The organism is Micromonospora sp. NPDC048871, assembly GCF_043198155.1.
In the GTDB taxonomy this organism is placed as follows: domain Bacteria; phylum Actinomycetota; class Actinomycetes; order Mycobacteriales; family Micromonosporaceae; genus Micromonospora.
Genome location: NZ_JBICUM010000008.1, coordinates 1 through 115,343, shown reverse-complemented (window position 1 = coordinate 115,343; position 115,343 = coordinate 1). Strand labels below are relative to the sequence as shown.

The following is a 115,343-nucleotide window of genomic DNA, read 5'->3' as shown; positions in this document are numbered from 1 at the left end:
ACGACCGGCTCGTCGGCCTCCTCGTCGGCCTTCTTGTCGTCCGGCCGGGCGGTGAACTTCCAGCGCCGAACCCCGACGATCATCTCGCCGCTGGCGCTGTCACCGCGGATGATGCCGGTCAGCTTGGCGTCCTTGCCGGTCAACTCGATCTTGCCGTCGCGGACCGTGCCCGACAGCCACAGCTCCATGCTGCGGCCGTCGCACACGTACGCCTCGGCCTTGCCGCCCTTGACGGTGATGGCGATCGTGGCGCCGTTCTCCAGCTGGCCGATCCAGTTCTGCTCGACCGAGGGGGCCTCGGTGTCCTCCGGCGACTCCTCCGGCCCGTCCGGCGGCTGGATGTTGGCCGGTCGGCTGCTGTCCGGGTCGGGTTGTTCCTCCTCCACCGGGGCCTCGTCGTCGACGTCCACCTCGTCCTGCGGCGGTACGGCGACAGCCGACGGGGCGCTGTCGGCGCTCGGTTGGGTGCGCGGCGGTGATGCCTGCGCACTCATCGTGAACAGCACGGCAGCCGTCACCGCCCCCGACAGGAGGGTGAGCAACGGGGTCAGGCGCTTCATGGGCCACTCCCTTCGCCATCAGGTACGGCAACGGAAGTGGATCGGTTCAACACCGGCCGGGAAAGGTTCCCACCGATGCCGGAGTGCTCAGACGGTGATCCGGGTGACCGGTCGGCGGGCGGGGGCTTTGCGGGGCCCGGCGGAGCGGGCCCGCACGGCCTCGGCCGGGGTCACGTCGACCCGTACCACCTCGCCCACGGCGGGATCCTGGGCACGGAGCTGGGTCAGGGCCTCGTCCAGGCTGGCGAAGATCGGGAAGACCCCGTCGAGCTTCATCGTGTGCAGCACCGTACGGATGAAGCGGGACGGGGCGGCCAGGCAGAGGCGCTGGCCCCGCTCGCGTACCTCCCGGTGGGCGCGGACCAGCAGACCCAGCCCGACCGAGTCGATGACCTGCACCCGGGCCAGGTCCACCACGACTGTCCCGGCCAGGCCGACGGCCGCACGCAGCGCGGCCCGCAGTTCCTCGGCGGCCTCGGCGCTCAGGGCAGCCGCCCCGGTGAGCACGGCCACCTCCTGGCCGTTGCCGGCACCGGACTCGGGCCCGCCACCCGGTGGCAGGGTGCTGCACCGGGGGCAGCGGTGCGGACCGGTGGCGAACGGGGAGCCACTCCAACCGTGATCGGAGACCAGGGTCCAGACGACCTCGGCATCGGGCAGCACGGCGGCCATACCGGTGGTGGTGTCGCCGCACATGTCGCAGATCAGGGTCATCAGGTTGTCGTCCGGTACGACGGTCATCCTGTTTCCTCTCCGGTACTGGCGGTGCGAGGGGACGGGACAGGGATCTCGGTGCCTTCGGCGGTGGGGCGGATCCGGTGCGGGGCTCAGCGGGAGTCTGAGTGTTCCTTGCTTGCGGTGGCAAGCACGATCACCACGCCGGCCGTGGCCAGACCGGCCTGGCCGATCAGGCCCAGCAGGGTGAGCCCACGGAACCCGAGGAGCCAGGCGCTGATGGCGCCGAGCAACGCGGCAGCGGCACCGATGGTCATGGTGAGCCAGACCGGGACGTTGGACCGGCCGGGAACGATGAACCGGCCGAGCACACCGGCGGCGAGGCCGACGGCGACGGCTGCGACGATCCCGGGGACGGTCATGCTGCTCCTAGTCCTGGCAGTGGCGGGGTCCGCCGGCTCAGTTCCGCGCGGTGACGGCCGCCCGGCCGTACACCCTCGGATGACCGGTGGCATCCACGGCCGGGTCGCCGGACCCGGCCCCAGGGGCGGCGGTCACGGCAGAGGCCGGCCCGCCGTCGGTGTGCACCGACAGGATCTGGTGCAGCCGGGCGGTCTGGAGGATGCGGGTGATGCGGGGGTTGGGATCGCGTATCGACAGCACCCCACCGGTGCGGACCAGTCGGCGGTGTACGTCGAGCAGCAACCCGATGCCGGCCGCGTCGATGTGTCGACAGCCGGAGAAGTCCACGATCACCTGCTGGGGTTGCAGGGCCAGCAGTCGGTCGAACACCGCGCCGGTCTCCGGCAGGCAGGCCAGGTCGAACTCCGTGATGGCCACCTCCACCAGCGGCACGGTGCACTCGGGGCGTCGTGGCGTGGTCACGTCGCTGCCCCCTCTCCGGCGCTCCCCAGGTTGGTCTCACCCTGCCCAGCGGGGTTGGCGGGCATTGCGCGGACGTATGACAGTTGCGTGACAAAACACCCTGGCGGGGGTGGTGGTTGGTCGGTCGGCGAGGGCTTGGGGATGATTCCCGGTATGACAGCGGTACTGGTGATCGAGGACGACGACCGCATCCGGCTGGCTCTGCTGCTCGCTCTGGAGGACGAGGGCTACCAGGCGCAGGGTGCGGCCACCGCCGAGGAGGGGCTGCGGGTGCAGCGCCGGACCCCGGCCGACTACGTCCTGGTCGACCTGATGCTGCCCGGAATCGACGGCTTCGAGTGCATCCGTCAGATGCGGCGCGACGACGACGTGCCGATCGTGGTGGTCAGCGCCCGGGACGACACCCACGACATCGTCGCCGCCCTCGAGGCCGGCGCCGACGACTACGTGGTCAAACCGGTGGCGATCAAGGAGTTGACGGCCCGGCTGCGGGCCCTGCGGCGGCGGGCCCGCACGGTGAGCCCGGTGGAGGAGCCGGTGCCGGTGCTGGTCTTCGGCGAGCTGGAGGTCAGCCCCGAGGCCGGGGAGGTCCGCCGGGCGGGTGAGCCGGTGGCGGTCACCCGTACCGAGTTCCGGCTGCTCTGCGAGCTGGCCGAGCACGCCGGGCGGGTGCTGTCCCGGCAGCAGCTGCTCAGCCGGGTCTGGGGGTACGACAGCGGGGACGAGCGGCTGGTCGACGTGCACGTCGGCCGACTGCGCCAGAAGATCGAAGCCGACCCGGCCAACCCCAAACACCTGGTCACCCTGCGCGGGCTCGGCTACAAGCTGCAACGATGAGACGTCTAGGACTGCGCGCCCGGGTCACCACGGCCTTCGCCGTCGGTGCCCTGCTGCTGTCGGCCTCGATGGCCCTGGTCTCCTACGAGCTGACCCGCCGTACCCTGCTCGACGAGCGGGAACGCGCCGTGCTGCGGGCGGCCTACTACGACGCGGCCGTGGTCCGGGCCGGACTCGACACCGACAACCCGGATGCCGGAGAGGCCCTGCGGACCCTGGACACCGGCACCAGCCGGCGGGCGGTGCTGCATCTCAACGGCGACTGGTACGGCCGGGCCGCCGACAACGGCCTGACCGCCGCGATCCCCGGGCGACTGCGGGAACTGGTCAGCGCGGGGGAGCCGGCCGTGCAGCGCATCCGCGTCGACGACCAGCCGGTCCTGCTGGTCGGGGTGCCGTTGTCGGAGTCGGCATCGTTCTACGAGATCGCCTCCCTGCGGGAGCTGGAGCAGACCTTCCAGGTCCTGGCGTTGGCGCTGACCGCCGTGGCGATCATGGTGGCCGGCTCCGGGGCGGCCCTGGGCTGGTACGCCACCCGACACGGCCTGCGTCCCCTCACTGCGGTCGCCAACGCCGCCGAGCGGATCGCCGCCGGTGACTTCACCACCCGGCTGACACCGGACACCGACCCGGACCTGAACCGGCTGTCGACCTCCTTCAACCGGATGGTCGACGAACTGGCCCAGCGCATCGACCGGGACCGGCGCTTCGCTGCTGATGTCAGCCACGAGCTGCGCTCCCCGTTGCAGACCCTGGCAGCGGCGGCAAGCGTGCTGTCCCGGCGCCGGGACAACCAGGACGAGCGGACCGCCACTGCGGCCCGGCTGGTGGCCGACGAGATCGACCGCTTCCAGCAACTGGTCAACGATCTGCTGGATCTGGCCCGCAGCGACCAGTCGGTGCACCGGCAGCCCGTGGACGTGGCTGAAGTCGCCCGGCAGGCGTGCCGGGACCGGGGACTGCCGGAGACGATCGTGCAGGTGGCTGCGGACACCCCGGCGACCTGGCGGGTCGACCAGCGTCGGGTGGCGCAGGTGCTGACCAACCTGCTCGACAACGCCGAACGCCACGGCGCCGGTGCCGTGGGGGTGCAGTTGTCGCGGACGGGCGACACCGGCATCGTCGAGGTCGACGACGAGGGGCCGGGGGTGCCGGTGGAGGACCGGGAGGCCATCTTCGACCGCTTCGTCCGGGGCCGGGCGGCCAACTACCGGGGCGACGGTGACGGCACCGGCCTGGGGCTGGCGCTGGTCGCCCAGCACGCCGCCGCCCACGGGGGCGGAGCCTCGGTCGGGGACCGCCCGGAGGGTGGCGCCCGGTTCCGGGTCACCCTGCCCGGGAGTGTGTCATGACCGGCAACCGGGCCGGATTCGCCGTGGCGGCCCTGCTGCTGGCCCTGGTCGCCGCGTGCGGGGTGCCCGGTGAGGATCGGCCTCGTGCGGTGACCCCGCCCCCCGGCCCGCTGCCGTCCACCGCCACCGCCGCCCCGACCACGGCGGAGACCGGCGCGGTGACCGAGGTGCTCTACTTCTCCCGCGACGACAAGTTGGTGCCGGTGACCCGCCGCATCGACGAGGTGCCCGCGGTCGAGGTGCAGTTGCGGGACCTGCTGGCCGGGCCCACCCAGGCGGAGCGCGACGACGGCCTGACCAACGCGCTGACCGGGGCGTTGAGCAACGCCGAGGTGGAACTCCTCGACCGGCAGGCCCGGGTCACGGTCACCGCCACGGTCGCCGAGACCGGGAGCACCCACGAGATGCTGGCCTACGGGCAGATCGTCTGCACGCTGACCGCCCGCGCCGATGTCAACACGGTGGTCTTCCTGCGTGAAGGTGCCCCGCTGAGCGTCCCCCGGGGAGACCACTCACTGTCACCTGATCCCCTGACCGCCGCCGACTACGCGGCCCTGATCACCCCGCGGTGAGGGTGCCATGACGGATTTCCCCGGCTGTCCGGGGGCGGGCCGGCGTCGTGTCGGCGGGGTGGGCCGGTGCCGCACGCGGACAGCGACGACTCGTATCCTTTCCGCGAGTCGTCGTCGTGGCTGACGAGCAGAGAAAGGGACAAGGTGTGAACGATCAGGCCGAGACGTTGGAGTTCCAGGCCGAGGCCCGTCAGCTGCTTCAGCTGATGGTCCACTCGATCTATTCGAACAAGGACGTGTTCCTCCGCGAACTGATCTCGAACGCCTCCGACGCGCTGGACAAGCTGCGCCTGGCGGCGTTGCGTGACAAGGACCTCGCCGTCGACACCGATGACCTGCACATCACCATCGAGGTCGACCGGGAGGCCCGCACCCTCACCGTGCGGGACAACGGCATCGGGATGACCCGCGAGGAGGTCGTCTCCGTGATCGGGACGATCGCCAAGTCCGGCACCGCCGAGCTGCTGCGCCAACTGCGCGAGGCCCAGGAGGCGGGGGCCTCCCAGGAGCTGATCGGGCAGTTCGGGGTCGGCTTCTACGCGGCGTTCATGGTCGCTGACAAGGTGGAGTTGACCACCCGCCGGGCCGGCGAGAGCGGTGGCACCCGGTGGGAGTCCACCGGGGAGGGCACCTACACCATCGCCGCCCTGGACACCGCGCCCCAGGGCACCGCGGTGACCCTGCACCTCAAGCCGGCCGATGCCGAGGACAACCTGCACGACTACACCGCCGAGTGGACGATCCGCGAGATCGTCAAGCGGTACTCCGACTTCATCGCCCACCCGATCCGGATGACCGTCGAGCGGCCGGGCACCGACGGGGCCGAGGCCACCACCGAGACGGTAACCCTGAACTCGATGAAGGCGCTGTGGGCCCGCCCCAAGGGCGAGGTGGAGCCGGCGGAGTACCACGAGTTCTACAAGCACATCGGCCACGACTGGGCCGACCCGCTGGAAACCATCCACATGCGCGGTGAGGGCACCTTCGAGTACGAGGCGCTGCTGTTCATCCCGTCGCACGCGCCGATCGACCTGTTCTCCCCGCAGGGTCGCCGGGGTGTGCAGTTGTACGTCAAGCGCGTCTTCATCATGGACGACTGCGACGCCCTGATGCCCAACTACCTGCGCTTCGTCAAGGGCGTGGTGGACGCCCACGACCTGTCGCTGAACATCTCCCGGGAGATCCTTCAGCAGGACCGGCAGATCCGGGCCGTACGCCGTCGGCTGGTCAAGAAGGTGTTGGCCACCGTCAAGGACCTCAAGACCGAGCAGCCCGAGCGGTACCGCACCTTCTGGACCGAGTTCGGTGCCGCCGTCAAGGAAGGCCTGATCGACGACACCGACAACCGGGACACTCTGCTGGAGATCCTGTCGGTGGCCTCCACCCACGACCCGGCGGAGCTGACCGACCTGGCCGGCTACGTCAGCCGGATGAAGGAGGGTCAGAGCGACATCTACTACGCCACCGGTGAGAACCGGGCCACCATCGAGAACTCCCCGCACATGGAGGCCTTCCGGGCCAAGGGCTACGAGGTGCTGCTGCTCACCGACCCGGTCGACGAGGTCTGGGTGGAGCGGGTCGGCAGCTACGACGGCAAGACGCTGCGCTCGATCGCCAAGGGCGAGGTGGACCTGGACACCGAGGAGGAGCGTACCGAGGCCGAGGCGGAGCGGGAGCGCCAGCGCACCGAGTACGCCGACCTGCTCACCTGGATGGGCGGGGTGCTGGCCGACTCGGTCCGGGAGGTACGCCTGTCGTCGCGGTTGACCACCTCCCCGGCCTGTGTGGTCGGTGACGCCCACGACCTGACTCCGACCCTGGAGAAGATGTACCGGGCGATGGGTCAGGAACTGCCGAAGGTCAAGCGGATCCTGGAGATCAACCCGGGTCACCCGCTGGTGACCGGGCTGCGCAAGGCGTACGAGCAGGATGGTGCCAACGACTCCCTGGCGGAGACCGCCGAGCTGCTGTACGGCACGGCGTTGCTGGCCGAGGGCGGTGACCTGACGGACCCGTCGAGGTTCGCCCGGATCCTCGCAGACCGCCTGGCCCGCACCCTGTAGCCGCTGGATCGTCTGCGGACTGAGTGTCCGATTCGGGGTCGGGTGGCCACGGTGTGGCGGCACACCCACCCGGCCCCGAATCGGATGGCCCTGCCAGCGGCGATGGACCGCCGCCCTCGACTCGGTCCTGCCTGTGGCACCACACCCACTGTGAACTACGTGTAAGTCAGCTGTCCGTTATAGATCTTTCATCTGCTTCACCCGTCGATTTCTAGCCGACCGGTGAAAAGATCGTCACCAGTCCGCGTCCACAGAGGACCAACAAACGAACCGGGATGCTCCGACGGGCGCGACTTTGCCATCCGCTTGCCCGTTGTCGGCGCCATTGGCACACACGTACGGTTACGACGCCAGCCGCTCGGGTGACCAGTCGGACGAAGTCAGGGCAATCGCAGCTGGGCTGGCGGAATCGAAATCCATGCCATGCAGTAGCGAAAGTTGGGCAATATGAGGCGTTTTGTGGCGGTAATGGCGGTGTTGGCGGTGGCCGCAGCGGGATGTGGGCAGGCAGAGACGTCCAGCTCCCCGGCGTCCACGCCGACCGCATCGACGAGTTCGGCACCCCCCACCGCGGCATCCCCCAGCGCTGCCCCGTCCGCGGCGGCGGCGATCGACACCTCCATCAACGAGGAGCCGGTGGACGGTTCGGACCCCGCTGCCGTGAAGACGGTCGACGTCAAGGCGCAGCCGGCGGCGCAGGTCCCAGCCGCCGCCTCGGGGTACTACAAGCTCAAGACGGTGTTCCGCGGCGAGGACGAGTGCCTGGAAGGCAACCGGATCGACGGCAACTCGACCCTCGCCGGTGCCGCGTTCCAGGACACCTGCCAGGACGTGGACGGGCAGGCGTGGAGTTTCACCAAGCGCCCGGACGGCTACTACACGCTGCGGACGAAGTTCCTCGGCGAGGACAAGTGTCTGGAAGGTAACCAGCGCGCCGGGAAGGTCCTCGGCGGGGCCGCCTTCCTCGACACCTGTCAAGAGGTCACCGGCCAGCAGTGGAAGTTCGTCAAGGCCGGCGACAACCTCTTCCGGCTTCAGACGAAGTTCCGGGAGAAGGAAGGTGAATGCCTGGAAGGCAACCGGCTCGCGCCGGAGTCCGTCCTGAAGGGCGCGGCGTTCATGGACAAGTGCCAGAACGTCACCGGCCAGCTCTGGTACGTCACCGCGATCCCCGCCTGACGCCATTGCCCCGATCGGAGGGGTCCGGACCGCGGTCCGGACCCCTCCGCGCTGTGCTGCCGGCCGGCAACGCAGGGTCCAGGCCGCGCAAGCTGGGCCGTTCAGGTGGGCACGATCCGTCGGGCCTCGGCCGAGACCTCCGCGGGGTACGGCGGGTCGGCGTCGAGGATGCGGTGGGCGATGCCGGTCCGCAGCGCGGCCACCCTGATGCCGCCCGTGCCGTCCGCGACGACGTGGTCGGGGTCGACCTCGGCGAGGGCGGTCACCGCGACCGCATAGATCTCCCGCACGGCATCCTGGGGTGGGTTTTGCAGCGCCATCGTCAGTTCGCCGGAGGTGATCCGGCTGCGCAGGCGGGTGTCCCAGAGGTGGACGAAGGATGCGATGTCGGCGACGAGGGCGAGGTCACCGAGTTGTCGAGCCTCGGCGGTGACCACGGCCAGCCAACGCCAGGGCCGGTCGATGCCGAGGTCGCCGGTCTGGTGGATCAGGCGGACGTTGCGCATCAGTTCATCGAGATCGGCGACGCCCCCGCCGGCCTGGACCACCGCCGTACCGGCCGTGCACATCCGGTCGTCGTCGCCGAGGCCGGCGAGGAAGGCGCTGACCACCTGCCGCGCGGCCGCCAGGTCGCCCGGTGCCAGGGTAGGTGGTGGCGGATACGGCAGTTCTGGCGGTGACTGCTGCGGCAACTGCCGGCGCCGTCTGAAGATGCCCATGTGACCACTCCGTCTCGTTCCGGTCTGCCGTCCACTCGTGGTGGGAACAGGAATTCTGACGGCGGGTGCCCGGCTGGAAACCCACCGTTCTGTCGATTGTCAGTGGATCATCGGCTGCTCCACAGTCGATCTACAGGTGCTACCGTCCCACATGGACGAAGCCGTGCCACCGCACATCGGAGAGCCCAGGTGACCGACGCATCCCCGCTCAGCGCAGCCATCCAGAGCGACATACCCCACTCCGCTCGACTGTGGAACTACCTGCTCGGCGGCAAGGACAACTTCGCCGCCGACCGGGAGGCCGCCCAACAGGTACTGGCCTACATGCCGGAGCTGGTGCAGTCGGCCCGGTTCAACCGTGAGTTCCTCGGCCGGGCGGTGCGACACCTGGTCGGGGAGGCCGGGGTCCGACAGTTCCTCGACATCGGCACCGGGCTGCCCACCGCGAACAACACCCACGAGGTGGCCCAGTCGGTCGCTCCGGAAACGCGGGTCGTCTACGTCGACAACGACCCCATGGTCCTGGTGCACGCCCGTGCCCTGCTCACCAGCGATCCGCGGGGCGCCACGGACTACATCGACGCGGATGTGCGCAAGCCCGACCACATCCTCGCCGAGGCCCGGCGCACCCTGGACTTCACCCGGCCGGTGGCGGTCATGCTGCTGGGCATCCTGAACTTCGTGGTCGACGATGCCGAGGCCAACCGGATCGCCCGGCGGCTGATCGAGGCCCTGCCCGTCGGGGGGTATCTGGTCATCTCCCATCCCACTCGGGAGGTCAACCCCGAGGCGGTGGACCGGGCGATGGAGTCCTGGCGGGCCGGGGGTGGCGCCGAGATGGCCGTGCGTACCCCGGCGGAGATCGCCGGCTTCGTCGAGGGCCTGGAGATCCTCGAACCGGGCCTGGTCACCTGCTCCCAGTGGCGGCCGGACGGCAACGACACCACCCCGGTCTCCGAGTACGCGTTGGTCGCCCGCAAGACCGGCTGAGGCGGCCCTGCGGCTCAGGCTCCGGTCGGTGTCGGCCACGGTGACCGCGTGCCGTCCCGACCGGGTCGGGTCCGGCCCGGCCGGGACAGGCGGCCGGAGGCCAGAGCGGCAGCGGCCAGGCAGACGACGGCGGCCAGGACCAGCGGCATCCGGGCACCCAGCAGTACGGCGGCGGCACCGAGCGGAGTGGCCAGCGCGATCGGCCCGAACATGATCGTGTTGGCGGTCGCGGCGGCGCGACCCAGTAGTTCGCCCGGGCTGTGGGTCTGGACCGCGGTGACGGCTGCGACGAGCGCCCAGGGCAGGCCGACACCGGCCACCACCGAGGCGGCCAGCACCGCCGGCCACCACGGTACGCAGCGACCCAGGCAACTCGTCGCGAACAGGGTCGCACCGACCACGGCCACGGTGGTCGGGTCGAACCGGGTGATCAGCCGGCCGACCACCAGCCCGCCGACGATCGAGCCGGCACCCTGGGCGCTGAGCAGCACCCCGAGAAAGGTCGACGGCAGGCCCAGCTCGACGGTGGCGATCTCGTATCCGGCGGCCGTGGTGAGGGCCTGCATCCCGATCGCGGTAGCGGCCAGGGTCACCGGCCGGCGGATCGACGCCGAGCCGAACAGGACGGCCAGACCGGCGCGGGCGGCGCCACCTCGGCTTCCGGTGACCGGCGGGGTCCGGGTCAGGCGCAACGCCGCGTACCCGACGGCCACCAGCAGCGGCAGGACGGCGGCCAGCAGGGCGACGAGGTGTCCACCCCGCCAGGCGTACAGACCGGCCCCGGCCAGCGGGGCGACGAGCTTGACCCCCTCCTGGGCGCTGGACCGCCAACCGTTGACGTGCCCGAGCGCGGCGGGGGAGAGGGCGGCGGGCAGGATGGCGCTCTCTCCGGCGTCGATGACGACATAGCCGACGCCGTACGCCCCGCAGACGGTGAACAACAGCCACAGCTGAGCGGGTCCGTGCACCGCCAACAGGGTGGGCAGCACGGCGGCCAGGGTCAGGTTCGTCGCGATCAGCAGCCCTCGGCGGGGCATCCGGTCTACCAGGGCGCCCAGCCACGGTCCGGCGAGGGTGGGGGCGTACACGCAGATCCCGGCGAGCGCGGCGAGCCCGCTGGACCCGGTGAGGTCGAGAATCCAGATGCCGGCGACCAGGGCCATCGCGCTGCCGCCGAAGCCGGACAATACGGAGATGGCCACGAGCAGGGCCGCGTTGCGCCGCACCACGCCTCCAGGATTGAGTCGATCTGACTCACAGCCTCGATCCTGAGCCCGGCGGAGGCAAGACTGGCAAGGGGTCGTCAACGAAGCATTGACAGGCCGGTGTGCAGTTCGGCGGTGATGATGCGGACCGCTCCGGGCAGTCCGTGGCCGGCGGCTGTGAGGTCGGCGGCGACATGCCGGGCCAGATCGTGGAGGGCGCCCGGTTCGGCGTACAGGGCGAGCAGGACGGTGTGCCGGGTCAGGTTGGCGCCCGGAAACCTGCCGTCCCACCGGCGGTCCGCCTCGATCCAACGATGCAGTCCGGTGAGCGTGGAGCGCAGCCCGGCGACCTCGCTCGGCCAGCGCCGGTCGGCCACTGCGCGGCGGGCCCGACGGCCGGCGGCAAGCCGCTGACGCCGCTGTTCGGCGGCCTGGCGGCTGCTCAGGCCGAGGGCCTCGGCCACCTGGCGCCAGGTCGCTCCGCCCTGCCGGGCCTGGTCGATGAGGTCCAACTCCTGCTCGTCCAGGCATTGACGGGCTGCCGGGAGGTCGGCCAGCCGGTGCAACGGATCAGGCACCCGTCAACGCTACATTGACAGGCCCCGGACCACGCCGCCGCGACCGGTCGATCACCGCGCGGGCCAGATTGTGCGGCCGACCGGCTCCCACGCCGGGACAGGCAGGAGCTGTCCGTGACACCGCGAGAGGGCAGGCGCTGTCTCGCAGCCCGCCCCTCGTGAGCGGCGCGACTGCGACTGAGGCGTGGCTCAGGCGGCGGCGGAGTCGCCGCGTGACTGCTCGCCCGGCCACGAAGGCAGGGTGTACGGCGCGGGGTAGGTGGTCTGCCGCTCGGGGGTCTGCGTCGAGCCGCCCTGGGCGAGTTTGAGGGCCCGCTGGGCCTGCTCCCAGGGCCGGCAGGGCCACTCCTGTCCGGCGCACAGCAGGTGCTCGCAGCCGCCGTCCTCCGCCGGAGCGTGCGCATCGGCGACATCCAGAGCGAGCCGCCACAGCAGCGGATCGGTAACCTGCTCCGGACGTTCATGGGTGTGACTGGGCCGATTGCCGGCATTGTCGGACACGGGTGATCCCCCCTTGCACTCAAGCTTCCTTGCTCTTGCCTCTCCAGTCTGCACGCAGGTCAAACACCTCGCCTTGGACGGTTGGCCGAGGTGGGGGTGATCACCTGTCCATACTTCGGGACGATTGACAGATGACCTTCAGCAGGTGAAAGCTGTCCGCGACCTGATCACTCCTACTGGTCCGGTGTGTGACGCTGCGTAGTCGGTGATGCGGGCGGTGTACACATCGGACGCCTTCGCCGAGGCGACCTGGGGAGTCGTGTGCGGCCGAAGGCAGTTGCCTAACCCCCACCGCACACCGAGAAGGGGCGACAAGCCTCATGTCCGAATTCCGTACCAGTACCCGGTGGCGACGCCGGGTACCCATGGCGGCCGCGCTGGCGGCCGGCGCCGCGGTGCTGCTGCTGGTCAACCCGGCGGCCGCCGTCGTGTCCCAGAACGCCACCACCGGAGTCAGCGAGGTGCCTGAGGACCTCGGCCGGTTGGCCGACGAACAGGCCAACGTGGTCGAGGTGCTGCTGGCCGACAAGGACGAGTTGGATGCGCTGGTGGCCACCGGCGTCGACCTCGACCACCACGTCCACCAGAGCGAGGACGGCATCGTCGTCCACGCAGTGGTGACCGGTAACGAGGTCGCCACTCTGACCGCCGCCGGATTCACCTTCGGCCAGGTGCTGCACACCCCGGCCGACTCCGCAGCGCGGATCGCCGAGCGCGAGGCGACCATCGCCGCCCACCTGGCCGACAACCAGGAGTTCATGCAGGGTGGCGCGGGGATGGCGGCCCGGGCCGCCGCCTCCGACGTCAAGATCATCCGGGCGGATTACTACACCAACGGCACCGACGAGGTGCTGTCGGTGGAGGCGAAGTGGGCGGGCGGCCAGGACGCCAACACCGCCCTCACCGTCTCCCGGGACAGCGGGCCGGGCACCGAGATGGGCTCCGGCGGTACGCAGAACATCAACCGCTTCATGGACGCCGGGGTCTACATGTACCACCGGGGTGCGTCGATCGTGACCAGCCGGCCGGAGTACGTGCAGATCACCAGCCCGACCGGTGACGTGGCGGTGGCCAAGGTCAAGGAGTGGCTGCCGATCTCCGGTGACGCCCCCGAGGGCCCGGGCTACCAGAAGGACTTCGTCAACAGCTACCTGACCCCCACGGAGCTGTACGACCGGATCCACACTCTGGCCGCCCAGTACCCGAGCATCTCCGAGATCGTCGAGCTGCCGCACAAGACCAACGGCTACCGGCGCAAGGCACAGGCCGTGCTCGGCAGCGGCAACGCCAACCGGGTCGGCGTCGACTCGCTGGCCTGGGGCCACGAGGGCGGCAACGACATCTCGGTCGAACTGGTCAACCCCGGTGCCGCCGACTCGGCGCTGACGGTGACCGTCACCGGCAACGACGTGCGGGTCAGCCTGGCCACCGACGCCTCCGGCGCGGTCACCAGCACCGCCGCGCAGGTCGCCGCCGCGCTCAACGCGGAGGCGGGCACCCTGCTCAAGGCGTACACCTATCGGGGTAACGAGGGCGCCGGGGTGGTCGCGCCGGCCGCGCCGACCAAGCTGTCGGACGGCCTCTCCGCCCCGGAGTCGGTCTCCCGTGAGCCGCACTCCGTCTACGCCATCCGGATCGGCAAGCACCGCGACGGCTCCAAGCTCGGCGTCCTGGCCTACGCCCAGGAGCACGCCCGGGAGTGGGTGCCGCCGCTGGTGACCATCGAGACCGCCGAGCGGCTGCTGCGCAACTACGAGCAGGACGCCAACACCCGCGAGCTGATCGACAACCTGGACATCTGGATCGCTCCGTCGGTCAACCCGGACGGCGGGCACTTCTCGTTCTACGACTTCAACTCGCAGCGCAAGAACATGACCAACCACTGCACGCCGGAGACGAACGGGGACTTCCTCGGCCGTAACTCCTGGGGCGTGGACAACAACCGCAACTACACCGAGTACAGCCTCTTCGACGGCTACTCGGGCGCCTCGCACTCCTGCACCAGCGGCTCGTACGCCGGGCCCAGTGAGCTGTCCGAGCCGGAGAACAGGAACGTCGACTGGCTGGCCTCCCGGCCGAACATCAAGTTCTCGATGAACCTGCACTCCTCCGGCAACTACTTCATGTGGTCGCCCGGCTCGTACGCGACCCCGGGCCGGATCTCGGCGCCGCGGCCGACCCTGGCCGAGGAGTCGCTGTTCTGGGGTGCCTCGTCGCGGATCCTGACCGCCATCAAGCGGCACCGCAACCTGGCCGTCACCCCGGCCCGGACCGGTCCGATCGCCGACGTGCTCTACTCGGCGGCCGGCAACTCCGGTGACATGCTCTGGTACAAGTACGGCATCTACGCCTGGAACTTCGAGGTCGGCACGTCCTTCCAGCCGCCGTGGGAATCGGCCAAGGAAGAGACCATGGAGTTCTCCAACGGTCTGGTCGAGATGCTGCGGGTGGCCCGCGACTACGACACCGACACGGCGGCCCCGACCAGCACGATCACCGTCGAGCCGAGCGCCACGGCGGGCATGGTCGACGTCACCTTCGACACCAGCGAGCCGGCGGCGGTCTTCTACACCGTCGACGGCAGCCGGCCCACCCTGGAGTCGACCCTCTACGGCTCGGCCGGCGTGCGTGAGGGCGGGGAGACCCTGACCCTGCCGAACGGCACCACGGTGAACTGGTTCTCGGTGGACTCGAAGGGCAATGTCGAGAACGGCTACGTGCCCGACGGCACCGGCACCAACCACAACACGACGAAGGCCTGGGACCCGGAGGCACTGCGGGTCACGGTGACCACCCAGGTGCGGTGTGTGGCCGGCAAGGCGTACGTCGCGGTGCAGGCGCACAACCAGAACGACGCGGCCGTCAGCATCTCCCTGGAGAGCAGCTACGGCACCAAGGCCGCCGTCAACGTCGCGCCGGGCGCGAGCACCTTCCAGCAGTTCAACACCCGGTCCGGCACGGTCTCGGAGGGCTCCGCCTCGGCGCACGCCACCGGTGCCCTCGGCGGCGAGACGGTGACCACCACGGTCACCAAGGAGTACGCGGCCGTCAACTGCGCCGACCCGCGGCCCGCCCAGTAACTGACAAGCGACGACGGAGAAATTGATGAACACATGGAGCCGTAAGCGGCTGCTGGCCGCCGGTGCGTCCGGTGCCCTGCTGGCCGGGGTGGTGGCGGTGGGTTCGCCCGCCTTCGCCGAGCCGGGTGACGAGGCCGGGGTGGAGGTGACCGTCGAGATCGAGGAGATCCGGGAGCCGGGTGTGCTCGCCATGACGGTCGCCGCCGACTCGGTGACCCTGACCGAGGACGGGTCGACGCTGCTGGTCCGCCAGTTCACCGGCAACCTGCCGACGGTGACGGTCACGGACACCCGCACGCCGGACGAGGTGCCCGAGGGTGCCGCGTGGGCGGTGCTGGGCAGCGCCACCGATTTCGTCGGGGACGCCGACCAGGCCCCGATCGGTGCCGGGCACCTGGGTTGGAAGCCGAAGCTGATCGACGGTGGGGACACCGGCCTGGTCAGCGAGGGTGAAGAGGTCGTCACCGTCCTGGACGAGCCGACTCAGCCGGGTAACAACGTGGGTCTGGTCGACCAGGAACTGCTGGTCTCGACCTTCGACTCGGGTGCGGTGACCCCTGGCGAGTACACCGTCGACGCGGATCTGTTCCTGCGTACTCCGGCGGATGTCGCCGCGGGTGCGTACACCTCGACTCTGACCCTGTCCCTGTTCGAGTAGGAAACCGACGGTGAGGGCCGCCCGCCCCGGGCGGCCCTCACCCCGGTACGGCGACACCCGCCCGCCGGCAGCGGCCGACATCCTGGCCGTTGCCGGCGGGCCCCGGCGCGGCCCGCGAGCGGTGCCCGCCATGATGGGACCGTGAAAATCCTGTCCATCCAGTCCTCGGTCGCCTACGGCTACGTCGGCAACTCGGCCGCCGTGTTCCCGCTGCAACGGCTCGGGCACGAGGTCTGGCCGGTGCTGACGGTGCACTTCTCCAACCACACCGGGTACGGCGCGTGGCGCGGCCCGCTACTGGCCCCGGCCGACGTCGCCGAGGTGATCGCCGGCATCGCCGACCGTGGTGTCCTGGGCGACGCCGACGCGGTCCTCTCCGGCTACCTGGGCGACCCGGCGATGGGGTCGGTGATCCTCGACGCGGTGACGCTGGTCAAGACCGCCAACCCGGACGCCGTCTACTGCTGCGACCCGGTGATGGGGGACGTGGGCCGGGGCATGTTCGTCCGGCCGGGCATCCCGGAGTACCTGCGTGACGTGGTGGTACCCCGAGCCGACATCGTCACCCCTAACCAGTTCGAGTTGGAGTTCCTCGCCGGTCGTCGGACCGACTCGGTGGAGGAACTGCTGGCAGCGGTCGACGTGGTCCGGGCGACCGGACCACGGCACGTCCTGGTGACCAGCGTGCTGCACAGTGCCGTACCGGAGGGGTTGCTGGAGGTGGTGGCGGTCTCCGACGAGGGCGCCTGGGCGGTCACCACCCCCCTGCTGCCGATCTACCCCAACGGCGGCGGTGACGTCACCGCCGCGCTGTACCTGGCGCATCTTCGGACCAGCGGCTCACCGGCCGTCGCGCTGGAGCGGACCACCGCCTCGATCTTCGCCGTGCTGGAGGCGACCATGGCCGCCGGCACCCGGGAACTCCAGTTGATCGCCGCCCAGGAGGCGATCGCCGAGCCCGCGAACCGGTTCCCGGCCCGCCGCCTGCGGTAGCGAGGCCGCTTGCTCAGGCCGGAGGCCACCGCCCCGGGATGGGGAGGTGGCCTCCGGATTGTTCGAGTGGTCCGACCGCCACCGCCGGAGACCAGCCGATTGGTGATCACCTCGGCGGGCCGGTGCGGTGGCGGCCGATCAGGCTAGCGGCAGGAGTTCAGCACGCCCACCACGCCGACACCCGGGTTCTTCAGCGGCAGCTTGGTCGACGAGGCCGGGCAACGCGGCACGGTCACGTCGTAGATGCCGCGGCCGAACGTGGCGGCGGTCAGCTGCCGGCTCGGCTCGTGGTAGCGCAGGTACATCACCGGAGCCTGCGGCAGGTTCTTGCCGAGGTTGGCCCACTCCCCGCCGTTCCAGGCGGAGAGGAAGACACCGACGTCGGTGCCGACCATCAGCAGACCGTCGGCGGTCGGGACGATCGAGTTGACCGGAGCGTCGGGCAGGCCCTGCCCGATGTTGATCCAGTTCCGCCCACCGTCGCGGGTCATCAGCACGTGCGCCCGGTCGCTGCCGGAACGGAAGGCGGAGAAGGTCGCGTACGCGATGTTGGCGTCCTTCGGGTTGACCGCGATCCGGGTCACCCAGGTGCCCGGCAGCTGCGCCGAGTCGACCTCGGTCCAGGTGGCGCCGAGGTCACGGGTCCACCAGACCTTGCCGTCGTCGGTGCCCACGTACAGGGTGTTGCTGTCGCTGGGCGCGACGGCGACCGTGGTGATCGTGCCCCACGGGTAGCCGGACGGGTCGTTCGGGCCACCGTTGGTCAGGTCGGGGCTGATCGGGGTCCAGGTACGACCGTTGTCCGTCGACCGGTTGAGGATGTTGCCGGCGTAGTACATGACGTTCGGGTCGTTCGGGTCGAACAGCAGCGGGGTCAGCCAGTTACGCCGCTGCGAGGTGGTCTGGTTGGCGCCGATCGTCTGCCGCGGGGCGAAACCGCCGTTCTCCGACCGGTAGCAGGAACCGTACTGGCTGCACCCGAAGACGATGTTCGGGTTCTCCGGGTGGATGATGGTCTGCAGACCGTCACCACAGCCGATGGCCTGCCACGGGCCGAGGCGGCCGTTGTAGCCCCGGTTGCAGCCGTTGTCCTGGGCGCCGGCGACCTTCAGGGTCGGGTCGGTCTCCGCCACGTCGACGGTGTAGAACTGGGTGTACCGCTCGTCGGTGGCCTTCACCCAGCCGCCCGCGCCGTTCTGCTCCGAGCGGTAGACACCGCCGTCGTTGCCGAGGTAGACCCGGCCCGGCACCTTCGGGTCCCAGCGCATGACGTGCTGGTCGGCGTGCGGACCGCGCACCGAGGAGAAGCTCTGCGCGCCGTTGGTGGAGCGCATCAGGTTGACACCCATCAGGAACAGGTGGTCGGCGTCGGCCGGGTCGACCCAGATCTTGCCGAACCACCAGCTGAAGGTCGACTGCGAGGCCTGGTTCGCGTTGATCGGCATCTGCGTCCAGCTGTCACCGCCGTTGTCGGAGCGGTAGAACGCCCGGAACGGGCCGATGGCGGTGCCCACGTAGGCGTAGAGGCGCTGCGGGTTGCTCGCCGCGACGGCCAGGCCCCAGCGGCCCTGGTCGGCGTCGGTCGGCAGACCGTTGGTCATCCGCTGCCAGGTCTCACCGCCGTCGTTCGAGCGCCAGAGGCTGGAACCGGGGCCACCGTAGGTGCGCTGGTGCGGCTCGCGCAGGTGGTCCCACATCGCCGCGTACACCCGGTTGGGGTTGCTCGGGTCGATGATCACCTCGGTGGCGCCGGTGGTGCCGTTCAGCGGGGCGAGCACCTGCCGCCAGTTGTCACCGCCGTCCTCGCTGAGGTAGACGCCGCGCTCACCGCCGGGGATGAACAGGTTGCCGCTGGCCGCCGCGAAGATGCGCTTCTCGTTGGTCGGGTCGATGGCGAGCCGGCCGATGGCGTGGCTGTCGGTCAGACCGACCCGCTTCCAGGAGCCCCCGCGGTCGGTGGAGCGGTAGATGCCGTCACCACCGAAGGTGATGGAACCACCGCCGGGCTGGGCCTCACCGGTGCCGGCGAACAGGATACCGTCGCTGGTCATGGCCAGCGCACCGATGGGCTGGGACCAGCTGTCCGGCCAGACCGGGGTGAAGACGTCGCCGGCATCGCTGGACTTCCACACGCCACCGGAGGCGGCGGCGATGAACAGCTGGTCCGGCACCTGCGGGTCGACCACGAGGTCGGGGACCCGGCCACCGATGTTCAGCGGCCCGAAGAAGTCCCACTGCTGGTCGCCGAGCTTGCGGTAGCTGTTCTTGGTCCGCACGGCGAGCTGCTTGGCCTGGCCCCGGGCGTTGGCGTACTGGGTGGCCGACAGGCTGGTGCTGCCGTCACTCAACCGCTGGGCGGTCATCCACTCGTCCGGCACCTCCATCGGGCCGGTAGGCAGGTTGGTGGCCAGCGACGGTTCAACAGCGGGGGGTGGGCTGGACGACGCGGCCAACGCGACCGTGGCGAGCAGCCCGACCACAGCTGTCGCCGCCAGTCCGCGATAGTGCCTCGCGAACGTAAGTTTCATGGGGGTCTCTCCTGATCCGGACACGAACGGTCCTTGCTGCGCACGCTAGATCGCTGGTCGGTGCCAGTCACCGAGCATCTGTCGGGAGAACCCCCGGTCCGGTTAGGACATCTGTCGAGAGGTCATCCGCCGCTGCGGAACTCGGGCAGACCGGCGTCCTCGGAGTCCGGCCCCACCACGACCGTCAGGCTGGAGCCGTCGGCGCACAGCGCCGAGGCACGAAGGTACATCCGTCGAGCCTCGGTCCGGGCCAGCACCTCGGTCTCGAAGACCTCGTCCTCCACGCGCAGCACCTCCAGGTCCGTACGCTGCTCGTAGTGCGCGCGAACGTCCAGTGGAGACATCCGCAGGGTCGCCTCCACGGTGGTCAGCACCCCCTGCCGCACGACGTCGGTGACCCGGGAGCCCTCCGGCAGGGCCAGACCCGGTACGTCGGCCTCGACCTCCGGATCGTCCATCGGCACCCGGTCACAACTGGGCAGATTCGCCAACAGGTCGCGACCGCCGCCGGTGGGCGCCGCCGAGCCGTCACCACAGGCGGCCAGCAGGGGGAGGACGACGACGGTGGCGACCAGTACCCGCAATCTCATCGCAGCAGGATGCCAGCTCATCGCAGCACCCGCCAGCGTCGTACGACCAGCAGCAGCACGATGATGATCACGGCAGTGATCAGCATCAACAGGATGGTGACCAGGGAGCCGTAGGCGAAGCCGGAGAACTCGAAGACCTGGTCGAAGATGTACACCGGCAGGTACAGGGTGGCGTTGGCGGGCCGCCCGTCGGTGAGCACGTACGCCGGCACGAAGTTCACCTGGAGGGTGAGGATGATGTCCCGCACCGCCAGCAGCACCAGCACCGGGGCCAGCAGGGGCAGGGTGAGCCGCCGCAACTGTCCGAACGGGCCGCAGCCCTCCAGGGTGGCCGCCTCGTACAGTCGGCCGTCGAGCAGCCGACGGGCGGCCAGCACCACCACGAACCCCTCACCGATCGGGAAGGCCAACATCAACACCACCCCGATACGGGCTGTGGTGGGGTCGGCCAGCCAGTTGTATCCCTCGTGACCGAACAGCCCCAGAAGTTGGTTCAGCGGCCCGTACAGCGGATTGAGCACCCACAGGAACAGCACCGCCAGGGCCACGTCGGGGATGACCGTGGGCAGGTAGACCGCGGTGCGGAACCAGCGGCCACCCGGGCGGGGGGCGGCGAGCAGCAGGCCTAGTCCCACCGCGGCGATGAACCGCACCGGTACGGCCAGCGCCACATGGAACAGGGAGGCTTCCAGGCTGTCGAGCAGGAACCGGTCGCCGAACATCCGGCGGATGTTGTCCAGCCCGATGAACTGCGGGTCCCGGGTCAGCCCGGTGTGGTCGGTGAAGGCGTACCCGACGTTGAGCAGCGCCGGCACCGCGACCAGCAGGGCCACCGCGATGGCGTACGGGGCCAGGAAGGCCCAGCCGGTCAGGGGTCGGCGGGGCCGGGTCATCGTCGTCGGCCGGTGGTCGCGTCGAACCGGTGCAGCCGATCGGCGCGCAGCCGCACCTCGTCCCCGGGAGCCACCCCGGGGCGGGGGCCGGTGCGCACGATCAGCCGGGTGCCGTCCGGGCAGCGGGTCGACAGGTTGGCCTCGCTGCCCAGCGACTCCACCGCCTCGACCGTGGCGGTGATCGGTCCGGCGTCGTCGAGGGTCAGGTCCTCCGGCCGTACCCCGATGGTCAGGGTGTCGTCCCCGCCGAGCACCCCGCCGCCGGGTACCAGGTTCATCGGCGGACTGCCGAGGAACCCGGCGACGAAGGTGTCGGCCGGCTCGTCGTACACCTGCTGGGGTGGGCCGACCTGGCGGATCCGCCCCTCGGCCAGCACCACCACCCGGTCACCGAGGGTCATCGCCTCGTGCTGGTCGTGGGTGACATGGATGGTGGTGGTGCGCAGTTCCCGGTGCAGGGCCAGCAGGTCGGTGCGGGTGGCGAAGCGCAGCGGCCCGTCCAGGCTGGCCAGCGGCTCGTCCAGCAGGTAGACACTGGGGTCGCGCAGCAGGGCCCGGGCCAGGGCCACCCGCTGACGCTGGCCGCCGGACATCTGATCGGGGTAGCGGTCCAGCAGGTCACCGATGCCGAGCCGCTGCGCGGCGGCCTCGGCCCGCTGGACCGCCTCGGCCCGGCGCACCTTGCGCACCCGCAGGCCGAAGGTGAGGTTGTCCAGCACACTCAGGTGCGGAAACAGCGCGTAGTCCTGGAAGACCATGGCCACCGCGCGCCGGGGCGGCGGGATGGTGGCCACGTCGACGTCGTCGACCAGGATCCGGCCGCTGTCCGGCCGGTCCAGTCCGGCGATCAGCCGAAGGATTGTCGACTTACCCGATCCGGAGGGGCCGACCAGGGTGATCAACTCCCCGGCGGCCACCTCCAGGTCCACGCGATCGACGGCCGGCTTTCCGCCGTACGAGCGGGTCAGGGCCTCCAGCCGGATGACGCCCTTCACTTGCCTACCGAGAACAGCGGACGGACCCGGTCCTCCAGTTGGCGCAGCCCGGCTTCGCGGTCGATCCGGCCGTAGAAGACCTCGGCCAGCAGACTGTTGCCCTCCTTCTCCACCCGCGACCAGCTACCGGTGCGGGGGGTGGCCCGCAGGTGCGGCGCCGCGTCGAGGTACACCTGCGAGGAGCGGGGCGGCTTGGCCGGGTCCAGGAAGACGGGGGAGTTGGCCACCTCAAGACGGGACGGCACGGTACGGCCCGACTCGGCCAGGGTGTGCTGCCCGGCGTTGCCCATCGCGTACTCGATGAATCGCCAGGCCGGCCGGTGGTCGTCCAGTCCGGCGCTCATGCAGTACGCGTCGCTGTGCAGGATGGAGGCCGGCTGCCCGCCGGGGGCCACCGGCAGCGGCGCGACATCCCAGGTGAAGTCCGTGATGGTGCGCAGGGTGGGCACGGCCACCCGGCTGTTGAGGTACATGCCCAGCGTGCCGCGCATGAACCGGGCCTCGCTGGACTCGCTCTGCTCCTCGGCGTCCGGCGGCACCACACCGTGGCGCAGTTGCAGGTCGAGGAACCAGTCGACGGCCGCCCGGGAGGACGGGTTGTCGGTGAGGGTCAGCCTGCTCGGCTTGTCCGGATCGTCGACCAGCTCACCGCCGTTGGACCAGACGAACGGGGCCAGCCGGGGCAGCGAGGGGTCCACCCCGACCCCGTACCGGCCGTCGCGGGTCAACGCCTTTGCGGCGGCGAGGAAGTCGTCCCAGGTCCAGCCCGCCTTCGGGGCGGGCACCCCGGCGGCGGCGAACAGGTCGGCGTTGTAGTAGACGACGAGCGAGGACAGGTTCTGCGGCAGGCAGGTCAGCTCCTTACCGTCGAACCGGAAGGCGTCCAGGGCCTGCGGGCTGAAGTCGCTCTCCTTGATCGCCTCGCTGGAGTCCAGGTAGGACTGCGCCGGCTCGATCGCCCCCTGGGCGGCGAACTGGCCGTAGCGGCGGTAGTTGAGCAGGAACACGTCCGGCGGCTGACCCCCGGCGAAGGAGGTGGTCAGCCGCGCCATCAGCTCGTCCTGGCTGGCCACCGGTGACAAGTTGACCGGTACGTCGGGGTTGGCCGCGGTGAAGTCGGCGACCATGGTCCGGTAGCCGGCGATCTCCTCGGCGTCACCGAACAGCACGACGGTGATGCCGGAGTCGTCGGCCTTGTCGTCACCGGAGGAACATCCGGTGACGATCAGCGCCGTCGCCAGCAAGGTGGCGCAGGTGCGCCGCCAGAGGGAGGTCATCGTCTTCCTTTCGAGCGAAGCGCCGCCAGGGGATCGTCGGCCAGCAGGATCCGTTGGGCGAGCAGGAACATCAGGACGCAGGGCGCGGTGGCGATCACGCTGCCGGCCATCAGCAGCGGCCAGTCCGTCGGGTTGAGCAGCAGCAGGAACCGTAGCCCCAGGGGCCAGGTGTAGCGGTCGCCGCTGGTCAGATAGAGCAGGGGGTCGATGAAGTTGGACCAGTGGAAGGTGAAGGCCAGCACCGCCACCGCCAGGGTCGCCGGCTTGACCTGGGGCAGGGCCAGCCGTCGGAAGATGGTCAGCCAGCCGGCACCCTCCAGCCGGGCGGCCTGCAACTGGCTGTCCGGTATGCCGCCGAAGCTCCAGGCGTACAGCAGGATCAGGAAGGGGCTGACGGCCAACGCCGCCGGTGCCAGCAGGGGCAGGTAGGTGTCGACCGCCCCGAAGAGGCGGAACACCTCGAACCGGGTGGCCCACACGGCGGTGACCGGCACCAGCAACACGACCAGCAGGGCCAGCAGGGCCCGGCGGCGGGCGGCCCCGGACAGCAGCCGCAGCCCGAAGCCGGTCAGCGCGGCCACCAGCACGGTCAGCGGTACGGCCATCGCCACCACCAGCGCCGAGTTGGCCAGATACCGCGCCAGCGGCACCAGTTCCGGCAGCCGGGTGTACGCGGCCGTGGTGGGATCGGCCGGCCACAGTTCCAGGGTGCGCGGTGGCGGGGAACCGGCCGGCCGCAGCGACCCGACCACCATGAACCACAGTGGCGCTACGAAGATCACCGCGAGGATGGCGGGCACGACGAACCGCCCGAGCCAACGCCCGACCACCGCGCCACCCCCCTCAACTGCCCCTTGGCCGAACCTAGAGATCAACTGGCCGTCGGTCATCGGGCACCTGTCGGAGATCCCCGCGCCGGGATGCTACGTGTGTCGCAGTCACCTCACTCCTCGGGCCGATGCTGCCCGGTCAACCGGGCCAGCTTGAGTCCCAGGTGCAGACACAGCCGCTCGTCGCCGTCCTTGAGGTCGGTGTCGGCCAGTTCCTCGATGCGTTGCAGTCGGTAGTAGAGGGTGGTGCGGTGCAGCCGCAGCCGGGCGGCCGTGGCATGGGCGTTGCCGGCCTGGTCCAGATACCGCTCCAGGGTGGTCAGCAGGACCTGGCTGCCCGGGGTGGCCAGCAGTCGGGCCAGCCCGGGATGCACGTCGGCCACCGTCAGCTGCTGGTCGCTGAGTCGGGCCAGGGCCCGGTAACTGCCCAGGGCGGACCAGAAGACCACCCGGCCCAGCGCGGGAAGTTGCGCACCGACCCGGGCCGCGTGCAGCGCCTCGACGTACGACTCGGCGGCGTCCGCCAGCCGCGGCCGAATCTGCCCGACCCCGACCACCGTACGTTCCACCGAGCCGAGCGCCCGGGTGACGTGCTGAAGGTCCTCGTCGAGTTGGCGGGCGGCGGTCTCCGGGGCGGGTCGCCCCGCGACCGGCTCGGCCGGCAGCAGCAGCACTCCGTGGTCGTGCCGGATCAGGTGCAGGGCCTCCCTGATCCCGGCCCGTCGGCGGGCGGCCACCAGGGCCTGTTCCAGGGCGATGCGGGCCAACTCGTCCGGCTGCCGGTGCGCGGGGGCGACCAGCCGGGCCACCAACGCCGTCCGGGGCCCGTCCGCGGCGATCATCCCCGCCTCCAGCAGGGCCCGGGCCGCCTGGTCGCGGGTCTCCGGACTGTCGGCGAGCAGGGTACGGGCCGCCTCGGTCTCCCGTTGCGCGGCCAGTTCACCGAGCAGATTCTCCCGGTACAGGGCCAGGGAGAGCTCCTTGAGCAGGCCGGTGGCGGTCAGGTCGACATCGGTCATGGTGCCGTCGGGATCGATGAACCAGACGTAGCCGAGCAGCAGTTCGTGGTGCCGCACCGGCACGCACAGCCGGGGCAACATGCCCAGGTCCGGCCGGGCCGGAGTGCGTACCGGCCCGCGTGCGTCGGCCAGCCCGAGGTCGCGTACCCAGGCGACGACCTCCGGACTGCTCTGCCGGCGCAGGATCGAGGCCCGGCGGACCTCGTCGGTCAGCCCGTTCTGCTCGCTGTACACGACGACCCGTTGCCGACGGTCCTCGATCAGTGCGGGACGTCCGGCGTGGGCGGCGACGGCGTCGACGATGCGTTGCAGTTCGCCCCGCACCAGCCCCCCTCTCACGTTGTGGATTCCTGGCGGGCGGCAGAACCGCCCCGCGCACCGCCGCCATGATCAGAATCCTGTCTACACCCGGGATAGGCGTAGGACCAGGCTTCTTCGTTACAGTTATGCGTATCATTCTCGCATTGACTGTCACATAGACTCGCCGGTGATGAGCCGACCGCCGACCCGTGCTCCCGGTGACCTTCGGGTTCACCTGCGACGGGCACGCGACCACATGGACCGCCACCACACCGAGGCGCTGGACCTCGCCGCGGTCGCGGCCGTCGCCGGCATCAGCAGGTATCACTTCCATCGGTTGTTCACCATCACGTACGGCCTCTCGCCGGCCGCATACCTGTCACAACGGCGCATCGAGCGGGCCCAGGACCTGTTGCGAGCCACCAACCTCACCGTCACCGAGGTCTGCTACGCGGTCGGCTTCGCCAGCCTCGGCTCGTTCAGCAGCCGGTTCCGGAAACTCGTCGGCGAGTCACCCCGGGATTTCCAGCGCCGCTGGGCGCAGACCGGTGCCCCACACATCCCGGGCTGTTTCGTGTTCATGTGGGGGTTCGCCGAGCGGCGCGGTGACGCCGCAAGCTAGGAGAAGCCGCCACCGCACCGACGGGGCCTAGCCTGGCCCGCATGATTACGAACGTCTCGCTGACCACCGTCTTCGTCAAGGACATCGACGCCGCCAAGGCCTTCTACACCGAGGTGCTCGGATTCGTCGAACGTACCGACCTCACCATCGGCGACGGCTCCTACCGCTGGTGCACGGTCGGTCACCCCAGCCAGCCGGAGTTGGAGGTGCACCTCCAACTCCCCGGCCCGCCGCTGTCGCCGGAGGTGGCCGAGATGTTCGGCCGGGCCCGGGACGAGGGCAGTCTCTTCGCCCTCGGTCTGGCCGTCGACGACTGCCGCAAGACCTACGAGGAGCTGCGGGCCAAGGGCGTGGAGTTCCTCCAGGAACCGGCGGATCGCCCGTACGGGGTGGAAGCCGTGGCCCGCGACAACTCCGGCAACTGGCTGGTCCTGGTCGAGCACAAGGAGTTCAGCCCGGCTGACTTCGACTGACCAGCGCACCTGGCCGCCCGCCTCGCCCGACGCTCCATCCCGTCGGGCGGGGCGGGCCGTCACCGGTCGGCACGGCACGCGGACGGATGTCGACAACGGTAAGTATCAATACCCTGGTAGCCATGCGGGTGTTCGACATGATCGTCGACGAGCGGCACCGGGCAGCCGACCTTCTGGAGGGTCTGACGGCCGAGCAACTCCGCCGGCCGAGCCTCTGCGCGGGCTGGAGGGTGCACGACGTGGCCGCCCACCTCACCACCTACCTGCGCTTCGGCCAACTGAAGATCTACGCCGCGATCGTCACCACCGGGGCCGACTTCGACCGCTTCAACCTCCGGCTGACCCGCCGGGCCGCCCGCCTGCCGATCGAGGAGATCGTGGCGAGGTTGCGGCGGCACGCGACCTCCCGCACCACCATCCCGCGCTCCGGGTACGACCCCGTCCTGACCGACGTGCTGCTGCACGACCTGGACATGCGGGTGCCCCTGAACATCGCCCGCGACACCCCGGAGGAGCGGCTCCGGGTGGCCTTCCGGCACCTGACCGACCAGCCCTCGCCCGGGTACGCGATGGGAGACCGGCTGCGTGGCCTGCGACTGGAGGCCACCGACACCGGTTGGACGTACGGCAGCGGGCCGGTGGTCCGCGGCCGTGCCGAAACCCTGCTGCTCGGCATCGGCGGCCGACCGTGGGCCTTCGACCACCTGGACGGCGAGGGGTTGACCCTGCTGCGGTCGCGGGTGCTCAACCGGACCCGACCGGGGGTGCTCGGGCGCCTGATGGCGCCGCTGCGGGTGCTGGCCAGCCCGCCACCATCCGCCCGACGATCCCGGGAAGCCGGGGCGCCCGAACTGCCCTGAGTGGGGTCGCCGGCGCCCGCCGCAGCCTGGTCGCCGCCTGCGCTCAGACCGTGTTGCGGTAGCCGACGCTGAGGACCCGCCGGGCTGCCTCCTCGTAGAACGTCGGATCACTCGGGGCGAAGGTGCCGAGGCCATCGACATACCGGTTGACCATGCAGAAGGCCGCCGCGATGAGGACGGTGTCGTGGATCTCCTCATCGGTGGCACCCTCGGCGCGGGCCGTCTCGACCAGCTCCGGGGTGACGTCGCGGCCACTACGCTGCACAGCCCCGGCGATGTGCAGCAGGGCACGCAGCTTCGTGCTGACCGGCGCGTTGTCCGGATCGGTGCGAACCTGCTCGACCAGGGGCATGCCCTCGTCGAGCAGTGCGGCGGCGAACGCCGAGTGCGCCGCGCAGCAGTAGGTGCACTGGTTCAGACCGGAGACGTACGCGGCGATCAACTCGCGGTCGGCGGTGGATAGGCTGAGCGGCCCCCGCAACAGGGTCTCGGCCAGTTCCAACATCGGCTTGCCGGTCACCGGCCGGTACTTCAACGGGCCCCGGACCCCGGGGAACTCGTTCTCGTCCACGCCCAGGTCGATGTGTGCCATGACCTCACATCCTGATTCGATCAGCCGATGATATTTCGATGATCGGCACGGGGTCAGCGGTCCAGCACCGGCAGGTAGCCGCGGGTCGCGACCCGTCCGGCCGGGCCCATGTACCACTCCTGGTTGTCAGGTACGAGCGTGCCGAGGCCGTCGACGTACCGGTTGAACATGCAGTACGCCGCGGCGATGAGGACGGTGTCGTGGATTTCCAGGTCGGTGGCGCCTTCGGTGCGGGCGGCCTCGACGAGTTCGGTGGTGACCTCGCGTCCGCTGACCTGGACGGCAGCGGCGATGCGCAGCAGGGCCCGCAGCTTCGCCGAGATCGGTGCGGTGTCCGGGTCGGCGTGCACCTGCTCGACCAGGGGCATGCCCTCGTCGAGTTGCACGGCGGCGAACGCCGAGTGCGCGCCCCGGCAGAACCGGCATTCGTTGCGGCCGGAGACGTACGCGGCGATCAGCTCCCGTTCCCCTGCGGAGAGCGGGTGCGGGCCGCGCAGCAACGCCTCGTTCAGCGCCAGCAGGGGGCGGCCGGTCTCTGGCCGGTAACGGATCAGGCCATGGATGCCCAGGTAGACCTGTTCGTCCTGGCCGAGGTCGATATGCGCCATGACTGGGGTGCTCCGAGTCTGCGGGTAGGCGGGCGGGTTCGATCCAGCGGTGTCGCCAGGCCGTCCTCAGACGACCTGCCGGTAGCCGGTGCGGACGATTCGCTCGGAGGCCTGCACGTACCACCCCGGGTCGGCTGCCGGTACGGTGCCGAGGCCGTCGACGTACCGGTTGAACATGCAGAAGGCCGCGGCGATGAGGACGGTGTCGTGGATTTCCAGGTCGGTGGCGCCTTCGGTGCGGGCGGCCTCGACGAGTTCGGTGGTGACCTCGCGTCCGCTGACCTGGACGGCGGCGGCGATGCGCAGCAGGGCCCGCAGCTTCGCCGAGATCGGCGCGGTGTCCGGGTCGGCACGCACCTGCTCGACCAGGGACATGCCCTCATCGAGTTGGGCCGCCGCGTATGCCGAGTGTGCCGAGCAGCAGTAGGTGCACTCGTTGCGGCCGGAGACGTACGCGGCGATCAACTCGCGTTCGCCCGCAGAGAGCGGGTGTGGGCCGCGCAGCAGCACCTCGACCAGCTCAAGCAACGGTTGGCCGGTCTCCGGTCGGAAGCGCAACGGGCCACGGATGCCGGGGAACTCGGCCTCGGGCACCCCTAGATCGATGTGAGCGATGAGGCACTCTCCTGGATCTCGAAGTCGATCGTTCTCGCCGTGCGGCGATTGAATCTAGTGAATAGATCGTGGCATCTCAAGGGTGTCCGGTGCGTCACCCGACAGCCGCACGCATTCGCCATCCAGGGGTCCGCAGCCGGCAGGCGCAGGACCCCCGGCGCCCTGGACCGGGCCGTCGATCATCCCGTAGCCGACGGGCCGGTCCAGGACGCCGGGGGCCAACCCCCGCTGCCGGATGGCCCCGGAGCACCCGTCCGGCGGACCATGGGCGTGGGTACCGCCTCGGGCCGGGACGGCAGGTGTGGCAACCCCTCGCAGGCCGGTCTCACCTGCTCGTCCAGCGCAGGTGATCGCCTCGGCGGCGATGGTACGGTGACCGGCGTACAAGGCGCGCACAATCGACGTACAACTGGCCAGCCTCGGGCTGAGGTGAATGATGCCGCTCCGCTTCGACCTGCTCGGCCCGTTGTCGGTGGTCCACCATGGTCGGACGCTCGATCTCGGCTCGGTGAAGCAACGGCTGGTGTTGGCCTGTCTGCTGTTCCGGCCGTGCGAGGCGGTCGCCGCGGAGAGACTGGTGGCCGCCCTCTGGGGAGACCAGCCACCGGCCTCGGCCAACGCCAACATCCGCACCTACATCCGCGGGTTGCGGCGAGCCCTCCAGGACGGTGTCGACGACAAGCCGCGAATCGTGACCACCCACGGTGGATACCTGCTCCGAGTCGAACCGGACGAGCGTGACCTGGACCGCTTCGACGCCGCGACCGCCCGGGGACGGGAAGCCCTGACCAACGGCGACCCCGCCCGCGCCGAGGCCGAGTTGGCCGGAGCCTTGGCCCTGTGGCGGGGCCAGGCGCTGGCCGAGCTGCCGCTGGCCCCGCAGCTGTCCCGCTGGGTCGAGCAGTTGGCGGAGCGGCGGCTGCTGGCCGAGGAGGATCATGCCGAGGCGAAACTGGCCCTCGGTGCTCATGCGGAGGCGATCCCCCGGTTGCGGGCCCTGCTCGACCGGTACCCGCTGCGGCAGCGCGCCTGGACGCACCTCATGTCAGCGCTCTACGCCAGCGGTGACGTGGCCGGTGCGCTGGCGGCCTTCCGGCAGGTCCGACGGGCCCTGGCCGAGGAGACCGGGATGGACCCCGGGCCCGAGCTGGTCCGCCTGCACGACGACATCCTGCACCACCGGCGACACCGGAACGGATCGTCGGCTACCGGCGGCCGGGGGGTCACGGCCATGGCCCGGGTCCGCCCGGCCCAACTGCCCTTCGTGCCACCCGGGTTCGTTGGCCGGGAACTCCAGCTGACCCGCCTGGACGCGGCCATCGACGACCGGGTCGATGGGCCGACCACTGTGGTCATCTCCGCGATCTGCGGCATGGCCGGCATCGGTAAGTCCGCGCTGGCGCTGCACTGGGCGCATCGGGTGGCCGACCGGTTCCCCGATGGACAACTCCATGTCAACCTGCGCGGGTACGACGACGGGGAAGTCGTCGCGCCCGCCGACGCACTGCTCGGCTTCCTGGAGGCGCTCGGCGTACCCCTGGCCCGGATACCGAGCAGTCTGGACGCGCGGATCGGCCTCTACCGCAGCCTGCTCGCCTCCCGCCAGATGCTCATCGTGCTCGACAACGCGCGCGACGCCGAGCAGGTGCGACCGCTGTTGCCCGGTACCGGCCGCAGCGTCGTCGTCGTGACCAGTCGGGAGCAACTGCACAGCCTGGTAGCCGCCGAGGGTGCCCGACTGCTGGCCCTCGACGTACTGACCGCCACGGAGTCGACGCACCTGCTGCGCAGCCGGATCGGTGGCGATCGGCTGGACGTCGAACCGGACGCCGTGGCCGACATGATCGAGGCCGCCGGACGCCTGCCCCTGGCCCTGTCGATCGTGGCGGCCCGGGTGGCGACCCGACCCACCTTCACGCTGGAGGCCATCGCCGCGGAACTGCGTCCACCAGAGGCGCGGCTGGAGGTCCTGGCCGACGGCGACGTACGTCGGGTGTTCTCCTGGTCCTACCGGGCCCTGAGTCCCGTCGCCGCCCGCCTGTTCCGCCTGATCGGACTGCATCCGGGACCCGAACTGACCAGCGCCGCCGCGGCCGCGCTGCTGGGCTGCCCCACACCGGCGGTCGGCCCGGTGCTCAAGGAACTGACCCGGCTGCACCTGCTGACCGAGCACCTGACCGACCGATACGCCTGCCACGACCTGCTGCGCTCGTACGCCGCCGAGCTGACCCGGGGAGCTGACCGGAGCGCCGAGCGGCACGAGGCTCGCCACCGCCTGTACGACCACTACCTGCACAGCGCCTATCCGGCGGCCCGACTGGTCCAGCCGCAGTGGACACCCATCACCCCCGTGCCGGTCCTGCCGGACGTCATCCACCTGCCGATGGCCGACCAGGACGCCGCCCTGGACTGGTTCTCCACCGAACGCCGTGTGCTGCTGCGGGTGATCCGGCAGGCCGCCACCACTGGCTTCGAGGCGTACGCCTGGCAGTTGGCCTGGGCGTTGACCACCTTCCTGGCGCCCCGTGGGCTCTGGCACGACCAGTTGGCGGCCCAGCAGACCGCCCTGGCGGCGGCGGAATGCCTCGGCGACCTCAACGCTCAGGCCACGGCCAGTCGACTGCTGGGCCGGGCCGCCGCGCGGCTGGGCCAGCAGGACACCGCCGGCGACCACCTGCAGCGGGCGATCAAGTTGTACGAGCAGCTCGACGACGAGGACGGTCTGGCGCAGACCCTGCACAACTACACCGAGCACTGTTTCGTGCTCGGCCGGGTCGACGAGGCGCTGACCCACGGTCACGAGGCCCTGCGCCTGTACCGGCGGACCGGCAACCGGGCCGGGCAAGGGCGGGCCCTCAACGCGGTCGGGTACATCCACGCCGTTCGCGGTGACCACCTGCAGGCGATCGTCGACTGCACGGCGGCGCTGACCCAGCAGCGGCTCATCGACGACCGCAACGGCCAGGCGGCGACGCTGGACAGCCTGGGCTTCGCCTACCAGGGACTCGGCGATCATGCCCGTGCGGTGTCCTGCTACGAGCAGTCAGTGGAGCTGTTCCACGCCTCCGCGGACCGCTATCACCAGGCGGAGACCCTGGTTCGGCTCGGCGAGGCCCAGGCCGCGATGGGCAAGGCCGAGGCGGCGGCCGAAGCCTGGCGGCTGGCCGCTGCCATCTATGACGACCTGGGTGATCCCACGGTCGATGAGGCCCGCCGCAGACTCGCGGAACTCGGCCAGGCCGCTGCCGGTCGGACGGGCTGAAACCCTCAGACCGCGCTTCGGTCCGGTAGGCGCCGATCATCGGTGGTCTTCATGGGCCGGGTCGGCGGCGTGGCGGGGGAGTTGTCGATCGCCTGGAGCAGGGCGGTGGCCGATCCGGTGAGCCGCCGACCGCGCGGCCACACCGCGCGCAGGTCCCGGCGCAGGGGCAGGTCCTCCACCGGCACGATCACCAGGTGGCCGGTGGCCAGCTCCGTCTCCACGGCGTGCCGGCTCAGTACGGCCGGCGCGGTGCCGGTCATCGCCGCGCCCTTGACGGCGGCGTTCGACCCCAGGGACAGGTGCGGCGGGGCCGGGGCCAGGTCGCGCAGGGCCACCTCCAGGGTCTCCCGGGTGCCCGACCCCTGCTCTCTGACCACCAGCCGGGTACCCGCCAACTCCGTCCTACGCAGCGGGCGACGAAGACGGGCCCAGGGATGCTGGGGCGCCACGACGACGACCAGGTGATCGTGTCCGACGATCCGCTGATCCAGGCCCTCGGGCACACTCGGCCCCTCGATGAACCCGATGTCGACGCTGTCGTCCGTGACCAGCATCCGGGCGACCTCGGTGGAGTTGACCACGGTCAGGCCCACCTGCACATCGGGCTCACGCTGGGCCAGGCTGTGCAACCAGCGGGGGAGCAGGGCCTCGGCGACCGTCATGCTCGCGGCCACCCGCAGCCGTGCCGCCCGCGCGTGACGCATGGCGGTGAGGCTGTTGTGGAACTCGTCGGCGACGGTCAGCAGGCGCAGGGCCCAGGTGACCACGACCTGCCCGTCGTCGGTCAGCATCGAACCGCGCGGGGTGCGGGTCAGCAGCGGCAGCCGTACCTGCCGTTCCAGCGCGGCCAGGCGCTTGCTGGCCGACGGCTGGGACATGCCCATCGTGCGCGCGGCCCGGCCGACACTGCCCAGCTCGGCCACCCGGGCCAGCAGGCGCAACGACACCAGGTCGGGAAGCACACTCATAACCCCAGGCTATGACCTGCACCCCGGTGGACGGCTACTGGAGAGGGCCGGATCACGTGAAGCTGTCCCTATGACGATCAAGGAGGCGACCAGCGTCGTTCCCGCCGCAGGTAGGGGAGGCCCCCGCCTGCTGCCGGGACTGCTCGTCGCCGCCGGCGCGGCCGCCGTCGGACATCTGGTGAATCACCGGTTCGGTGCCGCCAGCCCGCTGGTGGTGGCGATCGTGCTCGGTATCGCGCTGACCGCCTGCGGCGGCAACCGTCCGTGGTTGCAGCCCGGCCTGCGGTTCGCCGCCACCACCCTGCTGCGGATCGGCATCGTGCTGCTCGGCCTGCAACTGGTCCTGGCAGATGTCGTCGACCTGGGGGTCGGGCCGATACTCGTGGTGGTGCTGGGGGTGGCCGCCAGCTTCCTGGCCACCCGCTGGGCGGGCCGACGCCTCGGCCTCACCCCCGATCGCTCCCTGCTGGTGGCGACCGGGGTGGCCATCTGCGGCGCCTCTGCCGTGGCCGCGATGAACCAGGTCGGTGACGGCGAGGAGGAGGACGTCGTCACCGCGGTAGCGGTAGTGACCGTGCTCGGCACGGTCTCCATGATCGCCCTGCCCGCCCTGGGTGTGCTGTTCGGCCTCGACGAGGTGCTGCTCGGCCTGTGGGTGGGGGCGAGCGTGCACGAGGTGGGCCAGGTCGTCGCGGTCGGCGGCGCGGTCGGTGCCACGGCCCTGTCGGCGGCCGTCGTCGTCAAACTGTTCCGGGTGCTGCTGCTCGCCCCACTCGTCGCCCTGGTGGCCCTGGTCCGCCGATCCGGCACCAGGACCACCCACGGGGTACGCAAGCCCCCGCTGTTGCCCTGGTTCGTGGTCGGCTTCGTCGCGGCGGCGCTGCTGCGGAGCACCGGCTGGCTGCCGACCGGCCTGGTGGACCTGGGATCGTTGGCCGGCACGGTGCTGCTGGCCGCCGCCATGTTCGCCCTCGGCGCCGCGGTAGACCTGCGCGCGGTGGCCCGGGGTGGCCGGCAGGCCGTGACCGCCGGCGCGGTCGGCACCCTGGTCCTGTCCGGCGTCACCCTGGCCGGTCTGACCCTGACCACCTGAGGCCGGATGGGCGGGTACGACCACGCCTGACCCGGGTACGTACCCCCGGCTACCGAGCTGTCAGGACTTTGCGCAGTTCGTGGACGGTGTTGAAGGCAGGGTTGGTGGGTCCTGCAGCGTCCTGCCACAGAAAGTGCCACTCGGAGTCAGCGGCCATGATCCGGTCGAGGGTCCGCGCCGCGAGTGGGGCCAGGTCGTCGGGCAGGTCGAGCCGACCACCGTCGAGCAGGAAGTCCGGTGCGTACGAGGAGGTGATCGCCGGCCCGCCGGGCTGCTGCGCGGCCACGATCGCGGCTGCGGCGATCGCCGCGCAGGCGACATCGGCGTCTAGGTAGCCCTCCTCACCGGCGGCCCGGCTCAGCGCCTCGCGGACCATCATCGGACGCTTGGCCACGTCGGCGTCGTCGAGAGCACCACACCAGTCAGCGGCGGTGTCGTTGTCGAATGGTCCGCTGTCCCACGTCCCCATGCCATCTCCCAAGATCGGTTGGGTGGCATTCTCACATCGACCGCCGACAAGATTCCCCGACCGGGCGGTGGCCGTCGTGCGGCGCGGAGGTGCACCCGGGCCGGATGCGGTTCGTCAGGCGGAGGCGGTGGGCTGACGGGGCAGCGATGAGGTGGCCGCAGTGGCGCGGTAGCCGGCGGACTGGAGGGTGAACAGTTCGGCGTACCGGCCGCCTGCGGCCATGAGCTGGTCGTGGGTGCCGGTCTCCACGAGACGGCCGTGGTGCAGGACGTAGATGCAGTCGGCGTGCCGGACGTTGGCCAGCCGGTGGGTGATCAGGATGGTGATGCCCTGTCCCTGCCGGTCGCGGATGGCCTGGAACAGGGCGTCCTCGGCGCGGGGATCGAGGGCGGATGAGGGTTCGTCCATGATCAGCAGGTCGGCGTCGCGCAGGAAACCCCGGGCGGCGGTGATGCGTTGCCACTGCCCGCCGGAGAGGTCCTGGCCACCGGCGAAGGTGCGGTCGAGCAGGGTCTCGTAGCCGTACGGCAGATCGGTGATCATGTCGTGGGCGACCGCGCGGGCGGCGGCGGTCTCGATGCGGGCCTGTTCCGGGACGGTGGTGATGTCGCCGATGGCGATGTTCGTGGCGGCGGTGAAGGGCCACTTGTGGTACTCCTGGGTGACGACCGCGATGCGGGCTCGCAGGGCGTCGGTGTCCCAGTCGGCCGCCGGGCGGCCGTTGAAGCGGATGGTGCCGCCGGTCGGGGTACGCAGGAGGGCGATCATGGTGGCCAGGGTCGACTTGCCGGAGCCGTTCTCACCGACGAAGGCCACCGTCTGCCCGTCCCGGATGCGCAGGCTCACCCGGTCGACGGCCGCAGTCTCCCGGTCGGGGTAGCGCAGGCTGACCGCCTCCACCACGATCTCCCGCAGCCGGTCCGGTGCCTCCGCACCAGGGGCGGCGGGCGGGGGCAGGTAGTCGGCGGCGCGGGTCATGAAGCCGGTGTAGTCCCGGAAGTGCTGCCCCTCGGTGTAGACCCGGTCGGTCTGGAAGGTGACCACGGACAGGGACCGCTGCGCGGACTGGATGGCGATCACGCAGGTCGCGGCGGCGGCCAGGGGGATCTGCCCGTCGATGAGCAGCAGACCGAGCAGGACGTACACCACGGCGGTCGCGATCCCGCCGATCATCGCCCCGATGGTGGTGGTCGTGGTCACCCGGCGGGCCAGGGCCAGTTGGATGTCGGTCTCGACCCCCATGACCCGGTCGTACTGGTCGAGCAGGAAACCCCGCAGGCCGTAGGAGCGCAGTTCGGGGGCGGAGTCACGCTCGGCCATCAGGCGGTGCAGCAGCCACATCCGTCGCCGCCGCACCGACCCGGCGGCGTAGGTCCGGTAGCGCAGATGCCCGGCCCGCAGCGAGGCCCATCCGCTCGGCACGGTGGCCATCAGCAGAGCCGGCAACAACAGGGGGTGGATCACCACGACGGCGATCGCGACGGCGATCACCCCGGCCAGACCGGCCAGCAGGTTCATCGACGCCTGCACCAGGTCCGTGGTGGAGGCCGAGCCTCGGGTGGCCCGTTCCATGTCGTCGGCGAAGGCGTCCGCGTCGAAGGCCTCCAGCCGTACCGCCGTGGTCATCTCGAACAGCCCCCGTTCGACCTCCCGGTCGACCTTGGGGGTGAGGCCGTTCTGCGCGTACCCCATCGCGGTCGCCATGCTCGCGCGCAGGACGATCACCGCCGCCAGGGCGATCAGGGCCGGTAGCGCCGCGATCACCTTGTCGGGGGTCGGCCCACCGGCGAACAGTTCCACGAGCACCCGTTGTGCCGCGAGCAGCCCGAAGGCCGACATCACCCCGGCCCCGACGGTGGTCACCGCCACGATCGAGGTACGCAGCCGGTCGGCCCGCCAACTCACCACGATGGCGGCCCAGACCAGGCGGGGCAACTCGGAGAAGACCGCGAACAGGCTGGCCTGCGCCCGCGCCCGCACCCCGGTCTCCCACCACAGCTCCCGCAACTCCGGCAGTACGGAATCCTGCCGTGGCGACTCCTGCCTGCGGGCACCATCCTCTGTAATGGACAAGGAACTACCTCCCGGGGTCTGCGGCAGGTGACCGCTACGGTGTCGAACAGATCGGACCTTGGCATTGGGTGACAGGCCAATCTCGCAGAGTAGTTTCCCGCTGTTTCCAATGGCGCCATGCCGCATCGATCCGACACCGGATCCCCGTCAGCAGCGGGGGGCGGCTCCGCTGCGGGCGGTGGGTGTGCAGGCCGGGACGAGGCTCCCAGGCGTACGGTGTGCCTCCGTGGTCGTCGTCTTCATCGCGCTCGTGCTGCTGTCGCTGGCGTGGCCGGTGGTAGCGGGTGGTGCCGCTGTGCTCGTGGTCCTCGCCGGGCTGGCCCTGAGGACCGGCCGGCGGGTGGGCAACGGGTGGACGCGGGCGGGATGGTTGCTGGCCGTCGGCGCGGCGTTGACAGGGCTCGCCGCCTATGGTCATGGGCTGGCGGCGACCACCTTCGGCTTACTCACCGACGCCGACGACCGGTGCGCGCTACGGCAGCCGGAGGGCTACGACCCCCGCCACGGTGCCCCGAGCGGGGGTACGCAGAGCATGTGGCCGCTGCATGACACCACCTGCGGTCCCGACCTGGTACCCGACTACGTCAACCCCCTGGTGGTGGGATCGGCGATGCTGTTCCTGGCGCTCGCGGTGACCCTGACCAGCGTGAGGGTCAGGTCTCGTCGGGCCAGGTACCGGTGCACCGGCGCGGCGACATGAGGGCGATCGGTGTCGCGAACCGACCCCGACCGGGCGGCGTGGCCGTGGTCAGCGGAGGTCGACCTCGACGTGCTCTGCCGCCAGGAGGTCCAGTAACTGATCCAGACTGGTCGCCGGGGCCAGCAGACGTTTGTCATAGCCGGTGACGAGGTGTTCGCGGGCGACAGCCGAATCGTGCCACACCAGCCGGAACGGTGTCCGCGCGCCGAATTCCCCGCTGAGACAGTCGTGGAGCGCGTCGAGGTTCCAGCCGAAGTACCCGCCGGGGCCGTTGATCGCCTCGCCGATCGCGCAGTAGAACCCTTCGATGTCGGTCACGTACCGCCCGTCGAGGTCGTAGGTGGTGCCGGGTGGCCGGTCGGCCGCATCGACCCGGTGGGCGAGCGCCACTCCGGCCCAGTGATCGCGCAGCTCGCGGTCGTAACCAGCCCACATGTTCCTCATTGCGGGCCGCCGGACGCGCCAACCTTCCAGGATGTCGAGGACCCCCAGCGGCAGAGGTTCCCGTGGGTCGCTGTCGACGGTCACGTCGAAGAGTCCGGCACCGAGGCACGACGGCTCGCCCGCGACGACCGTTCCGGAGACCACGGCGCCGCTCACCGGGCGGGCCGAGCCGTCGGCAGCTGTCATGTGCACCTCGGCGCGGATCCGGCGGCGACGCCGGGCGGCCTTGCTCGCGTTGCTGACCGCACCGAGCGCGGTGAGCAGTGGTGCTTCCGGTCGGCAACCGAGCAGCCTGATCTGCGGCACCGGCGGTGCGGCCTGCTCGCGGAACACGCCCGTGACGTCCCGGCAGGCGCCGTAGCGCGTGTCGTCCCGGCCGAGCAGGACGAACCCGGCGACGTCTGGGCGTACCACCGCGTCCGTGCGGTCGTAGAGGTGGACGAACCCGTCGAGTTCGATGTCCCCGGCCCGCGGTCTCGTGCTCGGTCGTTGACCGAGTACGACGACATCCCCGAGATCCTCGCCCCACCAGGACGGCGAACTGCCCGGTGGCCCGGGTGGTGCCGCCAGGCAGATGTCACCCAGCCAGGCACGTTCGGTGCCGAGCGCCTCGACGGGCAGCCGATCCAACAGCTCGGCGAGCGCTCCTTCCGGGGCGCAGCCGACAAGGGTGAACCGCTCCCGCTGCCGGGACGGCAGGTCGACGAACAACCCCTCGATCTCGGCGCACAGTGCCAACGGGATGTCGTCATCGTCGGAGTCGTCGACGCCGATGCCGCCGACCAGCAGCCAGCGTGGAGCGACCGGATGCGCCCAGGCCCACCGCCGCTGCACCGGCGTACGCCCAGCCCCGGAATCGGCGTCCGTCGTCACCTCGCGACCCTATCGCCAGACCATCGTCCACAGGTGCCGGTCCCCATCGAGCAGGGGTGTCCAAAGTCGTGCTGCTCGAACAGTCGGAGAGTTGTGTGAGGATCTTGGGGTGAACAGTGGGCCGGGATGGCTTATCGGCAGCTGGTTGGCGGTGGTCGAGCATCCGGAACTGGTCGACGACGCCCTCGACCGGGACGACCCGTACGCGGGGGTGGCTCTGCTCGCTCTGACGCTGCACCATGAGGATTCCGAGGTGACCCTGCCACGGGTCAAGCGAGGGCTGAGATCCTCCAGCGCGCAAACCCGCGCCAATGCGTTGCAGTCACTGGGCCATCACGCGCGCCTGCACGGCGCGCTCGACGCCGAGTGCGTGCATCTGCTGCGGGTGGCATTGCGCGATCGAACCCTCCTGGGCGGATACACCCTTCGCGCGTACGCCGGCGATGTCGCGAGCGACGTGGGGATGTTCGTACCCCGGGCCGCACTGCCCCGGTGGCTGCGCCGCCGGTTCGCCGGTCCGCTTCAGCCGACGACGACACGACGCTGCGGCGTCAGAGGTCGTAGCCGCCGGAGTCCGGCGGCGGCGCTGTCGGTGAAGCGGGACGGGTTGCCCGTAGAGGGCTCTACGAGCCCTCTACGATCGCAGCGATGATCGCCTGCCATCGTTGATCCGCGCCGGCTGTCTCGACCTGCTCCGGTAGGGGCGGGTAGGTGGGTGGGTAGCCGGCATAGATGAACAGCCGATCGACTAAGCGGTAGTTCGAGGTGCAGCGGGGAGCAACGGCCTCCCAATCCGCGCGTACGGCACCGATCCGTCGCCGATCCTCAAGACGCAGCGCGTGCAGCAGTGCCACCGACCATTCCCGCCATCCAGGGGTGCCGGAGCGGGATCGCGCGATGGAAATGGCCTCGCCGAGTATCGCGGTCACGGCAGGGTCGTCGCCCACCAGGCACACCGCTTTGGCGGCGAGGGACGTTCGCAGCGTCAGCCACATGCCGTGTCGGTCCGTCTTGCTGGCCAATTTGTCGCATTCCGCGACGGTGGTTCGACCGGCGAGGGCTGCCCGCCACAAAGCTGACGCCTCGTTCTCGATGGCGATCCGGTGCTGCCCCAGCGCGTGCAGGTGCCTGGCTCGCGCGGTCGGCCCGGCGATGGCCTCCGACAGATGCCCTCGTTCGAAGGCGAGGTCGCTTCGCAGCCGAGCCGCTGCGGTGTCCTCAGCCGGAGGTGAATGCCGAAGGAGGTATTCCAACTCCTCGTAACGACCGAGCCAGTGCAGGGTCCGCGCGACCTGGTAACGCAGAAGTGAGGAGTCGGGCTCCTCCGCGAGGATCGGCTGGAGGATGACCAGCGCCTTGTCGGCCTCGCCGACTGTCCGATAGTCGTATGCGAGAAACAGGCGAGATGCCCGGGCGATGTCCTTCGGCAACGGGGTGGTGAGGAGGTCCTCGAGGTAGCCGATGCGCTGGCCAGTGCTGCGGTCGCGCCACCCTTCGAAGAACCGGGACAACTGCCCCATCCAGGTGCGGGTGTCCGGGGGTGGGAGCCGTTCGGCCGTCCGGCTCATGCCGGGAAGTTCGGTCAGCGCCTGTCGTAGCCAGGGGGCCTCGATATCGTGCTCGGCGGACAGGCCGGCCGCCAACTGAAGCAGATCAAGCCGGCAGTCGATGTCGCCCAGCACCTCTCCGTGCCGCTGCCGCAGGGTGTCGAGCAACGTGTGCGCGCGGGCGAGGCGGTCCGCGGGAGTCCAAGCCCCCGGGCTGGCGGGCGCCTCGTTGGACAACGCCGAGCGGACCGCGTCATGCAGCCGGTAGGGAAACCTGGGGTGTTCGTCGATACGAACCAGCGATCGGTCGCAGAACCGGCGCGCGTCGCCCTCCAGGCGTCCTGCGGCCGTCGCCACCAGGGCGGCGTCGAAACGGGTGAGCAGGCTTGCGGTACGAGCGATGTCCCTTTCCTCTTCGGGAAGGTCGGCGAAGACCCGGGTCACCAACGCAGGCAGCGATCCTCCGAACGACTTCGGATCCAGAGTCTGCGTGCCGGCGGCTCGGGCGATCGACAACGACAGGTCCAGATACAGCGGCAGGCCGTGGGAGCCGAGTCGGATCCGATCCGTCACCTCCTCGCTGAGAACCGGGTTGCCGCCGGTGCCGGAGGCGCGCTCGAGGTATGTCACGACGTCCACGTCAGACAGGTCTCCGACGAGGTGCTGGCAGGGTTCGGCTCGGGCGGGAATGCACAGCCCGGGCCAGATTTCCGAACCGGTGTAGGGCAGGACGCCGTGCAGTGCTGGAGATGCCCAATCGAGGCTGCGCTGCGAAGTCACCACCCACAGAATGCCGGGGGTCAGGTGCACGATTCTGTTGAACAGGCGTTCCTGGACTCGGTTCCCGCCCTGGATGTACTCGGCGGCATCCGCGAACACCACTGCCACCGGTCGTTCGCCCCGGAGCAGCCGCTCGAGATCCCACGAGAGCAGACCGGCCAGGCTCGACGCGACGCCCTGCGAAGGATTCCGACGCGCTTCGTCGATGATCGCCACGAGCGGATCACATTCCCGCAACATGCGGTCGCGAAGCCGCCGCTGGCGGATTGCGTCGACGATGCGGACCCCGGTACGGACACTCAGCGGCCCGATGCCGAGGCTGACGCCGAGGTCGCCGATGAGGTCGCCGAGGGTGTCGACGATCTGCGTACGGACATCGAGTCCGTTCGCGTTGGTCATCGTGGGCAACGGTGTGCCGGGGCAGGCCAAGGTCCACCACGCGGCCAGCCCGAGGTCGAACGCCGGGAACCTGCGGCCCTCGCCCGCCAAGGTCGCGCGGAGACAGAGCAGAACATCTGCGGCATTGACCACCTTGCTGCCGTGGAAGTCGATCCGAGCAGTACGGATGGGCTGATCGAAGACGGGTGCCTGGCCCCACTCCGCGCTTTCCGGCAACTCTCCCAGCAGCCACCGCTCCAACCGCTTCGACAGGGCGGTCTTACCGATTCCGCCAATCCCGTAGAAGGTCAGTACATTGCGCCGTGTCGGGGTGTCGAGAGTGCCGCTGCCGTCGACGACTCGCTCCAGGTGGCTCAGCACCGCCTCGGCGAAAGCCTTGTGCTCGGGAACCCGGTTGGTGAAGAGGTCGACTGCCTTGTACTGCGGTTCGAAAATCCGATCGAGATCCGTCATAGATTCGACATGTTCCCATCATGCATCGGGCCGGCGTGCAGTGAAGGTAGTCCATCAAGCACGCCAGGTGCGCGTAACCCATTCATCAGCCGTCACTTCCAGTCTGGAACGCCCAGAGTGGTGGAGGATTGGGGCCACGAGGATCGACGATCGGCCACGTCGGGTAGTCGGTGCGGCTGACTGGACGCTGGCCCGCGGCAGGTCTGCTCGCCAACGCGACTGAGTAGGGATGCTCAGTGCGGACACCGTTCGCGGTCTCAGGTGTCGGCCCGGCGGGGTGGTGAGGATCATGGCATGGCCGATCTGCCGCACCGACCCCTCGCTCTGCGTACCGCTGACTCGCCGTTGCCGGGCCTGGCCGCGCGTGGCCGGCAGGCCGTGCTGGCCCCGCTCGGCCGCACGGTCGCCGCGCTGAGCCGGCTCGTCAGCCGGCACCCTGCCGGATGGCGGTGGGTGGCGCGGCGGCACCACCCGGTCCTGGACGGTCTGGCCGCGGCCAACGCCCAGTCCGTCTGCGTACGGGCCGCCCGGCAGGTGCCCGCCTACCGGGCCTTCCTGCGCGCCCGCCCGGCCGGTGCCCGCCACCGGCTGGCGGATTTCCCGGAGACCGACAAGCTCGGCTACGTGGTGGCCCACGACGCGGCCGACCGCTGCTGGGGCGGGCGGTTGCCGACCCGTGGGGTGGTGGTAGACGAGTCGGCCGGTTCGTCCGGGCGGCCGTTCAACTGGCCCCGAGGGGACCGGGAACTGCGGGCGGTGCACCGGGACATCGTCGGCTACACCAAGCTGGTCTTCCCGATGCGCCGACCGTTCGTGATCAACGCGTATTCGATGGGGGCCTGGGCGACCGGGACCACGACCGGTGCCGCGATGGCCCGGATCTCGGTGGTGAAGAACACCGGCCCGGACCTTGGGAAGATCATCGACACCCTCCGCGAGTTCGGTCCGGACTTCGACTACCTGGTGACGGCGTACCCACCGTTTCTGAAGCATCTGCGCGACCGCCTGGACGCCGAGGAGTTTCCCTGGTCGCGGTACCGCATCTTCGCCAGCTGCGGCGGTGAGGGGATGACCGAGGCGCTGCGCGACTATCTGGAGCAGCGGTTCGCGCTGGTCCGGTCGGCGTACGGGGCCTCGGACCTGACCATCGGCATCGGCGCGGAGACCCGGTTCACGGTGTGGCTGCGGCGGCGGCTGCAGAACGACCGGGCGCTGCGGGCCGAGTTGCTCGGCGCCGACGAGCAGCGGCTGCCGATGGTGTTCCAGTACAACCCGTTCGCCACCTACCTGGAGACCAACGAGCACCGGGAACTGGTCTGCACGGTCACCACCGAGGTGCTGCAACCCCGGCTGCGGTACAACATCGGCGACGAGGCTCTGCTCGTGCCGTACCAGCGGATCGTCGAGCTGGCCCACCTCGACCCGGTACGCCGGGCCGAGTTCCGCACGGCCGTCTCCGCCGAGCGGATGACCCTGCCGGTGTTGCTGCTGTTCGGTCGGCGCGACTCCACGGTCTCCTACCTGGGGGCCAACCTCTACCCCCAGGACGTGGAGTACGGCCTCTACACCGGCAATCCGTACGCCGCCGAGATCAACCGCTTCTGCCTGACCCTGGTGGAGGACGCGGCCCTGGAGACCCGACCGGTCATCCACATCGAACTGCGCCGTGCCCTGACCGCCGCGCAACGCGAAGCCCTCGCCATCGCCTGCCGCACCGGGGTACGCCGACACCTCACCTCGGTCTCCCGGGACTTCGCCCAGTCCCTGGTGGAGGACCCGACCGCCGGGGACCTGCGGGTGGAACTGCACGAACCCGGCAGCGGCCCGTTCGCCGGTGAGCAGAAGATCAAGAACGTCTACCTGGTGAGGTGACCGTGCGTACCCGTGACTTCTCCCGCGCCCCGGCGCAGGCCCGCGCCGGCGCGATGTTCATCGGCGCCACCCGCTACTCCAACCCCCTGGTCCTGCTGCGGCTGGCACCGGCCTGGATCCGGATGGTCCGGGACATGCGCCGGATGTCCGGCTACTGCTGGCACACCGTCTACTGGCAGTTCCCGTTGACCCTGGGCACGATCGCCTTCTTCACCGACCGGGAGGCGATGCTGCGCTTCGCCCGCACCCGCGAGCACCGCCGGTTGATGGTCTGGCTGACCGACGGCACCCGTAACGCGACCGCCGGCTTCATCCGGCTCTACACGGCCGCGCCGGACGGATACTCCAACGGCACCTGGCGCGCCGAAGGCCCGCAGATGGGGCACATCGCCACCTTCACCCCCATCGGGGCGGAGACCAGTGGCCCGGCGGTCCTCCGGTGACCGCGACCACCCACCGGTTCGAGCGGGTGACCAGCCGCCGCACCCTGCGGGAGTTCCTCGCCCTCACCGACCGGTTGTACGCCGGTGAACCCCGCTACGTGCCCACTCCACGGCAGCAGATCCGGCGCTGGTGGCGCGACGGCATCTCCCTGTACGTCCTGCGGGACCCCACCGGCACGGTGGTCGGCCGCACCACCCTGCACACCGACACGGCCTTCGACACCAAGCTCGGCCGCCGGTGCCAACTCTTCGGGCTCACCGAGTTCACCGAACCGGCCGCCCGGCCGCTGTTCGACGCGATCACCGCGCACGCCGAACCCGACCGGGACCTGCTGTTCGGCCCGGTGGCGTTGCTACCCAACCAGGCCGGTGGAGTGATCACCTCCGGGTACGCCGACCGGGGCTTCGTCGACAGCGCCTGGAACCCGCCGCACTACGTGACCGCCTACGAGGCGTACGGATTCCACCGCCGTTTCGAGGCCGACACCTGGATCTGCCCGGTGCCCGCCCCGGCGCAACCGAAACCACCGATGCCCACCGAGCCGGACGGCGGACGCCTGGAACTGCACCGAGGTGACCTGCGGCGTCTCGACGACCAGCTCGGCCTGCTGCGCGAGATGCTGAACGCCTCCTTCGCCCAACTGGGCTACTACACCCCGATCTCCGAGCGCCAACTGCGCCGGCAGACCGACGGGCTGGGGTACCTGCTGGACGAGTCGTTGCTGCTCTACCTGACCCGCGACGGCATCCCGGTGGCCTTCGTGCTCTGCGTACCGGACATCAGTGAGTTCCTGGTCGCCGTCCGCGGCAACCTGCACGTGGTCAACCAACTGCGGCTGCTGACCTCCGGCCGCCGCCGCTACCGCCGGGAAGCGGTGCTGATCATCAAGGGGGTCCTCCCGCAGTACCAGGGGCGTGGCTACCAGCGGCTGCTCTCCGCCCACCTGCACCACAACCTGCACACCGCCGGCTACACCACCCTGCGCAGCACCTATGTCGAGCGGGACAACGTGGCATCGGCCGCCCAGTACCGGCGGCTCGGCGGTCGTCCGCTGCACGGCTACACCTTCTATGCCAAGGAGCGATAGGTGGACCTCGACGCTTTCCGCGCCCTCGAACCGCTGTGCTGGCGGGCCCCGAGCGCGCACAACACCCAACCCTGGCGGCTGCGCTACGAGCCCGCCGGGATCCGGGTCGGATGGGAACCGGCCCGTACCCTGCCGGCCGGCGATCCCACCGGCCGTGACCTGCGACTGTCCCTCGGCGCCTTCGTCGAGACCTGCCTGATCGTCGCCGCCGACGCCGACCTGCACCTGAAGTACGTCGCCGATCCCGAGGACCAGTGGGTGGGTTGGCTGCGCCCGACCGAGGACCCCTACCCGACCCCCTTCCGCACCACGGACGTGTGGGAACGCCGTACCGACCGGGGTCGGTTCTCCGCCGGTCCGGACCCGGAGGCGCTCGCGGCGGTGGACCGGGAGGCCCGGCAAACTGGCGGTGAGGTACGGGTGGTGCCGCAGGCCGACCGCCTGGGTGCCCTGCTGCGCACCGCCGACCAGCACCTGTACGCGGACCCGGCGATCACCGCCGAGCTGCGCCGTTGGCTCCGGCTGGATCCCACCCATCCGAACTACCGCATCGACGGGCTGACCGACCGCTGCCTGGCCCTGTCCCGGCCCGCTGCGGTAGGACTACGGGCGGGGCTGGCCGCGTACCCCCTGTTGCGTCCGCTGGGTCTGCCCCGGCTGCTAGCCGCTGCCGACGATCCCCTGGCCCGTGGCGGCACCGTGCTGGCCCTGATCGCCCCCGAGGGGCTGGACCAGGCCGGGCAGGTCGAGTTAGGCCGGGTACTGCTGCGCTGCTGGTTGACCCTGCACACCTCCGGGCTGGCAGCACACCCGCTGAGCCAGCTGATCGACGTCGCGGCCACCCGTACGGCCCTGGGCAGCCTGCTGAAGGTGGCACCGGAGCGGCTGGTGCATGTCACCCGGGTAGGCCGACCCACCCGGCCCGCGCCCCGGTCGGCGCGCCGAATCCCCAGCGACGAACCGGCCTGACCCGTGGGGAGCGGGTGCTACCGCTGTCGGGTGCGGGGATGCTGCTTCGCCGTTCGCTCGTTGCCGTGCTTGTACTGGCCGGTGACGCGGGCCATCAACTCCTGAGGATCATCGACGTCTACATCGGTCAGGAACCGGGCCGCGGCGGCACCGCGCAGCACGACGGCCGGGCGGCCATGATGCCGCACCTCCACGTCCCCGTTCTTGCGGACGCGATAGGTGAATCCTTCAGGGGCGCCGGACATGGCGGCATCTTCGCTTGCCGACGGCCCCGCACACCACCCAATTACGCGGCCGCCGACTGCGTCGTCGTACTCCGGGGCGGGCACGTCTCCGCCGGCGCGGCGGCCATCAGGGTCGACTCTGAAGGCGGGTCTGGCCAAGGCGGGTCGTCAGCCGGAGGCCAGGGCCTGACGGACCGTCTGGGCCACCATCGCGGGTAGCGCCGTTCTGCCTGCCCTCTTCCGGCTCTTCGGTGCCGTCGGCTCCCGGAAGGTCCACCGCGACACCGTCCAGAGCGGTCAAGGCTGGTCAGCATTTCGGAGGTCGTCCGAACAGCCTGGGTGAATCGGCTGTAGGTCCATGTCGGACTTCCGCATCCGAGACGCATTGACATGGAGATTCCAGATACGCCATGTTGGTGGCCCGTAATTGGAGTTCCTGGATCGTGGAGAACAGTTGCCAGGCAATCTGTGGCGGCTGCCGCTGCCCCGGTCAAGGGGTATCTGGGGTTGCTGACGATCTGGCGCTGACGGTTCGAAAAAGGTGATCGCATGGAGTGGGTGTGCGTGGTTGTGGTCATCGGTGCGCTTGTCGCGGGAGTCGTCGCCTACCGCAACCAGCAGGACCGGGGGGATGGTGATCCCGATCATGCGGGGGCGCCTCAGCAGGGGTCGCTACCAGATTATCTTGATATGCCGCTCGATGCCCGGCTGGCCGCTCCGGAGTGGAGTGCCCCGATCGCGTCGGCCGGCTACGACCCGGCGACGGCCGACTTCGTCAGGGTGGTAGGCAGGACCATGGTGAGTTCGCGAGGATTTCGTGCCTCAGACGGTATGCCGTTCGCCTCTCCGAGAACGGGAATCCTGATCGTCCAGGGTGGCAGAGTCGGGATTGCGTTTCCCGACGGCGGGCGCGTCGTCGTGGTGAGCTACGACAACTGGCGCGGGGAGTTGAACGTCGGGAATACCGGCATCTTGAAACTGGTCTGGGACGATCGGTCCCAGGGCATCGTCTTCTCAGCGATAAACGTCGAGACACCCGAGGGCAGCGAGTTTGCCAATGCCCTCGTTCAGTACATTCACACTGTCTAGTGTGCCTTTCATCATCGGCACCGAGCATTCGGCGCCGTGTATGTCAGGGCTGGCATCCAGCGGAGGCACGGTGCGGGGAGCCGGGGGCACGCCGGAGGGGCGTGCCGCCGCGGCCGCACCGCACTGTCAGACCCGGATGTCCAGAGCGCAGAGCTGGGCCGCGCGTACCAGGTGCAGGATCCGGAACCGGGACTGGCCGGCGGTGTACGTGGGGCGTACCAGGCCACGCAGCACCAGGGAGCGGACGGCCCGGCCGCTGTCGGGCAGGCTGTGGCCGGTCAGGGTCATCACCTCGGCCAGGTCGAAGGTCTCTCCCCGTACGCAGAGGGCGTCGAGCAGTTCGCGTTCGGGGGTGGGCAGGGTGGCCAGCCGGCGGTCCAGGGCGTCGCGCAGGTTGATGCCGCCGTCGGGGCCGGCGAGGTGGTGCAGCAGTCCGGCCGGACCGTCGTGCAGGCACTGGTGCAGGGTCGCGATGTCGTAGACGACGAGCCAGGACGCGGCGGCGTGGATGGCCTGGGGTACCCCGTCCAGTCGCCGGCAGATGTCCGCGATCAGCGCGGCCTCCCGGATGTCGGGGTTGACGTCGGGACGGAATCGGCGGGCCCGCTCCATGAAGATCCGGACCGCGGGGACGTCCACGGTGAACGGTTCGCCTTCCGCGGGTACGGCCAGCGGGTTGAGCAGGAAGTGTCGTTCACCGGGTGCCCCCAGGGGGAATGCGGCGGTGACCAGGATCCGTAGGCCCGGGCAGTCGCGCAGCAACTGCCCGATGCGGTGGGCATGAGCGGCCTCGGTCACCCCGTCCAGCACCAGCAGCGGCGGCCGGTCGGCGACGATCTCCATGAAGGCGGCCAACTCGTCCGGCCCGTTCACCGGGGGTGCACCACCCCCGGTGCCGAGCAGTTGATCGGCGGTGGCGCGGACCAGGGTGGAGAGGCGGTCACCGCCGGTCGGGCCGGTGAGGGGGCACCAGAGCACCGGGGTGCGCTCGGCGGTGTGCAACCGGGTGGCCACCTCAAGGGCCAGCCGGGTGCGGCCGACCCCGTCTATCCCGACGATGGTCACCAGCCGTTCGGCGCCGGTGCCGAGTTCGTCGACGATGACGGAGGTCTCGGCCTCCCGCCCCAGTTGTACGTCCACGGCCAGGGGTGGGGACGGCGGGTCGGCCTCGTAGCCGGCCTTCACCGCCCAACTGGTCCGTCCTTCCCCGGCGGCGGACTCCAGATCGGCGCGGGCCCGTGTTCCGAGTCGCAGGCCGTCGGCGATCAGCCGTACGGTGTCCTGCCGTGGTCGGCGGGCCCGGCCCTGTTCGAGGTCGCGGATCGCCCGGACGCTGACGGTGGACAGGTCCGCCAGTTCCCGCTGGGTCAGCCCGATGCGGGTGCGATGCCGGCGGACCAGCGACCCGAACAGCGGCACGTTATCGGCGATCGGCACGTCGATGCTCATCTGTTGTCCCACTCCCTATCACGATTGCGTGGTGACGGGGGTGGCGCGCCAGGAAGCGCCGCCCGGCGGATCTGGGACACCGGGACAACCGCCGTCACGACCCATCGTCCCGATCTCACTATCGGCCGACCATCATGGCGCCAATCGTCAGTGCGGATCTGGGCAGCGCCGTCGCCCCGGCGCGGTGATAGCGGTGATAGCGGCGCGGGTCAGGCGGTGGCGAGCTCCTGCGCCAGCCGCTCCGCCTCCCGCAGTTCCGGGCGCATGCCTCGGGCCCGGAAGGTCTCTGTGGCCTGCTCCAGCAGCCCACCGGCCTCGACGAACTGACCACTGTGGTACGCCAGCCGAGCCAGGTCGAGGCGTACCACGGCGGCGCCCCCCAGGTCGATGATCTTCTCGCGTACGGTCAGGGCCTGGGTGTAGGCCTCCCGGGCCTGGTCGTGGCGTCCGCTGGCCTCGTGGACCTCACCGAGGTTGCGCAGCAGGTGGCCCTCGCCGATGATGTCGCGGCCCCGACGGACCATCTCCAGCACCTTCGACAGCACCTGTTCGGCCTGGGCGTGCTCGCCACGGCACAGCAGCACCTGCCCTGCGCGGCGCAGGGCGTGCGCCTCTCCGTGGGCGTACCCGACGGAACGGAACACCGCCAGGGCCTCGTCGAGCTGCTCCTGGGCCATCGCGGTGTGGCCTCGGCGCATCCACACGTATGCGCTCTGGGTCAACACCGTGGCCCGACCGATCACGTCCCCGACCTGATCGAAGTCCCGGGCCGCCTGCTCGTAGCGCACGAGCGCCCGGTCATCCTCCCCGATCTGCCGGTCCAGCAGGGCGAGATCCCGACGGCACAGGGCCAGGCCGTGCAGATCGTTGAGCTCGTCGAAGATCTCCAGGGCGGCGTCGAGGGACTGCCGGGCCTGGTCCGGTTGCTGTCGGCTCAGGTGCATGGTGCCCAGCGAGGCCAGCACGGCCGCCGTACCCCGGCGGTTGCCGGCCTCCCGGACGGCCTCCAGGGCCCGCCGGTGGGTCCGTTCCCACTGGTCGAAGTAGCCGCGCGCCTCGAAGAGGGTGACCAGGGTGGTCGCCAGGTTCCAGGAGAGTTCGTGCAGACCCATCCGGGCGGCCTGCTCGACGGCCAGGCAGAGGTTGGGCTGCTCGTTGTCCAGCCATTCGAGCGGCTCGGTCAGCAGGTTCTCGACATACCCGGGCGGCGGAGGCCAGCGCAGGCCGTCACCGTGCAGCAGGGTGTAGGCGCCGCCGTAGATGCGGGCGTGGGCCTGCTCGGCGATCGACAGCCAGCCGCCGATCATCCGCTCGGTCGCGGCCAGTTGGACGGCTTCCCCGTCGTGCAGGGTGAGCTGTTCGCGGGCGAACAGGCGGATCACCTCGTGGAACCGGTAGCGGAACTCCCCGGTGCGCTCGATCGCCACCGCGTCCAGCATCTGCACGTCCACCAGGGGTTCCAGCAGGTCGGACGGGAAGGGGCGGTCGTCGTCGAGCAGGGCGCCCGCGATCCAGCCCGGCACGGTCGGCCCCTCCGCCAGGCTGAACAGCCGCAGCAGCCGCCGGTCCGGGCGGTGCAGGCCGTCGTGGGTCAGGGAGAGGCTGGCTCGAATGGTCATCTCGCCGTGGGCCAGTTCGTCGAGCCGGTGCCGCTCGTTGGCCAGCCGGTGCACCATCGAGGCGAGATTCCAGTGCGGCCGGGCGGCCAGCCGCGCGGCCACGATCCGCAAGGCCAGCGGAAGACCGCCGACGGTACGTACCAACGCTATGGCGGCCTCCGGTTCCTGGTTCACCCGATCGGCGCTGATCACCCGGCTCAGCAGTTGCAGGGCCTGGGCCTGGTCGAGCACGTCCAGCTCGACCAGTTGGGCGCCGGGCAGGGCGGTCAGCCGCGACCGGCTGGTGACCAGGACCGCGCAGCTGTTGCTGCCGGGCAGCAGCGGCATGATCTGGGCCTCGTTCGCGGCGTCGTCCAGAACGACGAGCATCCGACGTGCGGCCAGCAGGGTCCGGTACATCTCGGCACGTTCGTCCGTGGCGTCCGGGATGACCGGGCCGGGTATGCCGAGCGCCCGCAGGAACCGGCCGAGGGCGTCCTTCGCGCTGACCGTGTCGGCGCCGACCCCGCGCAAATCGCAGTAGAGCTGGCCGTCGGGGAACCGCTGGGCACCGAGGCGGTGTGCCACATGGGTGGCCAGCGCGCTCTTGCCGATGCCGGGCTTACCGGCGATGACCACGAGCCCCAGGGCCCGCCTCCCGTCGCCGCCGACCAGCGCCGCCTCGATCGTGTGCAGGACCGGCTCGTTGACGACGAAGTCCGCCGTGTCGGCGGGGAGCTGGTGCGGGTGCTCCTCGCCGTACACCGACAGCGGCGCGGTGGGGACGGCGGGGACCCGCGGCGAGGCCGTCACCGGAGCCGGTGTTGCCGGCAGGTGCAGGGCGGGGTCTCGGGTGAGGATGGCGGTCTCCAGCTGGCGCAGCTCCTCACCCGGCTCCAGCCCCAACTCGTCGTTGAGCAACTGCCGGCCGGAACGGTAGACCTCCAGCGCCTCCGCCTGACGGCCGCAGCGGTGCAGGGTCAGCATCAGCTGCCCGCGCAGCCGCTCGCGCAGCGGATGTTCGTGCAGCAGTTGGTTGATCTCGCCGACCAGTTCGTGGCTGCGCCCGAGGTTCAGTTCCAGCCCCAGGTAGGTCTCGATCGCCGTCAGCCGCTCCTCGTCCAGCCGTAGGCCACGGGTGCGCAGGGTGTCGCTGGGCACCCCGCTGAGACAGGGGCCCCGCCACAGTGCCACGGCGGCGCGCAGGGTCTCGGCCGCCTCGGCCAGTCTGCCCTCCTTGACCAGCACCCGGGAGGCCATCACCTGCCGGTTGAAGACCTGAAGGTCCACCGCGTCGTCGTCGGCCTGCAGCAGGTAGCCGGGGGCGCGGGAGACCACGGAGGCGTTGACTCCGGCTTCGGTGAAGCTCTTGCGCAGGCGGGACACGCAGATCTGGATCTGGGTGCGGGCGGTGTCCGGGGCCTCCTCCGGCCAGACGAGGTCGAGTAACCGGTCGCTGTCGACGAGCCGACCTGCCTCCATGAGCAGGCAGGCGAGGATGATCTCCTGACGCCCCGGGGGGATCCGGACTGCCCGGGTCGGCCCGTCCACCTGTAGGGGACCGAGGACTCGGAAGACGATTCCAGCCTCGGCGGCCGGGCTGGTGAGGGTCAGGTTGCGCATGGTACTCCCAGGCCGACAGCGTGCTTTGTCGGAACAGTGGACTCCATTGGGGACGGATTGTCCAGCAGGCGAAAACGAATGGGACAGTATTCCATGGCTATCGATAGAAATTGCCCGTTTCATTGTATTCCTGCATCTGTGCAGGCTGTTGCCCTACGGAACTGCCGGAAGATGCAACTCCCGCCACCGTTGGCCGCCGCTGTTCGGCGCAGGGGAACCGTCCTGAAAATCTCGGCACGGATAGGCGCGTCGGTGAAGAAAGCGCCGTGATAGGCGGGAGTTGTCCGTCTCGTGGAGATTATCTTCGCCGGCCGCACGCGGGTGGGGGCCAGCTAGCCAGACAAGAGGAGACCACCGGATGACCAGCCATGGAGGTCCACTGAAGTACGGTGCCGCCACCGCGGCCGGGGTCGACCACGTTCGACTGTCGTACCACTATCTGAACACCGGCGACATCGACGGGTTTGGCTCCCTGCTGGACGAGAACGTGCAGGTCCTGCGGCCGGACATGGTGCACGGCAACGGGCGCGACGAGGTGCTGCGTACCCATGCCCGGGTTGCCGGGCCGCCGAGCCACCACCAGATCTACAAGGTGATAGCGGAGGGCGACGGTGTCGCCGTCACCGGCCGGTACACCGATCTGCCGGGCAAGAGCGGTCAGGACTTCGTCGATGTGTTCACCCTGACCGACGAGGGGATGCTGCTGGGCTACCGGCGCTTCTACTATGTCGCGCCGGCCTGACAGAGCAGCGGCCGGGACCCGGGGGCATCAACCCTCGGGTCCCGGCCGCTGCACTGTGCGGTGCGCCCACCGGTCGGGTCAGCCGTTGCGGCTCGCGGTGACCAGGAGTTGGTCGGCGGCAGGCTCGGGCTCGGATGCCTCGACCGCCGTGGCCACCGGCTGCGCTGCGGCCGTCGGCGATGCCTCGGCCAGGGCCGGAGCCGGCTCGGCCTCGGGAGCCGGCGACGGGGTGTCGGTGCCGCCCAGGCTCTCCGGCCCGGGGGGCGGCTGGCGCAGCGCCTGCAGCGCCGCCACCGGTGCGGCCAGGGCGACGAAACCGCACACGAACCAGGTGGCGGTCACCCCGATCACCGCGGAGAGCGCGCCGAAGACGACGATCGACACCGGAGTGGTGCCGATGCCGGCCAGCGTCAGCATCGACATCGCCGTTCCCAGCCGGGCGCGAGGGGACGCCTGCTGGTAGACGGTGACGATGGCCGGGCCGTTCAGGCCGGCCATCAGACCGACCAGCGTGCCGACCGCGGCGAGCGTGAACACCGAGTTCATCGCCGCCATCGCCAGGATGCCGAGACCGATGCCGACGCCGGTGACGACCAGGCGCACCATCAGCGGGATGCGGTGGGCGAGCAGGGCACCGGTCAACCCGGCGACGATCGCGCCGCAGCTGAACGCGACCACGACCACGGCCACCGAACCCACCCCCCAGCCCCGCCCGTCGACGATCAGCGGCAGAGCCACCTCGATCGGCCAGCCGAAGGCCATGTCGAGCAGGAACGCGCAGATGAACAGCCAGCGCAGGCGGCCGTACGTGCGCAGCAGGCGGATGCCGTCGCCGGAGCGTCGGAGCATGTTCTCGCCCGGAGTCCGGTCACCACCGGCCATACCGCGGGTGACCACCCACATCGCGGCGAACGAGACCGCGCAGGTGGCCGCCACCACCGCCATCGCCTCCCACAGCTCACCGGTGGCGATCAGCCAGGCGCCGATCGGGGTGCCGATGATCGGCGCGAGCCGGGTGACCAGGGACGACAGTGAGTTCGCCCGGGCCAACTGCTCGCCCTGGGCCAGCCGGGGCATCAGGGTGCTGGCGGCCGGGCTGCCGATGCCCAGCAGCACCCCCTCGATGGCGGCGATCACCACCAGCGGCCAGAACCACGGCGTGGTGAAGACGACCACCGCGCCGGCGGCGAGCAGCACGGCGCGGGCGGAGGTGGTGCGCAACAGGACGAACCGGGCTCCCAGCGTGTCGGCGATGGGGCCGGAGAAGATCAGGGTCAGGGCGCGGGGGACGGTACCGGCCAGCATCAGGGTAGTGATCGCGCCGACGCCGCCGAGTTGGACCGCGGTCCAGGCCAGGGCGACGAGCAGGACGTAGTCGGCGGTCAGCGACAGGCCCTGGCTGGCGGTCAGGGTGATGACCTTCCGCCACTGGACCGCCGCCTGGACCCCGTCGGGGGCCTGGGACTTCTGCGTGGACGTCATCGGAGTTCCTCACTCTGAATGGGGGTCGCGGGTGGGGGAGCGGACGGATTCGGTGTGTCCGGGCGGTTGCGGTGCCGTGTGGACGGAGGGCGAGGTGGCGGGAGCCGTACGCTCCCGCAGCCGCCGTGCAGGGCGTTCTCGACGGCCCGCCGGGCGGCTAGGCGCTCGGCGGCGGCGTCGGCCGAACCGGGTGCGCTGACCCGCAGAATGCCGCCCAGATCCGAGCGGCCCAGGCGGGCCAGGGCCTCCGCCGCACCGCGTAGCGCCGCTTCATGCCGGGCGGGCACACAGCTCAGGACGGGTATCGCCGAGGGGGTGAAACGCATCCGTGGCACCGCATCCGGCGGGTACGGTCCGCCACCGCCCGACCGTTGGGCGATGCACCGGTCGTCCGGCCCACCACCGCGGCCACGGCCCGGCCCGGTGGGGCCGGCCGGGCGGCGGCCGGTGGGCTCCGGATGGTGTCTCATGCGGCCCTCCTCGCAACGTGGGGCGGGGACGAGTCCTCGTCTCCGGGTGGTCGGGTCGTCTCGGGTCGCTCCGGTGCTGGGCCGGTCGGTGCCTCGGTGTGGCCGCCGTACGGGTAGGTGTGCCAGTCCCACTCGAACATCCGTAGCCGCGGGGGCCGGTCACCGATGGTGGCCAGGGTGGCTACGAAACCCGGCGGGGCGGGCAGGTCCCGCAGCGACCAGCGCTGCCCGGCGAAGGCGCCGGTGCCCTCGACGGTCCCGGGCACCAGGACGCCGAGGCGCAGCCCGTCCAACAGCCGTCCGCCGCTGGCTTTCACGCACGACTCCTTGCGCGACAGCAACCGGTGATAGGCGGCGTTGCGGGCGGCGTCGTCGGGCTGTCCGGCGACCTCGGCGGCCTCCTCGGGCGGCATGAATCGGGCCGAGAGGGCGTTGGCCTGGACGTCGTCTCTGATCTGTTCGATGTCCACCCCGACCGGGTCGTGCAGGCGGACGGCGAGCAGGGCGTGGCCTCCGGACCGGCTGAGGCTCCACTGCCACCGGCGCCACTCGCCGTCGAAGTACGGCTTGCCGTTGGGGCCCCGGGCCCAGTGCAGCGTGTAGCCGGCGACGTCGAGATAGCTGCCCAGTACCGACCGCACCGCCCCGTGCGCCGCCACGAAGCGGTGGGCCGCCTGCTCGTCGCGCAGCCGGCGCGCGCGACGCAGCTCGCCGGCGTCGAGCAGCGCGGTGAACGGGTCGACGGTCTCGCGTGCGACGTCCAGCACGATGTGCCAGACGTCGGTGCCCGGCGGCACTCCGACGTCGACCCAGACCGGATCACGCGGCGCGGACATCGGAAAGCCGTCCTTGCAGGTAGCCCTCGGCGAGGGTGAGCCGCTGAACGTTGCCGGTGCCTTCCATGAACTCGAAGGCGCGGGCGTCGCGCAGGAGCTTGTCCAGAATCGGGTGCTCCCAACGCGCCCCCGGCCCGAGCAGCCGGACCGCCGTGGTGGTGATCTCCTCGGCGAGGCGGGTGGCACGCAGCTTCGCCGCGGCGGCGAGGGTGCCGTCGCCCGGATTCGCGTCGGCGGATCGGGCGGCGGCCAGCACCAGGGCGCGGGTGCCGGTGAGACGCTGCTCCCAGTCGGTGAGCAGGTGCCGCTCGTCGACCCGGAACTGGCGGCGTTCCGCGACGACCAGGTCGTACGCGGCCTGGGCGACCCCCAGCGCCAGGCAGGACACCACCGGCCGGTAACGGTTGAAGGTGCGGGTGGCCGCCCACATGCCCTGCCGGGTGGCGGAGCGGTGCCGGCCGAGCATGTCGTCCTCGGTGACCGGTACATCGGCCATCCGCAACTCGCTCAGCTGCAACGCGCGTACGCCCCGGGTGGACAGGGGTGCGGCGGTGAACCCGGGCAGGTCGGTGTCGACGAGGACCGCCACCATGCCCAGCGGACCGGCGCCGCGGCGGGCGAAGACGACGCCGATGCGGGACCGTGCGCCGTTGCCGATGTACCGTTTCGTTCCGTTGAGCAGGAAGCCGTCACCGTCGCGGCGAACGGTGGTGCGCATGCCGCCCGGATCGGAGCCGTGCGTCGGCTCGGTCATGGCGAAGAAGGCCCAGGTGGGCTCGGCGGTGACCCGCTCCCAGAACCGTTGCCGCTGGTCGTCGTCGGCGAGGTCCCCGATGACGGACGAGGACATCGACGGGCCGGGCAGGGCGAGCACCGCACCGGCGTCGGCCCGGGCCAACTCCTCCAGCACGACGACCCGCTCGACGCAGCTGTGCAGCAGGACGGGCCGGCCGCCGACCCGCAGCGGCTCCGGGTTGTACTCGGCGGGCAGGCCCGCGAAGGGGCGCCACGGCAGTCCGCAGCCGGGCGACGAGACCGCGAGGTCCGGGTTGCGGTCGCGGTCCAGCGCGGTGGGGCGCAGCAGGTCCGCGTACGCGCGGGCATGTGCCCGCAGATCGGCGAGGAAGTCGGTGTTCATGACGCCTCCATGTCGGTCGGGGGCGGGTAGGTCTCGGCGAGCAGCTCCGACACGTGCAGGTCACCGCCGGGCCCGTCGGTCAGAAAACCGGCGGCACCGAACAGGTGCAGGCAGTTGCGGCCGCTCTCGTCGAGGGCGCGGTGCACCCGGTGCAGATCTGTCCCGTACCCGTCGGTGTTCAGCAGCGCCCGTGCCTCGGCGATCCCGGCGGCGGCCTCGGCGAGGATTCCCCGCACCATCTGCAGGTGCAGGGTGAGGACACCGCCGACGGTCCGGCCACGCAGGTGTTCGGCGGCCTGTTCGAGCAGCCGGGTGGTCAGGCCGAGCCGGATCCAGGCGACACCGGCGGTCCAGGCCGTCGCGGTGTCCGGGTCGGGGCCGCCGCCCGGTACCCGCCAGGCGATCAGCTCTCCGTCGCCGGTGACGACGCGGTCCAGCACCGTCTGGCCGTACGGCTGGGGTCGTGGACCCTGCGGTGTGGCGTACCGGTCGCTGGCGGCGTAGACCGCGGCCGGCAGCAAGGTGTGTCCGCCCGGCCCGACCGGCACGATCCCGGGGCTGGTTTCCGCCTGGAGCGCGCCCAGCGCCGTGACCACCCCTGCGGTGTACGCGAGGCGGTGGTACCGCGCCAGGTCGGTGGCGGCGGCCGGCGTGCTGACGGTGACGGTCATCGGACCAGCTCCCTCACCTTCTGCGGACGGATGGCCAGGTGCGGCATGGCGGGTGACGCGATGTCGCCGGCCGGGTGCCGTGGTGGTTCGGGGCGCGACGCCGGCAGGGTGACGGTGACGGCGCACCGGTACGGCAGCACCGGATCGCGGTCGGCGATCAGCACCCGGCCGCCGTCCGGACGGCTGTCGAGCAGTTCGGCGAGGGCCAGCCACACCCCGGCGCAGGGGTGTCCCGGCTCGGCCCGCCGCACGGGTATCCGGGCTGGCAGGTCGGCCAGAGCGGCACCGGCGACCACCAGGTCGACCTCGCTCGTCAGCGCCCCAGCCGCCCCGGTGCGGGTGACCGTCACCGTCGGCATGTCGAGTCCGATGGTGCCCTCCGGACCGAGCAGCAGGGCCACCGCGACGTCCCGGACGGGCCGGACCGCCGCGTCGTCGGGCGGCAACGTCGACTGTTCCATGATCAGGATCAGGGCTCGGGTGGCCGCGCCGGAGCGCAGGTACTGGTGGGCGATCCGCAGCGCGGTGTACGGGCCCGCCACCCCCTGCTCCGATACTCCGAGCATGATCGGGTCGCCGGGCAGGAGGTGTGACAGGACCGGCCCGGGAAAACTCTGGTGCCGGCAGTCGGGACTGGCGTCCACCGTGATCGCCAGGTCGACGCCGACGAGTTGCGGGCCGAGCTCCTGGACGACCGTACGGACCATGTCGTGGTAGCTGACCATCGGACCGTCGGTCAGCCAGGACAGGTCGGTGAAGTCGCCGTAGAGCGCCTCCATGCGTTCCCGCAGGTTGATCCGGTCGGCCGGGTCGCCCGGGGTCACCGGGTGGGTGAAGGTGCGGGTGACGATGCGTTCCAGCGCCGGCCCGGCCCGTTCACCGGGTTGCCGCAGGGCCGACATGGTCAGCGGCTCTCGGCGAGGAAGGCGGCCAGGGATCCCACCGACTCCAGGTGGGCCTGTTCCAGGCTCTCCGGGTCGACCTGCGTGTCCAGGGCGTCCTCCAGGGTCATCAGCAGGGCGAGGACGCTGGTGGAGTCCAGGTTCAGATCGTCGAAGAGTCGGGTCTCGACGGTGATGTCGGTGAGGTCCTGGCGCAGCACCTCCTCGAGCGCGGTGACGATGACGGTGACGATCTGCTCGTTGCCGGTCTCGACGGTCGTGGCGTTCATTGCGGGCCTGCCTTTCGGGCGTGAGATTGGGGGAGGTGACGCGGTTGGTACGGAAGCGACGCAGGTGGTGCGGAGTCGAGCCGGGGTCAGCGGAAGTCGTGCAGGATCTGCGCGGCGAGCATGCTCTCCACGTCGTCCCGGGTGCGGACCAACCGGGGCTCGCCCTGGTGGATCAGCACCTCGGCCGGGTAGCCGTGGCTGAGGAAGTGCACCGGCGAGGCGGTCGGGCCGTACGCGCCGGAGCGCTCGACCCCGATCACGTCGCCGGGGCGCAGGTCGCCGGGCAATTCGACGGCCTTGCCGATGGTGTCGTTCGGGGTGCAGAGCGGACCGGTGACGTTCCACTTCACCGGCTCGGCGGTGCTGTCCCGGTTGAGCAGCCGCATCGGGAAGTTGCGCTTGACGAAGGAGCCGATGCCGACCGCGGCCATGTGGTGGTTCGTGCCGCCGTCGGCGACCGCGAACCGCTCACCCATCGACTCCTTGACGTAGCGCACCTCGACGGCGTAGGTGCCGCTGTGCCCGACCAGGTACCGGCCCAGCTCCATCACCAGGGTGGTCTGCGGGTGGCGGTCGTGGAAGGCGGCGAAGACCGGGTTCAGCTGGTCGGTCAACGCGGGGATGTCGAGGTCCCGCTCGCCGGCGAAGTACGCCACGCCGAGCCCGCCACCGACGTCGACGATCTCCAGGTCCACCCCGAGGTGCTTGCCGAGCCGTTCGGCCAGCTCGAGGATCCGCCCGGTGTTCTCGACGATCATCTGCTCGGAGAGGAACCGGGTGCCCAGGTAGGCCTGGAAGCCGCACAGCCGCACCGACGGGTGTCGGCCGGCGAGGTCGGACTCCGCCAGCAGGGCCGCTTCGTCGATGCCGAACTGACGGGGTTTGCCACCCATGGTCAGGCCGCTGCCCTTGACCGCGAAGCTCGGGTTGACCCGCAACACCACCCGGGCGGTGGTGCCCAGCTCCGCGGCCAGCTCGTCGATGAGGGCCAGTTCGCCGAGCGACTCGCAGATCAGGGTGACCTCACCCTTCAGACAGGCGGTGAGCTCGGTGCGGCTCTTGCCGGGACCGAGGAACATGATGTCCTCGGCGGGAACCCCGGCCCGCTCCGCGGTGATCAGCTCGGTCAGGGAGGAGACCTCGGCGCTGGCACCCAGGGAGTGCAGCAGGGCGCAGACGCTGATGTTGGGGTTGGCCTTCAACGAGTAGAACATCCGCACCGCCGGGTGCAGCCGGTCACGCAGTTGCCGGTACCGCTCGGTGATGATCGCCCCGTCGTAGACGTACAGGGGGGTGCCGAACCGTTGCACCAGCTCGGTGACGGGGACACCGCCCAGGGTGGTCGACTCAGACATGGACGGTCTCCTTGTGAACAGCCGCGACGACCGCGTCGTCGAGGTCGGTGATCTCCTGTTGGGTACGGGCCAGCAGCAGCCCGTACAGGCGCCCCACGTACGGACGGGTGTCGCCGGGTTCGGGGGTGGCCGCGTTGACGGTGGCGAAGTTGTTCACCACCAGGCCGGTGCCCCGGTCCCGGTCGAACAGCAGGTCACCGAGCCAGTGGCGGAGGTCCGTGAAGGTGACCGGCCGGGTCAGCCGAAGGTCGTACTGGCGGGCCAGGGCGACGTTGTCCGGGCCCATGAAACGCTCCTGCAACCCGGTCTGGTACGTCGACATGTTGTTCCGGGCGTTGATCTCCAACACCGGCAGCAGGCCGCCGTCGGTGGTGGTGATGGCGTCGACCCCCACCACCCCGTGGAAGCCGTCGGCGGCCAGCCGGGCGCCGAGCCGTTCGCTGGCGATGACGAGCTGCGCGGCGTGCTCGGTGGAGAGTCGCGCGGGGAAACGGTGTCCCTTGTGGACTCCGTTCTCGGTCAGCGCCTCCTTGACGAAGTCGAACCGGACCGAGCCGTCGCGGGCGACCGTGAAGTGGTAGTTCAGGTCCAGGGCCTTGTCCGCCCACTCCTCGATGACCAGGGCGACCCGCTGGTCGCCGGTGCGTTCGGCGCGACGGGTGACCATCCGGACGAGCTGGTCCATCCGGCGGATGTCATCGACGACCATGATGCCCTTGCCGGATACTCCGTACGCGTCCTTGACCCCGACCCGGCGCCCGGCGGCGACGGCGCGAGCAGCCTCGCCGGCCGCGGCGACGAACTCGTCCACGGTCTCGCACTCCCAGCCCACGGCCTGGGGCAGCCCGAGGTCCGTCGCGACCCGGCGGCTGTAGATCTTGCTGTTGACCGCCTTGACCACGGACACCGCCGGCAGCGCCGGGGCGAGCCCGGTCAGCTCGCACAGCTGCTGCTCCAGCAACGACATGCCGTGCGGCAGCAGGTACGCCCCCTGCCCGGCCAACGACCGCAGCGCCGCCAGCAACCGGGGCGAGCGCAGCGCGTCCTCACTGACCGTGGCCGCTGGGTCGTGCTCGTCGGTGAGCAGGATCCCGGGAAGCTCGATCCCCAACTGCACCAGGTAGTTCAGGTAGTCGGGGTCGGGGGCGGACTTCAACACGACGTGGTCGCCGGGCCCGGCCAGCAGTACGGTGAACTCGTCCATCCGGTTGACGATCGCCGTGGACGCCCGACCGCCGAAGACCGGCAGCCCCACCTCGTCGCGGGCCCACTCGTCCTCGACCTCGAAGTTGCCCAGCAGGACGAACGGCGTGCCGGTGGCTCCGGTACAGGCACTCTTGACACCCTCTAGGAACGTCGGATCCGGAGGTGACATCGGCTGTTTCCCTTTCTGCGACGAGGTCGACGGGTCAGTGCCGCAGCACGGCGGCGGTGAACGTCGCCCCGAGCCCGACGGCCGCCATCAGGTACAGATCGCCCGGGCGCAGCCGGTCGGCCGCGCGGGCATGGACGTAGTTGATGAACGGATCGGCACCGAAGCAGTGCCCGGTGGCCGCGATGTTGTCCAGGTAGACCCGGTCCAGCGGTACGTTCAGCAGCTGACAGGTCCACGACCAGGACAACTTGTTGACGTTGTGGGGCAGCAGCAGGGCCAGGTCGTCGATGGCGACCCCGGCGTCCTGGCACGCCTGGCGGATCACCTCGGCCAGCACCTCGTTGTGGTCCTTGACGAAGTCCGGGTGCAGGGGCTGCGGCGGGACCGACTCGGCGAACTGGCCCAGGGTGCGGGTGGCCACGCCGAGCAGCCGGTCCCGATCACCGTTCGCAGTGACCAGGCAGGCGGCGGTGGCCTCCCCCATCACGGTGCTCTCCGGGATGGTCTCGAGCAGCGGCATGAAGGTCTTCTCGCCGGTGAGCACCAGGGCCAGGGCCTCCGGGTCACCGTCCGCGGCCAGCAGCTGGCCGGCGAGGTCCACGGCGAGCAGACCGGCGGCACAGGCGCGCTGGGTCAGGGTGAACGCGACAGCGTTGGGCAGGCCCAGCGTGGCGCAGACATCCTCCAGCAGGGTCTCTCCGGCCCGGTTCGCCGGAGCGATGGTCCGGCCCAGCACCACGTAACGGACCCGGTGCTCGTTTCCGCGCAACTCCGTGAGGGATTCGGCCGCCGCGACCAGCAGCGGTCGCAGGTCCCGCCCGGGATCGCGGAGCACCTTCTTCAGCCCGAACAGCCGCCGGTAGGTCCACATCTGCTTCGGGTCGGTGTCCACACAGATGTCACCGATGTCCACGCTCAGCGCCGGCAGGTGACATCCGACGTCCAGCAAGGCGGTCATGCCGGGCTGCCGATCGAGGCGGTACGCGCCGGTGACGCGGTCGTCGGGGTGGCACCCGGCCACCACAGATCCTCATCGGTCAGCGCGTCGGCGCGGTACTTGCCGACCGCGCTGACCAGCAGTCGGGCCTCCAACGCCAGCGCCTCGACCAGGCGGGTGAGGCCGTCCTCGGGGTCCTCGTCGACCGCGAGCAACGCGGCCCGACCCAGACCGACGGCGGTGGCGCCCATCGCCAGCGCGCGGACCGCCCGGCCGCCCTCCCAGATCCGGCCGGTGGCCAGCAGACATCCCTCGGGGCGGCCGATGCGGCGCAGGCACTCGGCCAGCGGCAGTCCGACCTGATCGAGGAACACCCGGGGCGCCCACCCCGTGCCGCCCTGCGCGCCGTCGACGGTCACCGCGTCGCTACCGGCCTGCCAGGCCGTGGTCGCGGCCGAGGCCACATCGCGTCCGGGGTGGAACTTCACCCACACCCGGGCCCGTGGGAAGTTGTTGCGCATGAACCGGACCTGCTGGCGCAGGATCTCCTCGGTGAAGGTGCCGGGGGTGGCGCAGCGCAGCCACCGGTCCGGGCCGAGGACCTCCCGGACGGCGAACTGACCGGCCAGCCGGGCGGCTTCCTCGGCGTCCACCGCAGTCATCCCGCCCAGTCCCGGCTTGGCGCCCTGGCCGGTCTTGAGCTCGAAGCCCAACCGACCCGAGTCCCGCAGTTCCCGCACCGAGGTGTCGCTGTAGACCAGGTTCCACACCTCGGAGTCGGCGTCCTCGGTGCTCTGCTGCACCACCACACCACCGACCCCGGGCGGGCACTCCTGCGCGTAGGCGCGCAGCCGGGCCAGGATCGGCGACTGTGCGGCCTCGGCCCGCCGGTATCCGCCGACCGGCACCATGTTCTCGCCGATCACCATCGGGATGCCGAGCCGGCCGGCCTGCCGGCTGGCGGCGATCCCCGCGTCACCCGAGGCGACCCGGGTCGAGCCGAACGCGGAGACGTACACCGGCAACGGCGAGCGGAAACCGCCGATGACGGTGGCCAGGTCCACGTCGTCGTGCAGTGGTTCCCGGCCCAGATCGATCAGCTTCTCCAGCCGCCGAGGCATGAACACCGGCGGCACCAGGCGGGCCAGGTCCAGCTCGTCGGCGCACCCGGAGGGGCCGGACAGTTCCTCGTCACCGGCGCCGTGCAACTGCCGGCCGTACGTGTCGACCGGCGGGAACACCGCGGCCGTGCCCTCGCGGGCCCGCTGCCGGATCAGCCCCTCGGGCAGGCCCGGCGCGCAGACCCCACTCACGGGGACACCACGCCGGGAAGCTTCGGGTAGGCGCTGACCTGCCAGAGGGCGTCCAGGCCGGTAAGGAACCGGACCAGCCGCTGCAACCCCATGCCGAAGCCGGCGCTGGACGGTAGGCCCTCGCGCATCAGCCGCAGGTACCAGTCGTACTTGGCCGGGTTCTCGCCGCTCTCCCGCATCCGGGTCACGAGGGTGGCGTAGTCCGCCTCCCGCTCGCTGCCGCTGACCAGCTCCCCGTAACCGCCGTGGGCGATCAGGTCGAAGTTGCGCAGCACGCCCGGGTCGCCGGGGTTCTCCTTGTCGTAGAAGCCCCGTGATCCCTTGGGGTAGTCGGTGATGAAGAAGGGCCGGTCGGCCTCCCGGGACAGGATCTCCTCACCCGCCCAGTTGATCTCGGCGTCCGGGCTCTGCGGGTGACCCTGGTCGCGCAGCCGCTGCACCGCCTCGGTGTGGGTGCAGCTGTCGAACTTGCCGGTCAACAGTTCGGCGAAGTCGAGGGGGTCACGGCCCAGCTCCCGCAGCACGTCAGGCACGGTGTCGAACACGTGCGCGACGACGTGGGTCAGCAGCCCGGCGGCGGTGTCCATCGCGTCCTCGCGGGTTCCGCCGGCGATCTCCACGTCGATCTGGTGGAACTCCACCAGGTGCCGGCCGGTGTCCACGGTCTCCGGCGGTTCCACCCGGATGTTCGGCGCGATGTAGAACAGCTTCGGGAAGCCGCGCAGCGAGGCCTGCTTGTAGAGGATCGCGCTAGTCATGATCTTGTACGTGTGGCCGTAGAAGTCGACGTCGAGGGCCTTGGCGCCCCGGGCGCCCGGGTCGGTGACCGGCCCGATCAGCGGGGGCAGCAGCTCGGTGAAGCCCTGACCACGCAGGAACTCCCGCGCCGCGTACAACGCCTCCTGCTGGACCGCCATCGCGGCCCTGGTCGTCTCGGCGATCAGATGCTCGCCGAGAAGACCGGGATAGGCAGCGGCTTTTCTCACCGCCACCGTTTGCTCTGTCTGGTACATCTCGCCTCCCGGGGTCTTTTGGTCGTACTTGTTACGACGGCCGGCAGCGCCGACAGCAGACGTGTCGAAGATGTGCGGATCCGACCCCGTACCGCGCACCGCGAATTCGTACCTGCGCGCGGTCGACGTATTCGGTCGGTCTATTTCCCACACGTCGAATATAGGAGCGCCCGGTGGTGGCGGACGGTAGTTGGACGGGCAGAAAGGTGGGCAGTCGAAGCGGCAGTGACCGGGGGTGTGGGCACGACCAACGGCCCCTGCTCACGAGGTGAGCAGGGGCCGCAGGAAGTGGTCCGGGTCGAGGGTGGCCTTATGCGTACTGCTCCACCAGGCTCCGCGGCCGGATGTCGGTCCAGGAACTCTCCACGTACGCCAGGCACTCCGCCCGACCGGCCGGCCCGAAGGCCGTCTGCCAGCCCCCCGGCACGGCGGCGAAGACGGGCCAGAGACTGTGCTGCGCCTCGGCGTTCACCAGCACCAGGAACGTGCCGTTCTCGTCGTCGAACGGATTCGCCATGTCATTTCCCTTCTCGATGTTCCGGATTTTGTGTCTCATGCCATTTCGGCAAGTTTCGCGGCGAGCGTCCCGCCGATTTCCGCGAGTGGTTCCCGTTCGGTCATCCGAAGATGAGTGGTGGCTATGTCGTGCCATTCGACGGCGCCGCTGATGTGCGGCTCCCACAGCTTCGGGGCCGGACCGTCGGCCACGCCGGCCCGGCTGGCGGAGAAGAACAACAGGTCACCGGCGACCACCCCGGGCCGGTACGCGGCCATGATGTCGGAGTGGTTGACGGCGGCCCGGACCAGGGCGTGGACCTCGCCGGGGGTGAAACCGGCGAGCACCGGGTCGCGACGGCGCAGGACCTCGACCACCGCCGCCGGGTCGTACCGGTCGAGGAACCCGTCCGGCAGCTCACCGGTCTCTCCGTCGTCGTCGCCGAGCAGCATCAGCATGGTCTCGCGCTCGGTGCGCGGCCGGGCCGCCTCCTCGACGGACACCGGGTAGGCGTCCATCATGGCCAGCAGCTCGACCTCTTCGCCGGTCTGTTGCAGCGCAGTGGCCATCGCGTGCGCGACGACCCCGCCGAAGGACCAGCCGAGCAGCCGGTACGGGCCGTGCGGTTGCACCCGACGAATCTCCGCCAGGTACTCCTCGGCCAACTCGGGTACTCCTGCGGCCCGGTAACCGGGCAGGCTCAGCGCCCGGGTCTGCAGGCCGTAGATCGGCTGATCCGGGCCGAGGTGCCGGGCGAGTCCGGCGTACGACCAGCTCATGCCGGCGCCGGGGTGGACACAGAACAGCGGGCGGCGTCCGCCGGACGGTTGCAGCGGCACCAGGACCTCGGAGGCCTCCCCGCGCCGCGTCCCGTCGAGCAGCCCGGCGACGGTCGGCCGGTCGAACAGGTCGCGGACCCGGATGTCGAGACCCAAGGTGTCGCGGATCCGGCTGACCAGCTTGGTGGCGAGCAGGGAGTGCCCGCCGAGTTCGAAGAAGTTGTCGTCGACGCTGACCGCTGCGACGTCGAGGGCTTCGGCGAACAGGCCGCACATCAGGTGTTCGTCGGGGGTTCGGGGGGCTCGCCCGCTGCGCTGTCCCTGCTGGGGGGCGGGTAGGGCACGGCGGTCGAGTTTGCCGTTGGCGGTGACGGGGAGTTGGTCGAGTACCACCACCGCGTTCGGCACCATGAAGTCGGGCAGGGTGCGGGCGGTGAGCTGACGTACGGCCGTCTCCCAGTCGCGGGGCGAGGCCGCCTGGGTGGGGACGATGTAGGCGACGAGTCGCTTGTCGCCCGGCCGGTCCTCGCGGACGATGACGGCGACCTGCCCGATGCCGGGGTTCTCGCCGATGGTGGCTTCGATCTCGGCCGGTTCGATGCGGAAGCCCCGGATCTTGACCTGGCCGTCGGCTCGACCGATGAAGCGGAGTCGTCCCTGGCTGGTCCAGGCGACGAGGTCGCCGGTGCGGTACATGCGAGCGCCGTCGGGGTCGTACGGGTCGGCGACGAAGCGCTCGGCGGTCAGCCCCGGCCGTCCGAGGTAGCCGCGGGCGACCTGGTCGCCGGCGAGATAGAGCTCGCCGGTGGCGCCGGGGGGTACGGGGTTGAGGTGTTCGTCGAGGACGTAGGTGCGGTTGTTGTCGAGGGGACGGCCCAGGTGGATGCCGGGGAATTCGCTGCGGTCGGTGTCGAAGCGCTGGTGGTGGGAGGCGAAGGTGACCTCGGTGGGGCCGTAGCTGTGGACGACGACCGTGTTGGGGCAGTGGTCGAGGACTCGTTGCATGGCGGCTGGTGAGGCGGTGTCGCCGCCGGTCCAGACCTCTTCGAGTCGGGCGAGGGTGTCGAGTCCTTCGTCGGCCATGATGTGGAACAGGCCCATGGTGAAGTAGGCGGCGGTGATCTGGTGCCGGGTGATGGTGTCGGCTAGTTCCGCCAGGTCGGCGCCTTCCCCGGGGGCGATGACGAGTTCCCCGCCGAGCAGCAGCGGCACCCACATCTCGTAGGTGGAGGAGTCGAAGCCGTAGTTGGAGTGCACCAGCATCCGCCGGTGGTGTGCGGCGTTCCAGCAGCGGTCGTTGACGAGTTCGCGGACGTTGTGGTGGGTGACACCCACGCCCTTGGGTCGACCGGTGGAGCCGGAGGTGAACATGACGTACATCAGGGAGCGATCGTCCAGGGGCAGGTCCGGGTCGTCGTCGCGGCCACCGGTAGGACCGTCGAAGGGCACGATCACGGTGCCGTGCTTCCGCTCCGCGTCCAGGGCCGGGTTGGTCTCGGCGTGCCGGTCGACCAGCAGCACCGGAGCCGCCGAGTCCGTCATGATCGTGCGTACCCGGGCCGGTGGGAGAGTGGTCCCGACCGGCACGTACGCCGCACCGCACTTGAGGACCGCCAGGCTGGCCACGATCAGGTCCGCGCCCCGGTGCATCAGGACGCCGACGGTGGACTGGGGTGTGACGCCGGCCGCGATCAGACGGTGGGCCAGCAGGTTGGCGCGTCGGTTCAGCTCGGCGTAGCTGATCCGCTGCTCGCCGAAGGTGACGGCGATGTGGTCGGGGGTGCGCCGGGCCTGCTCCTGGAAGGCTTCGTGGACGCAGCCTCGGGCGGGCGGGACGGTGGTGTCGTTGTAGGCGATGAGGAGTTGGTGGCGTTCCTCGGCGCTGAGGAGGTCCAGTTCGCCGACGCGCTGTTGCGGGTCGGCGACGGCCGAGTGCAGCAGTCGGGTGAGTCGTCCGGCGAGGAGTGCGGCGGTGTGCTCGTCGAACAGGTCGGTGGCGTACTCGAGGGCGCCGTCGAGTCCGGCGGGTGCGCCGGTGGCGTCGGTCAGCTCACCGACGGACAGGGTCAGGTCGAACTTGACGGTACCGATGGCCAACGGGACGTCGCTGCCGGCGAAGGGTGAACCTGTGGTGTCGGTCGGAGCAGTGTTGTTGACCATCAGCATGATCTGGAACAGGGGGTGGTGTGCGGTGGTGCGGGTGGGGTTGAGTTCTTCGACGAGGCGTTCGAAGGGGAGGTCCTGGTTGTCGTAGGCGGCGAGGTCGGTGTCGCGGACGCGGGTGAGGAGTTCGGTGAAGGTGGGGTTGCCGGTGAGGTTGGTGCGGAGGACGAGGGTGTTGACGAAGAAGCCGACGAGGTTGTCGAGGGCTTCGTCGGTGCGTCCGGCGACGACGGTGCCGATGGGGATGTCGGTGCCGGAGCCCATCCGGGACAGCAGGGCGGCGAACGCGGCCTGCAACACCATGAACACCGACGTACCGGTGGTGCGGGCCACCCGCAGCAGCGCCGCATGGCCGGCCGCGTCCAGGGTGAACCGGACGGCGTCGCCACGGTGGCTGGCACGGGCCGGCCTCGGCCGGTCGGCCGGGAGGTCCAGTACCTGCGGCGCGTCGGCGAGGGTGGTGCGCCAGTAGTCGAGTTGCCCGGCGAGCAGGCTGTCGGGGGCGTTCGCGTCGCCGAGGAGATCGCGTTGCCAGCGGGTGTAGTCGGTGTAGCTGACCGGCAGCGGAGTCCAGTCGGGTGCGTGGCCGGCGGCGCGGGCCTGGTAGGCGATGGTGAGGTCGCGCAGCAGGGGCGCCATGGAGGCGCCGTCGCCGGCGATGTGGTGGAGGACGACGACCAGCACCTGGGCAGCGCCGGCGGGTCGGAGGAGCCAGGTCTTCAGCATCGGATCGGTGCTGAGGTCGAAGACGTGTCCGACAGCGGCCTCGACGGCCGCGGGTAGCTGGTCGGGGGTGAGGTCCCCAACGGTCAGTCCTGGTCCGGGGTCATCGAGGATGACCTGGTGGGGTTCGCCGTCGATGGTGCGGAACACCGTACGCAAGGCGTCCTGGCGGTGCAGGACGTCGGTCAGGGCGGCGGCCAGGACGTCCGCGTCGAGGTCGTGGTCCAGTTGGAGGGCGACGGGGATGTTGTAGACAGCGCTGGGGCCGTTGAGTTCGTTGATGAACCAGAGCCGGTGCTGGGCGTACGACAGCGGCACCGGACCGGTCGACTCGGTTGCCACCAGCGCGGGCCGTACGGGCGTGCCGGCCAGCTCCCGGATGCGGTGCAGCAGTCCGGCCGGGGTCGGAGCTCCGAACACGTCCCGCACCCCGATCTCGGTGCGGAAGACCACCCGGATCCGGTTCACCAGTTTGGTGGCGAGCAGTGAGTGTCCGCCGAGGTCGAAGAAGCCGTCGTCGACGCCGACTGCGGGGACGCCCAGGGCCTCGGCGAACAGGTCGCACATGAGGTGTTCGTTGGGAGTGCGGGGGGCCCGTCCGGTGCTTTGGCCGTATTCCGGTGCGGGCAGGGCGCGACGGTCGAGTTTGCCGTTGGCGGCCAGCGGCAGCCGCTCCAGCATCACGAAGGCGGCCGGCACCAGATGGGCGGGGAGTGTCTCGGCGGCGGCGCGGCGCAGCTCGGCCTCGTCCAGCTCCGACCCCTCCGCAGCGGGCGTCAGGTACGCCACGAGCCGTTTGTCGCCGGGCCGGTCCTCACGGACGATGACGGCCACCCCGCCGACGCCGGGCTGTCGGGCGAGCACCGCCGCGATCTCACCGGGCTCGATTCGGAATCCTCGGATCTTGACCTGGTCGTCGGCCCGTCCGACGATCGCCACCGCGCCGTCACGGGTCCAGCGGGCCAGGTCGCCGGTGCGGTACATCCGGGCGCCGGCCGGATCGAACGGGTTGGCGACGAAGCGCTCGGCGGTCAGCGCGGTCTGGCGCAGGTACCCGTCGGCCAGCCCGGTACCGGCGACATAGATCTCGCCGGTGACCCCGACCGGGACCGGCCGCAGCTCATCGTCAAGGATGTAGCAGGCGCGGTTGACCAGTGGCGCACCGACCGGGACCGGCGCATGGTCCGGCGGTGCCTGGACCTGGTGGCAGTTGGTGAAGATCATGCTCTCCACCGGCCCGTAAGCGTGGATCAGGCGCTGTCGGGGCAGCAGGCGGCGGGCCCGGGCCAGGTGCTCCACCGAGGGCGCCTCACCACCGGTCATCACCTGCCCGACGGCGGCGAGCGTGTCGGGGTATTCGTCGAGCATGACGTTGAACAGCCCGGCCGACAGCCACAGGGTGGTGATCCCGTGGCGGGTGACCAGTTCGGCGATCCGGGCCGGCTCCGGCCGCTGGCCGGGGTGCAGCACGCAGCTGGCGCCGTGCAGCAGCGGGCCCCAGAAGTCCAGCGCGAACGCGTCCCAGGAGACCGGCGCGCTCTGCAACCACACCTGATCCGGTCCGAAGTCGACGAAGTCCTGCCCGGTGAGGGTTCCGACGATAGCCCGGTGGGACGCGAGCGCCCCCTTGGGCGTTCCGGTGGAGCCGGAGGTGAACATGATGCAGGCCGGGTCGCCGGGGTCGCCGGCAGGTAGGGCGGGCACATCCGCCGGTGGCGCACCGGGGACGGCGCCCGCCTCGTCGACCAGCACGGTGACTGCGGGACGCGCGGTGCCGAGCCGACCGGCCAGGTCGTTCGCGGTGACCAGCGCGGCTGGCGCGGCGTCGTCGGCCAGGGCGGTCAGCCGGGCATCCGGAAACTCCGGATCGAGTAGGGCGTACGCGGCACCGGCGCGCAGCGTGGCGAGGACGGCGACGGCCATCGGCAGGCCACGCTCCAGCAGCACACCGACGATGTCCCCGCGCCGTACGCCGACCGTCACGAGATGCCGGGCGAGCCGGTCGGCGGCGAGGTCGAGTTCGGCGTACGTCATCCGGGTGTCGCCGTCGATCAGCGCGATCCGGTCCGGGCCGGCGGCGACCTGGTGGGCGAACACCTCGGTGACCCGCAGGTCCGGTGCGGAAACCCCGGCGTCGTTGAAGGTGTTCAGCAGAGTGTGCCGCTGGTCGGCGGTGAGCAGGTCGTGCCGTCCGACGGTGGCGTCGGGTTCGGTGGCGAGTGCGCCGAGCAGCCGGGTGAAGGTGGCGCAGAGGTCGTGGACCGTCTCGGTGTCGAACAGGTCGGAGGCGTACTCGAGGAGGCCGTCCATCCCGTCGGGAGCGCCGGTGGGGTCCTGCCGTTCGGCGACGGAGAGGGTCAGGTCGAACTTGACCGTGCCCACCTCGAACCCGACCTCGGTGCCGGCGAACGGGGATCCCTCGGCATCGGCCCCGACGGCGTTGCGGACCATCAGCATCACCTGGAACAGCGGGTGATGTGCGGTGGTGCGGGCCGGGTTGAGCTCCTCGACGAGACGCTCGAAGGGAATGTCCTGGTGCTCGTATGCGGCCAGGTCGGTCTCCCGAACCCGGGCCAGCAGTTCGGTGAAGGTGGGGTCACCGGAGACATCGGTCCGCAGCACGAGGGTGTTGACGAAGAAGCCGACCAGGTCGTCGAGGGCCTCGTCGTCCCGACCCGCCACCACGGTGCCGATGGGGATGTCGGTGCCGGAGCCCATCCGGGACAGCAGTACCGCGAAGGCGGCCTGCATCACCATGAACATCGACGTGCCGGCGGCACGGGCCACCTGCCGCAGCGCGGCATGGGCGGCCGGGTCCACGGTGAACGGCACGCCGTCGCCCTGGTGACTGGCCCGCGCCGGGCGGGGCCGGTCGGCGGGCAACTCCAGCACCTGCGGTGCGTCGGCCAGGGTGTGCCGCCAGAAGTCGAGCTGCCGGGCCAGGAGGCTGTCCGGATCGTCGGCCGCGCCGAGCAGATCCCGCTGCCAGAGGGTGTAGTCGACGTACCGTACCGGCAGGGGAGCCCACTGCGGTTGCTGTCCCACGGTCCGCGCTGCGTAGGCCGTCGACAGGTCCCGCAGCAGCGGTGCCATCGACATACCGTCACCGGCGATGTGATGCAGGACCACCACCAACACCTGGGGCGCACCGGCCGGGCGCAGCAGCCAGACCCGTACGGGGATCTGCGTGGCCAGGTCGAAGACGTGCCCGGCCGCCGCCTCGACCGCCGCCGACACCTCGTCGGGGGTCAGGTCCCGCACGGTCACCTCGGGGCGTACCCCGTCGAGAACCACCTGGTGGGGCTCGCCGTCGGTGACCTGGTAGACGGTGCGCAGCACCTCCTGCCGTTCGACGACGTCGGCGAGGGCCGCCGCCAGGACCTCCGGATCGATTGCCTGCTCCAGGCGGATGGCGACCGGGATGTTGTAGATCGCACTCGGGCCGTCGAGTTCACCGAGGAACCAGAGACGGCGCTGCGCGTAGGACAACGGCACCGGGCCATCCGGTGCGAATGCCACCAGCGCAGGCCGCACGGGCGTACCCGCCAGCTCACGGATCCGGTCGAGAAGTCCCAGCGGGGTCGGCGTTCCGAAGACGTCCCGGACCCCGATCTCCGCCGCGAAGACCGCCCGGATCCGGTTCACCAGTTTGGTGGCGAGCAGTGAGTGCCCGCCGAGAGTGAAGAAGCCGTCGTCGATGCCGACCGTGGGAACTCCGAGGACCTCGGCGAACAGGTCGCACATGAGCTCTTCGTTCGGGGTGCGGGCGGCGCGTCCGACGCGCTGCTGCTGCTGGGGGGCGGGCAGGGCGCGGCGGTCGAGTTTGCCGTTGACGGTGACCGGTAGCTGATCGAGGACCACCACCGCCGAGGGGACCATGTAGTCGGGCAGGGTCCGCGCGGTTCGTTGCCGCACGGCCGCCTCCCAGTCGGCGTCGGGCCGGGCGGCTGCCCCGTGAGCGGGCGCGATGTACGCGACGAGCCGCTTGTCGCCGGGCCGGTCCTCGCGGACGATCACGGCGACCTGACCGATGGCCGGGTCCGCGGTGATGGTGGCCTCGATCTCGGCGAGTTCGATGCGGAAGCCGCGAAGTTTGACCTGCCCATCGGCGCGGCCGATGAAGCGCAGCTCACCCCGGCCGCTCCAGGCGACGAGGTCACCGGTGCGGTACATCCGGCCGCCGGTCGGGTCGAACGGGTCGGCGACGAAGCGTTCGGCGGTCAGTCCCGGCCGGCCGAGGTAGCCGCGGGCGACCTGCTCGCCGGCCAGGTACAGCTCACCGGTGCCGCCCAGGGGCACCGGGCGTAGCCGCTCGTCGAGCACGTACGTGCGGTTGTTGTCCAGCGGCCGGCCCAGGTGCACCCCGCCGAACTCGCCCCGGTCGGTGTCGAACCGCTGCTGGTGGGAGGCGAAGGTGACCTCGGTCGGGCCGTAGCTGTGCACCAGCACCGTGTCCGGGCAGTGTGCCAGCACCCGGGCGACGGCGGCGGGGGAGGCCACGTCACCTCCGGTCCAGACCTCCTTCAGCCGGGCCAGGGTGTCCAGCCCCTCGTCGGCCATGATGTGGAACAGACCCATGGTGAAGTAGGCGGCGGTGACGTCGTACCGGGTGATGGTGCGGGCGATCTCCGCCAGGTCGGCGCCTTCCCCGGGGGCGATGACGAGTTCCCCGCCGAGCAGCAGCGGCACCCACATCTCGTAGGTGGAGGAGTCGAAGCCGTAGTTGGAGTGCACCAGCATCCGTCGGTGGTGTGCGGCGTTCCAGCAGCGGTCGTTGACGAGTTCGCGGACGTTGTGGTGGGTGACGCCCACGCCCTTGGGTCGGCCGGTGGAGCCGGAGGTGAACATGACGTACATCAGGGAGCGGTCGTCCAGGGGCAGGTTCAGGTCGTCATCGCGACTGCCGGTCTGATCATCGGTCGGGTTGTCGAAGGGGACGATGACGGTGCCGTGGGCGTGTTCTTCGGCTAGTGCGGGGTTGGTGGTGGCGTGACTGTCGACCAGGAGTACGGGGGCGTTCGCGTCGGTCATGATGGTGCGGACGCGGGCCGGTGGCAGGGTGGTGCCGACCGGTACGTAGGCGGCTCCGCACTTGAGTACGGCGAGGCTGGCGATGATGAGGTCGGCGCCGCGGTGCATGAGGACGCCGACGGTGGATTGTGGTGTGACGCCGGCCGCGACGAGTCGGTGGGCCAGCCTGTTGGCGCGTCGGTTCACTTCGGCGTAGGTGAGTTGTTGTTCGCCGAAGGTGATGGCGGTGTGGTCGGGGGTGCGCCGGGCCTGCTCCTGGAAGGCTTCGTGGACGCAGCCCCGGGCGGGCGGGACGGTGGTGTCGTTGTAGGCGACGAGGATCTGGTCACGCTCCTCGTCGCTGAGCAGGTCGAACTCGCTGACGCGCTGGCGCGGGTCGGCCACGGCGGCGGTCAGTAGCCGGGCGAACCGGTCGGCCAGCATCGCGGCGGTGTGCTCGTCGAACAGGTCGGTGGCGTACTCGAGGGAGCCGTTCAGTCCGGCGGGGGCACCGCTGGTGTCCACCCCCTCGCGGATGGAGAGGGTCAGATCGAACTTGACGGTGCCGATGTCGAAGGGGATCTCCGTACCGGTGAAGGGCGATCCGTCGGGATCGGGCTGGGCGGTGTTGCCGACCATCAGCATGATCTGGAACAGGGGGTGGTGTGCGGTGGTGCGGGTGGGGTTGAGTTCTTCGACGAGGCGTTCGAAGGGGAGGTCCTGGTTGTCGTAGGCGGCGAGGTCGGTGTCGCGGACGCGGGTGAGGAGTTCGGTGAAGGTGGGGTTGCCGGTGAGGTTGGTGCGTAGGACGAGGGTGTTGACGAAGAAGCCGACGAGGTTGTCGAGGGCTTCGTCGGTGCGTCCGGCGACGACGGTGCCGATGGGGATGTCGGTGCCGGAGCCCATCCGGGACAGCAGGGCGGCGAACGCGGCCTGCATCACCATGAAGATGGTCGTGCCACTGTCATTGACGAGTCGCAGCACCGCCCGGTGCATGTCCGCGTCGAGCCGGAACGGCACCGCACCCCCGCGGTGGCTCGCCTGGGCCGGTCGGGGCCGGTCGGCGGGCAGGTCGATGACCTGGGGGGCCCCGGTCAACGTCTCCCGCCAGAAGGTCAACTGCCGGTTCAGCAGGCTGTCGGGGTCCTCGGCGTCGCCGAGGAGGTCGCGTTGCCAGAGGGTGTAGTCGGTGTAGCTGACCGGCAGTGGGGTCCAGTCGGGTGTGTGGCCTGCCAGGCGGGCCTGGTAGGCGGTGGTGATGTCACGCAGCAGGGGGGCCATGGAGGAGCCGTCCCCGGCGATGTGGTGCAGGACCACGACCAACACCTGGGCGGCGTCGGCGGGGCGCAGCAGCCAGGTCTTCAGCATCGGGTCGGCACTCAGGTCGAAGACATGTCCGACGGCGGCTTCGACAGCTGCGGGTACCTCGTCGGCGGTGAGGTCGAGGACGGTCAGCCCTGAAGCGGGGTTGTCGAGGACGACCTGGTAGGGCTCGCCGTCGACGGTGCGGAAGACGGTACGCAGCGCCTCCTGGCGGTGGATGACATCGGCCAGGGCGGCGGCCAGGACCTCCGCGTCGAGGTCGTTGTCGAGTTGTATCGCGACGGGGATGTTGTAGATGGCGCTCGGGCCGTTGAGCTCGTTGATGAACCACAGCCGGTGCTGCGCGTACGACAACGGCACCCGCTCGGTCAACGCCGCGGCCACCAGCGCGAGCCGGTCCCGAACGGTCAGCTCCCCGATCCGGTGACCCAGCGCGGCAGGGGAGGGGGCGAGGAAGATGTCGCGGATGCCGACCTCGACATCGAGTACCGACCGGATCCGGTTGACCAGCCGGATCGCGAGCATGGAGTGCCCACCGAGGGCGAAGAAGTCGTCGCCCGGGGCCACCGTGGGCAGGCTCAACACCTCGGCGAACAGGTCACACAGGACAGCGGTACGGGGAGAGCCGTCGTGCCCGCCGACGAATGCGGGGACCGCGACCGGGCGGGTACGGGCGGCGCGGCGCCGCTCGTCCAGGCCCGCCTGCTCGGCGTCGGTGAGCACGTCGAGGGCGCTGACCGGCGTGCTCGGGTCGGTGGCGGCGGCCCGCAGCAGCCGCAGGTACGTCTCCAGCATCAGGGCCGCGGTGTCGGCGTCGAACAGGTCCACGTCGTACTGGAGCCAGATCTCGACCTCGGCGTCGTCGGCGGTGGCGATGCAGGAGAAGCTGAGGTCGAACTTGGCGGTGTCGAGGCCGGCCGGGGCGATCCGGCCGTCGAGGTCGAAGATCCGCAGCTGGTCCGGGGTGGACGTGTTGACGGTCAGCATCACCTGGAAGAACGGATGGTGCGCCAGCGACCGGACCGGGTTGAGTCGCTCCACCAGCAGGTCGAACGGGACCTCGGCGTGCGCGTACGCGGCGAGATTGTTGTCGCGTACCCGGACGACCAGGTCGGCGAAGCTGGGGTCGTCGGAGAGGTCGGTGCGCAGCACGGCGGTGTTGACGAAGAAGCCGATGAGGTCGTGCAGCGCCTCGTCGCCGCGTCCGGCGACGGGGGTACCGACCGGCACGTCAGGGCCGACGCCGAGCCGGGTGAGGGTGGCCGCGAGCGCGGCGTGGAGGAGCATGAACGCGCTGGCCTGGTGGGTGTCGCCGAGGTTGCGCAGGCGCTGGTGGGTGTCGGCGTCGAGGACCGCGCACAGCGAGGCGCCCCGGTGGCCGAATTCGACCGGGCGGGGCCGGTCCAGTGGCAGGTCGAGCACGGCCGGCAGATCGGCGAGGGTTTCGCGCCACCAGGACAGGTGGCGGGCCATCAGGCTCTCCGGCTGGTCGGCGTCGCCGAGCAGTTCCCGCTGCCAGAGGGCGTAGTCGGCGTACTGGACGGGCAGCGGCTCGAAGTCTGGTTCCGTTCCGGCCAGGCGGGCCCGGTAGGCGATCTCCAGGTCGCGCAGCATCGGGGCCAGTGACCAGCCGTCGGTGGCGATGTGGTGCACCAGCACCACCAGCACCGAGCGCTGCGGCGTGTCGACGAGCAGCAGGGACCGCAGTGGCGGCTGCGTCGCGATGTCGAAGGTACCGTCGATGAACTCGGCCACCCGGGTGTCGACGTCGTCGCCATGGCAGTCCTGCACGACCAGCAGCCGGGAGCCGGGGTCGTCGAGGATCCGCTGGACGGGCGTGCCGTCGACCGAGGGGTACACGGTGCGCAGCACCTCGTGCCGGGTCGCCAGGTCGGTCAGCGCAGCTGCCAGCGCCTGCTGGTCCGGCACCCCGTCCAGTTCGATCACCAGCGGCATGTTGTACGTCGCCGTCGGGCCCTCCATGGCGTGGAGGAACCACAGCCGGTGCTGGGAGTAGGACAGCGGGATGAGTTCCTCGCCCGGCTCGGGCCGGTACTCGGCCGACCCCGAGCCGGCGTACGGCTCGGCGGCGGTGGGGCCACCCGGCCCGGACGCCGGGGTGGCCCGCAGCGTGCCCCGGTCGATCTTGCCGGTGCTGCTGCGGGGCAGGGCACCCACGAGCCGGACCACGCCGGGCACCGCCGCGGCGGGCAGCCGCTGCGCGAGATAGCCGCGGACCTCGTCTGCGCTGACCGTGCCGGCCACGTACGCCACCAGGCGCTTCATGCCGTTGCCGAGGTCCTGGGCGACGACGGCGCATTCGCGTACCCCGTCGAGGCCGAGCAGGACCGACTCGACGGCCGCCGGATCGATCCGGTGCCCGTTGATCTTGACTTCGTCGTCCAGCCGGCCCAGGTAGTCCAGTTGACCGTCCTCCCGGACCCGGACCCGGTCACCCGTGCGGTAGGCGGGCTGCCCGCCGAGGGTGGTGAACCGGTCAGCGGTCAATTCCGGACGACCCAGATAACCGTCAGCGAGCGCGCCGCCGAGCAGCCACAGCTCACCGTCGACGACGGCCGCCCGCACCCCGGGCAGGGGCAGCCCGATCGGTACCTCGTCGGCGTCGTCGTGCCCGGACAGGTCGGCCACCGTCGCCACCACGGTCGCCTCGGTCGGCCCGTACGTGTTGAGCAGCCGTACCCGGTCGCCGACGGCCTGCCGCCAGCGGGCCACCCGCTCGGGTAGCGCCGCCTCACCACCGATGATCACGGTCTGGATGGCCGGCGGCAGCTCGGCGACCCCGGTGGCGAGCGCGTACGCCAGCTCGTGCCAGTACGCCGTCGGCAGGTCCAGAACGGTGATTCCGTGGCGGACACAACCGGCCAGCAGCGCCGGTACGTCGAGCATGTCGTCGTCGCGCAGCACGAGTGTGCCGCCGGCGGTGAGGGTCAGGAAGATCTCCTCGACGCTGGCGTCGAAGTGCAGGGGGGCGAACTGGAGCATCCGGTCGTCGGCGGTGACACCGTACCGGCAGGTCGCTGCGGCGACGAAGTGTGCCAGGGCGGCCTGTCCGACGAGGACGCCGTTGGGCGTTCCGGTGGAACCGGAGGTGTAGATGACGTAGGCCGTACCGACTGGCACGCCTGCCCCGCTGAGCACCACCTCGCCCTGCGCGATCACCTGGGCCAGGGCCGGCGGCGCCCCCGCGCAGGCGTCGGCGAGGATCGCCTCGTTGCGGGCGGCCGGCGCGGCCGGATCCAGCGGCAGGTACGCGGCCCCGGTACGCAACACGGCCAGGACCGAGACGATCGCCTCCACACTGCGGGCCCGGCAGACGGTCACCAGTCGGCCAGGTCCGGCACCCTCGGCGTGCAACAGTTCGGCGCGCAGTGCGACGGCCGCGTCCAACTCCGCGTAGCTGAGGCGGGTCGCCCCGGCGACCAGGGCCGGGCGGTCCGGGTCGGCGGCGACCCGCTGGGCGAACGCCTGCGACACGCCGACGACCGGCCCGGTGAGCGGCCCGCCGTTGAGGACCGTGCTCGCCCGGCGGTCGTCGCGGCCCGGCCCGGCCTGGACAACCGGTTCCGCGTAGTCGATCGATGGCATTGCACTTCCTCCTGCGGTATGCGGACGGGGTGAGCCCCGGACGGTCGCGTGTCTAACTCCAAAGTGGACGGAACTGGTGCCGCGTCCGGCCGTCGACTGCCGGCGGAGAGGGCCCGCCGGAAGGGAAAAGCCCCGGCGGTGCGCTGACATCAGGCTAGTCAGCACACCACCGGGGCAGCGGCAGTCGGCGCGGCAGGATGCTCCCGCCGCCGGAGCAGGTCTACCGCACGCCGGCCCGACGGCGCAGGGTCGGCCGGGCCGGCGTCACGGTGGCCGTCAGCCGTTCCACGAGCGCCGCCACGGTCGGCGCCTGGAACACGTCCCGGATCGTCACCTCGACCGACAAGGTCGACCGAATCCGGTTGACCAGTCGCACCGCCAGCAGCGAGTGCCCGCCGATGCGGAAGAAGTTGTCGTCGAGACCGACCGGGCGCCCACCGAGCAACTCCGAGAAGATGTCCCGCAGCACCTCCTCGCGCGGATCCCGGGCGGCCTTCCCGGCACCGGTGTCCTCCGGGTCGGGCAGCGCACGCTGATCGAGCCGACCGTCTCCGGTGAGCGGAACCGTCGTCAACACCACGACCCGCGCGGGCACCAGGTGCTCCGGCAGAAGCTGCGCGACATGCCGCCGCACCTGCGCGACATCGACCGACGACGTCGTCGGCACGACGTACGCCACCAACTGCTCGCCACCCTCGGCGGCTGCCCGGACGGACACCACCGCCCAGCGCACCGACGGATGACTGATCAACGCCGCACTCACCCGCTCCGGGTCGACCGGCACCCCGTTGCAGGTCGGCGCGGCGACCGGCCCGTGCACCCGCAGACCACCCTCGGCGGACCAACTCGCCGAGGTGCCGGTGGCGAACATCCGGCCACCACCCGCATCGGCGACGAAGCGGGCGGCGGTGGCACCGGGTCGGTCCGGGTAACCGTCGGTGAGTCCGGGACCGCACAGGAACAGCTCGCCCCGGACCCCGGCGGGCACCGGCCGCAGTCGATCGTCGAGGACGTGACAGCGCAGCCCGTCCTGAGCCACCGGCACATCCGGGACGGCCGGGGGTGTGTCGACCACCCGGCCCAGCGCCCACCATCCGCCCTCGACGCCGCCGTACCCGTGCACCAGGCGCAGCGTGGGATGACGATCTCGGGCCAGGGCCAGGTGGGCCGCCGCCGTACGACCGGTGACGAGGATCTGCCGTAGCCGGGCCAGCACCTGCGGGTGTTCCTCGACGAGCAGCGCGAACAGCTCCGCGGTGACCGTGAGGCTGGTGACGCCCTGCTCGGCGACCAGCCGCGCCAGCCGGGCGGCGGACGGCGGGGCCGGTGTCGGCAGCATGCAGGTGGCTCCGGTGCTCAACGCGGACCACAGCGGCATCAGGAACTCGCCACCGGCCGGCGCGGCCCACCCCAGCCAGACCTGAGCGGCGTCGGTGTCGAGGCCGACCCGTCGTGCCGCGCCGACCAGGGCCCGATGCGGGTACCGCACCGCACGCGGCCCGTCCGCGTCATCGACCACCAGTACGACAGCCCCATCGCCGGGGTCGCGTGGCCCGGGCGGTGGGGCGGCCGACCGCTCACGCCAACCATCCACGTCGGTCAGCACCGTACGGCCGACCCGCAGCCCGGCCAGCCGGGTGGCCTGGTCCGACGTGGTCACCACCGCGGCGAGCACGACCGTACGGATGTGGGCGGCCAGCCTGTCATCGGGTGCCGCCGGGTCGAGCGGCAGGTACGTCGCCCCGGCCCGCAGCGCGGCGAGAACGGCCACCGCCAACGTCGGACCCGCCTCCAGGAGCACACCGACGGTGTCCCCCCGACGTACGCCGCGCGCGGCCAGGTGCGCGGCGAGCCGGTCGGCGTCGGCGTCCAGTTCGGCGTACCGGATCCGGTCGGACCCGGACACCACCGCGAGGGCCTGCGGGTTGTCGGCGGCGTGCCTCGCGACCAGGTCGGCGAGCCCGACCGACTCGGCCCGGCAGCCGTGGTCGGCCGCGGAGCCGTAGCGCCGGCGCTCGGCGGGGGTGAGGACGTCGAGGTCGTCGATCCGGGCGCCGGGGTCCGCCGTCACCGCACGTAGCAGCTGGACGAAACGGTCGGCCAGCAACTGCGCCGTGGCCGGGTCGAACAGGTCGGCGGCGTACTCCAGCGCACCCTTGAGGCCCTTGGGCGCACCCCCGTCGAACTCCTCCCGTATTCCCAGGGTGAGGTCGAACTTAGCGGTGCCGGTGGCGAACGGGACCTCCGTGCCGGCCAGCGCGCTCGGCCCGGCCGCACCGTTCTGCGCGCTGCCGGTGTTCTGCAGGACCAGGGTGACCTGGACCAGCGGGTGGTGTGCGGTGGACCGGTTCGGGTTGAGTTCCTCGACGAGGCGTTCGAAGGGGAGGTCCTGGTTGTCGTAGGCGGCGAGGTCGGTGTCGCGGACCCGGGCGAGCAGCTCGGCGAAGGTGGGGTTGCCGGCGACGTCAGTACGCAGGACGAGGGTGTTGACGAAGAAGCCGACGAGGTTGTCGAGGGCTTCGTCGGTGCGTCCGGCGACGACGGTGCCGATGGGGATGTCGGTGCCGGAGCCCATCCGGGACAGCAGGGCGGCGAACGCGGCCTGCAACACCATGAACACGGTCGTGCCACTGTCGCGCGCCGTACGCAGCACCGCACGGTGCAGATCCCCGTCCATTCCGAACGGCACCACATCACCGCGGTGGCTCGCCTGGGCCGGTCGGGGCCGGTCGGCGGGCAGGTCGAGGACCTGCGGTGCACCGGCGAGCGTGGTGCACCAGAAGTCGAGCTGCCGGGCCAGCGCGCTGTCCGGATTTCCGGCACCGCCGAGCAGATCACGCTGCCAGAGCGTGTAGTCGGCGTACTGCACCGGCAGCGGCGTCCAGCCCGGTGCGGTACCGGCCAGCCGCGCCTCGTAGGCCACGGCGAGGTCCCGCAGCAACGGCCCGGTCGACCAGCCGTCACCGGCGATGTGGTGCACCAGGACCACCAGCAGTTGACCGCCGTCGTCACAGCGCAGCAGCCACACCCGCAGCGGGATCTGGGTACCGAGGTCGAAGACGTGCCCGGTCACCCCGTCGATCACCCCCGGCAGGTCGGCGGCCGGCACGTCCAGCACGGTCACCTCGGGTTCGGCCCGGTCCAGCACCACCTGGCAGGGCTCACCGTCGATGACCGCGTACACGGTCCGCAGCACCTCGTGCCGATCCGCCACGTCGCGGACCGCCTCGGCCAGCGCTGACGGTTGCAGCGGCCGGTGCAGGCGCAGCACCACCGGGATGTTGTACATCCGGCTGGCCCCGCCCATCTCGTCGAGGAACCACAACCGGCGTTGCGCGTACGACAGCGGCAGCAGGTCCGGCCGGACCGCAGGGGTCAGCGGGGGGCGCGCCCCGGCCCCGGCCAGGGTCCCGATCCGGCGGTCCAGCCCGGCCACCGTGGGGTCCAGGAAGAAGTCCCGCAGCCCGACCTCCACCCCCAGCACCGCCCGGACCCGGTTGACCAGTTTGATGGCGAGCAGGGAGTGCCCGCCCCGGCGGAAGAAGCTGTCGTTGCGCCCGATGCGCTCCACCCCCAGTGCGGCGGCGAACAGGCCGCAGAGGATCTCCTCCCGCAGGCTGACCGGCCCGTCGTCCGGCAGGTCCGGCCGGCGTACCCCTGTGGTCTCGGCCCGGGCGATCCGCTCGGCGAACCCGGCGCGTTCGGTGTCGGTGACGACGTCGAGGGCACCGACGGTGCTGCTCGGGGCGAGGGCCACGGCCCGCAGCAGCCGCAGGTAGACCGCGAGCATCGACTCCACCGTGGCCCGGTCGAACAGGTCCACCGGGTACTGGAACTCCACCTGCACACCGGTCGGTGTGCCGTCGGAGTCACGCAACTCCGTGCAGTAGACCGTCAGGTCGAACTTGGCCACCCCCAGGTCGACCGGGAGGGTCCGGGCAGGCAGGTCACCCAGGCGCAGCTCGGTCGGGGTGTGCGTACCGACGGTCAGCATCACCTGGAAGAACGGGTGCTGTCCCGGCGCCCGGACCGGGTTGAGCTGCTCCACCACCAGGTCGAACGGCACCTCCTCGTGGGCGTACCCGGCCAGGTCCGTGTCGCGTACCCGGGCCAGCAGGTCGAGGAAGGTCGGGTCACCGGAGACGTCGGTGCGCAGCACGACCGAGTTGGCGAAGAAGCCGACGAGATCGTGCAGGGCCTCGTCGGAGCGGCCGGCCACCGGGGCACCGATCGGCACGTCGGTGCCGGCCCCGATGCGGGTCAGGGCGGCGGCCAGGGCGGCCTGCATGGTCATGAAGGTGCTGGCCCGCTGGGCCCGGGAGAGGTCCACCAGGCGGCGGTGGGTGTCGGCGTCGAGCAGGCCGGTGACCGTGCCGCCGCGCCCGGAGGCCCCGGTCGCGCGGGGCCGGTCGAAGGGCAGGGGCAGCGCCGAGGGGGAACCGGCCAGGTTCTCCCGCCACCAGGCCAGTGACCTGGACAGTTCGCTGTCCGGGTCCTCCACCTCCCCCAGCAGTTCCCGCTGCCAGAGGGTGTAGTCGGCGTACTGCACCGGCAGGGGCTCCCAGTCCGGGGCGGCACCGCCCAGCCGGGCCCGGTACGCGGTGGCCAGGTCCCGCAGCAGCGGGGCGATCGAGGCCCCGTCGGTGGCGATGTGGTGCAGCAGCAGCACCAGCACGGACTCCTCGGGCCCGCCGACGAACAGCCGGACCCGCAGCGGGGACTGTTCGGCGGCCAGGTCGAAGGTGCTGGTGCAGAAGCGCCTGACCTCCGCGTCGACCTCTTCCGGCGGGCACCGCCGGACCGGGACCGCGACCGTGGCCGTGGGCAGGACCCGCTGCACCGGCTCGCCGTCGGCCAGCGCGAAGACGGTACGCAGCGCCTCGTGCCGGTCGACCACATCGGTGAGCGCCGCCGCCAGCACCTCGGGGTCCGGTACCCCGGACAGGGCCAGCACGACCGGCGCGTTGTAGGTCGACGAGGGGCCTTCCAACCGGTTCAGGAACCACAACCGGCGTTGCGCGTACGACATCGGAATCACGGGGAACTCCTCCTGCTCGGCCACGACCCGACTACCGCCGCGCAGCCGTGGTACTCACGAAAGTCAGGGTCCGGATGGGGATCGGCGTGCGAGCTGCCCTAGGTCAGCTCGCACGCCGGTGGTACGTGCCGGTCAGGCCGAGGCCGACGGCTCCAGCCGGGCTTCGATGGCCCGGGCCAGGTCCCGCAGTCGCGGGTTCTCGTAGACCGCCCGGATGGGCAGGGCCAGGCCCAGCTCCGCGCGGACCTGGGCGACCAGTTTGATCGCCAGCAGGGAGTGGCCGCCGAGCTTGAAGAAGTTGTCCTCGGCGCTGATCGAGGGCTGCCGCAGCACCTGGGACCAGACCTGGGCGATGAGTTCCTCCACCCGGCCGGTCGGGGCGGACTCGGCGGGCACCTGCGGTGCGGCCCCCGGCGCGGGGGCCGGCAGGGCAGCGCGGTCCAGCTTGCCGCTGTTGGTCCTCGGGAAGTGCTCGACGCTGACGAACGCCCCCGGCACCATGTACCCGGGCAGGCTCCGCGCCGTCCACTCCCGCAGGGCCGCGGCCTCCACCGGCGCGGACTGCCGGTAGTAGGCGACGAGCAGTTGCCCGTCCTCCTCGCGAACCAGCACTGCCGTCTCGGCCACCGCCGGGTGGGCCCCCAGCACCGACTCGATCTCGCCCAGTTCCATCCGGTGGCCGCGTACCTTCACCTGGCTGTCGACCCGGCCGAGGAACTCCAGCCGGCCGTCGGGCAGTTGCCGGCAGCGGTCCCCGGTGCGGTACATCCGGGTGCCGTCATCGGAGTCGAGGTCGGCGACGAACCGTTCGGCGGTCAGGCCGGGGCGGCGACGGTAACCGCGACCGACCCGCGAACCGGCCAGGTAGAGCTCCCCGGCCTCACCGGGGGCGACCGGGGTCAGGGTGTCGTCGAGCACCCGCAGCCGCAGGCCGGGCAGGACGGTGCCGATGTGCGGGGCCTGGTCCGAGGTGATCCGGCCGACGGTGGCGTCGACCGTGCACTCGGTCGGCCCGTACGCGTTGACCGCGCGCAGGATCCCGGCGTCGACCAGCTCACCGAGGCGACCCCACAGGGTCGGGCTGATCGGTTCGCCACCCACGATCAGGGTCAGCGGCCGGCCCTCGGCCCCGCGGGGGGAGGCGGCCAGGTGTTCCAGCAGCGTCTCCAGGTGCGAGGGGGTGATGTCCAGGTCGGTGAGGGGATGCCGCTCGACGAGGGCGCCCAGCAGGGCCGGGTCGGTGCGGGTCTGCTCGTCGAGCACCACCACGGTGTCGCCCCGGCACAGGCGGATCCACTGCTGCACGGAGGCGTCGAAGGAGGGCGAGGCGTTCCAGCCGACCGTGCCGGGACCGGGGCGTACCACCCCGGTGGACTCCAGTTCGGCCAGCAACGACGCGAGCGCGCCCCGGCTGATCTCGACGCCCTTGGGGCGGCCGGTGGAGCCGGAGGTGTAGATGACGTACGCCAGGGTGTCCGGGCCGACCGGCACGGGCGTGTACCCGGCGGCCGGAGCGTCCTCGTCGGTGGTCAGCGCCGCCAGGGACACCTGCGGGGTCTGCGCGGTGAGGGGCTCGGTGTCCCCGTCGACGATCAGCAGGTCGGCGCGGGCGTCGTCGACGAGGTAGCGGCGCCGGTCGACGGGCAGTTGCGGGTCGACCGGCAGGTACGCCGCGCCCGCCGTCAGGGTGCCGAGCAGGGCCGCCACCAGGTCGACCCCCCGGGGCAGGCAGAGGGCTACGACGCTCTCCGGACCGACCCCGCGGGCGGCCAACCGGCCGGCGACGAGGCCTACCCGCTCCCGTAGCTGCCCGAAGGTGAGGCTGGTGTCGCCGCAGACGACGGCCACCCGGTCGGCCGGCACCCCGGCCAGCCGATCGAGCAGGTCCGGTGCCGCCGTGACGCTGGGTTCGGCCACCCGGTGGTTGATCAGCGCACTGGTCATCGTCGTCTCACTTCCCGTCCGACACGGTGGTGGACGGGGGAGTCTGCGGGGAGCAGTCGGCCAGGGCGACCGGGTCACCCATCGCCACCAGGATCTTGCGGGCGCCGGAGAAGGCCTCCCGCCCGTGGGCGTTGAGGATGTTGTCGACCATCAGCAGGTCGCCGACCTGCCAGGTCTCGCGGACGGTCACCTGCTCGTACACCGAGGCGATGGTCTCGACCTCCTCCCGGGTCAGCGCCGAGCCGTCACCGACGTAGGTGTCGAACGGCAGCCCCTCGTCGCCATAGGTGTCCAGCAGCACGTCGCGGACGTCCGCGTCGAGGGTCCACCGGTTCCAGAAGGCGTAGTGGTTGAACCAGCTCTGCTCGCCGGTCAGCGGGTGGGTGATGATCGCCGAGCGGCGCTGCCGGGTGCGCAACTCCTCCTCGTCGAGCCACTCGTAGCCGATCACGTTCTCGTCGCAGTAGGACTGCACGTCAGCCGGGTCCTCGCTGGCGAAACTGGTCTGCCAGGGCAGGCCGGCCAGCTCGGAGTAGTTGCGCACCAGCAGCCAGCCGTGCGTGGCGAAGCGCTCCCGCAGGTCGGCGGGCATCAGGCGCAGGGCCTCCCGCATGTCGCCGACGGTCGTCGCACCCCCCTCCTCGGGCGCGGTCACGCACCCGAACAGCAGGGTGCCGGGGAAGTCGAGGGTGTAGCTGTTCTCGTTGTGCAGCCGGATCGGCTGGGCGGCCGGCAGGTCCGTGGAGGAGAAGACCCCCTGACCGAAGTCGGTACGCGGAGTGGCCTTCTCCCGGTAGCCGGTGCGCTGCGGCATCAACACGTCGCGGACCCGGGCGAAGTCGGAGGTGTCCCCGACGGGCAGGCCACGGATCATCAGGCTGCCGCCGCGGAGCAGTTCGGTGCGGATCGCCGCGCACTGCACGGTGAGCCACTCGACGGCGTCGTCGAGGTCGTCGAACGACGGGGTGACGAGAACGGCCGGCTTGCCCGGCTCGTGGCGCACGTCGAGGGGGACTACGGGCGCTTGGACGGTGAGGGACATCGAGATCCTCCTGAGCGAGGTGGAGTGGGTCAGGCGAATTCCGGCCGGACGGCGCAGCCGTCGAGGACACCGGTGACCAGGGTGAGAAAGGCTTCGAGTTGGTCGTTGAAGTAGAAGTGGCCGCCGGGCAGCACCTGGGTGGTGACCGGTCCATCGGTGATCTCGGCCCAGCGGCTGAGGGCCTCGGCCGGCACCACCGGGTCGGTGCTGCCGCCGAAGACGACCACCGGGCAGGTCAACGGTGCCGCCGGTGGGCTGTGGTACGCGTCGTCGATGGCGAAGTCGGCGCGGATCGAGGGCAGCACCAGCTCCCGCAACTCCGGCTCGTCGAGGATGCCGTTCTCCGTACCGCCCCGTTCCTTGATCGCGGCGACCAGCTCGTCGTCGTCGAGCTGCTCCGGGTGCACCGGGCTCGGGTTGACCAGGAACGGCGCCCGGCAGGCGGAGACGATCAGGGCCCGGGGCGGGCGGCCGGCCTCGGTCAGGGCCCGGGCCACCTCGTACGCGACCAGGGAACCCATGCTGTGCCCGAGCACGACCAGGTCCTCGGTGTCGGCGGGCAGGCTGGCCAGGACCGGGCCGACCAGGTCGGCCATCGTCTCGGGCAGGGGCTCGCTGAACCGGGCGCCCCGGCCGGGGTACTGCCCGACGAGCAGGCGTACGCCCGCCGGTAGCAGGTCCCGCCAGGGTGCGTAGGCGTGCGCGTTGCCGCCGGAGTGCGGCAGCACCAGCAGCGAGGTGTGGTGCGGGGCGTCCCCGGCGTCGCCGGGCAGTACCCAGACGACGTCGTCCGGGGCGGGCGACGGATGCCGGTCCGGCATCGCGCCGGCCGGGTCGAAGGGGGCATGGTCCACGGTGCGCTCCATTTCTGGACTGCTTCAGGGGCGGATGGGTCAGGTGCTCTGCGGGCCGGTCGGCAATGCCTTGCCCGCCTCGGTACGTCGCCGCAGGGTCGGGCGGCTGCGGGCCGGTGCGGCCGAGGGCAGCTGCGCGGCGAGGGCGGCGATGGTGGGGGCCTGGAAGATGTCGCGGATGGTGAGTTGGGTGCCGAGGATCGCGCAGACGCGGGCGGCGAGTTTCGCGGCTAGCAGGCTGTGGCCGCCGAGGTCGAAGAAGTTGTCGTCGATGCTGACGGCGGGCACGCCGAGGATCTCCGCGTACACCCCGCAGAGGATCTCCTCGCGGGCGTCGCGGGCCGCCCGACCGGTCCCGGCGACGGCGGTGAACTCCGGCTCCGGCAGGGCCCGCCGGTCCAGCTTGCCGTTGGGGGTCAACGGCATCCGGTCCAGCGCGACCACGGCGGCGGGCACCATGTGCTCGGGCAGCCGCTCCCGCAGCCACGGTCGCAGTCCGCTCGGGTCGGCGTCCCCGACGACGTAGGCGATCAGTCGCATCGTCCCGGTCGGGTCGGGTCCGGCGACCACGGCGACCTGGGCAACCTGGTCGTGGCCGCGCAGCACCGACTCGATCTCGCCGGGCTCGACCCGGAAACCCCGTACCTTCACCTGGCCGTCGAGGCGGCCGGCGAACTCCAGTTGCCCCTCGACCGTCCATCTGGCCAGATCCCCGGTGCGGTAGAGCCGGTCGCCCGGGTCGCCGAAGGGGTCGGGCACGAACCGCTGCGCGGTCGTGCCGGGCTGGTTGAGGTAGCCGTGGGCCAGGCCGATCCCCGCCAGGTACACCTCGCCGACCACACCGACCGGTGCCGGGCGCAGCCCGTCGTCCAGCACGTACGCCCGCTTGTTCGCCACCGCCCGACCCACCGGCAGGCTGCTCGCCTCGGCGAGGTCGCCGGGCACGGGGTACACGGTGCTGAACCCCATCGACTCCGCCGGCCCGTAGGCGTTACCGACCCGCAGGTCCGGGTAGCGGGCCAGAATCCGGGCCACATGCCCGACCGAGGAGGTCTCCCCGCCGGTGAAGGCGTACCGGACCCCGTCGAAGGCCTGCGGATACTCGTCCACCAGCAGGTTGAACAGGCCGGAGGAGAGTTGCAGCATGGTGATGCCGTGCTCGCGTACGAGGGTGGCGATCAGGGCGGGTTCGGGGCGTTGCCCGGGTTGCAGCACACAGGTACCGCCGAAGAGCAGGGCTCCCCAGAACTCCAGCGAGAAGGCGTCCCAGGACACCGGTGAGCACTGGAGGAACACCTGATCCGGGCCGAAGTCGGTGTAGCGCTGACCGGCGAGGGTGCCGACCAGGGCGCGATGCGAGGTCAGGATGCCCTTCGGGGTACCGGTGGATCCGGAGGTGAACATCACGCACGCCACGTCGTCCGCGCCGACCGGGGCACCGGGGTCGGTGGCCGGCCGGGCGGCGATCAGTGCGGCGTCGGTGTCCACCCGCACCACCGGCGCGTCGGTGGTGATCCGAGCGGCCAGCGCGGCGCGGCTGACCAGCGCGGTGGCGCCGGTCTCGGCGACCGTCCGGTGCAGCCGCTCGTCCGGGAACTCCGGGTCCAGCACGGCGTACGCCGCACCGGTCTTCACGACCGCGACGACCGCTACCGCGAACTCCATGCCCCGGTCCAGCAGGATCCCGACCACGTCGCCACGACGCACCCCGGCCGCGCTCAGGTGCCGGGCCAACCGGTTCGCCGCCGCATCCAGCTCGTGGTAGGTCAGGGCGGAGGTTTCGTGACGCAGCGCCACCGCGCGCGGGTCGGCCGCCACCTGGGCGGCGAACCGGGCGGCCAGCGAGTCGTCGTCGACCTCGACGGCGGTGGTGTTCCAGTCGTGCAGCACGGCCGACCGCTCCACCGGATCAAGGGCGTCGACCTCCTCGACCGGGCGGGACGGATCGGCGAGCACCTGCCGCAGGGTGCGTTCCAGGGCGGCGAGCAGCCGTTCGACCGTTGCCTCGTCGAAGATGGCCGTGCGGTAGATCAGGCCGCCGCCGATGCCGTCGGCGCCCTCGTCGCGCAGCAGGAACTCCAGGTCGAACTTGGCCGCGCCGGTGACGACGACATTGCCGCGCTCACCGCGCAGACCGGGCAGGTTCAGCTCGGCGTCGGTGGCGTCGTCGAAGCCCAGGCAGATCTGGAACAGCGGGTGCCGGGCCAGTGTGCGTACCGGGTTGAGCTCCTCCAGCAGCAGGTCGAACGGAAGCTCCTGGTGGGCGAAGGCGTCCAGGTCGGCACCGCGTACCCGCACCAGCAGGTCGGCGAAGGAGGGGTTGCCGGAGGTGTCGGTACGCAACACGACCGTGTTGACGAAGAAGCCGACCAGTGGGGCCAGGGCTTCGTCGGAGCGGCCGGCGACCGGGGTGCCGATGGCGATGTCGGTGCCGGCACCGTAGCGGCGCAGGGTCAGGGCCAGTGCGGCCTGAAGCACCATGAAGGCGGTGCAGCGCTGCTCCCGCGCCACCTCGCGGACCCGACGCGCCAGGGCAGGGTCGATCCGTACCGGCACGGCCCCGCCGTGGTGGTCGGCGACCGCCGGCCGGGGCCGGTCCAGGGGCAGCAGGGTCTCCTCGGGCAGCCCGGCGAGGGCCTGACGCCAGAAGCGCAGATCGGTGTGGTGGGTGCTGTCCGGGTCGTCGCGGTCGCCGAGCACGGCCCGTTGCCAGAGCGCGTAGTCGGCGTACTGCACCGGCAGGGGGGTCCAGTCGGGGGCCTGGCCGTGGCATCGGGCGGCGTACGCGGTGGCCAGATCATCGAGCAGGGGACGCAGCGACTGACCGTCGGTGGCGATGTGGTGCAGCAGGATCAGCAGCACGTACCCGTCGTCGCCGCGCTCGAAGAGGGTGACCCGTAGCGGCGGTTCGGCGGCCAGGTCGAAGACGTGTCCGGCGGCGGCGGTGAGCTGCCGCTCGAACTCGTCCGAGGCCACCGCGCGCCGGGTCACGACCACCGGCGCCGATGCCAGGATCCGCTGGTACGGCTGGCCGTCGACCGCGGTGATGACCGTCCGCAGCACCTGGTGCCGGTCGACCAGGTCGCCGACCGCCGCGGTGAGGGCGTCGACATCGAGGGCCCCGCGCAGGTGGAAGGCCATCGGCACGTTGTACGTGGTGCCGGGCCCCTCCAACGAGTCGATGAGCCAGAGGCGGCGCTGGGCGTACGACAGCGGCGGCTGGTCGCCGTGTGCCGTGGCGACGAGGGCGGGTCGGGTGCGGGCCGTACCGGTGGCGGGCAGGCCGGCGGTGAGGGCGGCGACCGTGGGGGACTGGAAGATCTCGCGGATGCTCAACTCCACGCCGAGTACGGCCCGCGCCCGAGCGGCTAGCCGGGCGGCGAGCAGCGAGTGCCCGCCCAGGTCGAAGAAGCTGTCGTCCACCCCGACCTCGGTGATTCCGAGGACTTCGGCGTAGAGGCCGCACAGGATCTCCTCCCGGGCGTCCCGGGGGGCCCGCCGGGAGGTCGTCGGGAGGGCACCGAAGTCCGGCTCCGGCAGGGCCCGCCGGTCGACCTTGCCGTTGGCGGTCAACGGGATCCGGTCCAGCATCACCACGGCACCGGGCACCATGTGTTCCGGCAGCCGCTGGCGCAACCACCCCGTCAGGGCGGCTCCGTCGACACCGGTGGTCCTCGCCACCACGTACCCGACCAGGCGCAGGGTGCCGTTGCCGTCCGGCGAGGCCAGCACCACGGCCTGCGCGACGTCGGCGTGACCCAGCAGGGCCGCCTCGACCTCGCCGGGTTCCACCCGGAAGCCGCGTACCTTCACCTGGCCGTCGATCCGGCCGACGAACTCCAACTGTCCGTCGGTCGACCAGCGGGCCAGGTCGCCCGTGCGGTACAGCCGTTGCCCGTCGCCCCCGAAGGGGTCCGCGACGAACCGGTGTGCGGTCAGCGCCGGCTGGTTGAGGTAGCCGTCGGCCAGCCCGACCCCGGCCAGGTAGATCTCGCCCGCGACACCGGGCGGCACCGGTCGCAGGTGACTGTCCAGCACGTACGCCCGCTTGTTGGTCACCGCCCGGCCCACCGGGACACCCACGCCGGTGAAGTCCGCCGGCACATCGAAGGTCGTGGTGAAGCCCATCGACTCCGCAGGCCCGTAGGCGTTGGCCACCCTCAGGTGCGGGTGGCGGGCCGACACCCGGGCGACATGCGGTCCGGAGGAGGGCTCACCTCCGGTGAAGGCCACCCGGACCCCGGCGAAGACCTCGGGATACTCGTCGACCAGGACGTTGAACAGACCGGAGGACAGCTGGAGCATGGAGACCCCGTGCTGCGGCACCAGGGCGGCGATCACAGCGGGGTCGGGTCGCTGCCCGGGATGCAGGACGCACACCCCGCCGAACAGCAGGGCCCCCCAGAACTCCAAGGAGAAGGCGTCCCACGACACCGGTGAGCACTGCAGGAACACCTCGCCGGGGCCGAAGGTCGCGTACCGCTGACCCTGCACGGTGCCCACCAGGGCCCGGTGCGGCGCCAACACCCCCTTGGGGGTGCCGGTCGACCCGGAGGTGAACATCACGCACGCCACGTCGCCCGGGTCGATGTGCGGCTGCGGATCGAGGGTGCCGCGAGCGGCGATGGTCGCGGCATCGGTGTCCACCCGGACCATCGGGCAGGCCACGTCGACCCGGGACGCCAACGCCTCGCGGGTCACCAACGCCGAGGCGTCCGTCTCCCGCAGGACCAGGGCCAGCCGCTCGTCGGGAAAATCCGGATCCAGGATCGAATAGGCCGCACCGGTGCGGGTCACCGCGATCACCGCGACCGCGAAGTCGATGTCGCGCTCCAGCAGCACCCCGACCACGTCACCCCGGCGGACCCCCATCGACCGCAGATGGTCTGCCAGCCGCCCGGACCGCTGTGCCAGTTCCCCGTAGGACAGGACGTCCTCGCCGCAGACCAGGGCCGGCTCCTGCGGGCACGCCGCCGCCTGCGCGGTGAACAGGTCCGCCAACGACCGGTCCGCCACCGGTACGGCGGTGGTGTTCCACTCCCGCAGCACCAGATCGCGTTCCGCCGCGTCCAGGGCCTCGATCTCGGCGACCGTGATGCCGGGGCGGGCGGTCATGTTCGCCAGGATCCGGTGGAAGGTGCGCTGGTACGCGTCGAGGTCCAGGGTCTGGATGAACGCGGTGTCGGTACTGACCTCGATCCGCAGACCGCCCTCGGGATGGTGGGTGACGGTCAACCCCACGTCCTCCATCGTGCCGCCGGTGGACAGGTGGTGGTAGCGGGTCGGCAGGCCCGCGAAGTCGTCATGCTCGTCCCCGACCACAAAGTTGATCACGGGTCCGAAGTGACGCCCCTGATCAGCGGGCCAGTTCAGGTCGCGTCGCAGGTCATCGGCGGAGTATCGCTGGTGCCACTGGGCGCGCAGGGCCTGCTTGGCGACCCGGGCCGCCAGGTGCTCCGCGGACCGCGTCGGGTCGACCCGGTAGTAAAACGGGAGGATGTTCGCCATCATCCCGGGGGTGACGGTCGACCGGGGGTCCAACCGTCCCGGCAGCGGCAGGCCGAGCAGCACATCGTCGTCACCGGTCCACATCCGCCGGTGCAGCACTGCGGCGGTGATGAGGGCCTGAGGCCAGGTGGTGCCGGCCCGCTGCGCGAACTGGCGGAGGCGGGCGAATCCCGGCTCGTCCAGCCGAGTCACCTGCCGGGTGACCCGGTTGGCGGGTTTACCTGCCGGGGTGGGTGGCGCGTGCGCCACGTCGGCCATCAACGTGCGCCAGTAGGCGGCGTCACGCTGCTGGGCCCGGGAGCCGATGTAGTGGTCCTGGCTGTCGAGCACGGCGGTGAACGAGCCCAGCGGTGCACCGGTCGCACCACCGTCGGTCACCAGCCCGGTGTACAGCTCGGCGGCCCGCCGCCGGATGATCGTCGCGCTGTAGCCGTCCTGGATGAGGTGGTGCGCCCGCAGATACCACAGGAAGTGCTCCGGGCCGAGCCGGTAGATCTCGTGCAGGAACAGGCGGTCGTGCTCCAGGTCGAGGGGTTGGTTGAGGTCGTCGTGCATGTGCCGCAGCGCCACGGCCCATGGATCGGGCTCGGCGCTCAGGTCCACCAGCCGGGGGGTGAAATCCGGTACCGGTCCGACCTGCTGCCTCGGTGCGCCGTCGACCTCGGTGAAGCGCAGCCGCAACGTCTCGTCCTCGCGGACCATCGCGCACAACACGGCGATCAGTGCCTGCGGGTCGAGCCGGCCCTGGATTTCCAGGTAGCCGCCCATGTTGTGGACCGGATTGCTCGGATCGATCCGTTGGGCGTACCAGACGCCCAGCTGCGCCGCGTTGAGCGGTCGCGAGCCGGTGGACGGATCGGACATGGTGGAACCCCCATCTGGACGCGCTGCGCGGAAACGGACGGACGACCCGGCGACCGTCCACCGCGACCGCCTTCGATGTGTGCGAAACGCGCGGTGGGTCACCGAGGGAACTGCGGCCTGCGGTGGACGGTGCCGGGAAACCAGGTCACACCGTCTTCTGTTCCACGAGATCGAGGATGTCCTGGATGCTCTGCATGGAGGCGAGTTCGCTGTCGCTGAACTCGACGTCGAACACCTTCTCGACCTTGACGAGGATGTCGACGAAGGTCAGGGAGTCGATGCCGAGGTCCTGGCTGAACCGCAGGTCCGGGCCGATGGTGACGGTGAGCTCCGGTGCCTCCTCCAGGACGATCTCGCTGACCTTCTCCAGGGTGTTGGGCATGATCTGCTCCTTCTCGGGCAACTGTGGGGGAGTGCCTACTCAGGTGTTCGGTGGTACGACCGACCTCGGTGCGTCGGTCCTTGAGTGACGGTCGGCTCAGCGGACCGTCTGCGTCGGAGCCAAGGTCAGCTCCGGCCAGGTGAGGCCGGCCGCCGCCCAGGTGGCGCCGCCGCCGAACGCTGCTAGCAGCACCTTGTCGCCGGCGTTTAGCGCGCCGGAGTCCACGGCGTCGACCATGGCCAGCGGGATGGAGGCGGCGGAGGTGTTCGCCACCTTGTCGACGTTGATCACTGCGCGCTCGGCGGGGATCCCGATCTCCTTGGCGGTGGCGGCGAGGATGCGCTGATTGGCCTGGTGGGCGATGAGCCAGTCGACGTCGTCGGGGGTCCAGCCCATCCGCTGCAGCACCGACCGGGAGACCGTGCTCATCTTGTTGATCGCATGCTTGTAGACGGCCCGGCCGGACATGGTGAAGTAGCTGTTGGCGACGTCGACGGGGACCCCCGCGGCGCGTTGGCGTGAACCACCGGCCGGCGTCTTCATGATGTCCAGCAGGTCACCGTCGCTGCCGAGCTGCTGCACGGAGACACTGCCCGTCTCGCCGAGGTGGCCGGCCCGCACGACCACGGCGCCACCACCGTCACCGAAGATCGGCCCGGTGATCTCGTCGTCGTGGTTGAGGATCGACGAGATCGCGTCGGCGCCGATGACCAGACCCGTGCGGTACGCCCCGGTGGCGAGCATCCCGGTGCTGACCGACAGCGCGTAGACGAACCCGGAGCAGGCGGCGTTGAGGTCGAAGGCGGCGATCCCCTTGAACCCAAGCCGGCTGGCCACCGACGGCGCGGTCGACGGGAACAGGTGGTCCGGGGTGCAGGTGGCCAGGATCAGGAAGTCGATGTCCGGGTTGCCGCAGGAGTCGAGGGCCCGTCGGCCCGCCTCCACGGCCAGATCCGAGGTGGCCTGACCCGGCTCCAGGATGAACCGTTGCTCGATTCCCGTGCGGTCGCGGATCCAGTCCGTGGTGACGCCGAGCCGGTCGGCTATCTCCTCGTTCTTGACCACCTGATCCGGTACATACGCACCGAGTCCGGCGATGACGGCCGTCCTGGTGGTGCTCTCGTACTCGACATTCGCCGACAAGGTCACCCCTCCTCTTCTGTCGTCCGGTGAGCCAGCCGGCTACCGGCGGCCACGCCCTGCTGGGTCGTGTTGCCAGTGAACCCGCGGTCGGCGCTTCCGAGCGGCAGTTGTCCCGGCACCCTCGCAGCAGCTACATCACCGTCCTCGTGCGACCGCAGCGCCCGTGTCCCCGGCGTTCCGGTCGGCGACTCCCCGCGGCTGGTCGCCGGGAAAGGAGGTGATAGCGCCGAGATAGCCGCGGAGATAAGGCCAGGATTCCGCCCGTCGTTAGCTTCATTTCAACGCCACAGGGAAACACCGAAAAAGGAGCCGACAATGGGCCGCACCGTCAAGCTTTTCGCTCTCGCCGCCACGACCGCAGCCCTCGTCCTCTTCGGTGCCTCGATGGCGCAGGCCGACACCACGACCCCGGCCTCCTCTCCGGTCGTCACCTCGTCCCCGTCGCCCACCACCAGCACCGCCGGCAACAACCCCTGGGACTGATCCCCGGCGCCCCGCACCGGATCACCCCACCCCCACCCCCACCCCCTGACCGACCCCGTCGTCACCCACAGTCGAGGAGTAAGAACAATGACGAGCTCGCTGGGCCTGCGGCCCGTTACCGGCTGGTCCGGAAACAAGGACTACTTCACCTTCCGGGAATACGACAGGTTCGACCCGGAAGCCGTCCTCGACGTCCTGGACGGCAAGGTCGCCGGGGTGATGTTCCGTGGCATGGTCCCGCCGGAGGTCGCCGAGAACATCTCCCAGCGCTTCTGGAACAGCCCCGACCGTAAGGTCCGCGGCGTCGAGGCGCCCGGCTACTACATCGGGGCGTACACCTGGAACAAGCCCACCAAGCAGTACCTGGACGAGGCCGAGGAGGCCAACCCGATCCTGCGTGACCTGCTGGACGTGCCGAACGACCCGATGAAGCAGTTCTACGCCGGGCTCGGTGCCTCCCTGGCCAGGCGCGGGGCCGTCGTCCGGCCCGCCGAACACGAGGGACGCAGCGCGGCGATCGCCCTGTTCCGCTCCTGGCACGGCCGGGGAGCCTTCGCCCTGGAGCCGCACGACGACGACTCGCAGTGCTCCGACCCGCAGATGGCCGACTTCGAGCGCAACAAGGTGTTCGGCAACCCGATCGCCGCGCTGAACATCTGCCTGGAGAACGAGGGCGGCGGGGGTCGGCTCGTCTACTGGAACATTCAGCCGGACCTGGAGAGCAAGCGCCGCCTCGGCGTGGAGTACACCGGTTCGCCGTACCCGGCCGAGTGCCTGGTCGATGTCGAGTCCAAGTGGATCGACGTGCACGCCGGTGACGTGTACGTGTTCAACGGCGCCCACGTCCACGCGGTCGAACCGAACACCACCGAGCGGCAGACCCGCACCACCCTGGCCGCGATGATGGCGTACGCGGACCCGCAGAACGTGGTCACCTGGAGCTGACCCGAGAGCCGGTTCCCACTGTCCAGAACGGTCGTCGAAGAGGTGAGGAAGACGATGTCGGCTGTCCACGACCCCCGAACCGGTGAGGTGGTCGGTCACATCCCACTCCTCACCTCGCACGACGTACCCGAGATCGCGCACCGCGCGACAGCGGCGCTGCCCGGGTGGTCCGCCGTCCCGGTGGACACCCGGTGCGCCATCCTGACGGAGTTGGCCCGACTGATCGCAGCGCGCCCCGCCCACCTGGGGACGCGGTTCGCCCTGGAGACCGGCAAGACCCTGGCCCAGGCCGAAGCCGAGCTGGACCGGGCGGCGGCGACCTTCGGGTGGACCGCCGCCGCGGCCACCGAAGCGACCGCCGGACGCACGATCTCAGGCGGCGACGGACTGCACCGACAGGTCCTGGTCGACCCGGTCGGCCCCGTCCTGGCCATCCTGGCCAGCAACTTCCCCGCGGTCATCCTCGCCCGCAAGCTGGCTCCCGCCCTGGCGATGGGCTGCACCGTCGTGGTGAAGGCACCGGAGACGACCCCCTCGGTGGTACGCGAGATCGCCGACCTGGCCGCCAAGGCCGGCCTGCCGGCCGACGTCCTGCAGGTGGTCTTCACCGACCCGGTCGGCTCGGCGGCCCTGGTGGCCCGACCCGAGTTCCCACTCATCACCTTCACCGGCTCCCACCGCACCGGCCAGTTGGTCGCCGCCGAGGCGGCCGGGCGACTGGCGGACTGCGTCCTGGAACTGGGCGGCCACGCTCCCGCCATCCTCCTCGACGACGCCGACCTGGCCACCGCCGTACCCGCCCTGGTCTCCTCGAAGTTCAGCTCCGCCGGGCAGAGCTGCGCGGCACCGAGCCGGTTCCTGGTCCACGAGCGGATCCACGCCGAGTTCGTCGACCGGTTCAGCGCGGCGGTCCCCGACCTGGACCACCGGCCCGGCGGCACGATGGGTCCCCTGCACACCGAGGCCCGCCGGGACGAGGTACACACCCTGGTGCGCGACGCCGTCGAGCGGGGCGCCACCGTGATCACCGGCGGTCGGGTGCCACCCGGACCGGGCTGGTACTACCCGGCCACCGTCCTGACCGACGTCCCGGCTGAGTCCCGGCTGCTCCACGAGGAACCCTTCGGCCCGATCGCACCGGTCCTCAGTTTCACCGACGAGGATCAGGCGGTGGCGACGGCCAACGGAACCCCCTTCGGCCTGGGTGCCTTCGTCTTCGGCGACCAGGCGCGGGCCACCGCCCTGGCGCGACGACTGAACGTCGGCCGGGTGTCGGTCAACTGCGCCACCGGCGCCGACCCGATGTCACCCCTGTCCGGGCGGGGCCTCAGCGGGTACGGCTACGAGGGCGGCCTGGAAGGACTGGCCGCCTTCGGCCGACTAAAGGTGATCCAGCAGCCCTTGTGACCAGCGCCGCAGACCACCCACGGCCGTCCCCGGTCATCCCGGCCGGACACACGGGCGGGCGACCGGGTAGCTCGGGCTCTGCGCCGTGCGGCCGTCCACCGCCGTCGCCCGCACCGACCAGGTCAGCGCCGACGCGCGCAACTGTCCGACGGTCCCCTGCGCGACCGATCCGTCCACCGTCAGGGCCCGGACCGACGTCCTGCCCCCGTCGGGTGTCCAGCTGACCTCGGCGCCGCGCAGCGCGGCACTGCCGGTGGCCTGCACCACGAGGCTGTACGTGTCCGAGCCGCACCGTACGTGAGCGGTGACGGAGACCGTGAACGGCGCGGCGATCTGCGTTGCGGCCGTCGGCCGGGGCGCGGTCGGAGGTCTGGTCGGTGCCACGGTCGGCGCCGGTGCGACGCCACCGGGCGCGGTCTCGGGCGCATCGGTCCGGGTGGCCTCGGCGTCGTCCGACGGCACGATCCGGTTCCCAGCCCTCGGATCGGCGGCGGCGGTCGGTGGCGGATCGGCGGCCGGCGTCTCGGCTTCCGCAGCGGACGGCGGCGCGGAGGCGGATGCCACCTTGCCGGTCGGTGATTCGAGCGTCCGGGACGCCGGTTTGCCGGCTCCGTCCCGTACGGTGGTCCCGCGTTCCGACAGCAGCGCCCAGGTGCCGAACGCGGTGAGAAGGGCCAGCAGGGCGGTCGCCCCGGCCAGCCGCCGACGGCGCCGGTCGCGCTTCGCCGACGAGGTCGGCCGTACCGCGTGCGCAGCGCCATGCGGCACCGCAGCCCCGTCCGACGCTACGGCACCGCCGCCTGCCGTCGTGGGCCCCTCGCCCTTACGACCCGCCGGCCCGGATGGTTCGTCGGCTACCGACGCCCGCTCGGTTGCCGGGCCACCGTCTTGCGACCCGGATGGTTCGTCGACCACCAGCGCCGGATCGGCCGTCGGGCCGGCCGTGACCGCACCCGCCGGATCGGTCGGGACAGCGGTCCCGTAGACCTCTGCCAGTCTCGGCCACACCGTGTCGGTGACAACCAGGAAGGCCGGTGCCGTGTACGCCGACAGCAGGGCGGCCGGGTTGAGGTGTTCCCGCCGGAGCAGGCCACACACCGCGCAGCTCTCGATGTGCCGCGAGACCCGTTTGCGCAGGGTCGGGGTGAGCCGACCCTGCCAGCCGTCGATCAGGCCGGCGAGAGTCGGGCAGTCCCGGGCTCCGGTGCGAGCCACCAGCAGCGCCCCCAGCGCTCGTTCGAGTTGCGAGCGGGCCCGCGACAAGCGGGCGTGCGCATGGTTGGCGGGCACCCCGAGAGCCGCGCCGATGTCGGCGGTCGACAGGTTGTGGCGGATGGCCAGGTGGACCACTTCCCGGTCGCCGGGGTTCAGTGCGGCGACCGCGGTGTGCACCAGCGCGCGTACCTGCTCGGCGTTCACGCCCGTGGCCGGGTCGTCGGCGTCGACCACCGGCTCATCGGCTTCGTCCAGCGGCAGGGAGCGGGACCGCTCCCGGAGCTGCCGGAGACATTCGTTGCGCACGATCGCGTAAAGCCAGGAGCGTAGCCGGTCGGACTTCCGGAGCTGGTCGATGCGTTGGCCGGCGGTGAGGAACGCGTCGTGGACGGCGTCTGCGGCGGCCTCCGGGTCGCGCACCATCGTTCGGGCGTACGTGTACAGCCGGTCGGCGTACCGCCGGTACATGCCCTCCAGCCCGGCCCGCTCACCGCGGCGCATCGCCTCGACCAGTGCGGTGTCCTCGCACGCCGCCGTGTCCAACCGTGTCTCCCGCTGCTCGTCAACGGGTCAATTAGAACCGCAGAGCTTTTCTCTTCGAACTTTCTGTTGGCATCCCGACCCGACGGCGCTCCTACCGATGTCAATCGCAGCCGAACAGCCTCACGTGAGGAAGACATCATGCGAAAAGGATCGAACCGGAACCCGTGGTCGCGTCGGACGTCCGTCGTCGGCGGAGCCGCGCTGAGCGCGCTCGTACTCGGCCAACTGGCCCTCACCGTACCGGCGGCGGCGATCCCCGGCCTGAGCATCAAGACGACGACCGGTCCCAGCAACAGTGTCGCGAAGTCGCAGAGCGCGACCTGCCCGGCCGGCACCAAGGTCATCGGCGGTGGCGGCGCGATCACCGGTTCCGGCCTCGGGCAGGTCGGCATGGACATCATGCGGCCGCTGATCGGCGGGGACGCGTACTCGGTGACCGGCCGTGAGGACGAGAACGGCGTCGCCGGCAACTGGGCGGTCACGGCGAGCGCGGTGTGCGCCACGCCGCCCGCGGGCCTGGTGACTGTCTCCGGCAGCTCGACGCCCAGCTTCGGCACCTCGAACTGGTTCGAGAAGTCCTGCCCGGAGGGCAAGCACGCCATCGGCGTCGGTGGCGCGGTCGTCGGGGCGTCGAACAGCGAAGTCGTCCTCGAGGATCTGCGCATCCACCAGAAGAGCGTCGTGGTGGCGGGTGCCGAGGACGGCACCGGCTTCACCGACACCTGGTGGCTGGACGCCACCGCGATCTGCGCCGACCCGCTGCCCGGCGAGCAGCGTGTGATCAACGACAGTGTCTACAGTTCCGAATCCGTCCGGTCGGTCACCGCCACCTGCCCGACGGGCACGCGCGTGCACGGGGTGGGCGGCGAGATCCTCGGCGGCGATGGCCAGGTGCGCCTGACCGAGATGCGGGCCACGACCTCGACCGTCGTCACCGTCCGTGCCATGGAGGACGAGGACGGCTTCAGCAGCAACTGGAAGGTTCGCGCGTACGCCGTCTGCGCGAACTGACCCTCCGGTACCCCCTGGTCCCGTGCCGGCTTGCCCGGCGCGGGACCGGCAGGTCGCCGGGCTTCCGCTCGGTGAACGACGGCTGCGCCGCACTGGGCAGTGTCGGCCTGGGCCGGGACACACCACCGAGGCCACCGTGCAGGACCGCTGCTTCACCCTGCCCGATCCGGCCCCAACGACCATCTGCGGGTATGGCCTGTCGGGAGTCCGGCTACCGGGTGCTGCGCTGCGCTGTCACGGCGTTGCGGCATCGACCGGGTGAGTCTTCACCACGTCGGTGCCGCGGAGCTTCGTCAGCACAGCGTCGAAGGCGAGCCCGGCAACGAACCCGACTGGCACGACGAAGTATCCGAGACGAGCGGCGCTGTCTCCCTGAAGCAGATTCGGGTTGGTGGTGAGCTGCGCCGCGAGAAAGAGGACAGCGGACAGCCCACCAGCGGCAGCGCCGGACACCGCAGCGCGCAGCCACTCGCCGACCTCGTCGAAGACGTTGCGGATCAGCGCCCCGGACACCGCCGCGCACAGCGGTCCGAAGACGAGCAGACTCACCGCCACCCAGGTGCCGGGCTGCCACGCCGTGGCCGCAGGCAGCGTGGCGAGACCCGCCGCCAGGAAGATCAACGCGGACAACAGGCTCCATGCGCGACGGCGCGTCTCGGCGGTTGTCTGACGCTGCATCTGTCTCTGCTCGCTCAAGCGCCGTTCGTGCTGCCGTAGCAGTGACGCGACGACGACTTCTGCTGAGCCAGAACGCCACCTGGACACCATCGCCGACAAGTCTTGCTCAGACGCGGCGTCCGGCTCACCGTGCATACGTTGCCACGCCTTTTCGGCAGCACCCCCGAACGTGCCGATCGGCGCGACTGCGACTCGTCGGGACAGCGCAATGAGCCCGGCGATGAACGTCGACCGTCCTCCGCCGATGAGCAGAACCGCATCGACGTGCAGCAGTGCACGGTAGAACGAGACCTCCCAGTCGGATGTGGGCTCGGGTCGCGCGTCGAAGAGTTCGGGGTTGGATCGCGCTTCGGGAAAATCTATGGGATCAGCCCGATACGGACCGCGCACCTCGATGGCTCCCGGCCTCGCCTGGCCGGACTCGGCGTAACCGCGCACTACGGCGGACTCGACGAAGCCGTCGTCGCTGCTGAAGACCACCAGCCGGCATCCATGCTGTGCCAGCTCCCGCCCGATTTCCTCGGCGGCGCGGGCGGCGACCGCCACGTCACGCAGCGGTGGATCGTAGGAGCGCCCTGTCGCCAGGCTGCCCACTGCAGCCACCGTCGGCGCGCTCATGCCACCTCCCGCGCGATGCCGGCAACGATCTTGGTCGGAGACATCCGAGTGGCGCGACGGTATTCCAGCTGGCTGAACAGATCCACGCCCGAGTCGGCGAGCAGCACCGGAAAGACCCGCATTCGACCGCTGAGAGCGGCATCCATCATCCGTCGCCCTTCTTCCATGCAGTAAGAGCTCGCGACATAGTTCGGCGACAGCAGGGGCACTCCGATCGCGGCCGTCGCCAAGCTGGCCAGCATGTGGTCGAGCCATCGTGCGCCGTGCGGTATCGCGGCCGGCTTCCGGTAGTCGAAGACTTCCTGGAAAGCGTTACCGAGCTCGGCGCCGATTCGATCGGCGTACTCGTGATCTTCCTTCGCGTAGCTGAGGAACACGAGGTGGTTCAGCTTGGCAGCCGATCGAAAATAATCCTGGGCGTCGATCCGATTGTCGATCAGACTTGGCTCACCTGTGATCTGCCCGATCCGTTCCTCTAAGGCAACTTGGAGAAGTTCCGGCTCGCTCCACCGAATAAGGTCCTTTGTGTAGTGTGAGGCGAGTTCGCCGTAGACCAGTTCTTCGGTTGCGACGTCCGGTGGTCCATCCATCGGCCCAATCCGCAGGACAGGTATCCCATGGCCCCGCAGGAACGCCACTGCGGCCGCGGCCGACGGTTGGCTCATGTCGGCCAGTACCCAGTCGCACCTCTGGAGCTGCGCGGTGAAGCCACCGTCGAGGGCAATAGGCCAGGGCAGGACTTCCACCGCATAGTTGAACGCCTCGACGGCGGCTGCGGCAGCGTCTCGCGCGCCGCCCGTTGGCGGTACAAGCAATCCGACCGCGGCGGCGTCGCGCGCCGGGAGCTTCTGGGTGTGGTTGCCGATCGATCGGCAGAACATGGCGAACTCGTTGCGAAGATGCCGCCGTGCCGTCTCCATGCCTTGGCTGAGGATCTCCTGCGCCGAGTAGCGGAGGCTGACGGCGCCCGGCGGCCCCTGCAGTCTGTTGCCGAACCGGCGGTCGATGAACAGGATCGACGGCTTGCGGTAGCGCATCGCCATGTCGAGCTCGAGCTTGAAGTACCGGGTGGCCCGCACCAGATCTGCGGCCGGCAGATGCTCAAACGGATCGTCGCTCAGCGAGTAGATGCCAGCGAAGACCTCGACGTCGCGGATCATGCGTTCCAAGCGGGTCGTGCTCGTGGCCTTCAGCCCTCGGTCGACCTCGAACTGAACATCGGCGACCTGGTCAATCAGGTCGAAGAACTGCAGGTTCACCGCAGGCGACCGGTAGCGGTGGCTGAGGAAAACCTTGACGTTAAGCCGGTCACTGGGAACGGTCACCTGCTGACGATTGCAAGCACCTGCGTGGCCGTCAAGAACCACAGGTACCGACTCGGATGCCCCAGCCGCTTGTCCTCGTCCTGTCCGGGCCGTCGGTGGGGTACTCAAGGGTTCTGCCGAAGGGTGTGACCTTGCCTCACGTTGGCGGTAACGCCGAGGGGAGTGGATGGTTCTGCCATCCCAAGGGCCGATAGGTGGTCGGAAGAAGACTGGCCTTGAACATCGTCAGTCAGAGCGAAGCGACCATCAATGGTGCCTGCTCAGCTTGACGAACAACAGGTAGGCGGCAACATACAACATCAGAGCCAGCGATATGGCAAGAGATGTCACGGTCGCGATGGTCGGGACTCTCGGATCGTGGAACAGGATGACGAATGCGTATAATTGAAAACCCGCGAGAGCGGCGATTCCCGCCCAAGTATCAACCATTCTCATCGCCTGGTGCAAGCGGTCAACTCCAGGGTGCTCATGGATGTCGAGGCGTGTGGGGCTGGCATGAGTCGACATCGGGCCGTTCCATGGGCTGAGCAGGGGCACCAGCCCGGACGCCTCCCAGTTCGGTAGGTGCTTGCCGGCCACCTCGCGGAAGATGCGGCGATAGAAGACGGAAAGTTGCAGGACGGTGACGGCGCGGAGAGCCATGAGCATCATGGCGACCGGGATGACAAGCCTCAAAGGGGAGATGTCCTGGATCTTCATTCCCAGCAGTTCGGCCTCCAGCAGGTTGCTGTAGGTGAGGATGATGAATGCAGCCCCGAGGCCGACTCCACGTTTCACCGCTCGACTGGCGTCTCGTCCCTGGTCTTCTTGGATCTGCAAGAGTCGCGACAAGAAGAAGCGTAGATCATCTTTGTCGACATCGCCGCCTCGAAGAAGCATTGTTGCCCGCTGTTCAAGCGTAAGCCTATCCACGAAAATGAATGATATCGAGTGTGGGCAACGGCAGGATGCGGCGTGAACTGCCTTCCACGATCAGCGGCAGATCCGGACGTCGCGGCGGTGCGCCTTGGCCCATGGACAGCCATCGGTCCTCCGGTCCACGCGGGTCGGATTGTTACGGCCGGCCGATAGGGTTGCCCGCATGTCATCGATGCCGTTGCTGCCTGAGACCCGACGTGCGCTGGTGCATCGGTTGGCCACTGGTCAGGTAGCGGGTCGGGCGCCGTCGGTGGTCGCTGCCGTGGTGCGTGATGCCCGTCCGGTATGGCAGGGCGGGTGGGGCACGGTGGACGGCCAGGTGCCCGACGGCGATGTCCAGTACCGGATCGGTTCGATCACCAAGACGTTCCTGGCGGTGCTGGTGCTTCGCCTGCGCGACGAGGGGCGACTCGCGCTCACCGACCCGTTGGGGAAGCATCTGCCCGGCACGCCGACGGGTGAGGCCACGATCGGTGCCCTGCTGGCGCACACCGCCGGGCTGATCGCTGATGCGCCCGGCCCGTGGTGGGAACGAACCCCGGGCACGCTGCGTCCCGACCTGGCCGACGTGCTGGGCAGCGATCCGCTGGTGGGTCCGGCCGGACAGCGCCACCACTACTCCAATCCCGGCTATGCGCTGCTCGGCGCGCTGGTGCAGCGGGTTCGTGGCCAGGCGTGGGGTGGGGTGCTGCGGCGTGAGGTGCTGGAGCCGCTCGCGATGACCCGTACCACCCTGCTGCCGGTCGCGCCGCACGCCACGGGTTGGGCGGTGCATCCGTGGGCCGATGTGCTGCTGGCGGAGCCTGCCGTGGACACCGGTCTGATGGCGCCTGCCGGGCAGTTGTGGTCGACCACGACGGATCTGGCCCGGTTCGCCGCGTTCCTCATCGACGGCGACAATCGGGTGCTGCATCCGGACACCGTCGCGCAGATGCGTAACCCGACGAGCCCGCCTGAGGCGACGGACTGGCACATCGGTTACGGGCTCGGCATGCAGCTGCTGCGCCGCGACGGTCGGCTGCTGGTCGGGCACACCGGCTCGATGCCGGGCTTCGTCGCGACCGTGTGGGTTAGCCCCGATGACGCCCTAGGCGCGGTCGTGATGGCCAACGTGACCGCCGGCCTGTCCGCCGGTGGTCTCGCCGCTGACCTGCTGCAGACGGTTGCCGAGCGGGAGCCGCGGGTCCCGGCCCCGTGGCGTCCACTGCCCTCGATCGACCCGCAGCTACTGGATCTCGCCGGCCCGTGGTATTGGGGGCCAGCCCCTTACCTGCTACGCCCACAGGCTGACGGCTTCATGGAGTTGACCCCGTTGTCCGGCGGGAACGGCACCCGGCTGCGCCCCACCGGCGACGGCGGCTGGGAGGGGATCAACGGCTACTTCGCCGGCGAACGGCTGCGGGTGCAACGCGATGTGAGCGGTACCGTCAGCCACCTCGACCTCGGCAGCTTCGTCTTCACCCGACAGCCCTACGAACCCGCCACGCCAGTGCCGGGCGGGGTCGACCCGGCAGGCTGGCAGGCCGGCTGACCCCACGAACGCACCGACCTCGGCACGCAACCCAACACCCTCGGCCCGCATCGACATCACCTCGGCGACGCGCGCCTCGCGGGAAGCGGATACCGGCCGCGCGGCGAATGCGCCCAGTCACGGATGGCGGCGCCTGCGGTGAACGGTCCCGCCGTAGAGATGCACCCGATGGTCGACCTCCCGGTCCGGCTGCCGGTGTACGAAGTGGTCCGAAGCCACCTGACCGTAGCTGACATGCACCAGCCAATCCTCGTAGTACCAGCTCGGATTGCAGGCGCAGCCGGTGAACCGAAAGTTCGCCCGGTAACGGCCAACCTGCCCTGGGGTCAGCATGAACAATCGAGTCGAGGCGTACGGTCGCGGATAGCCGGCCGAACCGGGTAGCCGGTCGACGGTGACCGTCTTTCCGTTACGGCCGAGCCAGAGGCCGATGCTGCGGGCCTGCTCGACGCCGCCGTCGAGCACCTCGTCATGGCGTTCGTAGTCGACCGCCTCGTCAGCCAGGACCTCGTGGATCACTACGTCGCCTTCCGGTAGTGACCAAGGCAGCGGCACTGCCTGGTCGAGGCCACGACGCACGTTCGCGGCCGGCGCGCCGCGTGCCTTGGCCGTCCACCGCACACGAACCCGCTGAATAACGATCACACCTCAGCTTGGCGCAGCCCGCGCCTCACCCGCCAGCCAGTATCCGCGACCCGCTCGATTGCCGGGGAGCGGTGGGCAGACCGGCTGCTTCGGGGCCCGCTCGACGATCGATGTCAGCGCAGGTCGAGTCGCATGAGTACGCGCGGGAAGCCGGCGAGTACCGAGGTGGTGTCGGCCGCCTTCACGAAGCCGGCGTGCTCGAAGATGGCGCGGGTGCCGACGTAGGCCATGGTGAGGTCGACCTTGTCGCCGCGGTAGCCGACGGGGTAGCCCTCGACGGCTGGCGCGCTGTGCTCGCGGGCGAAGGCGATGGCGCCGGCAAGGAGGTGGTGCACGATGCCCCGCATACGCCGGCCAGGCCGTACCCGGAAGCACCACACGGGAGGGGGACTCATCCCGACGTGGTCACCGTTGGTGTTCGACGACACCACCGTGCTCACCTGACCGCAGCAGGTCGGGCGCGGAATCCGTTGTCGGCGGGTTTCAACTATCCCGGGCTGGCCTGCGACGCAGGCCCCGAGGGGTGAACGAGAAGGAGTCAGGAAACCTTCCTGGCCGGTGACGTACGGCAAGAACCACCGGTTCGGGGTGGATGCCCAGCAGTCCCGTCTCGCCTGCGGCGTCCGCGAAGGCGTTCCACAGGTGAAAGCAGATCAGGTCGTAGTCGGGATCGGCCACGGTGTAGGCGAGTGTCTTGGGATAGAACGGGTTGGTTCCGCCGATCCACACCGACGGGGGCCCGAACGTCTCGATGACCTCAGACATGGTGCGGTCCTGCGTCACCCACCCACCGATGTCGGTGCTCATCCGGTGAAACTCCACCTCGGACAATGCCCGGTCGAGCTCAAACGAGCGCAGTCCGGGATAGCCTTGCCGTATATGGCTACCTATCGCAGCGCCTCAGTGCTTCTTTCCTCGGACGGCACCAGGACCCCCGGCACCGCCGCACTCTTCGCCGAGCCCGCCCGCAGGGGCGGGATCCCGCCGTGGGCAGGTGACTTCCGACCCGCCAACAGCGCCGGCAACGGCCCCAAGAACGCGGTCGGGAAGACCTTTACGTTGGAGTTGCCCGACGGCAGCACCGGCAAGGTCGTGGTCCAGGGCCTCAAGCGCGGGAAGGGAGGCGTCGTGCTGGCGTTGATGGGCGAGGACGCACCCCCCTTTTGATCAGGCACCTGATCGCTGCCGACGGCTGGCGGTGGTGGTTGAGCGCGGGCAGCGCGGGGCTGGTGGTGTTGCCGTACTGGCAGGGTGCGCCCTGGCCTGCGGTGGTGGCGGCGGTCTTCGGAGTGATCGTGGTCGGTGCGTGGGCGTGGGGCACCCGGAGCGGCCGTGTTGTGGGCGTGGTCGTCGGTGTCGGTTTCATCGTCGTGCTGGCCGCGGTGTTCGCCGTCTCGCAGTGGCCCCGAGGACTGCCCGTCGCGCCGTGGCTCGACTGGTTCGTGGTGTGGTTGCTGGTCGCTGCGGTGTGCCTGGCGGCGCTGGTCATCGATCACGTCAGGCATGCCGCCGCGGCGGAGGGGACTGGCCAACGGTTCGGTGGTTCGCCTCCGTGGTGCCGCTGGCCACCGTGGTGATGCTGTGCGGCTGCGGGCTCGGCATTGCCCAGATCGATGGCGACGGCAGGTTTCGGACACCTGTTCGCGAAGACGAGATTCTTCCGCTGCCGAGGTCGCTGCGCCTGGTCTCGGCTGACCTGTGTGCCTCCGGTGGGAGCAGCGGCAACTGTACGGCTGAGTTCGTGGTTGCGTCCTCCGACGCTGCCGGCCGGGAAACGACCGTGACCCGGCTCGTCGCGCACCTGCGCGACACCGGATGGGCGCTGCAACCCGAACGAGGGAGTTACTCCGGCAGCCGCGAGGTCAGCGGACTCCTGCGCTGGAGGCCGCACCGACTATGGCTGTACGCCGAAGCCGAACCCGCAGTGGTGCGGCAACCGGCGACCCCACACGACGCAGTGAACGTGCACATCGACAACCTCTGACACGGCCCCACGTGGATCTGCCGCATCTCGGTGCGCTGCTGATGAGGACGCTGCTCTTCGCCGAGAGGCCTTACCGAAGACTCGGTGGAATCTGGGCCGCTGCGCGGAGGCCATCCTCGTCCTGCGCCCGGTGCACAGGACGAGGATGGCTCAGCAGTTGCGGGAATCAGCTTGCGGTGCAGGTGGCGGTGGTTCCGCTGCTGTTACCGGCGCCCTGGAATCCGAAACTGGTGCTCTGGCCCGCGGTCAGTTGTCCGTTGTACTGCTCGTTCGTGACGGTGACGGTGCCGCTCGTACCGCTGCGGACGCCGTTCCAGACGTTGACCACCGACGCGCCGCTTGGCAGGTTGAGGGTGACCCGCCAGCCGTTGAGCGCGGTGGTTCCCGCGGTGACGGTGACCTGGGCGACGAATCCGCCGTTCCACTGGTCCTGGACGGTGTAGACCGCAGTGCAGGATCGGTTCCCACCGGGCGGCGGGGTGGTCGGGGGTGGGGTGGTGGTCGGGGGTGGGGTGGTGGGCGGCGGGGTGGTCGGGGGTGGGGTGGTGGGCGGCGGGGTGGTCGGGGGTGGGGTGGTGGGCGGCGGGGTGGTCGGAGGAGGCGTGGTAGGCGGTGGCGTGGTGGCCGGCGGACCGCCGTCGAGCGTCAGCTTCCAGCCTTCAAGCATGCCTGCGTACGAGGCGACGTTCTGGATCCGTAGCTTCCAGGTGCCGGCTGTCGGCTTGCTCGACAGGTCGGTGATGAAGGCTTCGCGGGCGTTTGCCCGATACGACCCGACGAGGCTCTCCTTGAGCAGGAAGGCCTGTCCGTCCGGCGTGATGAGGGAGAGTCGCAGGTCTCGGTTGTACTGGTGACCGATGTTGGTTTCGATGTAGCTGGTGGTCGACGGTGCCCGGCCGCAGTCGGCCACGCTGATCGGCGATTCGATCGTGCCGTTCTCCGGGATCCGTACGTCGGCGGTGGCGATACCGCCGCAGGCCGGCGGCGGGAGGTCGACGCCGGCCAGGTTGAGCGTCCACGAGTCGAGGAACCCGGTGCCCTGGTACAGGTTGTCGCTGACGTAGAGCTGCCAGGTGCCGTTCGCCGTCTCCGAGGAGAAGTCATAGGTGAACGTGTAGTCGACGCGCTTGCTGCCTCCGCCGGTGTGGTCCAGCAGGTGGTACCAGTTGCCGCTGGGTGAGATCAGTCGGACGTCGAGTTCGCTGATGTTGGCGTGGGAGAGGTGTACCTCGACCGTGCTGTTGCGGGCGGCGACGCCGGGACAGCCGGTGATGGTGATGGGGGCGTACACGTTGTGGCCCTCACTGATCACCCGGTCGGTGCCGTCCGAGGCGACGCAGCCGGCCGGGTTGTCGATGCGCAACTGGTACGCCACCGGCCGGATCGCGTCGGTTCCGGTGCCGATCACCGAGATGGTGTAGCTGCCGGCCAGCATCGTCGCCGCGGTGCTGACCGTGAGCGTGGTGCTTCCATTCGAGGAGATGTTCGTCGGTGCGAAGGTGGCCGTCACCCCCTCGGGCAGACCGCTGACGGCCAGTGAGACCGGCTGGGCGGCGCCACGGGTGACGGTGCCGGTGATCGTGGTCGAGACTGTGCCACCGGGCGTGACGGTGCCGCTGGCGGGGGTGGCGGTCAGGGTGAAGTCGTTGGCCGGCACGGTGGAGTTGACGTGCAGCAGTCGGTTAGGGGAGCCGATGCCCGCATCGGTCACCACGCCGGGGGTGGCGTTGTCCAGCAGTGCCTGGGTCACCTGCGCCGGGGTGTAGGTGGGGTTGTTGGCCAGGATGAGCGCGGCGGCCCCGGCGACGTGCGGGGCGGCCATCGAGGTTCCGGAGGCCGTACGGGTGGAGGTGTTGCCGTCGATGTATGCCGAGGTGATGTCGACCCCGGGCGCGAACAGGTCCACACACGGACCGATGTTGGAGAACGCCGCGCGGGCGTCGTTCGGGCCGGTGGCGGCCACGGTGATCGCCTCGGGGACGGAGGCCGGGGTGGTCGTGCACGCGTCGGCGCCGTTCTCGTTGCCCGCCGACACCACATAGGTGACGCCGTCGGCGATCGACCGTTGCACGGCGTCGACCATGGGCTGGTACGCCGGGCCGCCGAGGCTCATGTTCGCCACCGCCAGCTCTCCCGGGTCGTGGTCGCCGGTCACCCAGTCGACCCCGGCGAGCACCTGCGCGGTGGTGCCCCGGCCGTTGCAGTTGAACACCCGTACGCCCACCAGTTGCACAGCCTTGGCCACCCCGTAGGTGGAGCCGCCGAGCGTACCGGCGACATGGGTGCCGTGGCCGTGGCAGTCGTTGGCGTCGGCGTCCCCCTCCATGAAGTCCCAGCCGGACACGGCCCGCCCGCCGAAATCGGCGTGCGCCACGTTGATGCCGGAGTCGATGACGTACGCCCGCACGGCCGGGGTGACCCGGGGGTAGGTGTACGAGTTGTCCAGCGGCAACGCACGCTGGTCGATCCGGTCCAGACCCCAGGACGGGGTGGGGCTCTGCACGTCCGACACGGACACGGTGTGGTTCTGCGTCACCGAGGCCACCGCCGGGTTGGCGGCGAGCCGACGGGCACTCCGTTCGGAGAGTCGGGCCTCGAAGCCGCGCAGGGCGTGCCGGTAGATCCGGTTGACGTCGCCGCCCTGCCGTGCCGCGAGGGTGCGGGCGGTGGTGTCCACTGCGGAGGCCCCTACGGCGGAGTCTCGCAACACGACGAGGTAGGAGCCGGCCACGGCGGTCGGGCCGCCGGCGGCGAGGATGTCACCCTCGGCCGGGGCGGCGCTGGCGGGCAGGGTGGTCGCGGTGAAGGTCAGTACGGTCGCCGCGGCGATGGCGGAGCGGAGCAGGGAGCGCCTGCGTGGTCCTGCCGGTGTCATGTGTACCTCCCCTGACGAAGGCCACGCGCCCAGAACCGGCCGCGTGGGATCGCCCGGTGCTCGTCCGCGAACGACCACCGGAGACGTCGGTCGGCTGGCCCGGTGTGAGAGGTGGTGACCCTGGGGCCGACGGTGGCTCAGCCCGAAGCTGAGTGACCTAAGTCGATATCACAATCCTTCATGATTATTTTGTTGTCAACAAAAGTTTCACTGGGTGGGGCAGCGGAGGCAGGAGGGTCGGCCGGGCGTGCCGGAGTTCCCGTCCACAGTGTCAGCACGTACGGTGGCGGGACGAGCCTCGCAACGGCGTGCAGGAGGATGCTCGGCGATGACCCCGACGGTGGACTTCTGGTTCGACCCAAGCTGCCCGTACACCTGGATCACGTCACGATGGATCATCGAGGCGGCGACGGTACGGCCACTCGACATCCGCTGGCGGGTCATGAGCCTCTCGGTTCTCAACGAGCACCGGGAGGTCGATCCCGAGGGTGACACCGAGGGATACCTGTGGGGTCCGGTGCGCGTCTGCGCGGCCGTGGAACAGCGGTACGGTCAGGACGGGCTGGCCCGCTTCTACACCGCTTACGGGACCCGGGTGCACGGGGGAGGGGAGTGGGTCGAGTTCGGCGAGGTCCTGTCCGATGCGGGGTTCGCCGAGGACCTGGCCGAGGTCGCCGGGACGCACGAGTTCGACGAGGTGGTCCGGGCCTCGCACGCCGAGGGCATCGCCCTGGTCGGCGACCATGTCGGCACCCCGGTGGTCGCCGTCGAGGATGCGACCGGAAGCCGTGTCGCCTTCTTCGGCCCGGTGATCTCCAGGATCCCCCGTGGGGAGGAGGCGGGCCGCCTCTTCGACGGCGCCGTCCTGGTCGCCGGGGTGTCCGGTTTCCACGAGCTGAAGGGCCGGCCACACGCGGAGCCGCAGTTCGGCGGGTAACGCTCCAGCGCTCCGCCACCCGAGCCGGTCAGCGGGTGGCGCCCGGGAGGCCGGCACGATCAGGCCGGGCGTTCGGACCGCTCCGCAGACCCGATCCAGGGAAATGGCTCGATGGCGAAGACGACCTCGACCGGCACCTGGAAGTACGCCGCGATGCGCAACGCAAGGTAGAGGCTCGGGGCGTACTCGCCACGTTCCAGGTACCCGATCGTCTGGTAGTGCACCTGCAGCGCCTCCGCGAGCTGCCGCCGTGAGATCGCGCGTTCGGCGCGCAGCATGGCGATCCGGTTGTACACCGGACCGCCTGCGCCGGCGCCGCCCGCGCGGTGCAACGTCGACTTGTCAGCCAATGCGTTTCATGGCTTCCTGCTGGCGGTCCTGCACCTTGGAACCGGACTCGCGACGTGCCGAGCGGCGCAGCACGATCGGCGCCAGCAGCAGGCCCACGATCGCCCAGGCGGTCAGCACCCCGGCGGTCTCCAGGTGCCGCCAACTGCCGGTAATCTCCACGGCCGCCGCCGCGTCGGGCAGAAAGACGGACCGGGTGCCGAGTCCCAGCCAGTAGACGGGGAACACCTGGGCGATGTTCTGCACCCAGACCGGCAGGCTCTGGATCGGATAGAGAATCCCGGAGATGCCGACCAAGGCCATCGTGGGGAAGATCCCCCACGTGTTCGCCGCCCTCGGACCCTTGACCAGCGATCCGACGATCATGCCCAGGGGCAGGGTTGCCAGCAGCCCGAGCACGAACACCCAGACCAGGGTGAGCCACCGGCTGGCGTCCAGCGACGCCAGGCCGTCCACCAGCAGGAGGCTGGGTATCAGGATGAGAATCAGCAACGGCAGCGTACCCATGGACAGTCCCAGCACCCGGCCGCTCAGATAGCCGATGATGCCCTGCGGAATGGTCTTGGCCCGCAAGAGGGTGCCGTCCTCCCGCTCGGCTGCCAGCGAGTAGGCCGCACCGCCCATCGCCTGGAAGGCCAGCAGGCCGCCGAGCAGGCTCGGCATGACGACGGTGGCCAGGGACAGGTCGGTGCCCTCGACCGTCGAGTTGCGCTGGAAGAACAGCACTGCCAGGAAGACGGCCGCGAGCAGCACGTAGTAGACGACGTCACCCACGTTCGTCAGGCTCTGCCGGAACTCGATCCATCCCCGAAGCAGCCCGAGGCGGACGGCATGCGTCGTCGGGTTCATGCCCGTGCCTCCTTGAACGACTCGGCCGCCTCCGTGACCCGGCCGGCTTCGTGCTGGCGAACCATGGCCATGTAGGTGTCCTCCAGGCTAGCCCGGCGTACCTCCAGGTCCTCGACCCGGTCACCGTATTGGCGGAACAGGTCCTGCACGAAGCGCGTCACGGCGGTGGCGGAGTGCACGAAGTGCTCGCCGTCGACACTCCAACGCACCTCGGCGCGATTGGACACCTGCCGTGCGAGCTGATCCGCGCTGCCGTCGGCCACGATCTTGCCACCGGCGAGGATGAGGATCCGGTCGCTGAGCTTCTCCGCCTCGTCCAGATCGTGGGTGGTGAGCAGCACGGTGGTGTCCTCCAGGTCGACCAGCCGGTGCACCACGTCATGGAAGTCGCGCCGTGCCTCCGGGTCGAACCCGACGGTGGGCTCGTCGAGGAACAGCACCTCCGGTCGCCCGACAATGCCGATCGCCACGTCCAGCCGGCGGCGCTGGCCGCCGGAGAGCGCGGTGACCTTCTGTCGCGCGTGTGCCCGGAGACCGACGGTCTCGAGCAGCTCATCGACGTCGCGCGGTCGTCGGCGGCCGGGCACCGAGTACGGTCGGTAGTACTCCCCGAGATGGGTGAGCAGTTCGTGTACCCGCCACCGACCGTGGTCGCGCCACGACTGCAGCACGATGCCGAGTCGGGCTCGCCAGTGTTCACCGCCCTTCGCCGGATCCTCGCCGAGGACGCGGACCTCACCCGCCGACCGCATCCGGAAGCCTTCGAGAATCTCGATCGTGCTGGTCTTGCCGGCTCCGTTCGGTCCGAGCAGAGCGACCACCTCGCCCCGTCGGGCGTGGAAGTTCACCCCGGTGAGCACGTCCTTGTGTCCGTACCGCATACGTAAGTCGCGGACGTCGATCGTGATCGCCTCGTCGGGTGGATCGACGGTCGGCGCTGCCCTTTCCAGATTCTGCGCGCTTGCCATCGGCTGCGCCCTTCCCGGTAGGGTTCTAGTACGAAAGATAGTACACCTACTACATATCTACGTTGTCCTGGTGCCTCGCGGTGCACGGAAGGTAACCGGGCGAGCACAGGGAAGCGCGGGCGGGTGCGGGTCAGACACCCCAGGAGCTGAGGTGTCAAGCTGCGGCGGTTAGCTCACGGTGTGACCAGGCAGTGTTCTTGTCGTAGACGGTGGTGGTTTT

At 70.6% G+C, this 115,343-nt stretch carries 90 protein-coding genes (1 of these 90 running past the window's edge); 31 read left to right on the top strand and 59 right to left on the bottom strand.

Annotated features, from left to right (window positions below; translation table 11 throughout):
- The 4 genes from ACGFIK_RS19210 to ACGFIK_RS19195 all read right to left on the bottom strand — a co-directional run.
- Nucleotides 1–560, bottom strand: partial view of a hypothetical protein gene (locus ACGFIK_RS19210; protein ID WP_327025617.1) — the 5' portion only. It extends 226 nt beyond the left edge of the window; only the first 560 of its 786 coding nucleotides appear in the window; the start codon lies at nucleotides 558–560; the stop codon falls past the left edge of the window.
- Nucleotides 561–647: 87 nt separating this feature from the next.
- Nucleotides 648–1,301 carry an STAS domain-containing protein gene (locus tag ACGFIK_RS19205; RefSeq protein ID WP_327025618.1) on the bottom strand — a complete coding sequence of 218 codons (654 nt, stop codon included), beginning with the start codon at nucleotides 1,299–1,301 and terminating at the stop codon, nucleotides 648–650.
- An 86-nt stretch (nucleotides 1,302–1,387) separates the two neighbouring features.
- The gene (locus ACGFIK_RS19200; protein ID WP_327025619.1) at nucleotides 1,388–1,657 is read right to left on the bottom strand and encodes a GlsB/YeaQ/YmgE family stress response membrane protein; all 270 of its coding nucleotides are present in this window, start codon (nucleotides 1,655–1,657) and stop codon (nucleotides 1,388–1,390) included.
- Nucleotides 1,658–1,694: 37 nt separating this feature from the next.
- Nucleotides 1,695–2,120 (bottom strand): STAS domain-containing protein, encoded by a 426-nt coding sequence (locus tag ACGFIK_RS19195; protein ID WP_327025620.1) that lies wholly within the window; start codon nucleotides 2,118–2,120, stop codon nucleotides 1,695–1,697.
- A gap of 153 nt (nucleotides 2,121–2,273) precedes the next feature.
- Here ACGFIK_RS19195 and ACGFIK_RS19190 point away from each other — a divergent pair, with 153 nt between their 5' ends.
- The 4 genes from ACGFIK_RS19190 (at nucleotide 2,274) to htpG (ending at nucleotide 6,944) form a co-directional block, all read left to right on the top strand.
- The gene (locus ACGFIK_RS19190) at nucleotides 2,274–2,957 is read left to right on the top strand and encodes a response regulator transcription factor (protein WP_327025621.1); all 684 of its coding nucleotides are present in this window, start codon (nucleotides 2,274–2,276) and stop codon (nucleotides 2,955–2,957) included.
- Nucleotides 2,954–4,309 (top strand): HAMP domain-containing sensor histidine kinase, encoded by a 1,356-nt coding sequence (locus ACGFIK_RS19185; protein WP_327025622.1) that lies wholly within the window; start codon nucleotides 2,954–2,956, stop codon nucleotides 4,307–4,309. Before ACGFIK_RS19190 ends, ACGFIK_RS19185 begins: the two co-directional genes overlap by 4 nt.
- On the top strand, nucleotides 4,306–4,881 hold the full coding sequence (locus tag ACGFIK_RS19180; RefSeq protein ID WP_327025623.1) for a GerMN domain-containing protein: 576 nt from the start codon (nucleotides 4,306–4,308) through the stop codon (nucleotides 4,879–4,881). Before ACGFIK_RS19185 ends, ACGFIK_RS19180 begins: the two co-directional genes overlap by 4 nt.
- Before the next feature lie 146 nt (nucleotides 4,882–5,027).
- Nucleotides 5,028–6,944: a molecular chaperone HtpG gene (gene htpG, locus ACGFIK_RS19175; RefSeq protein ID WP_327025624.1), complete on the top strand. Its 1,917-nt coding sequence runs from the start codon at nucleotides 5,028–5,030 to the stop codon at nucleotides 6,942–6,944.
- Between the two features lie 380 nt (nucleotides 6,945–7,324).
- On the opposite strand, the gene ACGFIK_RS19170 is transcribed toward htpG, so the two are convergent.
- Nucleotides 7,325–7,567: a hypothetical protein gene (locus ACGFIK_RS19170; protein ID WP_327025625.1), complete on the bottom strand. Its 243-nt coding sequence runs from the start codon at nucleotides 7,565–7,567 to the stop codon at nucleotides 7,325–7,327.
- A gap of 13 nt (nucleotides 7,568–7,580) precedes the next feature.
- On the opposite strand from ACGFIK_RS19170, the gene ACGFIK_RS19165 reads away from it, so the two are divergent.
- Nucleotides 7,581–8,123, top strand: a complete 543-nt coding sequence (locus ACGFIK_RS19165; protein ID WP_327025626.1) for an RICIN domain-containing protein — start codon at nucleotides 7,581–7,583, stop codon at nucleotides 8,121–8,123.
- Nucleotides 8,124–8,224: 101 nt separating this feature from the next.
- On the opposite strand, the gene ACGFIK_RS19160 is transcribed toward ACGFIK_RS19165, so the two are convergent.
- On the bottom strand, nucleotides 8,225–8,842 hold the full coding sequence (locus ACGFIK_RS19160; protein ID WP_327025627.1) for a hypothetical protein: 618 nt from the start codon (nucleotides 8,840–8,842) through the stop codon (nucleotides 8,225–8,227).
- 189 nt (nucleotides 8,843–9,031) lie between these two features.
- On the opposite strand from ACGFIK_RS19160, the gene ACGFIK_RS19155 reads away from it, so the two are divergent.
- Nucleotides 9,032–9,832 carry an SAM-dependent methyltransferase gene (locus ACGFIK_RS19155; protein ID WP_327025628.1) on the top strand — a complete coding sequence of 267 codons (801 nt, stop codon included), beginning with the start codon at nucleotides 9,032–9,034 and terminating at the stop codon, nucleotides 9,830–9,832.
- Between the two features lie 14 nt (nucleotides 9,833–9,846).
- Here the strand turns inward: ACGFIK_RS19155 and ACGFIK_RS19150 are convergent, their stop codons facing one another.
- The 3 genes from ACGFIK_RS19150 to ACGFIK_RS19140 form a co-directional block, all read right to left on the bottom strand.
- Nucleotides 9,847–11,061: an MFS transporter gene (locus tag ACGFIK_RS19150; protein WP_393340438.1), complete on the bottom strand. Its 1,215-nt coding sequence runs from the start codon at nucleotides 11,059–11,061 to the stop codon at nucleotides 9,847–9,849.
- Nucleotides 11,062–11,135: 74 nt separating this feature from the next.
- Nucleotides 11,136–11,615 carry a hypothetical protein gene (locus tag ACGFIK_RS19145; protein WP_327025629.1) on the bottom strand — a complete coding sequence of 160 codons (480 nt, stop codon included), beginning with the start codon at nucleotides 11,613–11,615 and terminating at the stop codon, nucleotides 11,136–11,138.
- Nucleotides 11,616–11,804: 189 nt separating this feature from the next.
- Nucleotides 11,805–12,116: a hypothetical protein gene (locus ACGFIK_RS19140; RefSeq protein ID WP_327025630.1), complete on the bottom strand. Its 312-nt coding sequence runs from the start codon at nucleotides 12,114–12,116 to the stop codon at nucleotides 11,805–11,807.
- Between the two features lie 320 nt (nucleotides 12,117–12,436).
- On the opposite strand from ACGFIK_RS19140, the gene ACGFIK_RS19135 reads away from it, so the two are divergent.
- The 3 genes from ACGFIK_RS19135 to pdxY all read left to right on the top strand — a co-directional run bounded on the left by ACGFIK_RS19135 (nucleotide 12,437) and on the right by pdxY (nucleotide 16,847).
- Nucleotides 12,437–15,196, top strand: a complete 2,760-nt coding sequence (locus ACGFIK_RS19135; protein ID WP_327025631.1) for a M14 family metallopeptidase — start codon at nucleotides 12,437–12,439, stop codon at nucleotides 15,194–15,196.
- Between the two features lie 25 nt (nucleotides 15,197–15,221).
- Nucleotides 15,222–15,854, top strand: coding sequence for a hypothetical protein (locus ACGFIK_RS19130; RefSeq protein ID WP_327025632.1), 633 nt, complete (start codon nucleotides 15,222–15,224; stop codon nucleotides 15,852–15,854).
- A gap of 141 nt (nucleotides 15,855–15,995) precedes the next feature.
- Entirely contained in the window at nucleotides 15,996–16,847 is an 852-nt protein-coding gene (gene pdxY / locus ACGFIK_RS19125) for a pyridoxal kinase PdxY (protein ID WP_327025633.1), read from the top strand.
- Nucleotides 16,848–16,990: 143 nt separating this feature from the next.
- On the opposite strand, the gene ACGFIK_RS19120 is transcribed toward pdxY, so the two are convergent.
- The 7 genes from ACGFIK_RS19120 to ACGFIK_RS19090 all read right to left on the bottom strand — a co-directional run bounded on the left by ACGFIK_RS19120 (nucleotide 16,991) and on the right by ACGFIK_RS19090 (nucleotide 25,318).
- Nucleotides 16,991–19,375: a glycosyl hydrolase gene (locus ACGFIK_RS19120; RefSeq protein ID WP_327025634.1), complete on the bottom strand. Its 2,385-nt coding sequence runs from the start codon at nucleotides 19,373–19,375 to the stop codon at nucleotides 16,991–16,993.
- Nucleotides 19,376–19,497: 122 nt separating this feature from the next.
- A complete protein-coding gene (locus ACGFIK_RS19115) occupies nucleotides 19,498–19,965 on the bottom strand; it encodes a hypothetical protein (protein WP_357531836.1) in 468 nt (155 codons plus the stop codon).
- A 17-nt stretch (nucleotides 19,966–19,982) separates the two neighbouring features.
- On the bottom strand, nucleotides 19,983–20,858 hold the full coding sequence (locus ACGFIK_RS19110; RefSeq protein WP_357531835.1) for a sugar ABC transporter permease: 876 nt from the start codon (nucleotides 20,856–20,858) through the stop codon (nucleotides 19,983–19,985).
- Nucleotides 20,855–21,853, bottom strand: coding sequence for an ABC transporter ATP-binding protein (locus ACGFIK_RS19105; RefSeq protein ID WP_393340433.1), 999 nt, complete (start codon nucleotides 21,851–21,853; stop codon nucleotides 20,855–20,857). The genes ACGFIK_RS19110 and ACGFIK_RS19105 overlap by 4 nt, the downstream gene beginning before the upstream one ends.
- Nucleotides 21,850–23,130, bottom strand: a complete 1,281-nt coding sequence (locus ACGFIK_RS19100) for a sugar ABC transporter substrate-binding protein (protein WP_327025638.1) — start codon at nucleotides 23,128–23,130, stop codon at nucleotides 21,850–21,852. Before ACGFIK_RS19100 ends, ACGFIK_RS19105 begins: the two co-directional genes overlap by 4 nt.
- The gene (locus ACGFIK_RS19095; RefSeq protein ID WP_393340430.1) at nucleotides 23,127–23,960 is read right to left on the bottom strand and encodes a carbohydrate ABC transporter permease; all 834 of its coding nucleotides are present in this window, start codon (nucleotides 23,958–23,960) and stop codon (nucleotides 23,127–23,129) included. The genes ACGFIK_RS19100 and ACGFIK_RS19095 overlap by 4 nt, the downstream gene beginning before the upstream one ends.
- Before the next feature lie 113 nt (nucleotides 23,961–24,073).
- The gene (locus tag ACGFIK_RS19090; RefSeq protein ID WP_393340427.1) at nucleotides 24,074–25,318 is read right to left on the bottom strand and encodes a PucR family transcriptional regulator; all 1,245 of its coding nucleotides are present in this window, start codon (nucleotides 25,316–25,318) and stop codon (nucleotides 24,074–24,076) included.
- A gap of 151 nt (nucleotides 25,319–25,469) precedes the next feature.
- Between ACGFIK_RS19090 and ACGFIK_RS19085 the strand changes: the two genes are divergently transcribed.
- The 3 genes from ACGFIK_RS19085 to ACGFIK_RS19075 all read left to right on the top strand — a co-directional run bounded on the left by ACGFIK_RS19085 (nucleotide 25,470) and on the right by ACGFIK_RS19075 (nucleotide 27,234).
- The gene (locus ACGFIK_RS19085; RefSeq protein ID WP_393340425.1) at nucleotides 25,470–25,901 is read left to right on the top strand and encodes a helix-turn-helix transcriptional regulator; all 432 of its coding nucleotides are present in this window, start codon (nucleotides 25,470–25,472) and stop codon (nucleotides 25,899–25,901) included.
- A gap of 41 nt (nucleotides 25,902–25,942) precedes the next feature.
- Entirely contained in the window at nucleotides 25,943–26,374 is a 432-nt protein-coding gene (locus tag ACGFIK_RS19080; protein ID WP_327025642.1) for a VOC family protein, read from the top strand.
- A gap of 122 nt (nucleotides 26,375–26,496) precedes the next feature.
- Nucleotides 26,497–27,234 (top strand): maleylpyruvate isomerase family mycothiol-dependent enzyme, encoded by a 738-nt coding sequence (locus tag ACGFIK_RS19075; protein ID WP_393340422.1) that lies wholly within the window; start codon nucleotides 26,497–26,499, stop codon nucleotides 27,232–27,234.
- A gap of 43 nt (nucleotides 27,235–27,277) precedes the next feature.
- Here ACGFIK_RS19075 and ACGFIK_RS19070 read toward each other — a convergent pair whose 3' ends face one another.
- The 3 genes from ACGFIK_RS19070 to ACGFIK_RS19060 all read right to left on the bottom strand — a co-directional run bounded on the left by ACGFIK_RS19070 (nucleotide 27,278) and on the right by ACGFIK_RS19060 (nucleotide 29,049).
- Entirely contained in the window at nucleotides 27,278–27,826 is a 549-nt protein-coding gene (locus tag ACGFIK_RS19070; RefSeq protein ID WP_327025645.1) for a carboxymuconolactone decarboxylase family protein, read from the bottom strand.
- 53 nt (nucleotides 27,827–27,879) lie between these two features.
- A complete protein-coding gene (locus ACGFIK_RS19065) occupies nucleotides 27,880–28,434 on the bottom strand; it encodes a carboxymuconolactone decarboxylase family protein (RefSeq protein ID WP_327025646.1) in 555 nt (184 codons plus the stop codon).
- 66 nt (nucleotides 28,435–28,500) lie between these two features.
- The gene (locus ACGFIK_RS19060; RefSeq protein WP_327027104.1) at nucleotides 28,501–29,049 is read right to left on the bottom strand and encodes a carboxymuconolactone decarboxylase family protein; all 549 of its coding nucleotides are present in this window, start codon (nucleotides 29,047–29,049) and stop codon (nucleotides 28,501–28,503) included.
- A 436-nt stretch (nucleotides 29,050–29,485) separates the two neighbouring features.
- Here ACGFIK_RS19060 and ACGFIK_RS19055 point away from each other — a divergent pair, with 436 nt between their 5' ends.
- Nucleotides 29,486–32,311: a BTAD domain-containing putative transcriptional regulator gene (locus ACGFIK_RS19055; protein WP_327025647.1), complete on the top strand. Its 2,826-nt coding sequence runs from the start codon at nucleotides 29,486–29,488 to the stop codon at nucleotides 32,309–32,311.
- A 5-nt stretch (nucleotides 32,312–32,316) separates the two neighbouring features.
- Here ACGFIK_RS19055 and ACGFIK_RS19050 read toward each other — a convergent pair whose 3' ends face one another.
- Entirely contained in the window at nucleotides 32,317–33,279 is a 963-nt protein-coding gene (locus ACGFIK_RS19050; RefSeq protein WP_327025648.1) for a LysR family transcriptional regulator, read from the bottom strand.
- Between the two features lie 70 nt (nucleotides 33,280–33,349).
- On the opposite strand from ACGFIK_RS19050, the gene ACGFIK_RS19045 reads away from it, so the two are divergent.
- Complete coding sequence (locus tag ACGFIK_RS19045) at nucleotides 33,350–34,372, top strand: putative sulfate exporter family transporter (RefSeq protein WP_327025649.1); 1,023 nt, start codon at nucleotides 33,350–33,352, stop codon at nucleotides 34,370–34,372.
- Between the two features lie 49 nt (nucleotides 34,373–34,421).
- Here the strand turns inward: ACGFIK_RS19045 and ACGFIK_RS19040 are convergent, their stop codons facing one another.
- Both ACGFIK_RS19040 and ACGFIK_RS19035 read right to left on the bottom strand, forming a co-directional pair.
- The gene (locus ACGFIK_RS19040; RefSeq protein ID WP_327025650.1) at nucleotides 34,422–34,841 is read right to left on the bottom strand and encodes a DUF4259 domain-containing protein; all 420 of its coding nucleotides are present in this window, start codon (nucleotides 34,839–34,841) and stop codon (nucleotides 34,422–34,424) included.
- A 114-nt stretch (nucleotides 34,842–34,955) separates the two neighbouring features.
- Nucleotides 34,956–36,914 carry an ATP-binding cassette domain-containing protein gene (locus tag ACGFIK_RS19035; RefSeq protein WP_327025651.1) on the bottom strand — a complete coding sequence of 653 codons (1,959 nt, stop codon included), beginning with the start codon at nucleotides 36,912–36,914 and terminating at the stop codon, nucleotides 34,956–34,958.
- Between the two features lie 226 nt (nucleotides 36,915–37,140).
- On the opposite strand from ACGFIK_RS19035, the gene ACGFIK_RS19030 reads away from it, so the two are divergent.
- Nucleotides 37,141–37,614, top strand: coding sequence for a hypothetical protein (locus tag ACGFIK_RS19030; RefSeq protein WP_327025652.1), 474 nt, complete (start codon nucleotides 37,141–37,143; stop codon nucleotides 37,612–37,614).
- A gap of 48 nt (nucleotides 37,615–37,662) precedes the next feature.
- On the opposite strand, the gene ACGFIK_RS19025 is transcribed toward ACGFIK_RS19030, so the two are convergent.
- Nucleotides 37,663–38,931, bottom strand: a complete 1,269-nt coding sequence (locus tag ACGFIK_RS19025; protein ID WP_327025653.1) for a barstar family protein — start codon at nucleotides 38,929–38,931, stop codon at nucleotides 37,663–37,665.
- A gap of 109 nt (nucleotides 38,932–39,040) precedes the next feature.
- On the opposite strand from ACGFIK_RS19025, the gene ACGFIK_RS19020 reads away from it, so the two are divergent.
- Nucleotides 39,041–39,583 carry a hypothetical protein gene (locus tag ACGFIK_RS19020; RefSeq protein WP_327025654.1) on the top strand — a complete coding sequence of 181 codons (543 nt, stop codon included), beginning with the start codon at nucleotides 39,041–39,043 and terminating at the stop codon, nucleotides 39,581–39,583.
- Here the strand turns inward: ACGFIK_RS19020 and ACGFIK_RS19015 are convergent.
- A complete protein-coding gene (locus ACGFIK_RS19015; RefSeq protein ID WP_327025655.1) occupies nucleotides 39,555–42,110 on the bottom strand; it encodes a tetratricopeptide repeat protein in 2,556 nt (851 codons plus the stop codon). The two genes, ACGFIK_RS19020 and ACGFIK_RS19015, sit on opposite strands and share 29 nt — an antisense overlap.
- Before the next feature lie 294 nt (nucleotides 42,111–42,404).
- On the opposite strand from ACGFIK_RS19015, the gene ACGFIK_RS19010 reads away from it, so the two are divergent.
- The 4 genes from ACGFIK_RS19010 to ACGFIK_RS18995 are packed head-to-tail and all read left to right on the top strand — an operon-like array spanning nucleotide 42,405 to nucleotide 46,482.
- Complete coding sequence (locus ACGFIK_RS19010; protein WP_327025656.1) at nucleotides 42,405–43,982, top strand: phenylacetate--CoA ligase family protein; 1,578 nt, start codon at nucleotides 42,405–42,407, stop codon at nucleotides 43,980–43,982.
- The gene (locus ACGFIK_RS19005) at nucleotides 43,979–44,425 is read left to right on the top strand and encodes a DUF4188 domain-containing protein (RefSeq protein WP_327025657.1); all 447 of its coding nucleotides are present in this window, start codon (nucleotides 43,979–43,981) and stop codon (nucleotides 44,423–44,425) included. The genes ACGFIK_RS19010 and ACGFIK_RS19005 overlap by 4 nt, the downstream gene beginning before the upstream one ends.
- Nucleotides 44,422–45,513: a hypothetical protein gene (locus ACGFIK_RS19000; protein ID WP_327025658.1), complete on the top strand. Its 1,092-nt coding sequence runs from the start codon at nucleotides 44,422–44,424 to the stop codon at nucleotides 45,511–45,513. The genes ACGFIK_RS19005 and ACGFIK_RS19000 overlap by 4 nt, the downstream gene beginning before the upstream one ends.
- The gene (locus ACGFIK_RS18995) at nucleotides 45,514–46,482 is read left to right on the top strand and encodes a nitroreductase (RefSeq protein ID WP_327025659.1); all 969 of its coding nucleotides are present in this window, start codon (nucleotides 45,514–45,516) and stop codon (nucleotides 46,480–46,482) included.
- Nucleotides 46,483–46,499: 17 nt separating this feature from the next.
- Here the strand turns inward: ACGFIK_RS18995 and ACGFIK_RS18990 are convergent, their stop codons facing one another.
- Nucleotides 46,500–46,727, bottom strand: coding sequence for a hypothetical protein (locus ACGFIK_RS18990; protein ID WP_327025660.1), 228 nt, complete (start codon nucleotides 46,725–46,727; stop codon nucleotides 46,500–46,502).
- A gap of 528 nt (nucleotides 46,728–47,255) precedes the next feature.
- Between ACGFIK_RS18990 and ACGFIK_RS18985 the strand changes: the two genes are divergently transcribed.
- Entirely contained in the window at nucleotides 47,256–47,795 is a 540-nt protein-coding gene (locus tag ACGFIK_RS18985; RefSeq protein ID WP_327025661.1) for a hypothetical protein, read from the top strand.
- A 126-nt stretch (nucleotides 47,796–47,921) separates the two neighbouring features.
- Here ACGFIK_RS18985 and ACGFIK_RS18980 read toward each other — a convergent pair whose 3' ends face one another.
- Together ACGFIK_RS18980 and ACGFIK_RS18975 are read right to left on the bottom strand one after the other, a co-directional pair.
- Nucleotides 47,922–49,244 (bottom strand): helix-turn-helix domain-containing protein, encoded by a 1,323-nt coding sequence (locus ACGFIK_RS18980; protein ID WP_327025662.1) that lies wholly within the window; start codon nucleotides 49,242–49,244, stop codon nucleotides 47,922–47,924.
- 209 nt (nucleotides 49,245–49,453) lie between these two features.
- Entirely contained in the window at nucleotides 49,454–52,465 is a 3,012-nt protein-coding gene (locus tag ACGFIK_RS18975; protein WP_393340414.1) for a BTAD domain-containing putative transcriptional regulator, read from the bottom strand.
- A 358-nt stretch (nucleotides 52,466–52,823) separates the two neighbouring features.
- On the opposite strand from ACGFIK_RS18975, the gene ACGFIK_RS18970 reads away from it, so the two are divergent.
- Entirely contained in the window at nucleotides 52,824–53,207 is a 384-nt protein-coding gene (locus tag ACGFIK_RS18970; protein WP_327025664.1) for a nuclear transport factor 2 family protein, read from the top strand.
- Between the two features lie 78 nt (nucleotides 53,208–53,285).
- On the opposite strand, the gene ACGFIK_RS18965 is transcribed toward ACGFIK_RS18970, so the two are convergent.
- The 21 genes from ACGFIK_RS18965 to ACGFIK_RS18865 all read right to left on the bottom strand — a co-directional run bounded on the left by ACGFIK_RS18965 (nucleotide 53,286) and on the right by ACGFIK_RS18865 (nucleotide 95,849).
- The gene (locus ACGFIK_RS18965) at nucleotides 53,286–54,689 is read right to left on the bottom strand and encodes an MFS transporter (protein ID WP_327025665.1); all 1,404 of its coding nucleotides are present in this window, start codon (nucleotides 54,687–54,689) and stop codon (nucleotides 53,286–53,288) included.
- Entirely contained in the window at nucleotides 54,686–55,159 is a 474-nt protein-coding gene (locus tag ACGFIK_RS18960) for a hypothetical protein (protein ID WP_327025666.1), read from the bottom strand. The genes ACGFIK_RS18965 and ACGFIK_RS18960 overlap by 4 nt, the downstream gene beginning before the upstream one ends.
- A complete protein-coding gene (locus ACGFIK_RS18955) occupies nucleotides 55,156–55,995 on the bottom strand; it encodes a 4'-phosphopantetheinyl transferase superfamily protein (RefSeq protein ID WP_327025667.1) in 840 nt (279 codons plus the stop codon). The genes ACGFIK_RS18960 and ACGFIK_RS18955 overlap by 4 nt, the downstream gene beginning before the upstream one ends.
- Entirely contained in the window at nucleotides 55,979–57,133 is a 1,155-nt protein-coding gene (locus ACGFIK_RS18950) for an acyl-CoA dehydrogenase family protein (protein ID WP_393340411.1), read from the bottom strand. The genes ACGFIK_RS18955 and ACGFIK_RS18950 overlap by 17 nt, the downstream gene beginning before the upstream one ends.
- A complete protein-coding gene (locus ACGFIK_RS18945) occupies nucleotides 57,130–57,804 on the bottom strand; it encodes a hypothetical protein (RefSeq protein ID WP_327025669.1) in 675 nt (224 codons plus the stop codon). Before ACGFIK_RS18945 ends, ACGFIK_RS18950 begins: the two co-directional genes overlap by 4 nt.
- Nucleotides 57,801–58,706, bottom strand: a complete 906-nt coding sequence (locus ACGFIK_RS18940; RefSeq protein WP_327025670.1) for a hypothetical protein — start codon at nucleotides 58,704–58,706, stop codon at nucleotides 57,801–57,803. Before ACGFIK_RS18940 ends, ACGFIK_RS18945 begins: the two co-directional genes overlap by 4 nt.
- Before the next feature lie 2 nt (nucleotides 58,707–58,708).
- A complete protein-coding gene (locus tag ACGFIK_RS18935) occupies nucleotides 58,709–58,975 on the bottom strand; it encodes an acyl carrier protein (RefSeq protein WP_327025671.1) in 267 nt (88 codons plus the stop codon).
- 86 nt (nucleotides 58,976–59,061) lie between these two features.
- A complete protein-coding gene (locus tag ACGFIK_RS18930; RefSeq protein ID WP_327025672.1) occupies nucleotides 59,062–60,330 on the bottom strand; it encodes a type III PLP-dependent enzyme in 1,269 nt (422 codons plus the stop codon).
- Nucleotides 60,323–61,705: a hypothetical protein gene (locus tag ACGFIK_RS18925; RefSeq protein ID WP_327025673.1), complete on the bottom strand. Its 1,383-nt coding sequence runs from the start codon at nucleotides 61,703–61,705 to the stop codon at nucleotides 60,323–60,325. Before ACGFIK_RS18925 ends, ACGFIK_RS18930 begins: the two co-directional genes overlap by 8 nt.
- A 34-nt stretch (nucleotides 61,706–61,739) precedes the next feature.
- Entirely contained in the window at nucleotides 61,740–62,663 is a 924-nt protein-coding gene (locus tag ACGFIK_RS18920; protein ID WP_327025674.1) for a 3-oxoacyl-[acyl-carrier-protein] synthase III C-terminal domain-containing protein, read from the bottom strand.
- The gene (locus ACGFIK_RS18915; protein ID WP_327025675.1) at nucleotides 62,660–63,955 is read right to left on the bottom strand and encodes a glutamate synthase-related protein; all 1,296 of its coding nucleotides are present in this window, start codon (nucleotides 63,953–63,955) and stop codon (nucleotides 62,660–62,662) included. The genes ACGFIK_RS18920 and ACGFIK_RS18915 overlap by 4 nt, the downstream gene beginning before the upstream one ends.
- Nucleotides 63,952–64,968 carry an asparagine synthetase A gene (locus tag ACGFIK_RS18910; RefSeq protein WP_327025676.1) on the bottom strand — a complete coding sequence of 339 codons (1,017 nt, stop codon included), beginning with the start codon at nucleotides 64,966–64,968 and terminating at the stop codon, nucleotides 63,952–63,954. The genes ACGFIK_RS18915 and ACGFIK_RS18910 overlap by 4 nt, the downstream gene beginning before the upstream one ends.
- A 310-nt stretch (nucleotides 64,969–65,278) precedes the next feature.
- Nucleotides 65,279–65,485: an MbtH family protein gene (locus ACGFIK_RS18905; protein WP_327025677.1), complete on the bottom strand. Its 207-nt coding sequence runs from the start codon at nucleotides 65,483–65,485 to the stop codon at nucleotides 65,279–65,281.
- Nucleotides 65,486–65,520: 35 nt separating this feature from the next.
- A complete protein-coding gene (locus ACGFIK_RS18900) occupies nucleotides 65,521–79,068 on the bottom strand; it encodes a non-ribosomal peptide synthetase (protein WP_327025678.1) in 13,548 nt (4,515 codons plus the stop codon).
- A gap of 220 nt (nucleotides 79,069–79,288) precedes the next feature.
- Nucleotides 79,289–84,130, bottom strand: a complete 4,842-nt coding sequence (locus tag ACGFIK_RS18895; RefSeq protein WP_393340404.1) for a condensation domain-containing protein — start codon at nucleotides 84,128–84,130, stop codon at nucleotides 79,289–79,291.
- Between the two features lie 108 nt (nucleotides 84,131–84,238).
- Nucleotides 84,239–86,050, bottom strand: a complete 1,812-nt coding sequence (locus ACGFIK_RS18890) for an amino acid adenylation domain-containing protein (RefSeq protein WP_393340402.1) — start codon at nucleotides 86,048–86,050, stop codon at nucleotides 84,239–84,241.
- A 7-nt stretch (nucleotides 86,051–86,057) separates the two neighbouring features.
- Complete coding sequence (locus ACGFIK_RS18885; protein ID WP_393340400.1) at nucleotides 86,058–87,092, bottom strand: TauD/TfdA family dioxygenase; 1,035 nt, start codon at nucleotides 87,090–87,092, stop codon at nucleotides 86,058–86,060.
- A gap of 29 nt (nucleotides 87,093–87,121) precedes the next feature.
- A complete protein-coding gene (locus tag ACGFIK_RS18880; protein WP_393340397.1) occupies nucleotides 87,122–87,958 on the bottom strand; it encodes a thioesterase II family protein in 837 nt (278 codons plus the stop codon).
- A gap of 27 nt (nucleotides 87,959–87,985) precedes the next feature.
- On the bottom strand, nucleotides 87,986–94,318 hold the full coding sequence (locus ACGFIK_RS18875) for an amino acid adenylation domain-containing protein (RefSeq protein WP_393340395.1): 6,333 nt from the start codon (nucleotides 94,316–94,318) through the stop codon (nucleotides 87,986–87,988).
- A 145-nt stretch (nucleotides 94,319–94,463) separates the two neighbouring features.
- Nucleotides 94,464–94,700: an acyl carrier protein gene (locus ACGFIK_RS18870; RefSeq protein WP_393340392.1), complete on the bottom strand. Its 237-nt coding sequence runs from the start codon at nucleotides 94,698–94,700 to the stop codon at nucleotides 94,464–94,466.
- Between the two features lie 96 nt (nucleotides 94,701–94,796).
- On the bottom strand, nucleotides 94,797–95,849 hold the full coding sequence (locus tag ACGFIK_RS18865) for a beta-ketoacyl-ACP synthase III (protein ID WP_327025684.1): 1,053 nt from the start codon (nucleotides 95,847–95,849) through the stop codon (nucleotides 94,797–94,799).
- A gap of 309 nt (nucleotides 95,850–96,158) precedes the next feature.
- Here ACGFIK_RS18865 and ACGFIK_RS18860 point away from each other — a divergent pair, with 309 nt between their 5' ends.
- From ACGFIK_RS18860 to ACGFIK_RS18850, 3 genes are all read left to right on the top strand, one after another.
- Nucleotides 96,159–96,326: a hypothetical protein gene (locus ACGFIK_RS18860; protein ID WP_327025685.1), complete on the top strand. Its 168-nt coding sequence runs from the start codon at nucleotides 96,159–96,161 to the stop codon at nucleotides 96,324–96,326.
- Between the two features lie 87 nt (nucleotides 96,327–96,413).
- The gene (locus tag ACGFIK_RS18855) at nucleotides 96,414–97,271 is read left to right on the top strand and encodes a hypothetical protein (protein WP_327025686.1); all 858 of its coding nucleotides are present in this window, start codon (nucleotides 96,414–96,416) and stop codon (nucleotides 97,269–97,271) included.
- A gap of 54 nt (nucleotides 97,272–97,325) precedes the next feature.
- Nucleotides 97,326–98,678 carry an aldehyde dehydrogenase family protein gene (locus tag ACGFIK_RS18850; protein WP_327025687.1) on the top strand — a complete coding sequence of 451 codons (1,353 nt, stop codon included), beginning with the start codon at nucleotides 97,326–97,328 and terminating at the stop codon, nucleotides 98,676–98,678.
- A 33-nt stretch (nucleotides 98,679–98,711) separates the two neighbouring features.
- Here the strand turns inward: ACGFIK_RS18850 and ACGFIK_RS18845 are convergent, their stop codons facing one another.
- On the bottom strand, nucleotides 98,712–100,436 hold the full coding sequence (locus ACGFIK_RS18845; protein ID WP_327025688.1) for a sigma-70 family RNA polymerase sigma factor: 1,725 nt from the start codon (nucleotides 100,434–100,436) through the stop codon (nucleotides 98,712–98,714).
- A gap of 66 nt (nucleotides 100,437–100,502) precedes the next feature.
- Here ACGFIK_RS18845 and ACGFIK_RS18840 point away from each other — a divergent pair, with 66 nt between their 5' ends.
- The gene (locus tag ACGFIK_RS18840; protein ID WP_327025689.1) at nucleotides 100,503–101,447 is read left to right on the top strand and encodes a hypothetical protein; all 945 of its coding nucleotides are present in this window, start codon (nucleotides 100,503–100,505) and stop codon (nucleotides 101,445–101,447) included.
- A gap of 234 nt (nucleotides 101,448–101,681) precedes the next feature.
- Here ACGFIK_RS18840 and ACGFIK_RS18835 read toward each other — a convergent pair whose 3' ends face one another.
- The 3 genes from ACGFIK_RS18835 to ACGFIK_RS18825 all read right to left on the bottom strand — a co-directional run bounded on the left by ACGFIK_RS18835 (nucleotide 101,682) and on the right by ACGFIK_RS18825 (nucleotide 104,980).
- On the bottom strand, nucleotides 101,682–102,743 hold the full coding sequence (locus ACGFIK_RS18835; protein WP_327025690.1) for a hypothetical protein: 1,062 nt from the start codon (nucleotides 102,741–102,743) through the stop codon (nucleotides 101,682–101,684).
- Nucleotides 102,740–104,068: a toll/interleukin-1 receptor domain-containing protein gene (locus ACGFIK_RS18830; protein ID WP_327025691.1), complete on the bottom strand. Its 1,329-nt coding sequence runs from the start codon at nucleotides 104,066–104,068 to the stop codon at nucleotides 102,740–102,742. Before ACGFIK_RS18830 ends, ACGFIK_RS18835 begins: the two co-directional genes overlap by 4 nt.
- Before the next feature lie 246 nt (nucleotides 104,069–104,314).
- Nucleotides 104,315–104,980, bottom strand: coding sequence for a hypothetical protein (locus ACGFIK_RS18825; RefSeq protein WP_327025692.1), 666 nt, complete (start codon nucleotides 104,978–104,980; stop codon nucleotides 104,315–104,317).
- 178 nt (nucleotides 104,981–105,158) lie between these two features.
- Between ACGFIK_RS18825 and ACGFIK_RS18820 the strand changes: the two genes are divergently transcribed.
- Complete coding sequence (locus ACGFIK_RS18820; protein WP_327025693.1) at nucleotides 105,159–106,517, top strand: serine hydrolase domain-containing protein; 1,359 nt, start codon at nucleotides 105,159–105,161, stop codon at nucleotides 106,515–106,517.
- A gap of 117 nt (nucleotides 106,518–106,634) precedes the next feature.
- Here the strand turns inward: ACGFIK_RS18820 and ACGFIK_RS18815 are convergent, their stop codons facing one another.
- The 3 genes from ACGFIK_RS18815 to ACGFIK_RS18805 form a co-directional block, all read right to left on the bottom strand.
- Entirely contained in the window at nucleotides 106,635–107,138 is a 504-nt protein-coding gene (locus ACGFIK_RS18815; RefSeq protein ID WP_393340386.1) for a hypothetical protein, read from the bottom strand.
- Between the two features lie 137 nt (nucleotides 107,139–107,275).
- Nucleotides 107,276–107,497 (bottom strand): hypothetical protein, encoded by a 222-nt coding sequence (locus ACGFIK_RS18810; protein ID WP_393340383.1) that lies wholly within the window; start codon nucleotides 107,495–107,497, stop codon nucleotides 107,276–107,278.
- A gap of 148 nt (nucleotides 107,498–107,645) precedes the next feature.
- Entirely contained in the window at nucleotides 107,646–107,969 is a 324-nt protein-coding gene (locus ACGFIK_RS18805) for a hypothetical protein (protein ID WP_327025696.1), read from the bottom strand.
- A 72-nt stretch (nucleotides 107,970–108,041) separates the two neighbouring features.
- On the opposite strand from ACGFIK_RS18805, the gene ACGFIK_RS18800 reads away from it, so the two are divergent.
- From ACGFIK_RS18800 to ACGFIK_RS18790, 3 genes are read left to right on the top strand one after another with little or no spacing between them, the layout of a single operon-like run.
- Nucleotides 108,042–108,329, top strand: coding sequence for a hypothetical protein (locus ACGFIK_RS18800; protein WP_327025697.1), 288 nt, complete (start codon nucleotides 108,042–108,044; stop codon nucleotides 108,327–108,329).
- Nucleotides 108,326–108,739: a hypothetical protein gene (locus tag ACGFIK_RS18795; protein WP_327025698.1), complete on the top strand. Its 414-nt coding sequence runs from the start codon at nucleotides 108,326–108,328 to the stop codon at nucleotides 108,737–108,739. Before ACGFIK_RS18800 ends, ACGFIK_RS18795 begins: the two co-directional genes overlap by 4 nt.
- A complete protein-coding gene (locus ACGFIK_RS18790) occupies nucleotides 108,715–109,146 on the top strand; it encodes a hypothetical protein (RefSeq protein ID WP_327025699.1) in 432 nt (143 codons plus the stop codon). Before ACGFIK_RS18795 ends, ACGFIK_RS18790 begins: the two co-directional genes overlap by 25 nt.
- Before the next feature lie 166 nt (nucleotides 109,147–109,312).
- Here the strand turns inward: ACGFIK_RS18790 and ACGFIK_RS18785 are convergent, their stop codons facing one another.
- Nucleotides 109,313–112,021: a S8 family serine peptidase gene (locus tag ACGFIK_RS18785; RefSeq protein ID WP_393340380.1), complete on the bottom strand. Its 2,709-nt coding sequence runs from the start codon at nucleotides 112,019–112,021 to the stop codon at nucleotides 109,313–109,315.
- Nucleotides 112,022–112,349: 328 nt separating this feature from the next.
- Here ACGFIK_RS18785 and ACGFIK_RS18780 point away from each other — a divergent pair, with 328 nt between their 5' ends.
- Nucleotides 112,350–112,958: a disulfide bond formation protein DsbA gene (locus ACGFIK_RS18780; RefSeq protein ID WP_327025701.1), complete on the top strand. Its 609-nt coding sequence runs from the start codon at nucleotides 112,350–112,352 to the stop codon at nucleotides 112,956–112,958.
- A gap of 59 nt (nucleotides 112,959–113,017) precedes the next feature.
- Here the strand turns inward: ACGFIK_RS18780 and ACGFIK_RS18775 are convergent, their stop codons facing one another.
- From ACGFIK_RS18775 to ACGFIK_RS18765, 3 genes are all read right to left on the bottom strand, one after another.
- Nucleotides 113,018–113,236, bottom strand: a complete 219-nt coding sequence (locus tag ACGFIK_RS18775) for a helix-turn-helix domain-containing protein (RefSeq protein WP_327027106.1) — start codon at nucleotides 113,234–113,236, stop codon at nucleotides 113,018–113,020.
- A gap of 64 nt (nucleotides 113,237–113,300) precedes the next feature.
- On the bottom strand, nucleotides 113,301–114,155 hold the full coding sequence (locus ACGFIK_RS18770; RefSeq protein ID WP_327025702.1) for an ABC transporter permease: 855 nt from the start codon (nucleotides 114,153–114,155) through the stop codon (nucleotides 113,301–113,303).
- On the bottom strand, nucleotides 114,152–115,123 hold the full coding sequence (locus tag ACGFIK_RS18765) for an ABC transporter ATP-binding protein (RefSeq protein WP_327025703.1): 972 nt from the start codon (nucleotides 115,121–115,123) through the stop codon (nucleotides 114,152–114,154). Before ACGFIK_RS18765 ends, ACGFIK_RS18770 begins: the two co-directional genes overlap by 4 nt.
- Nucleotides 115,124–115,343: the final 220 nt, after the last annotated feature.

What these genes read in the sequence shown, in the direction of transcription:
- ACGFIK_RS19205 (WP_327025618.1), bottom strand. Translation starts at nt 1,301, where the DNA reads ATGACCGTCGTACCGGACGACAACCTGATGACCCTGATCTGCGACATG.
- ACGFIK_RS19200 (WP_327025619.1), bottom strand. Translation starts at nt 1,657, where the DNA reads ATGACCGTCCCCGGGATCGTCGCAGCCGTCGCCGTCGGCCTCGCCGCC.
- ACGFIK_RS19190 (WP_327025621.1), top strand. Translation starts at nt 2,274, where the DNA reads ATGACAGCGGTACTGGTGATCGAGGACGACGACCGCATCCGGCTGGCT.
- ACGFIK_RS19185 (WP_327025622.1), top strand. Translation starts at nt 2,954, where the DNA reads ATGAGACGTCTAGGACTGCGCGCCCGGGTCACCACGGCCTTCGCCGTC.
- ACGFIK_RS19180 (WP_327025623.1), top strand. Translation starts at nt 4,306, where the DNA reads ATGACCGGCAACCGGGCCGGATTCGCCGTGGCGGCCCTGCTGCTGGCC.
- ACGFIK_RS19170 (WP_327025625.1), bottom strand. Translation starts at nt 7,567, where the DNA reads ATGGAGGTGTCGATCGCCGCCGCCGCGGACGGGGCAGCGCTGGGGGAT.
- ACGFIK_RS19160 (WP_327025627.1), bottom strand. Translation starts at nt 8,842, where the DNA reads ATGGGCATCTTCAGACGGCGCCGGCAGTTGCCGCAGCAGTCACCGCCA.
- ACGFIK_RS19135 (WP_327025631.1), top strand. Translation starts at nt 12,437, where the DNA reads ATGTCCGAATTCCGTACCAGTACCCGGTGGCGACGCCGGGTACCCATG.
- ACGFIK_RS19130 (WP_327025632.1), top strand. Translation starts at nt 15,222, where the DNA reads ATGAACACATGGAGCCGTAAGCGGCTGCTGGCCGCCGGTGCGTCCGGT.
- ACGFIK_RS19120 (WP_327025634.1), bottom strand. Translation starts at nt 19,375, where the DNA reads ATGAAACTTACGTTCGCGAGGCACTATCGCGGACTGGCGGCGACAGCT.
- ACGFIK_RS19115 (WP_357531836.1), bottom strand. Translation starts at nt 19,965, where the DNA reads ATGAGATTGCGGGTACTGGTCGCCACCGTCGTCGTCCTCCCCCTGCTG.
- ACGFIK_RS19110 (WP_357531835.1), bottom strand. Translation starts at nt 20,858, where the DNA reads ATGACCCGGCCCCGCCGACCCCTGACCGGCTGGGCCTTCCTGGCCCCG.
- ACGFIK_RS19100 (WP_327025638.1), bottom strand. Translation starts at nt 23,130, where the DNA reads ATGACCTCCCTCTGGCGGCGCACCTGCGCCACCTTGCTGGCGACGGCG.
- ACGFIK_RS19085 (WP_393340425.1), top strand. Translation starts at nt 25,470, where the DNA reads ATGAGCCGACCGCCGACCCGTGCTCCCGGTGACCTTCGGGTTCACCTG.
- ACGFIK_RS19080 (WP_327025642.1), top strand. Translation starts at nt 25,943, where the DNA reads ATGATTACGAACGTCTCGCTGACCACCGTCTTCGTCAAGGACATCGAC.
- ACGFIK_RS19075 (WP_393340422.1), top strand. Translation starts at nt 26,497, where the DNA reads ATGCGGGTGTTCGACATGATCGTCGACGAGCGGCACCGGGCAGCCGAC.
- ACGFIK_RS19070 (WP_327025645.1), bottom strand. Translation starts at nt 27,826, where the DNA reads ATGGCACACATCGACCTGGGCGTGGACGAGAACGAGTTCCCCGGGGTC.
- ACGFIK_RS19065 (WP_327025646.1), bottom strand. Translation starts at nt 28,434, where the DNA reads ATGGCGCATATCGACCTCGGCCAGGACGAACAGGTCTACCTGGGCATC.
- ACGFIK_RS19055 (WP_327025647.1), top strand. Translation starts at nt 29,486, where the DNA reads ATGCCGCTCCGCTTCGACCTGCTCGGCCCGTTGTCGGTGGTCCACCAT.
- ACGFIK_RS19050 (WP_327025648.1), bottom strand. Translation starts at nt 33,279, where the DNA reads ATGAGTGTGCTTCCCGACCTGGTGTCGTTGCGCCTGCTGGCCCGGGTG.
- ACGFIK_RS19045 (WP_327025649.1), top strand. Translation starts at nt 33,350, where the DNA reads ATGACGATCAAGGAGGCGACCAGCGTCGTTCCCGCCGCAGGTAGGGGA.
- ACGFIK_RS19040 (WP_327025650.1), bottom strand. Translation starts at nt 34,841, where the DNA reads ATGGGGACGTGGGACAGCGGACCATTCGACAACGACACCGCCGCTGAC.
- ACGFIK_RS19015 (WP_327025655.1), bottom strand. Translation starts at nt 42,110, where the DNA reads ATGACGGATCTCGATCGGATTTTCGAACCGCAGTACAAGGCAGTCGAC.
- ACGFIK_RS19010 (WP_327025656.1), top strand. Translation starts at nt 42,405, where the DNA reads ATGGCCGATCTGCCGCACCGACCCCTCGCTCTGCGTACCGCTGACTCG.
- ACGFIK_RS18990 (WP_327025660.1), bottom strand. Translation starts at nt 46,727, where the DNA reads ATGTCCGGCGCCCCTGAAGGATTCACCTATCGCGTCCGCAAGAACGGG.
- ACGFIK_RS18985 (WP_327025661.1), top strand. Translation starts at nt 47,256, where the DNA reads ATGGAGTGGGTGTGCGTGGTTGTGGTCATCGGTGCGCTTGTCGCGGGA.
- ACGFIK_RS18980 (WP_327025662.1), bottom strand. Translation starts at nt 49,244, where the DNA reads ATGAGCATCGACGTGCCGATCGCCGATAACGTGCCGCTGTTCGGGTCG.
- ACGFIK_RS18975 (WP_393340414.1), bottom strand. Translation starts at nt 52,465, where the DNA reads ATGCGCAACCTGACCCTCACCAGCCCGGCCGCCGAGGCTGGAATCGTC.
- ACGFIK_RS18970 (WP_327025664.1), top strand. Translation starts at nt 52,824, where the DNA reads ATGACCAGCCATGGAGGTCCACTGAAGTACGGTGCCGCCACCGCGGCC.
- ACGFIK_RS18965 (WP_327025665.1), bottom strand. Translation starts at nt 54,689, where the DNA reads ATGACGTCCACGCAGAAGTCCCAGGCCCCCGACGGGGTCCAGGCGGCG.
- ACGFIK_RS18960 (WP_327025666.1), bottom strand. Translation starts at nt 55,159, where the DNA reads ATGAGACACCATCCGGAGCCCACCGGCCGCCGCCCGGCCGGCCCCACC.
- ACGFIK_RS18955 (WP_327025667.1), bottom strand. Translation starts at nt 55,995, where the DNA reads ATGTCCGCGCCGCGTGATCCGGTCTGGGTCGACGTCGGAGTGCCGCCG.
- ACGFIK_RS18950 (WP_393340411.1), bottom strand. Translation starts at nt 57,133, where the DNA reads ATGAACACCGACTTCCTCGCCGATCTGCGGGCACATGCCCGCGCGTAC.
- ACGFIK_RS18945 (WP_327025669.1), bottom strand. Translation starts at nt 57,804, where the DNA reads ATGACCGTCACCGTCAGCACGCCGGCCGCCGCCACCGACCTGGCGCGG.
- ACGFIK_RS18940 (WP_327025670.1), bottom strand. Translation starts at nt 58,706, where the DNA reads ATGTCGGCCCTGCGGCAACCCGGTGAACGGGCCGGGCCGGCGCTGGAA.
- ACGFIK_RS18935 (WP_327025671.1), bottom strand. Translation starts at nt 58,975, where the DNA reads ATGAACGCCACGACCGTCGAGACCGGCAACGAGCAGATCGTCACCGTC.
- ACGFIK_RS18930 (WP_327025672.1), bottom strand. Translation starts at nt 60,330, where the DNA reads ATGTCTGAGTCGACCACCCTGGGCGGTGTCCCCGTCACCGAGCTGGTG.
- ACGFIK_RS18925 (WP_327025673.1), bottom strand. Translation starts at nt 61,705, where the DNA reads ATGTCACCTCCGGATCCGACGTTCCTAGAGGGTGTCAAGAGTGCCTGT.
- ACGFIK_RS18920 (WP_327025674.1), bottom strand. Translation starts at nt 62,663, where the DNA reads ATGACCGCCTTGCTGGACGTCGGATGTCACCTGCCGGCGCTGAGCGTG.
- ACGFIK_RS18910 (WP_327025676.1), bottom strand. Translation starts at nt 64,968, where the DNA reads ATGTACCAGACAGAGCAAACGGTGGCGGTGAGAAAAGCCGCTGCCTAT.
- ACGFIK_RS18905 (WP_327025677.1), bottom strand. Translation starts at nt 65,485, where the DNA reads ATGGCGAATCCGTTCGACGACGAGAACGGCACGTTCCTGGTGCTGGTG.
- ACGFIK_RS18900 (WP_327025678.1), bottom strand. Translation starts at nt 79,068, where the DNA reads ATGCCATCGATCGACTACGCGGAACCGGTTGTCCAGGCCGGGCCGGGC.
- ACGFIK_RS18890 (WP_393340402.1), bottom strand. Translation starts at nt 86,050, where the DNA reads ATGACCAGTGCGCTGATCAACCACCGGGTGGCCGAACCCAGCGTCACG.
- ACGFIK_RS18885 (WP_393340400.1), bottom strand. Translation starts at nt 87,092, where the DNA reads ATGTCCCTCACCGTCCAAGCGCCCGTAGTCCCCCTCGACGTGCGCCAC.
- ACGFIK_RS18880 (WP_393340397.1), bottom strand. Translation starts at nt 87,958, where the DNA reads ATGGAGCGCACCGTGGACCATGCCCCCTTCGACCCGGCCGGCGCGATG.
- ACGFIK_RS18875 (WP_393340395.1), bottom strand. Translation starts at nt 94,318, where the DNA reads ATGTCCGATCCGTCCACCGGCTCGCGACCGCTCAACGCGGCGCAGCTG.
- ACGFIK_RS18870 (WP_393340392.1), bottom strand. Translation starts at nt 94,700, where the DNA reads ATGCCCAACACCCTGGAGAAGGTCAGCGAGATCGTCCTGGAGGAGGCA.
- ACGFIK_RS18860 (WP_327025685.1), top strand. Translation starts at nt 96,159, where the DNA reads ATGGGCCGCACCGTCAAGCTTTTCGCTCTCGCCGCCACGACCGCAGCC.
- ACGFIK_RS18855 (WP_327025686.1), top strand. Translation starts at nt 96,414, where the DNA reads ATGACGAGCTCGCTGGGCCTGCGGCCCGTTACCGGCTGGTCCGGAAAC.
- ACGFIK_RS18850 (WP_327025687.1), top strand. Translation starts at nt 97,326, where the DNA reads ATGTCGGCTGTCCACGACCCCCGAACCGGTGAGGTGGTCGGTCACATC.
- ACGFIK_RS18835 (WP_327025690.1), bottom strand. Translation starts at nt 102,743, where the DNA reads ATGAGCGCGCCGACGGTGGCTGCAGTGGGCAGCCTGGCGACAGGGCGC.
- ACGFIK_RS18820 (WP_327025693.1), top strand. Translation starts at nt 105,159, where the DNA reads ATGCCGTTGCTGCCTGAGACCCGACGTGCGCTGGTGCATCGGTTGGCC.
- ACGFIK_RS18805 (WP_327025696.1), bottom strand. Translation starts at nt 107,969, where the DNA reads ATGAGCACCGACATCGGTGGGTGGGTGACGCAGGACCGCACCATGTCT.
- ACGFIK_RS18800 (WP_327025697.1), top strand. Translation starts at nt 108,042, where the DNA reads ATGGCTACCTATCGCAGCGCCTCAGTGCTTCTTTCCTCGGACGGCACC.
- ACGFIK_RS18785 (WP_393340380.1), bottom strand. Translation starts at nt 112,021, where the DNA reads ATGACACCGGCAGGACCACGCAGGCGCTCCCTGCTCCGCTCCGCCATC.
- ACGFIK_RS18780 (WP_327025701.1), top strand. Translation starts at nt 112,350, where the DNA reads ATGACCCCGACGGTGGACTTCTGGTTCGACCCAAGCTGCCCGTACACC.
- ACGFIK_RS18775 (WP_327027106.1), bottom strand. Translation starts at nt 113,236, where the DNA reads ATGCTGCGCGCCGAACGCGCGATCTCACGGCGGCAGCTCGCGGAGGCG.
- ACGFIK_RS18770 (WP_327025702.1), bottom strand. Translation starts at nt 114,155, where the DNA reads ATGAACCCGACGACGCATGCCGTCCGCCTCGGGCTGCTTCGGGGATGG.
- ACGFIK_RS18765 (WP_327025703.1), bottom strand. Translation starts at nt 115,123, where the DNA reads ATGGCAAGCGCGCAGAATCTGGAAAGGGCAGCGCCGACCGTCGATCCA.